Source organism: Actinokineospora auranticolor (assembly GCF_002934265.1).
GTDB lineage: Bacteria > Actinomycetota > Actinomycetes > Mycobacteriales > Pseudonocardiaceae > Actinokineospora > Actinokineospora auranticolor.
The window spans coordinates 57,672-173,014 of record NZ_PTIX01000011.1 but is presented as its reverse complement, the minus strand read 5'-3'; the positions used below and the strand labels follow the sequence as shown (position 1 = coordinate 173,014).

General features: G+C 73.7%; 87 protein-coding genes and 3 pseudogenes (1 of these 90 only partly in view). 38 read left to right on the top strand and 52 right to left on the bottom strand.

Annotation, left to right across the window (positions count from 1 at the left end):
* Positions 1-1,271, bottom strand: the 5' portion of a protein-coding gene (locus tag CLV40_RS20905; RefSeq protein ID WP_104480646.1) for a DHA2 family efflux MFS transporter permease subunit. It extends 178 nt beyond the left edge of the window; the window shows 1,271 of its 1,449 coding nt (coding positions 1-1,271); the start codon lies at positions 1,269-1,271; its stop codon lies off the left edge, out of view.
* Between the two features lie 161 nt (positions 1,272-1,432).
* On the opposite strand from CLV40_RS20905, the gene CLV40_RS20900 reads away from it, so the two are divergent.
* Positions 1,433-2,107 carry a TetR/AcrR family transcriptional regulator gene (locus CLV40_RS20900; RefSeq protein ID WP_104480645.1) on the top strand — a complete coding sequence of 225 codons (675 nt, stop codon included), beginning with the start codon at positions 1,433-1,435 and terminating at the stop codon, positions 2,105-2,107.
* Between the two features lie 12 nt (positions 2,108-2,119).
* Here CLV40_RS20900 and CLV40_RS20895 read toward each other — a convergent pair whose 3' ends face one another.
* The 16 genes and pseudogenes from CLV40_RS20895 to CLV40_RS20825 form a co-directional block, all read right to left on the bottom strand.
* Entirely contained in the window at positions 2,120-3,169 is a 1,050-nt protein-coding gene (locus CLV40_RS20895) for an LLM class flavin-dependent oxidoreductase (RefSeq protein ID WP_104480644.1), read from the bottom strand.
* A gap of 188 nt (positions 3,170-3,357) precedes the next feature.
* On the bottom strand, positions 3,358-4,548 hold the full coding sequence (locus CLV40_RS20890) for a metal-dependent hydrolase family protein (protein WP_146108141.1): 1,191 nt from the start codon (positions 4,546-4,548) through the stop codon (positions 3,358-3,360).
* A 26-nt stretch (positions 4,549-4,574) separates the two neighbouring features.
* Positions 4,575-6,008: an MFS transporter gene (locus tag CLV40_RS20885; RefSeq protein WP_181043630.1), complete on the bottom strand. Its 1,434-nt coding sequence runs from the start codon at positions 6,006-6,008 to the stop codon at positions 4,575-4,577.
* The gene (locus CLV40_RS38155) at positions 6,005-6,322 is read right to left on the bottom strand and encodes a hypothetical protein (protein ID WP_181043629.1); all 318 of its coding nucleotides are present in this window, start codon (positions 6,320-6,322) and stop codon (positions 6,005-6,007) included. The genes CLV40_RS20885 and CLV40_RS38155 overlap by 4 nt, the downstream gene beginning before the upstream one ends.
* Positions 6,323-6,325: 3 nt before the next feature.
* Positions 6,326-7,366 (bottom strand): LLM class flavin-dependent oxidoreductase, encoded by a 1,041-nt coding sequence (locus tag CLV40_RS20880; protein WP_104480641.1) that lies wholly within the window; start codon positions 7,364-7,366, stop codon positions 6,326-6,328.
* Between the two features lie 39 nt (positions 7,367-7,405).
* A pseudogene (locus CLV40_RS20875) lies at positions 7,406-10,396 on the bottom strand (type I polyketide synthase); the annotation flags it as partial.
* A gap of 120 nt (positions 10,397-10,516) precedes the next feature.
* Positions 10,517-20,623 (bottom strand): type I polyketide synthase, encoded by a 10,107-nt coding sequence (locus tag CLV40_RS20870; protein ID WP_104480639.1) that lies wholly within the window; start codon positions 20,621-20,623, stop codon positions 10,517-10,519.
* 41 nt (positions 20,624-20,664) lie between these two features.
* Positions 20,665-38,775, bottom strand: a complete 18,111-nt coding sequence (locus tag CLV40_RS20865) for a type I polyketide synthase (protein WP_104480638.1) — start codon at positions 38,773-38,775, stop codon at positions 20,665-20,667.
* Positions 38,776-38,844: 69 nt separating this feature from the next.
* The gene (locus CLV40_RS20860) at positions 38,845-39,918 is read right to left on the bottom strand and encodes an alpha/beta hydrolase (protein ID WP_104480637.1); all 1,074 of its coding nucleotides are present in this window, start codon (positions 39,916-39,918) and stop codon (positions 38,845-38,847) included.
* On the bottom strand, positions 39,915-40,700 hold the full coding sequence (locus tag CLV40_RS20855; protein WP_219824051.1) for a 2-oxo acid dehydrogenase subunit E2: 786 nt from the start codon (positions 40,698-40,700) through the stop codon (positions 39,915-39,917). Before CLV40_RS20855 ends, CLV40_RS20860 begins: the two co-directional genes overlap by 4 nt.
* Positions 40,697-40,951, bottom strand: a complete 255-nt coding sequence (locus CLV40_RS20850; protein WP_219824050.1) for an acyl carrier protein — start codon at positions 40,949-40,951, stop codon at positions 40,697-40,699. The genes CLV40_RS20855 and CLV40_RS20850 overlap by 4 nt, the downstream gene beginning before the upstream one ends.
* Positions 40,948-42,840, bottom strand: a complete 1,893-nt coding sequence (locus CLV40_RS20845; protein WP_104480636.1) for an HAD-IIIC family phosphatase — start codon at positions 42,838-42,840, stop codon at positions 40,948-40,950. The genes CLV40_RS20850 and CLV40_RS20845 overlap by 4 nt, the downstream gene beginning before the upstream one ends.
* On the bottom strand, positions 42,841-43,869 hold the full coding sequence (locus tag CLV40_RS20840) for a 3-oxoacyl-ACP synthase III family protein (protein ID WP_104480635.1): 1,029 nt from the start codon (positions 43,867-43,869) through the stop codon (positions 42,841-42,843).
* A gap of 26 nt (positions 43,870-43,895) precedes the next feature.
* A complete protein-coding gene (locus tag CLV40_RS20835) occupies positions 43,896-44,396 on the bottom strand; it encodes an allene oxide cyclase barrel-like domain-containing protein (RefSeq protein ID WP_146108140.1) in 501 nt (166 codons plus the stop codon).
* Positions 44,397-44,442: 46 nt separating this feature from the next.
* On the bottom strand, positions 44,443-44,955 hold the full coding sequence (locus CLV40_RS20830) for an allene oxide cyclase barrel-like domain-containing protein (protein ID WP_104480633.1): 513 nt from the start codon (positions 44,953-44,955) through the stop codon (positions 44,443-44,445).
* Between the two features lie 17 nt (positions 44,956-44,972).
* The gene (locus CLV40_RS20825; RefSeq protein WP_104480632.1) at positions 44,973-46,178 is read right to left on the bottom strand and encodes a cytochrome P450; all 1,206 of its coding nucleotides are present in this window, start codon (positions 46,176-46,178) and stop codon (positions 44,973-44,975) included.
* 448 nt (positions 46,179-46,626) lie between these two features.
* On the opposite strand from CLV40_RS20825, the gene CLV40_RS40365 reads away from it, so the two are divergent.
* The 3 genes from CLV40_RS40365 to CLV40_RS20815 all read left to right on the top strand — a co-directional run bounded on the left by CLV40_RS40365 (position 46,627) and on the right by CLV40_RS20815 (position 48,255).
* Entirely contained in the window at positions 46,627-46,866 is a 240-nt protein-coding gene (locus CLV40_RS40365) for a transposase (protein WP_281261678.1), read from the top strand.
* A gap of 153 nt (positions 46,867-47,019) precedes the next feature.
* Entirely contained in the window at positions 47,020-47,721 is a 702-nt protein-coding gene (locus CLV40_RS40360) for an IS3 family transposase (protein WP_281261677.1), read from the top strand.
* A gap of 231 nt (positions 47,722-47,952) precedes the next feature.
* Positions 47,953-48,255, top strand: a complete 303-nt coding sequence (locus tag CLV40_RS20815; protein WP_104480631.1) for a hypothetical protein — start codon at positions 47,953-47,955, stop codon at positions 48,253-48,255.
* Between the two features lie 269 nt (positions 48,256-48,524).
* Here the strand turns inward: CLV40_RS20815 and CLV40_RS20810 are convergent, their stop codons facing one another.
* The 6 genes from CLV40_RS20810 to CLV40_RS20795 all read right to left on the bottom strand — a co-directional run bounded on the left by CLV40_RS20810 (position 48,525) and on the right by CLV40_RS20795 (position 53,622).
* Positions 48,525-50,120, bottom strand: a complete 1,596-nt coding sequence (locus CLV40_RS20810) for an amidase family protein (RefSeq protein ID WP_104480630.1) — start codon at positions 50,118-50,120, stop codon at positions 48,525-48,527.
* A 10-nt stretch (positions 50,121-50,130) separates the two neighbouring features.
* Positions 50,131-50,739, bottom strand: coding sequence for a hypothetical protein (locus tag CLV40_RS20805; protein ID WP_104480629.1), 609 nt, complete (start codon positions 50,737-50,739; stop codon positions 50,131-50,133).
* A gap of 163 nt (positions 50,740-50,902) precedes the next feature.
* A complete protein-coding gene (locus tag CLV40_RS38990) occupies positions 50,903-51,046 on the bottom strand; it encodes a hypothetical protein (RefSeq protein ID WP_219824049.1) in 144 nt (47 codons plus the stop codon).
* Positions 51,043-51,345 (bottom strand): hypothetical protein, encoded by a 303-nt coding sequence (locus CLV40_RS38985; RefSeq protein ID WP_342752293.1) that lies wholly within the window; start codon positions 51,343-51,345, stop codon positions 51,043-51,045. The genes CLV40_RS38990 and CLV40_RS38985 overlap by 4 nt, the downstream gene beginning before the upstream one ends.
* A 46-nt stretch (positions 51,346-51,391) precedes the next feature.
* Positions 51,392-51,925 (bottom strand): hypothetical protein, encoded by a 534-nt coding sequence (locus CLV40_RS38980; protein ID WP_219824047.1) that lies wholly within the window; start codon positions 51,923-51,925, stop codon positions 51,392-51,394.
* Between the two features lie 125 nt (positions 51,926-52,050).
* Positions 52,051-53,622, bottom strand: coding sequence for an FAD-dependent oxidoreductase (locus CLV40_RS20795; RefSeq protein WP_104480628.1), 1,572 nt, complete (start codon positions 53,620-53,622; stop codon positions 52,051-52,053).
* A 65-nt stretch (positions 53,623-53,687) separates the two neighbouring features.
* Here CLV40_RS20795 and CLV40_RS20790 point away from each other — a divergent pair, with 65 nt between their 5' ends.
* From CLV40_RS20790 to CLV40_RS20780, 3 genes are read left to right on the top strand one after another with little or no spacing between them, the layout of a single operon-like run.
* Positions 53,688-54,500: a carotenoid biosynthesis protein gene (locus CLV40_RS20790; RefSeq protein WP_104480627.1), complete on the top strand. Its 813-nt coding sequence runs from the start codon at positions 53,688-53,690 to the stop codon at positions 54,498-54,500.
* Positions 54,501-54,520: 20 nt separating this feature from the next.
* Positions 54,521-55,615, top strand: coding sequence for a glycosyltransferase family 2 protein (locus tag CLV40_RS20785; protein WP_245931429.1), 1,095 nt, complete (start codon positions 54,521-54,523; stop codon positions 55,613-55,615).
* Between the two features lies 1 nt (position 55,616).
* Positions 55,617-57,077 (top strand): phytoene desaturase family protein, encoded by a 1,461-nt coding sequence (locus CLV40_RS20780; protein WP_104480626.1) that lies wholly within the window; start codon positions 55,617-55,619, stop codon positions 57,075-57,077.
* Here CLV40_RS20780 and CLV40_RS20775 read toward each other — a convergent pair.
* Complete coding sequence (locus CLV40_RS20775) at positions 57,021-57,770, bottom strand: CDP-alcohol phosphatidyltransferase family protein (protein WP_245931428.1); 750 nt, start codon at positions 57,768-57,770, stop codon at positions 57,021-57,023. The genes CLV40_RS20780 and CLV40_RS20775 overlap by 57 nt on opposite strands.
* Positions 57,771-58,301: 531 nt before the next feature.
* Here CLV40_RS20775 and CLV40_RS20770 point away from each other — a divergent pair.
* On the top strand, positions 58,302-58,745 hold the full coding sequence (locus CLV40_RS20770) for a hypothetical protein (RefSeq protein WP_146108138.1): 444 nt from the start codon (positions 58,302-58,304) through the stop codon (positions 58,743-58,745).
* A 1,149-nt stretch (positions 58,746-59,894) separates the two neighbouring features.
* Here CLV40_RS20770 and CLV40_RS40355 read toward each other — a convergent pair.
* Positions 59,895-60,020 carry a hypothetical protein gene (locus CLV40_RS40355; protein ID WP_281261676.1) on the bottom strand — a complete coding sequence of 42 codons (126 nt, stop codon included), beginning with the start codon at positions 60,018-60,020 and terminating at the stop codon, positions 59,895-59,897.
* Positions 60,021-60,236: 216 nt separating this feature from the next.
* Between CLV40_RS40355 and CLV40_RS39715 the strand changes: the two are divergent.
* Positions 60,237-60,338, top strand: a pseudogene (locus CLV40_RS39715) (FtsK/SpoIIIE domain-containing protein); the annotation flags it as partial.
* A 504-nt stretch (positions 60,339-60,842) separates the two neighbouring features.
* Here CLV40_RS39715 and CLV40_RS39710 read toward each other — a convergent pair.
* The 3 genes from CLV40_RS39710 to CLV40_RS39705 all read right to left on the bottom strand — a co-directional run bounded on the left by CLV40_RS39710 (position 60,843) and on the right by CLV40_RS39705 (position 63,163).
* Positions 60,843-61,052, bottom strand: coding sequence for a hypothetical protein (locus CLV40_RS39710; RefSeq protein WP_245931439.1), 210 nt, complete (start codon positions 61,050-61,052; stop codon positions 60,843-60,845).
* 711 nt (positions 61,053-61,763) lie between these two features.
* Positions 61,764-62,270 carry an RICIN domain-containing protein gene (locus CLV40_RS20760; RefSeq protein WP_104480623.1) on the bottom strand — a complete coding sequence of 169 codons (507 nt, stop codon included), beginning with the start codon at positions 62,268-62,270 and terminating at the stop codon, positions 61,764-61,766.
* Between the two features lie 164 nt (positions 62,271-62,434).
* A complete protein-coding gene (locus CLV40_RS39705; protein WP_374066513.1) occupies positions 62,435-63,163 on the bottom strand; it encodes a MarR family transcriptional regulator in 729 nt (242 codons plus the stop codon).
* Between the two features lie 258 nt (positions 63,164-63,421).
* Between CLV40_RS39705 and CLV40_RS20745 the strand changes: the two genes are divergently transcribed.
* Together CLV40_RS20745 and CLV40_RS20740 are read left to right on the top strand one after the other, a co-directional pair.
* The gene (locus CLV40_RS20745) at positions 63,422-63,706 is read left to right on the top strand and encodes a hypothetical protein (RefSeq protein ID WP_146108137.1); all 285 of its coding nucleotides are present in this window, start codon (positions 63,422-63,424) and stop codon (positions 63,704-63,706) included.
* Positions 63,707-63,884: 178 nt separating this feature from the next.
* The gene (locus CLV40_RS20740) at positions 63,885-66,683 is read left to right on the top strand and encodes a response regulator (RefSeq protein ID WP_104480621.1); all 2,799 of its coding nucleotides are present in this window, start codon (positions 63,885-63,887) and stop codon (positions 66,681-66,683) included.
* Between the two features lie 124 nt (positions 66,684-66,807).
* Here CLV40_RS20740 and CLV40_RS20735 read toward each other — a convergent pair whose 3' ends face one another.
* Entirely contained in the window at positions 66,808-67,563 is a 756-nt protein-coding gene (locus CLV40_RS20735) for a class I SAM-dependent methyltransferase (protein ID WP_104480620.1), read from the bottom strand.
* Between the two features lie 250 nt (positions 67,564-67,813).
* Between CLV40_RS20735 and CLV40_RS20730 the strand changes: the two genes are divergently transcribed.
* On the top strand, positions 67,814-68,881 hold the full coding sequence (locus tag CLV40_RS20730) for an NAD-dependent epimerase/dehydratase family protein (RefSeq protein WP_104480619.1): 1,068 nt from the start codon (positions 67,814-67,816) through the stop codon (positions 68,879-68,881).
* Here CLV40_RS20730 and CLV40_RS20725 read toward each other — a convergent pair.
* Genes CLV40_RS20725 through CLV40_RS20715 form a run of 3 tightly spaced genes read right to left on the bottom strand, consistent with a single transcriptional unit; the run spans position 68,871 to position 71,959 of the window.
* On the bottom strand, positions 68,871-69,917 hold the full coding sequence (locus tag CLV40_RS20725) for a sensor histidine kinase (RefSeq protein WP_104480618.1): 1,047 nt from the start codon (positions 69,915-69,917) through the stop codon (positions 68,871-68,873). The genes CLV40_RS20730 and CLV40_RS20725 overlap by 11 nt on opposite strands.
* Positions 69,914-70,615, bottom strand: a complete 702-nt coding sequence (locus CLV40_RS20720) for a response regulator transcription factor (protein ID WP_104480617.1) — start codon at positions 70,613-70,615, stop codon at positions 69,914-69,916. The genes CLV40_RS20725 and CLV40_RS20720 overlap by 4 nt, the downstream gene beginning before the upstream one ends.
* Positions 70,616-70,627: 12 nt before the next feature.
* Positions 70,628-71,959 (bottom strand): hypothetical protein, encoded by a 1,332-nt coding sequence (locus CLV40_RS20715; protein WP_374065046.1) that lies wholly within the window; start codon positions 71,957-71,959, stop codon positions 70,628-70,630.
* Between the two features lie 143 nt (positions 71,960-72,102).
* On the opposite strand from CLV40_RS20715, the gene CLV40_RS20710 reads away from it, so the two are divergent.
* The 6 genes from CLV40_RS20710 (at position 72,103) to CLV40_RS20685 (ending at position 76,447) form a co-directional block, all read left to right on the top strand.
* Positions 72,103-72,774: a glycosyltransferase family 2 protein gene (locus CLV40_RS20710; RefSeq protein ID WP_245931427.1), complete on the top strand. Its 672-nt coding sequence runs from the start codon at positions 72,103-72,105 to the stop codon at positions 72,772-72,774.
* Positions 72,771-73,442: a TIGR04282 family arsenosugar biosynthesis glycosyltransferase gene (locus CLV40_RS20705; protein WP_104480616.1), complete on the top strand. Its 672-nt coding sequence runs from the start codon at positions 72,771-72,773 to the stop codon at positions 73,440-73,442. Before CLV40_RS20710 ends, CLV40_RS20705 begins: the two co-directional genes overlap by 4 nt.
* Positions 73,439-74,071: a methyltransferase domain-containing protein gene (locus CLV40_RS20700; RefSeq protein WP_104480615.1), complete on the top strand. Its 633-nt coding sequence runs from the start codon at positions 73,439-73,441 to the stop codon at positions 74,069-74,071. The genes CLV40_RS20705 and CLV40_RS20700 overlap by 4 nt, the downstream gene beginning before the upstream one ends.
* The gene (locus CLV40_RS20695) at positions 74,068-75,192 is read left to right on the top strand and encodes a molybdopterin-dependent oxidoreductase (RefSeq protein WP_104480614.1); all 1,125 of its coding nucleotides are present in this window, start codon (positions 74,068-74,070) and stop codon (positions 75,190-75,192) included. Before CLV40_RS20700 ends, CLV40_RS20695 begins: the two co-directional genes overlap by 4 nt.
* Positions 75,189-75,629 carry a hypothetical protein gene (locus CLV40_RS20690; RefSeq protein WP_104480613.1) on the top strand — a complete coding sequence of 147 codons (441 nt, stop codon included), beginning with the start codon at positions 75,189-75,191 and terminating at the stop codon, positions 75,627-75,629. The genes CLV40_RS20695 and CLV40_RS20690 overlap by 4 nt, the downstream gene beginning before the upstream one ends.
* A 326-nt stretch (positions 75,630-75,955) precedes the next feature.
* Positions 75,956-76,447 (top strand): DUF1360 domain-containing protein, encoded by a 492-nt coding sequence (locus tag CLV40_RS20685; protein ID WP_104480612.1) that lies wholly within the window; start codon positions 75,956-75,958, stop codon positions 76,445-76,447.
* Between the two features lie 134 nt (positions 76,448-76,581).
* On the opposite strand, the gene CLV40_RS38150 is transcribed toward CLV40_RS20685, so the two are convergent.
* Positions 76,582-76,794, bottom strand: a complete 213-nt coding sequence (locus tag CLV40_RS38150) for a hypothetical protein (protein ID WP_181043628.1) — start codon at positions 76,792-76,794, stop codon at positions 76,582-76,584.
* A gap of 335 nt (positions 76,795-77,129) precedes the next feature.
* Between CLV40_RS38150 and CLV40_RS37335 the strand changes: the two genes are divergently transcribed.
* Together CLV40_RS37335 and CLV40_RS20670 are read left to right on the top strand one after the other, a co-directional pair.
* A complete protein-coding gene (locus tag CLV40_RS37335) occupies positions 77,130-77,666 on the top strand; it encodes a phage holin family protein (RefSeq protein ID WP_146108136.1) in 537 nt (178 codons plus the stop codon).
* Between the two features lie 17 nt (positions 77,667-77,683).
* Positions 77,684-78,193 carry a DUF3618 domain-containing protein gene (locus tag CLV40_RS20670; RefSeq protein WP_245931426.1) on the top strand — a complete coding sequence of 170 codons (510 nt, stop codon included), beginning with the start codon at positions 77,684-77,686 and terminating at the stop codon, positions 78,191-78,193.
* 280 nt (positions 78,194-78,473) lie between these two features.
* On the opposite strand, the gene ligD is transcribed toward CLV40_RS20670, so the two are convergent.
* On the bottom strand, positions 78,474-80,474 hold the full coding sequence (gene ligD / locus CLV40_RS20665) for a DNA ligase D (RefSeq protein ID WP_374065045.1): 2,001 nt from the start codon (positions 80,472-80,474) through the stop codon (positions 78,474-78,476).
* 448 nt (positions 80,475-80,922) lie between these two features.
* On the opposite strand from ligD, the gene CLV40_RS20660 reads away from it, so the two are divergent.
* A complete protein-coding gene (locus CLV40_RS20660) occupies positions 80,923-81,309 on the top strand; it encodes a VOC family protein (protein WP_104480610.1) in 387 nt (128 codons plus the stop codon).
* Between the two features lie 905 nt (positions 81,310-82,214).
* Here the strand turns inward: CLV40_RS20660 and CLV40_RS38145 are convergent.
* Entirely contained in the window at positions 82,215-82,376 is a 162-nt protein-coding gene (locus CLV40_RS38145) for a hypothetical protein (protein WP_181043627.1), read from the bottom strand.
* 970 nt (positions 82,377-83,346) lie between these two features.
* Between CLV40_RS38145 and CLV40_RS39700 the strand changes: the two genes are divergently transcribed.
* Together CLV40_RS39700 and CLV40_RS20650 are read left to right on the top strand one after the other, a co-directional pair.
* Positions 83,347-84,339, top strand: a complete 993-nt coding sequence (locus tag CLV40_RS39700; RefSeq protein WP_245931425.1) for a YhjD/YihY/BrkB family envelope integrity protein — start codon at positions 83,347-83,349, stop codon at positions 84,337-84,339.
* Complete coding sequence (locus CLV40_RS20650) at positions 84,254-85,168, top strand: Rieske (2Fe-2S) protein (protein ID WP_245931424.1); 915 nt, start codon at positions 84,254-84,256, stop codon at positions 85,166-85,168. The genes CLV40_RS39700 and CLV40_RS20650 overlap by 86 nt, the downstream gene beginning before the upstream one ends.
* Here the strand turns inward: CLV40_RS20650 and CLV40_RS20645 are convergent.
* Genes CLV40_RS20645 through CLV40_RS20635 form a run of 3 tightly spaced genes read right to left on the bottom strand, consistent with a single transcriptional unit; the run spans position 85,165 to position 88,738 of the window.
* Positions 85,165-86,121 (bottom strand): phytoene/squalene synthase family protein, encoded by a 957-nt coding sequence (locus CLV40_RS20645; RefSeq protein ID WP_104480607.1) that lies wholly within the window; start codon positions 86,119-86,121, stop codon positions 85,165-85,167. The genes CLV40_RS20650 and CLV40_RS20645 overlap by 4 nt on opposite strands.
* Positions 86,118-87,638 (bottom strand): phytoene desaturase family protein, encoded by a 1,521-nt coding sequence (gene crtI / locus CLV40_RS20640; RefSeq protein WP_104480606.1) that lies wholly within the window; start codon positions 87,636-87,638, stop codon positions 86,118-86,120. Before crtI ends, CLV40_RS20645 begins: the two co-directional genes overlap by 4 nt.
* Positions 87,639-87,649: 11 nt before the next feature.
* Positions 87,650-88,738 carry a polyprenyl synthetase family protein gene (locus CLV40_RS20635; protein WP_245931423.1) on the bottom strand — a complete coding sequence of 363 codons (1,089 nt, stop codon included), beginning with the start codon at positions 88,736-88,738 and terminating at the stop codon, positions 87,650-87,652.
* 192 nt (positions 88,739-88,930) lie between these two features.
* On the opposite strand from CLV40_RS20635, the gene CLV40_RS20630 reads away from it, so the two are divergent.
* Complete coding sequence (locus tag CLV40_RS20630; protein WP_181043626.1) at positions 88,931-89,743, top strand: MerR family transcriptional regulator; 813 nt, start codon at positions 88,931-88,933, stop codon at positions 89,741-89,743.
* 155 nt (positions 89,744-89,898) lie between these two features.
* Here CLV40_RS20630 and CLV40_RS20625 read toward each other — a convergent pair whose 3' ends face one another.
* The 3 genes from CLV40_RS20625 to CLV40_RS20615 are packed head-to-tail and all read right to left on the bottom strand — an operon-like array spanning position 89,899 to position 92,998.
* Entirely contained in the window at positions 89,899-91,164 is a 1,266-nt protein-coding gene (locus CLV40_RS20625) for a glycosyltransferase family 2 protein (RefSeq protein WP_181043625.1), read from the bottom strand.
* Positions 91,161-92,120 carry a glycosyltransferase family protein gene (locus CLV40_RS20620; RefSeq protein WP_146108134.1) on the bottom strand — a complete coding sequence of 320 codons (960 nt, stop codon included), beginning with the start codon at positions 92,118-92,120 and terminating at the stop codon, positions 91,161-91,163. The genes CLV40_RS20625 and CLV40_RS20620 overlap by 4 nt, the downstream gene beginning before the upstream one ends.
* Positions 92,117-92,998 carry a glycosyltransferase family protein gene (locus CLV40_RS20615; protein WP_245931422.1) on the bottom strand — a complete coding sequence of 294 codons (882 nt, stop codon included), beginning with the start codon at positions 92,996-92,998 and terminating at the stop codon, positions 92,117-92,119. Before CLV40_RS20615 ends, CLV40_RS20620 begins: the two co-directional genes overlap by 4 nt.
* A gap of 338 nt (positions 92,999-93,336) precedes the next feature.
* On the opposite strand from CLV40_RS20615, the gene CLV40_RS20610 reads away from it, so the two are divergent.
* The 4 genes from CLV40_RS20610 to CLV40_RS20595 are packed head-to-tail and all read left to right on the top strand — an operon-like array spanning position 93,337 to position 97,525.
* A complete protein-coding gene (locus CLV40_RS20610; protein ID WP_104480602.1) occupies positions 93,337-94,428 on the top strand; it encodes a glycosyltransferase in 1,092 nt (363 codons plus the stop codon).
* On the top strand, positions 94,425-95,426 hold the full coding sequence (locus tag CLV40_RS20605) for a glycosyltransferase (RefSeq protein WP_104480601.1): 1,002 nt from the start codon (positions 94,425-94,427) through the stop codon (positions 95,424-95,426). Before CLV40_RS20610 ends, CLV40_RS20605 begins: the two co-directional genes overlap by 4 nt.
* Entirely contained in the window at positions 95,423-96,256 is an 834-nt protein-coding gene (locus tag CLV40_RS20600) for a glycosyltransferase family 2 protein (RefSeq protein WP_104480600.1), read from the top strand. The genes CLV40_RS20605 and CLV40_RS20600 overlap by 4 nt, the downstream gene beginning before the upstream one ends.
* 9 nt (positions 96,257-96,265) lie before the next feature.
* Positions 96,266-97,525, top strand: a complete 1,260-nt coding sequence (locus tag CLV40_RS20595) for a PP2C family protein-serine/threonine phosphatase (protein WP_104480599.1) — start codon at positions 96,266-96,268, stop codon at positions 97,523-97,525.
* 339 nt (positions 97,526-97,864) lie between these two features.
* On the opposite strand, the gene CLV40_RS20590 is transcribed toward CLV40_RS20595, so the two are convergent.
* Entirely contained in the window at positions 97,865-98,164 is a 300-nt protein-coding gene (locus CLV40_RS20590; protein WP_104480598.1) for a hypothetical protein, read from the bottom strand.
* A gap of 597 nt (positions 98,165-98,761) precedes the next feature.
* On the opposite strand from CLV40_RS20590, the gene CLV40_RS20585 reads away from it, so the two are divergent.
* Positions 98,762-98,983: a hypothetical protein gene (locus CLV40_RS20585; protein WP_104480597.1), complete on the top strand. Its 222-nt coding sequence runs from the start codon at positions 98,762-98,764 to the stop codon at positions 98,981-98,983.
* A gap of 14 nt (positions 98,984-98,997) precedes the next feature.
* On the opposite strand, the gene CLV40_RS20580 is transcribed toward CLV40_RS20585, so the two are convergent.
* Complete coding sequence (locus CLV40_RS20580) at positions 98,998-99,429, bottom strand: hypothetical protein (protein WP_104480596.1); 432 nt, start codon at positions 99,427-99,429, stop codon at positions 98,998-99,000.
* A gap of 138 nt (positions 99,430-99,567) precedes the next feature.
* Entirely contained in the window at positions 99,568-99,963 is a 396-nt protein-coding gene (locus CLV40_RS38140; protein WP_181043624.1) for an NHL repeat-containing protein, read from the bottom strand.
* Positions 99,964-100,279: 316 nt separating this feature from the next.
* Between CLV40_RS38140 and CLV40_RS20570 the strand changes: the two genes are divergently transcribed.
* Positions 100,280-100,855, top strand: coding sequence for a hypothetical protein (locus CLV40_RS20570; RefSeq protein WP_146108133.1), 576 nt, complete (start codon positions 100,280-100,282; stop codon positions 100,853-100,855).
* 342 nt (positions 100,856-101,197) lie between these two features.
* On the opposite strand, the gene CLV40_RS20565 is transcribed toward CLV40_RS20570, so the two are convergent.
* On the bottom strand, positions 101,198-102,151 hold the full coding sequence (locus CLV40_RS20565; protein WP_104480594.1) for a sensor histidine kinase: 954 nt from the start codon (positions 102,149-102,151) through the stop codon (positions 101,198-101,200).
* Positions 102,148-102,987, bottom strand: coding sequence for an MEDS domain-containing protein (locus CLV40_RS20560; protein ID WP_104480593.1), 840 nt, complete (start codon positions 102,985-102,987; stop codon positions 102,148-102,150). The genes CLV40_RS20565 and CLV40_RS20560 overlap by 4 nt, the downstream gene beginning before the upstream one ends.
* 123 nt (positions 102,988-103,110) lie before the next feature.
* Here CLV40_RS20560 and CLV40_RS20555 point away from each other — a divergent pair.
* The 5 genes and pseudogenes from CLV40_RS20555 to CLV40_RS40585 form a co-directional block, all read left to right on the top strand.
* Positions 103,111-103,686, top strand: a pseudogene (locus CLV40_RS20555) (SDR family oxidoreductase); the annotation flags it as partial.
* A 58-nt stretch (positions 103,687-103,744) separates the two neighbouring features.
* Positions 103,745-104,092, top strand: coding sequence for a hypothetical protein (locus tag CLV40_RS38975; RefSeq protein WP_219824046.1), 348 nt, complete (start codon positions 103,745-103,747; stop codon positions 104,090-104,092).
* A 203-nt stretch (positions 104,093-104,295) separates the two neighbouring features.
* A complete protein-coding gene (locus tag CLV40_RS20545) occupies positions 104,296-105,624 on the top strand; it encodes a PP2C family protein-serine/threonine phosphatase (protein WP_181043623.1) in 1,329 nt (442 codons plus the stop codon).
* Positions 105,625-105,682: 58 nt separating this feature from the next.
* Positions 105,683-105,901, top strand: coding sequence for a response regulator (locus CLV40_RS40590; RefSeq protein ID WP_342752289.1), 219 nt, complete (start codon positions 105,683-105,685; stop codon positions 105,899-105,901).
* Between the two features lie 26 nt (positions 105,902-105,927).
* Positions 105,928-106,149 carry a response regulator gene (locus tag CLV40_RS40585; RefSeq protein ID WP_342752288.1) on the top strand — a complete coding sequence of 74 codons (222 nt, stop codon included), beginning with the start codon at positions 105,928-105,930 and terminating at the stop codon, positions 106,147-106,149.
* A 359-nt stretch (positions 106,150-106,508) separates the two neighbouring features.
* On the opposite strand, the gene CLV40_RS20535 is transcribed toward CLV40_RS40585, so the two are convergent.
* Together CLV40_RS20535 and CLV40_RS20530 are read right to left on the bottom strand one after the other, a co-directional pair.
* Positions 106,509-107,534, bottom strand: a complete 1,026-nt coding sequence (locus tag CLV40_RS20535) for an FUSC family protein (RefSeq protein ID WP_181043622.1) — start codon at positions 107,532-107,534, stop codon at positions 106,509-106,511.
* Positions 107,535-108,127: 593 nt separating this feature from the next.
* Positions 108,128-109,330 carry an FAD-dependent monooxygenase gene (locus CLV40_RS20530; protein ID WP_181043621.1) on the bottom strand — a complete coding sequence of 401 codons (1,203 nt, stop codon included), beginning with the start codon at positions 109,328-109,330 and terminating at the stop codon, positions 108,128-108,130.
* A gap of 141 nt (positions 109,331-109,471) precedes the next feature.
* Here CLV40_RS20530 and CLV40_RS20525 point away from each other — a divergent pair, with 141 nt between their 5' ends.
* Positions 109,472-110,203, top strand: coding sequence for a hypothetical protein (locus CLV40_RS20525; protein WP_146108132.1), 732 nt, complete (start codon positions 109,472-109,474; stop codon positions 110,201-110,203).
* 28 nt (positions 110,204-110,231) lie between these two features.
* On the opposite strand, the gene CLV40_RS20520 is transcribed toward CLV40_RS20525, so the two are convergent.
* From CLV40_RS20520 to CLV40_RS40830, 3 genes are all read right to left on the bottom strand, one after another.
* Positions 110,232-110,744 (bottom strand): hypothetical protein, encoded by a 513-nt coding sequence (locus tag CLV40_RS20520; RefSeq protein ID WP_104480588.1) that lies wholly within the window; start codon positions 110,742-110,744, stop codon positions 110,232-110,234.
* Between the two features lie 123 nt (positions 110,745-110,867).
* A complete protein-coding gene (locus CLV40_RS39695; RefSeq protein WP_374065044.1) occupies positions 110,868-111,095 on the bottom strand; it encodes a hypothetical protein in 228 nt (75 codons plus the stop codon).
* Positions 110,998-111,216 (bottom strand): hypothetical protein, encoded by a 219-nt coding sequence (locus CLV40_RS40830; protein WP_374066511.1) that lies wholly within the window; start codon positions 111,214-111,216, stop codon positions 110,998-111,000. Before CLV40_RS40830 ends, CLV40_RS39695 begins: the two co-directional genes overlap by 98 nt.
* 627 nt (positions 111,217-111,843) lie before the next feature.
* Here CLV40_RS40830 and CLV40_RS39690 point away from each other — a divergent pair.
* Both CLV40_RS39690 and CLV40_RS20510 read left to right on the top strand, forming a co-directional pair.
* Positions 111,844-112,035 (top strand): hypothetical protein, encoded by a 192-nt coding sequence (locus tag CLV40_RS39690; RefSeq protein WP_245931421.1) that lies wholly within the window; start codon positions 111,844-111,846, stop codon positions 112,033-112,035.
* Between the two features lie 18 nt (positions 112,036-112,053).
* Positions 112,054-112,836: an NAD(P)-binding domain-containing protein gene (locus CLV40_RS20510; RefSeq protein WP_342752292.1), complete on the top strand. Its 783-nt coding sequence runs from the start codon at positions 112,054-112,056 to the stop codon at positions 112,834-112,836.
* A 90-nt stretch (positions 112,837-112,926) separates the two neighbouring features.
* On the opposite strand, the gene CLV40_RS20505 is transcribed toward CLV40_RS20510, so the two are convergent.
* Positions 112,927-114,444: a carboxypeptidase regulatory-like domain-containing protein gene (locus CLV40_RS20505; protein ID WP_181043620.1), complete on the bottom strand. Its 1,518-nt coding sequence runs from the start codon at positions 114,442-114,444 to the stop codon at positions 112,927-112,929.
* Positions 114,445-115,343: the final 899 nt, after the last annotated feature.

Here is a 115,343-nt window from a genome sequence, read left to right as displayed (position 1 = left end):
CCGCCCTGCAGGAGCATGGCCGACACCGCGATGCCCGCCGACGCCCCGAGTTGGTTGACGATGTAGAGCGCGGACGTGCCCTGCGAGATCGACTCCGCGGGCAGGGTCCGGTAGAGCGAGCCCATCGTCGGCGCGCCGACGAAGCCGAGGCCGAGCCCGGTCAGCAGGGCGCACGCGGCCAGCAGCACCAGGCTGCTTCCCGCGTCCACCTGCGTGAGGACCAGCGTCGACACGGCGATCACCGCGGCCCCGGCAGGCACCAGGGCGCGGGTACCGACCTTGTCGCTGAGCCTGCCCGCGATGGGCATCCCCACGAACGACCCCACGCCCAGCGGCGCCAGCAGCAGGCCCGCCCGCAGCACGTCGAAGTCGCGCGCCAGTTGGTAGTACAGCGGCACCAGGAACAAACTGGAGAACAGCATCACCCCGGTCAGCCCCATCACGGTCACCGCCGCGGCGAACGACCTGGAGCGGAACAGCGCGAGGTCGATCAGCGCGTCGCGCCCCGCGCGCAGCGCGTGCGCGCCGTAACCGAGCAGCAGCAACACGCCCAGGGCGAGCGCGACGACGACCGGCGTGGAGCCGATCCCGGTGCCCTCGCTCGCCCGGGAGAGGGCGAAGACCAGCGCGCCGAAGCCCGGTGTGAGCAGCGCGAGGCCGAGGATGTCCAGGCGCGCCCCGCCGCGTTCCACCGGATCGGTGGGCACGACCGGCAGCGACAGCAGGAACGCCAGCACCCCGATCGGCACGTTGATCAGGAACATCCAGCGCCAGTCGAGGCCGTCGATGATCAGTCCACCGAGGATCGGCCCGAGCACCGGACCGAGCGGGATGACGATGCCCATCAGGCCCATCACCCGCCCGACGCGCGCCTGGCCGGCGGCGCGGGCGAGCAGCGTGAGCATGATCGGGTCGAGCATGCCGCCCCCGAAGCCCTGCAGCACCCGGAAGGTGATCAGGCTCGGCACGTCCCAGGCCAGGCCGGAGGCCAGCGAGAACCCGGTGAACACCGCCAGCCCGACCAACCACATCCGGCGCGCGCCGAACCGGTCGACGGCCCACGCGGTCAGCGGGATGGCGGCGGTGACGGCCAGCAGGTAGCCGGTCGCCACCCAGCCGACCGTGGCCAACGAGGAGTCGAAACGGCCGGCGAGCGTGTCCATGCCGACGTTGACGATGGTGCTGTCCACCAGACCCATCAGTCCGCCGAGCAACACCACCCCGAGCAGTTTGCGCAGGCCCGGATCCAGCCGGTCCTCCTGGGTCGACATCGGGAGACTCCCAATACGTGCGATGGGTGATGGACGGTTCAGGACGACGGCCTGAACGACTTGGTTCAAATTAGCTGCCTGGACGGTTGCGGCGCAACCCAGGTGTCAGTTGTTTTGAACCGAGTGGTTCATCTTGGCGATCTCATCGGTAAGCTGGCGTCATGACCACCGCGAACCCGCCCACCCGACGACCGCGTGGCCGCATCGACAAGCGTCGTGATCTCATCGCCGCGGCTTTCCGGGTCTTCGCCGCGCACGGCTACATGGGTTCGTGCGTGGAGCAGATCGCGGCCGAGGCGGGTACGGCGAAGCCGACCCTGTACGCGCACTTCGGCGACAAGGAGACGCTGTTCCGCGAGGCCGTCGCCGAGGTCGCGCGGGCGGCCATGGACAAGAGCCTGGCCGTGGTCGGCGACCTGGACCCCGGGGTGGCGGACCTCGCCGCCGCGCTCACCGACATCGGGGTCGACCTGCTCGACTGCTACCGCGCCGAGGATTCCTGGGCGCTGCGCAGGCTGGTCAACGCCGAACTGGTGCGTTTCCCCGACCTGGTGCGCACCGTGCTCGGTGGTGGTGCGGAGGTCAACCGGGTCACCGGCGCGCTCGCCGACCGGTTCTCCCGGCTGGTGCTCGCGGGCAGGCTCGCCCGGTGCGAACCCGACGAGGCCGCCGAGCAGTTCGTCGCGCTGCTCACCGGCCCGATGGAGGCCCGCTCGGCACTGGGCACGCGACCGGTGCCCGACGCGGAGGTCCGGCGGGTGGCCGCCTCGGCGGTGCGCACCTTCCTGCTTGCCTACGGTGCCGAGGCTGCCGGTCCTCGCGTCGCCACGCGGTGATCGGTGGTGGCGCTACCGGTGCGCCGCCGCCCTCGTCGGGCGCACCGCCCGGGCCAACCGCGCGTAGGACGCGACCCGTTCGGTGTGCTCGGGCACCAGGGTGATACCCATCAGCTCCGCCGCGCCGGTGCGCGCCAGCAGGTCCGATACCAGCGCGGCCACCCGCTGCGGGCCGCCGAACAGCTGCCGCTCGTAGTGCTCCTCCGCCCAGGCGCGCTCGGTGCCGTCGAACCGGTGCGCCGCCGCCTCGGCGCGCGACGGGTACAGCCCGTAGAAGTCCCCCGCCTGGATGCGGAGCTTGCGCACGAGGTACGGCTGCGCGATCTCGCGCGCGTGCTCGTCGGTCTCCCCGACGATGACCATCGCGGAGAGGATGGCGTACGGCTCGCGCTGTCGCGGCGACGGGCGGAACCGCTCGTGGTAGGTCGCCAGCGCGGCCTCGGCCAGGTGCGGTGCCAACTGGTGGGCGAAGGCGTAGGGCAGGCCCAGTTCGGCGGCGGCCGCCGCGCTGGTGGTGCTGGCCCCCAGCAGGCACAGCCACGGCACCCCCGGCGGGGACGGCAGCGCGGCGATGGTCCGCGGCGACGCGTCCCGCGCCGGGGTGTCCAGGTAGGTCCGCAGGTCGGCGAGCCGGTCCGGGAAGGTTTCCGGACCGTGCAGCAGCAGGCCGCCCAGTGCCCGGGCCGTGTTGGCGTCGCTGCCCGCGGCGCGCCCGATGCCCAGGTCGACCCGGCCGGGGTGCAGCGCCTCCAGGGTGGCGAACTGCTCGGCGACGGCCAGCGGCGAGTGGTGCGGCAGCAACACGCCGCCGGAGCCGACGCGCAGGTCCGTGGTCGCCGCCGCGAGCCTGCCCGCGAGCACGGCGGGCGCGGACGTCGCCAGGCTCGGGGTGTTGTGGTGCTCGGCGGCCCAGTAGCGCCGGTAGCCCAACCGCTCCACCTCCTCCGCCAGCGCCACCGCGTTCCGCAGCGAGGTGACCGCGTCGCTGTCGGACCACACCGGAACGACGTCGAGCACGGACAGGTGCGGGGAAACGGGCGCGACCGCGCCGGTTCCGGCCATGTGGGGACTCCTCGTCGTTCGGTTGGTTGTTCGCTCGGTCGCGTTCCCGTGGTGGCGCCGGGCTGGGGCGAACCGGTGTGCGTTCGGCAGGTCGACCGTTCTCGATCTCCACCATATCCGCTTCGGATCGTTGTCCGACAAGGGGATCCGGTGCTCTCGGGCAATTGTCCACACCGGATGTCCCCGGTTCACGCTTGCCCGGTGACCACCCTGCCGCGGCTGAGGACCAGGATCGGTTCATCCAATGTGGACAAATTTGCGCGCGGGTCGTCGGCGACGACGACGATGTCCGCGTCGAGTCCGACGGCCAAGGCGCCGGTGCGGTCGCCGACCCCGACCGCGGCCGCGGTGTCCGATGTGGCCAACCGCAGGACTTCCGGGGCGGTCAGCCCGGCCTCGGTGAACCAGCGCAGCGACCCGGCGAACCGGTCGAACGCCGCGCCGGGTACGCCCGCGTCGGTGCCCGCCAGCAGCGGTACGCCCCACCGCCGCATCCGGCCGATCCGCGCGACCAGGGCGTGGAACCCCGGCGCGGCGAGCAGTTCCGGCAGGTCCGCCAGCCCGCCGTGCAGGGTCGGGCACACGCCGATCCCGGCCTTCGCCGCCGCGCGCAGCACCGCGTCGGCCCGCGCGGGCGACGCGTCGGTGTCCGGCCCGGCGGGCAGGGTGCAGTGCTCGATCGTGTCGACCCCCGCGGCGATCGCGTCGGCCACGCCCGCCAAGCCGTGCGCGTGCGCGGCGACCGGTAACCCGTGCGCGTGCGCGACGTCGACGGCGGCGCGCAGTTCGGCCACGCCGTACTGGGAGGCCCAGTTCGGTGGGCCACCCGGGGTCAGCGTGCCGCCCGTGGCCATCACCTTGACCAGGTCCGCGCCCTCGGCCACCCGGGCCAGGACTGCGGCGCGCACCTGCTCGACGCCGTCGGCGACACCACCGAGGAACCAGCAGTGCCCACCGGTGGGGGTGATCGGGCTGCCCGCCGTGAGCAGTCGTGGCCCGAGCAGGCGCCCCGCGTTGATCCCGTCGCGCACCCCGCGCACGATCCCGTCCCGGTCGCCCAGGTCGCGGGCGGTGGTCACCCCGTGGCGCACCAGGGTCTCCGCGCGCGCGGCCGAGGCCGCGGCCAGGGCGCGCGGATCGGCCGCCCGCACCGCCCCGACCGGGTCCGGGCCCCCGTCGAACACCAGGTGCACGTGCGCGTCGACGAACCCGGGCAGCGCGGTGTGGCCGCGGTGGTCGAGGACCGTGCCGCCCCGGTGGTCGGCCAGCACGTCCCGAGCGCCGCCGATCGCGGTGATCACCCCGCCGCGCACCGCGATCGCGGCCCCCACCACCTCCGGCCCGTCGCCGCGCACCAGGGCGCGGTCGACCAGCAGCACCACTTCGTCCGTCCGCCGTCGCGGGCTCACGCGGGTGGCAGCGGGCGCACGACGAACACCGCGATCAGCAGCGCGAGCGCGGTGAACACCAAGCCCGCGGTGAACGCCGCCGAGTAGCCGCGGGCCAGCGCCGCTGCCCGGTCCGCGCCCTCGGCGCCCGCCGCCCGCACCGCGGTGCCGAAGACCGTCACCAGCAGCGCCAACCCGACCCCGCCACCGAGGCGCTGCGACACGTGCACCAGGCTCGACGCCGTACCGGAGTGCTCGGGCGCCACACCGGACACCCCCGCTGCGGTGGCGGCGACCAGCAACACGCCCAGCCCCACGCCGAACAGCACCAGCGGGCCGAGGAGGCCGGTGAGGTAGCCGGTGCCGGTGTCCACCCCGGTCAGCCAGAGCATGGCGGCGGCGGTGGCGCCCGCGCCGGTGATCATCAGGTGGCGCAGGTCCCACCGGCGGGCCAGTGCCCCGGCGGCCCGGGCGCACAAGAACGTCGACAGCGACATCGGTAGGAACGCCGCGCCGGTCGCCAGCGGCGAGAGCCCCCGCAGGTCCCGCAGGAACTGGACCAGGAAGAAGAACTGGCTCAACACCGTCGCGGCGAGCAGCAGCAGCACCGCGTAGGCCCCCGCGCGGGTGCGGTCGGCCAGCAGGCGCGGCGGCAGCAGCGGGTCCGCGGCGCGGGCCTGCGCGAACGGGAACACCGCCAGCAGCGCCACGGCCGCGGCGAACGCCATCACGGTCTGGGCATCGCCCCAGCCCGCCGCCGCGGCCCGGATCAACCCGTAGGTCAACGCCACCATGCCCAGCGACGACAGCAGCGCACCGGTGAGGTCGAGCCGGACCCGGCGCTTGGCGGGCGCGGGCAGGAACCGGGGCGCGAGGACCACCACCGCCAGCCCGATGGGCACCGTGAGCAGCAGCGTCCACCGCCAAGCCCCGATCGTGGTGAGCAGCCCGCCCGCGATCAGGCCCACGGCGCCGCCGATCCCCGACACGGATGCGTAGACGCCCAACGCCCGCGGCCTGGCCCGGCCGGGGAACGCGGTGACCAGCAGCGCCAGGCCGCTGGGTGTGGCCAGGGCGGCGCCGACCCCCTGCACCGCCCTGGCGGCGACCAACCACCACGCGGTCGGGGCCAAGCCACCCAGCAGCGCGCCGAGCGCGAACAGCCCCGCACCCGCGCGGAACACCGCGCGCCGCCCGAACAGGTCGCCCGCGCGGCCCCCGACGAGCATCAGCCCACCCAGCCCGATCAGCTCGGCGTTGATCACCCAGGCCGCGGTGGTCGTGGTGAAGCCGAGCGCGTCGCGGATGGTCGGCAGCGCGACGTTGACCGCCCCGGTGTCGAGCACCACCGACAACTGGCAGGCCACGATCAGCAGCAGGGCCACCGACCCGCCGCGCTCGGCGGACCGGTCCGGGGTGCCCGCAGCGGTGCCCGTGCGTTCGACGGTCACCGCGCGCCTCCCGGTATCCTGTGGACGTGGCCCGCGATGTCGCCGCTGCCGCGGTCCACCCACCCGCGCTTGGTCGCCGCGGCGACCATCGCGGTGAACCCGCCCGCCCGCTCGGCGGTGTCGAAGCCGCCCGTCGCGCGCAGCCACGCCTGGTCGACCCAGGCCAGCTCGGCTGAGTCGAACCGCACCCGACCGGCCAGCGCCGCACCGACCACACCCAGGTCGAGGCCCTCCGGGACCTCGACCGCGAAGCGCCCCAGGTCGTCGGGGTCGAGCACGCTGGCCGTCCCGTCACCGTCGACGCGCACCCGCACGGCTCAGCCCGCCACGGTCTGCGGCGACAGCCGGTCGACGTGCGGCAGCACCTCGCTCGCGAAGGTCTCCATCGAGCGCAGCGCGACCTCCTTCGGCAGGTAGCCGAAGTTGAAGCCCGCGATGACGTAGGTGATGCCCGCGTCCACCAGCTCCCGGAACCTGGCCACCACTTCGTCGGACGAGCCGCTGACCAACAGCCCGCGGGCCTTCTCCAGGTACGCCGGGTCGAGTTCGTCCGGGGTCACCGCGGTCCCGCGCACCGGGTGGACACCCCGGGTCAGGCCCGCCGAGGTCATCAGCTGCCGGGCGATCTCGCGGACCACCAACTCGCGGCTCTCCGCGTCCTCACCGCAGTAGACGAACCGGTTCACCTGGAACTCCACCCGGTCCAGGTCGCCGCCCTCCTCGAGGATCCACCGCCTGCGCTCGTGGATCTCCGGCAGCGTGGTCACCGCGGGCAGCATCGGGTTGAACCCGCGGCGCACCGCGGTGCGCAGCGACTCGCGGCTGGTGGCCGCCATCCACACCGGCGGGTGGGGGGTCTGCGTCGGCCGCGGCAGCACGGTCATCGGCGCGTCCACGCGGAAGTGCTCGCCCTCGAAGGTGAAGTCCTCGGTGGTGAACACCCGCATGATCACCTCCAGGGCCTCCTCGAACAGGGCGCGGTTCTGCGTGACCTGCTTGCCGAAAGCGAGGAACTCATGTGGCTGGTACCCGCGCCCGATCCCGAGGTCGAACCGCCCCCCGGTCAGCGCGTCGAGGGTGAGCGCGTCGGTGGCCAGGCGCACCGGGTCCCAGAACGGCAGCACGACGATCGACGTGCCCAGCCGCAGTCCCGGCGCGATCGCGGACGCCTTGGCCAGCAGCAGCAGCGGTGCCGAGGTCAGGCTGTAGGTGGAGAAGTGGTGCTCGGTGATCCAGATGCCCGCGAAGCCCTTGTCCTGGGCCCAGCGCACGTCGTGGAACAGGTCGGCGTGCGACGCGGCGGTGGTGGCGGCATCGCCCGCGGGTGCCATGTTCAGGTAGCCGAGTCCGACTCGCAAGGTGGTCCTCCGTGAGGGTGGTGGGGGTGGTGCCGGGGCTCAGCCCGCGGCGGCCAGCTCGCCGTCGAGGAACTCGGCGAGCAGGCGGGGTGTGGGGTGGTCGAAGATGACCGTGGGCGGCAGCAGCAGCCCGGTGGCGTCGCAGAGCCGGTTGCGCACTTCCAGTGCGGTCAGCGAGGACAGCCCGGCCTCGAGCAGGCTGTCCCGCGGATCGATGGCCTCGGGGGTGTCGTGGCCGAGCACGTCCGCGCTCTCCGCCCGGACCAGATCGAGCAGGATCGCGACCCGTTCCGTGCCCGCCGCCGCGGACAACCGCGGCTCCCGCTCCGGGTGGCGCCGCTCCTGCGCCGCGCCGCTCGCGGCGACGGGGGACCCGTCACGGTCGGTGGGGCGGGCACGGCGGTGCAGCCAGTGCCGGGTGCGCTGGAACGGGTAGGTCGGCAGGGGTGGCACCGGGGCGGCCGGATACACCCCGGGTGGGTCCAGGCGCCACGACCAGTCGACGGGCACGCCCGCGGTCGCCAGCCGGGCGAGCGCGGTGGTCAACGCCGTGTCGTCGGCTTGTCCCCGGTGCAGGGCGCAGGCCACGGCCGCGTCCCGGGGCAGGGTGTTGACCAGGTGCGGTGACAGCGCCGGGTGCGGGCCGACCTCCAGCCAGGCGGTCACGCCGAGCGCGTCGCGTGCGTGCGCGACGCCCTGGTGGAACCGGACGGTGTCGCGGATGTGCGCGACCCAGTGGTCGGCGCCGAGGTCGTCCAAGACGGCCCCCGTGCGGTTGGAGACGATCGGCAGGCGGGGGCGGTGGTAGGTCAGGCGGTCGGCGAACGCGCGGAACGGTGCCAGGGCCGCGTCCATGTGGTGGGAGTGGAAGGCGTGGCTGGTCACCAGTTCCGCGGTGCGCACCCGCCGGTCGGCGAAGTGCGCGCGCACCTCGGCTACTGCGGCCCGGTCGCCGCTGACGACGGTGCCGCGCTCGTTGTTGACCGCGGCGACCGCCACCCCGGCGGGCAGCACCGCCCGCACCTCGTCCTCGGCGGCGTCGACCGCCACCATCGACCCGCCGCGGGTCGCGGCGGCCATGTACCGGGCCCGGGCCGAGATCAGCGCGGCGGTGTCCGCGAGGTCCAGCACGCCTGCCGCGTGTGCGGCCGTGAGCTCACCGACGGAGTGTCCCAAGAGGACGTCCGGGGTGACGCCGCGCTCGCGCAGCAGCGCGGTGAGCGCAGTTTGCACGGCGAACAGGGCGGGCTGGGTGTAGGTGGTTCGGTCGAGCGGTCCACCCCGCGGCGCGTCCGGTTCGCCGAGGATCAGCGGCAGCAGCGGGCGGTCCAGGTGGCGGTCGAGTTCGGCGCACACGCGGTCCAGCTCGTCGCGGTACGCCGGTTCGGCGGCGTAGAGTCCCCGCCCCATCCCCGGGTGCTGGCTGCCCTGTCCGGAGTAGACGAAGGCGAGTCCGCCCGGGTCGGCCGCGCCCGCGACCACCCGGCGCGAGCGCCGCCCGTGCGCCACCGCGTCGAGCCCGGCCCGCAGTTCCTGCGTCGAGGTGCCGAGGACGACCGCGCGCCGCGCGAACCCGGTCCGCGCGGCCAGCGCCCGCCCGACCGCGACCGGGTCCGCGCCCGGCTCCCGGTCCAGGTAGGCCAGCAGCCGCTCGGCCTGCTCGCGCACCGCGTCCGGCGTGCGCGCGGACAACACCCAGGGCACCACCCCGGCGGGTTCCGGCGCGGGGCCCACCTCGGGTGCGGCAGGCGGCTCCTCCAGCACGACGTGCGCGTTGGTACCGCTGATGCCGAAGGCGGAGACCGCCGCGCGGCGCGGCCGGTCGCCGCGCGGCCACGGCCGGGCCCGGGTGAGCAGCCGCACCCGACCGGTCGACCAGTCGGCGTGCGGGGTGGGCTCGTCGGCGTGCAGGGTGGCGGGCATCGTGTCGTTGGCGAAGGCCAGCAGCGCCTTCAGCAGCCCGGCGCCTCCGGCGGCGGCCTGGGTGTGGCCGAGGTTGGACTTGATCGAGCCCAGCCAGAGCGGCCGGTCGTCCGGTCGGTCGCTGCCGTAGGCCTCGTGCACCGCCCGCGCCTCGATCGGGTCGCCGAGCACCGTGCCGGTGCCGTGCGCCTCCAGCAGGTCGACGTCGGCGGCGGTGAGCCCGGCCTCGGCCAGTGCCTGGGCGATCACCCGGCGCTGGGCGGGGCCGCTCGGTGCGGTGAGGCCGTTGGAGGCGCCGTCGGAGTTGACCGCGCTGCCGCGCAGCACGCCGAGTACCGGGTGCCCCCGTTGCCTCGCTCGCGCCAACGTCTCCACCGCGACCACCACGACGCCCTCCGCCCAGCCAGTCCCGTCGGCCCGCGCGGAGAACGCCTTGCAGCGCCCGTCCGGCGCCAGGCCGCGCTGGCGGGAGAACCACACGAACAGCTCGGGGGAGGTCAGCACGGTGGCGCCGCCCGCCAGCGCCAGATCGCACTCGCCCGCCCGGATCGACTGGGCCGCCAGGTGCAGCGCGACCAGCGCCGAGGAGCAGGCCGTGTCCAGCGTCAGCGACGGGCCTTCGAGGCCCAGCAGGTAGGACAACCGGCCGGAGGCGATGCTCGCGGCGTTGCCGGTCATCACGTGGTCGTCGAGTTCCGGCGGGATCTCGGCCCGGTCGGGGGCGTAGCGCGGGGCGGACATGCCGATGAACACGCCGGTCCGGCTGCCGCGCAGCGACCAGGGGTCGATCCCCGCGCGTTCCAGCGCCTCCCATGAGGTCTCCAGCAGCAGCCGCTGCTGCGGGTCCATCGCCGCCGCCTCGTGCGGACCGACCCCGAAGAACGCCGGGTCGAACCCGGCCGCGTCGGCCAGGAACCCGCCCTCCCGGACGTAGCTGCGGTCCGGCAGCCCCGGCTCCGGGTCGTAGAGTCCGTCGACGTCCCACCCGCGGTCGGTGGGGAAGGGGCCGACGACGTCCCGCCCGGCGGCGAGCACGTCCCACAGCGCCTCGGGGTCGGCGATCCCGGCGGGCAACCGGCACCCGGCGGACACCACGGCGATGGGCTCGCGCCCCCGGCCGCGCTCCTCGGCGAGCTTGCGGTTGGCCGCCCGCAGGTCGGCGGTGGCGCGCCGGAGGTACGCCCGCAGCTTGTCCTGCGTGGCCGGGGAATCCGGGGTGACCATCGTTCAGCGCTCCCTGATCAGCGGGTCGGTGTCCGCGCGGGTGATCTCCTCGTCGAGCGCGGCGAAGAGTTCGTCGTCGGTGGCGGTGAGCAGTTCGGTGTCGAGGTCGGCGCGGCCCACGTCGGCGAGCCGCTCGGCCAGGGCCACCAAGCGGGCGCCCACCTCGGTGCCCGCCAGCTCGGCGGCCCGCGCGGTGGCCGAGCCCAGCCACGCCAGCACCGCCTCGGGGGCGAGGCCGTCGGTGGTCGCGTCCGGCACGCCGCCCAGCACGTCGACCAGGTGCGTGGCCAGCGCGCGTGGCGTGGGGTACTCGAACACCAGGGTCGTCGGCAGGTCCAAGCCGGTGTCGTTCCCGAGCCGGTTGCGCAGTTCGACCGCGGTCAGCGAGTCGAAACCCAGGTCGGTGAAGGCGGCGTCGGGGTCGACCTGGTCGGCGCCGTCGCGTCCCAGCACGCCGCCGACCCGCGCCAGCAGCGCGTCGAGCAGCGCGTTCGCCCGCCGTTGCGGCGGCAGCCCGCGCAGCCGCGCGGACAGCTCGGCCTCGGGCGGGCGCGCGGCTCGTCCGGGTGTGGTCGGGACCAGCCCGCGCAGCGCCGAGGGAAGCTCGCCCGCCGACGCCGCGCTACGCAGCGCCGCGAGGTCGAACGCGGCGGTGGCGACCACGGCAGGCCCCGCCGCCGCGGCCGCGTCGAACAGCGCCATGCCGGTGGCGGTGTCCAGCGGGACGAGCCCGCCGCGGGCCAAGCGGGCACGGTCCACCGCGCCCAGGTCCCCGGCCATGCCGCCGTTCGCCCAGGGTCCCCAGGTGGTCGCGGTGGCGGGCAGGCCGAGCGCGGCCCGGTGACCGGCGAGCGCGTCGAGGAAGGTGTTGGCCGCGGCGTAGTTCGCCTGCCCCGCGCCGCCCAGCGTCCCCGCCAGCGAGGAGAACAGCACGAATTCGGTCAGGTCGACCCCTCGGGTCAGTTCGTGCAGGTGCCACGCGGCGTCCACCTTGGGGCGCAGCACCGCCGCGAGCCGCGCGGGCGTCAACGACGACACCAGCCCGTCGTCGAGCACGCCCGCCAGGTGCACCACGGCGGTCAGGTCGTCGATCTCGCTCAGCAGCGTGGCCAGCGCGTCCCGGTCGGCCGCGTCACAGGCCACGAGCCGCACATCCGCGCCCAGTTCGGTCAGGTCGGCCACCAGGTCGGCCGCCCCCGGCGCGGCGGCCCCGCGCCTGCTCGCCAGCACCAGCCTCCGCGCGCCGCGCACGGTCACCAGGTGCCGGGCGAGGTCGGCGCCGACTCCACCGGTCCCGCCGGTGAGCAGGATCGTCCCGGACAGCGGTGCCGGTTCGCCGCCGCCTGCGGGCACGGGGCGCAGGCGCGGCACGTGCGCGGCACCCGAGCGCAGCGCGACCTCCGATTCGCCCGTGGCCACCGCCGCGGCCACCAGGGCGGTGTCGGCGCCGTCGGTATCGACCAAGACGAACCGGCCCGGGTGTTCGGCCTGAGCCGAGCGCACCAGGCCCCAGACCGGGGCCAGGCCCACGTCCCGCACCGGGTCGTGGTCCCCGGTACCGACCGCGCCCCTGGTCACCAGGACCAGCGGCACGCCGTGGTGCCAGCCGCGCACCAGCGCCAAGGCGCGCGCGGCGGCCGCGTGCGCCCCCGCCACCGGGTCCGCGGTCGACTCGAACTCGACGACGGCCGCCGCGGTCCCCGCCGGTGGCGGGACGGCCGGGTCGTGGTCCGGGCGCAGGCGCGCTACCGGTCCCGCGACGGGGCCCAGCGGGATCCGCTCCCACAGCACGGTGTGCAGCGGCGGGCCGCCGAGCGCGGTGGGGGGTGTGCCGAGGCGCACCCGCGCTGCGGTGAGCACGGGATCGCCCGCCGGGTCGTGCAGCCGCAAGCCGATCAGGTGCGCGCCGTCTCCCGCCGCCGCGACCTCGTCGCCGCCGGTCGTCACGGTCACCGCGCCCGCGCCCGCGGTGTGCGCGTGGACCCCGTGCCAGGCCAGCGGTGCCACTGCGGGGCCCGTCACCGCCCGCACCGCTTCCGCCAGCAGCACCGGGTGCACGGCGTGGGCCGCGGCGTCCACCCCGGGCCCGGTGACCTCCACCCGTGCCGCCGCCGCGCCGGGGACCCCGCCGCCGTCCGTTATATCCACAGTGGACAAAGTGCCGGTTGCCCACACCTCCCACGGCCCCGCCGCCCGCGCCGTGTCGATCTGGACGGGGCGGCCGCCGTCCGGGCCGTCCGGGCCGCCCGGGTCGACCCGGACCCGGACCCGGACCCGGCCCCCACTCGCTGCGGGCGGTGGGCCGACCAACTCCAAGGAGTCCAGTGCCGGGGCGCCGACCCGGGCCCCCGCGACGAGGGCGAGGTCGACCGGCAGCGCCGCCAGGGCGGACGCGTCCGCCGCCCACGGTTGTCGGTGCGCGCTGAGCGAGCCGGTCATGACCACACCGCCGGGCAGGTCGACCGCAGCGGCGAGGACGGGGTGCGCGACCGGGTCCAGACCGACCGCGGCCACGTCGCCCGCGGGGCGCGCGGGCGACAGCCACAGCCGGGTGCGCTCGAACGGGTAGGTCGGCAGCGCGGCGCGGGCGGAGTCGGCCGGGTAGTGCGCCGACCAGTCCACCGGGACGCCCGCGACGTCCAGGCGGGCCAGCGCATCGGCCAGCGCTTCGGCGTCGGGCCGGTCGCGGTGCAGGGTGTGCGCCACCGCGGCGCCCGCCGGGAGGTGCGCGGTCAGCGACGGGTGCGGGGTGACCTCGACGAACACCTCGGCGCCCAGGTCGACCGCGTGCCGCACGCCGTCCTGGAAGCGGACCGTGCCGCGCAGGTGCTCGGTCCAGTGGTCGGCGTCGAAGCGGCGCACCGGCGCGCCGGTGCGGTTGCCGATCACCGGGATGGTGGGCTCCCGCCAGGGCACCCGCTCGGCCACCGCGCGGAACGGGGCCAGTGCGGGCTCCATGTGGTGGGAGTGGAAGGCGTGGCTGGTGCGCAACTCGGTGGTCCGGGTCCCCCGCTCCCGGAAGACCGCGACGACCTCCAGCACGGCACCGCGATCCCCGCTGATCACCGTGCTCGCGGCGTTGTTCACCGCGGCGATCCCCACTCCGTCGACCAGGTGGGCCCGCACCTCGTCGGCGGTGGCGCCGATGGCGGCCATCGCCCCGCCCGGGGTGGCGGCCTGCATGCAGCGGGCGCGCGCGGCCACGAGGGTGGCCGCGTCGGGCAGCGTCAGTGCCCCGGCCACGTGCGCGGCGGTGATCTCGCCCAGCGAGTGCCCGAGCAGCACGTCCGGTCGCACGCCCCGGGCCCGCAGTGCCTCGGTCAGCGCGACCTGCACGGCGAACAGGGCGGGCTGGGTGTACTCGGTGCGGTCGAGCACCGCACCCGACTCGGCGTGGACGACCTCGGCCAGCGGTCGGTCCAGGTGCGGGTCGATGGCCGCGCACACCGCGTCGAAAGCGGCGGCGAACACCGGGTCGGCCGCGCGCAGGCCGCGCGCCATGCCCGCGTACTGGCTGCCCTGCCCGGAGTACGCGAACGCGATCCGCCCGGACCTCGGTCGGCCGAAGTGCACACCCGGGTGCTCGGTGTCCGCCGCCAGCGCGGCCAGGGCCGCGGCGTCGGCGACCGCCACCCGGTGGGTGAACCGGGTCCGGCGGTTCAGCTCGCGCCCGACAGCAGTGGCCGGCAGGTCCGCGACCACCGGCAGCAACCGCGCGGCCTGGGCGCGCAGCGCGGCCGGGGAGCGCGCGGAGAGCACCCACGGCGCCGCGGGCCCGCCGGTGTCGGCGGGCGCGGCCGGGGCGTCGCCCTCTTCGAGCACGACGTGCGCGTTGGTGCCGCTGATGCCGAAGGCCGACACCGCCGCGCGCCGCGGCCGGTCACCGCGGGGCCACGGTCGCGCCTCGGTGAGCAGCCGCACCCCGTCGTCCGACCAGTCGACGTGCGGCGTCGGGGTCTCGGCGTGCAGCGTCCGCGGCAGCGTCTCGTGGCGCAGCGCGAGCACGGCCTTCAGCACGCCCGCGATGCCCGCCGCCGCGTTGGTGTGCCCGATGTTGGACTTCAACGACCCCAACCACAGCGGGCCGGACCGGTCGCGCCCGTAGACGGCGGCGATGGCCCGCCCCTCGATCGGGTCGCCGAGCGCCGTCCCGGTGCCGTGCGCCTCCACCAGGTCCACGTCCGAGGGGGTCAGCCCGGCGTCGGCGAGGGCGGCGCGGATGACCCGCTGCTGGGCGGGGCCGTTGGGGGCCGTGAGGCCGTTGGAGGCCCCGTCGGAGTTCACCGCGCTGCCGCGCAGCACCGCCAGCACCGGGTGCCCCAGTTCCCGCGCCCGGGAGAGCCGCTCGACCGCGACCAGGCCGACACCCTCGGCGAAGCCGGTGCCGTCCGCGCCGTCGGCGAACGCCCGGCACCGCCCGTCCGCCGACAGCCCGCGCTGGCGGGAGAACCACACGAACAGGTCCGGTCCGGCCAGCACCGTGGCCCCGCCCGCCAGGGCCAGGTCGCACTCACCCGCTCGCACCGCCCGCGCCGCCAGGTGCAGCGCGACCAGCGACGAGGAGCACGCCGTCGCCACGCTGACCGCGGGACCCTCGAACCCGAAGAAGTAGTTGATCCGGCCGGAGGCGACGCTGTCGGCGCCTCCGGTGCCGACGTAGCCCTCCAGGTCGGGGGGTACCTCGTGCAACCGCGACCCGTAGTCGCTGCCGACCATGCCCAGGTAGACCCCGGTGCGGCTGCCGCGCAGTGCCGTCGGGTCGCCGACCAGCCGCTCCAGTGCCTCCCACGCGGTCTCCAGCAGCAACCGCTGCTGCGGGTCCATGGCCGTGGCCTCGCGCTGGTTGATGCCGAAGAAACCCGGGTCGAACCCGGCGGCCTCGTGCAGGAACCCGCCCGACCGCGCATAGCTGGTCCCCGGGTGGTCGGGGTCCGGGTGGTACAGCGCGTCGAGGTCCCATCCCCGGTCGGTGGGGAACCCGCCGATGGCGTCTCGGCCTTCGGCGATCAGGTCCCACAGCTTCTCCGGCGTGTCCGCGCCACCGGGGAACCGGCACGCCAGGGACACCAGGGCGATCGGGTCGTCCGCAGACCCGTCCACCGGCGTGGCGGTTCGGTGCTCGTGGTCGGCGACCGCCCCGGACAACTCGCGGTCCAGGTGGGCGGCCAGCGCGCGGGTGTTCGGGTAGTCGAACGCCAGGGTCGTCGGCAGTGCCAGGCCGGTGGCCGCGGCCAGTTGGTTGCGCAGTTCGACCGCGGTGAGCGAGTCGAAGCCCAAGTCCTTGAACGCCTTGTCCGGCCGCACTCGCGCCGCGGTGGCGTGCCCGAGTACCGCCGCGACCCGTCCGCGCACCGCCGCCAAGAGCAACTCGACCCGTTCGGCCGGGGGGCGCCCGCGCAACGCCGCGCGCAGCGATCCGCCGGGCCGGGACCCGCCGCCCGTGGATCCGGCCAGCTCCGCCAGCACGCGGGGCAGGGCACCCGCCCTGGCCAGCGCCCGCAGGGCGCCGATGGCCACGGGGGCGGGCGCGACGGTCACCGCGGCCACGGCCCCGGCCGCGGTGAACAGCTCGGCGGTCCGCTCGGCCGACAACGGTGACCACCCCGCCGCCCTGGCCCGACCCTGGTCGACGCCGGGTTGGTCGGCACGCGGACCCCACGCCAGCGACCGCGCGGGCAGTCCGAGGCGGCGGCGGTGCTCGGCCACCGCGTCCAACGCGCTCGCCGCGGCGGCGTGCGCGCCCCGGCCCGCACCGCCGGTGGTCCCCGCGACCGAGGAGCACAGCACGAACTCCGCCAGGTCGTGCGCGAGCGACGCCTCGTGCAGCGCCCACGCGGTGCGTACCTGCGCGTCCAGCACGGCGGCGATCCGCTCGTCGTCGAGGGTCGCGACCGGGCTGTCGGTACCCGAGGCCGGGACGTGCACGACCGCGGTGACGCCGAGGTCGAGGACGCCCGCCAGGGCGACCGGGTCGGTCGGGTCGACGTCGACGGCCTCGACCACGGTGCCCTCGGGCAGGTCCGCGGCGGCCACCGGACCCGCGTCACCCACGACGAGGAGGGCGCGCACACCGTGCTCGACGGCAAGGACCGTCGCGATGAGCGCCGCCAGGTCAGGCTGTCCGGCGGTGATCAGGACCGGCCCCGGGCCGGTCGCCCAGCCCCTACCCGGTTCGGGTGCCACGGGCCGCAGCCGGGCCGCGAACACCGCCGAGCCGCGCACGGCGAGCTGCGGCTCGTCGCCGCCGGGGACCGCGGTCGCAGCGCCCGGCGGCAGGTCCACCAGGCGGATACGCCCCGGCTCCTCCGCCTGGGCGCTGCGGACCAGGCCCCAGACCGCGGCCGACGGCGGGTGGACCCGGTCGTCCGCCGTCGCCGCGACCGCGCCCCGGGTGAGCACGACGAGTTCCCGGTCGACCGGACCGGCCAGGAACTCGCGCAGCGCGCCCGCCGCGCGCAGGACCGCGGCCCGCTCGGTGTCCTCGGCGATCTCGACGACGACCGGTTCGCGGTCGTCCGCGGGTGCGGTGACCTCGTGCCACCGCAGGACGTGCAGGCCCGCACCGGCGGCGGGCGCGGTCGGGGGCACCTCGACCTCGCCCAACTCGACCGCGGCCACGGCGAGCACGACCGCGCCGTCGTCTGCGAAGGCGGTCACGGCGCCGCCGTCGAGCAGTACCCGCCACCGGTTGCCCGTACCCGCGCCCAACCGGGCGCCGCGCCAGGCCACCGGCCCGCGGCCGGGCGTGCGCAGCGGGTGCAGGGCGGCATCGAGGAGCACCGGGTCGGTGACATAGCCGTCCGCGCCGTCGCCCGCGACCTCGACCCACGTCCGGTCACCCGCGACCCACACGCCGCGCAGCGCGGCGGCGACCTCGGCGCCCAGCTCCAGACCGGTCCGCTCGACCACGTCCGTGACCGGCACGGCGCGCGCCCCCTCCGGTGGCCACCGCGCGGGTGCTACCGCGTCGAGCGAGTCGGCCGCGGTGGACAGCGCGCCGTCGGCGACCGCGGTCCACGCCGAGGCGCCCTCCAGGCGCGCGTGGACGGTGATGTGCCTGCGCCCCTCGGCCTCGGCGAGGACTGTTACGCGTACCTGAACGGCCGCCGTCCCGGGGAGCGCCACCTGCGCGCGCTGCGTGAGGTCGGCGACGCCCGCGCAGCCGGTGTACTCGGCGGCGGCCACGGCCAGCTCCAGCAGCGCGGCGGCGGGGAGCAGCGCGGTGCCGTCCAGCGTCGTCGCGGCCAGCGCGGGGTGGCTGGCGGCCGAGATCCGGCCCGTGAACGCGACCCGTTCGGCGTCGACGTCGGTCAGCGCCGCGGCCAAGACCGCGTGCCCGGTCCCGGTCAGCCCCGCCGCGGCCAGGTCGCCTGCCTCTGGGGCGGCCTCGAGCCAGTAGCGGGAGCGCTGGAAGGCATAGGTGGGCAGGTCGGTGACCGGACCCGGACCGAACAACCCGGCCAGGTCCACGCGCACGCCCCGGGCGTGCGCCCCCACCAGCGAGGTGAGGAACCGGGCGCGGCCGCCGTCACCGCGGCGCAGCGTGCCGGTGACCGCGACGTCCACGCCCGCCTGGTCGGCGACCTCCTGGACGCTGTAGGTCAGCACCGGGTGCGGGCTGACCTCGACGAAGGTGCGGTGACCCGAGTCGATCAGGCCGCGCAGGCCGCGCTCGAACAGCACCGGCTCGCGCAGGTTGGTGAACCAGTACCCGGCGTCGAGGCCGGAGGTGTCCACCGGCTCGCCGGTCACCGTGGACTGGAATCGCACGGTGGAATCGACCGGGACGATGCCCGCCAAACCGTCGACGACCGCCGCGCGCACCGGCTCCACGTGCGGGGAGTGCGAGGCGTAGTCCACCGGCACCACGCGGGCGCGCACCCCCTCCGCGTCCAACTCGGCCACCAGCTCGCGCAGCGCGTCGGCGTCACCGGAGAGCACCACCGACGCCGGGCCGTTGACCGCCGCGACGCTCACCCGGCCACCGCGGCCCACCAGCCGCTCGGTGGCGGCCTCCGCCGACAGCGATACCGCGGCCATCCCGCCGCCCCGGGGCAACCCGACCAGCGCCTTGGCCCGCAGGGCCACCACCTTCGCCGCGTCCGCCAGCGTCAGCGCGCCCGCCACGCACGCCGCGGCGATCTCGCCCTGAGAGTGCCCGATGACCGCGGCGGGCTCGACGCCGTGGTGGCGCCACAGCGCGCTCAGCGACACCATGACCGCGAACAGGGCGGGCTGGATCACCTCGACCCGGTCGGGTTCCGCGCCGGAGCGCAGTTCCGCCAGCAGCGACCACCCGGTGTGCGGGCGCAGCGCGGCGTCGCAGGCGGCCATCGACTCGGCGAACACCGGGTGGTCGAGCAGCTCCACCGCCATGCCCGCCCACTGCGCGCCCTGCCCGGGGAAGACGAACACCGGTTTGCCCGGGTCCACGGCCGCAGCCAGCGCACCGCGCTCGGGCAGCCCACCGGCCGCCAGTTCGGCCAGGCCCGAGCGCAGCTCGGCCAAGTCGGTGCCCACGACGCCCGCCCGGTACTCCAGCGGCGACCGGGTGGTGGCCAGCGACCTGCCGACCACCGCCGGGTCCGGTGCCGGATCGCCGTCGAGGTGGGCCAGCAGCAGGCGCGCCTGGTCGGCCAGCGCCCGTGGCTCGCGGGCGCCGAGCACCCACGCCACCGCGGTTCCCGGCTCGGGTCCGGTGCCCGGCTCGGGGGCGTCGGCGACCGGCTCGACCGATTCGACGATCACGTGCGCGTTGGTGCCGCTGATGCCGAACGAGGACACCCCGGCCCGCATCGGCCCGCCGTCGGTGCGCCACGGGCGGGATTCGGTCAGCGGCGACACCGCCCCCGCCGACCAGTCGACCAGGGAGGTCGGCCGGTCGGCGTGCAGGGTGCGGGGCAGGGTCGTGTGCCGCATGGCCATCAAGACCTTGATCACGCCGCCGACACCCGCCGCGGCCTGGGCGTGCCCGATGTTGGACTTCAGCGAGCCCAGCCACAGCGGGTGCCCGTCCTGGCGGTCGCGGCCGTAGGTCCTCAGCAGCGCCCGCGCCTCGATCGGGTCGCCGAGCCGGGTGCCCGTGCCGTGCGCCTCCACCAGGTCCACGGCGGCGGGCGCGAGCCCGGCGTCGGCCAGCGCGGCGCGGATGACCCGTTCCTGGGACGGGCCGTTGGGCGCGGAGAGCCGCCCGCTGGCCCCGTCCTGGTTCACCGCCGACCCGCGCAGCACGCCCAGCACCCGGTGCCCGTGGCGACGGGCGTCGGAGAGCCGTTCCAGCACCACGAGCCCGACACCCTCGCCCCAACCGGTGCCGTCCGCGCCATCGCCGAAGGCCTTGCACCGCCCGTCCGGGGCCAAGCCGCGCTGGCGGGAGAACTCGACGAACAGCGTTGGCGTCGCCAGGACGGTCACCCCGCCCGCCAGCGCCAGCGAGCACTCACCCGCCCGCAGCGCCCGCCCCGCCAAGTGCATGGCCACCAGCGACGACGAGCAGGCGGTGTCTACGGTGACCGCGGGACCCTCCAGCCCCAGGGTGAAGGCGACCCGACCGGAAGCCACGCTGCCCGCGCTCCCGGTGCCGATGAACCCCTCGAACCCGCGGGGGATCCGTCGCAGCCGTGAGCCGTAGTCGTCGTACATCACCCCCGCGAACACCCCGGTGTCGCTGCCGCGCAGCGCGAGCGGGTCGAGGCCGGCGCGTTCGACGGCCTCCCAGGCGACCTCCAGCAGCAGCCGCTGCTGCGGATCGATGGTCAGCGCCTCGCGGGGGGAGATGCCGAAGAACTCCGCGTCGAACCGGTCGGCACCGCGCAGGAACCCGCCGTCGCGGGCGTACGAGGTGCCGGGGTGGTCCGGGTCCGGGTGGTAGAGGGCGCCCAGGTCCCAGCCCCGGTCGTCGGGGAACGGACCGATGGCGTCGACACCGTCGGCCACCACCCGCCACAGGTCCTCCGGCGACGCGATGCCACCGGGGTAGCGGCAGGCCATGCCGACTACCGCAATCGGTTCGCGGGCGGCCTGCTCGACCTCGTCCAGCTGCTGCTTGGTGCGCATCAGGTCGTGGGTGACCCGCTTCAGGTAGTCGCGGAGCTTCGCCTCGCTGGACATGCGGACCTTCCTGGTCTCGACGGGGTGGGGGCTCGGTGTACTCAGTCGGTGCCCAGCTCGCTGTCGATCAGCTGGAACAGCTCGTCGTCGGTCTCGGCGAGAGCGGGTGCCTGTTCGACCGCGGTCAGGCGGCGTAGCGCGGACCGCAGCCGAGCGGTGATCTCGGCTACCTGCGCCGATCCCGGTTCGACGACGGTGAGCACCGTCTCCAGCCGCGACAGCTCGACGAGCGGGTCGACCGCGGTCGACGCGGGCGCGCACTCGGCCACCAAGTGCTGGGCCAGCGCGCCGGGTGTGGGGTGGTCGAACACGAGCGTGGTCGCCAGCCGCAGGCCGGTGGCCGCACCCAACCGGTTGCGCAGTTCGAGCGCGGTCAGCGAATCGAACCCGTGGTCCAGCAGCCCCTTGTCCGGGCCGATCGCCACCCGGCCTGGTTCGTGCCCGAGCACCTGCGCGATGCACGAGTCGACCAGTTCCCGCGCCACCCGCTCGGCCTCCGGGCCGGACAGCCCGGCCACCCTGGAGCCCAGGTCCGCGGCGGGCGCGGCCGCGGTGGCCGGGGCCTGCCGGACCAGCCCGCGCAACACCACCGGCACCGCGGTGCCCGGTCGCCGCAGCGCCGACAGGTCGAGCCGGGCGGGGACCGCGTGCGGTCGGGGGTCGCCCAGCGCGGCGTCGAACAGCGCGAGGCCGTCCGGTACGGACAGCGGGGCCATCCCGCCGCGCCGGAGCCGGGCCAGGTCGGCCGCGCTGAGGTCCGCGCCCATGCCGTCCGCCCAGAGGCCCCAGGCCAGCGATGTCGACGGCAGTCCGCGCGCGGCCCGGTGCGCGGCGACGGCGTCCAGCGCGGCGTTGGCCGCGGCGTAGTTCGCCTGTCCCGCGTTGCCGACCACCCCCGCGATCGAGGAGAACAGCACGAACGCGGCGAGATCGAGGTCTGCGGTCGCCTCGTGCAGGTGCCACGCGGCGTCCACCTTGGGGGCCAGCACCCGCCGCAGATCGGGTTCCCGCTGGGCGTGCAGCGGCGCGTCGGCCACGACACCGGCCGCGTGCACCACCGCCCGCAGCGGTTTGTCCTCCGGTACGGCGTCGACCAGCGCGCGCACCGCGTCGCGGTCGGCCACGTCACAGGTGACCACGCGGGCGGTGGCGCCCGCCGCCGCCAGCTCGGCGACCAGTTCGGCCACTCCGGCCGCCCGGGGTCCGCGACGGCCCGCCAGCAGCAGGTCGCGGACCCCGTGCCGGGCGACCAGGTGCCGGGCCAGCGGCGCGGCGAGCCCTCCGGTGCCGCCGGTGATCAGCACTGTCCCGCCCGAGAGGTCGGCGGTCGCGGTCGCGTCGTCCGACCGGGCGAGCCGTGGGACCCGCGGGCTGCCGCCGCGCAGCGCCAGCTGGTCCTCGCCCGCGGCGAGCAGCGCCGCGATCCCGGGCCGGTCCGCGTCGGTCAGTTCGGTGCCCGGCTCTATGTCGAGCAGGGCGAAGCGCCCAGGGTGCTCGGTCTGGGCCGTGCGCACCATGCCCCACAGCGCCGCGCCCGCGATGTCCGGATCCTCGGTGTCGACGGCGCCCCCGGTGATGACGAGCAGGGTGTCGGTCGAGTCGCTCGCCGCGTGCGCCCGCAGTTCGGGCAGCAACCACTCGGTCACCCGTCGGACCCGCTCGGGCACGTCGCCCACCGCGGGCGGCGCGTGCAGTGACCGCGCGGTCGTGGCCTCGACCGCTGCCGGGGGGACGTCGACGGGGACCCAGTCCAGGCGTAGCCGGGGCGGGGTGCGACCGGCTGTCGGGTCGGCTGCGCGGAGGGCAACCGAGTCGACCTCCACCAGCACGGCCCCGGCCTCGTCGACCGCGGTCAGCCGCAGCGCGTCACCGCCGAGGTCCACCAGCGACACCCGCAGCCGCCGGGCGGTGCCCGAGATCCGGGCGCCGGACCAGGAGAAGGGCAGTCGCGTCCGGGACGCCCGGGCACCGAGCAGCGCGGGCACGTGCAGCGCCGCGTCCAGCACCGCGGGGTGCGGCCCGGCCCACCCCCGGGACTCGGTGGCGGTGGCGGGGAGTTCCACCTCCGCGAACAGGTCGCCGTCGCGCTCCCACGCCGCGGTCAGACCGCGGAAGGCGGGGCCGTAGCCGAGGCCCGCGTCGGCGAGCAGGTCATAGGCGCCGGTGAGGTCGATCGGCCGTGCGGCCGACGGCGGCCACACCGGGGCCGGGTGCGCCGTCGTGGCGCGGGCGGTGAGCGTGCCGGTCGCGCACCGGCTCCACGGCTCGGTCTCGTCGGCCTCGGCGCGGGCGTGCACCGCGAACGCCCGGTCGCCGAGCGCGTCCGGTTCCTCGACGACCACCCGCAGCCGCGTCGCGCCCACCACGGCCAGCGGCAGCGGCAGCGCCAAGTCCTCGACGCGCCCGATCCCCAACCGCCTGCCGACCCAGGCGGCGAGGTCCAGCAGCGCGGTCGCGGGTAGCACCGGGGTGTCGCCGAGGCGGTGGTCGCCCAGCCACGCGGGGGAGTCCGGTGTCACCCGGCCGCTGAACACCGCTCGCCCGTCCGGGAGGTCCACGACGCTGTCCAGCAGCGGGTGCGCGGCCCGGCCGAGCCCGGTGGACGAGCGGTTGGCCTCGGCAGGCCGGTCCAGCCAGAAACGCGTGGACTGGAAGGCGTAGGTGGGCAGGTCGCGCTCCAGCGGACCATCGGTCGGAGCCCACCGCACCGCGGCGCCCCGGGTGTAGGCGGTGCCCAGCGCCTCGGCCACGGTCTCCTGCTCCGGCCGGTCGGCGCGCAGCAGCGGCACCACTAGCGGCTCCGGACCGAGGGTTTCCCGGGTGGGCGCGGTGAGCGTGCCCGCGGGCCCGACTTCCAGGAACGTCGTGGCGCCCCGCTCGGCCAGCGCGCGCAGCCCGTCTGCGAAGCGGACGGCCGCCCGCGCGTGCCGCACCCAGTACTCCGGGTCGGTCAACTCGGCCTCGGTGGCGAGCGCGCCGGTCACCTCCGAGACCACCGGCAGCGACGGCGCCGCGAACGACAACCCGGCCAGCACCTCGCGGAACGGTCCGAGCATCGGTTCGACCATGGGGGAGTGGAACGCGTGGCTCACCGCCAGCCGCTTGGTCCGCCCGCCGCGTTCGGCGACCGCGGCGGCCACCGCGGTGACCGCGGCCTCGGTCCCGGACAGCACGCATGAGCCGGGGGCGTTGACCGCCGCCACGGACACCTCGTCCGCCCGGTCGCCGATCAGCTCGACCAGGTCCGCCTCGCTCGCGCGCACCGCGACCATCGCCCCGCCCGGCGGGAGCGCCTGCATGAGCGCGCCGCGGGCGGCGACCAGCGTCGCCGCGTCGGCGAGGTCGAACACGCCCGCGGCGTGCGCGGCGGCGATGCCGCCGATCGAGTGGCCCAGCACCACGTCCGGTACGAGGCCGCGGGCGGTGATCAGTCGCAGCAAGGCGGTCTCCACCGCGAACAGCGCGGGCTGGGCGTTCTCGGTGCGGTCGAGCGCGGCTTGGTCCGCACCGGTCAGCAACAGGTCGCGCAGCGAGCGGTCCAGGTGCGGGTCGAACGCCGCGCACACCTCGTCCAGGGCGGCGGCGAACACCGGGTCGCCCGCGTGCAGTTCGCGCGCCATCCCGACCCGCTGCCCGCCCTGGCCGCCGAACAGCAGCGCCAGGCGGCCGGGGGAGACCTCGCCGACGGCGGTGCCGGGTGCGGGGGTGCCCGCCGCGAGCGCGGCGAGCCGGGGGAGCGCGTCGTCGAGGGCGCGGACCGGCAGCACGGCCCGGTGCGCCAGCGCCGAGCGGGCCGCGAGGGCGCGCGCCACATCGGCCGGTCGGACGCCCGGCCGGTCGAGCAGGTGGGCCCGCAGCCGGGCGGCCTGGGCGCGCAGGGCGGCGGGGGAGTGTGCCGACAGCGGCCACGCGACCGCGGTGTCGGCTCCGCCGTCGTCCGCCCCGGTCCTTTCCGGCTCCGCCTGTTCGAGGATGACGTGCGCGTTGGTGCCGCTGATCCCGAACGAGGACACCGCCGCCCGTCGCGGCCCGGCCGCCGTCCACGGCCGCGCTCGGGACAGCAGCGCCACCGAACCCGAGGACCAGTCGACCTCGGGTGTCGGGTCGTCGGCGTGCAACGTCCTGGGCAGCACGCCGTGCCGCATGGCCTGCACGAGCTTGATCACGCCGCCGACCCCGGCGGCGGCCTGGGTGTGCCCGATGTTGGACTTGAGCGAGCCCAGCCACACCGGCCGGTCCCGGTCCTGCCCGTAGGTCTCCAGCAGTGCCCTGGCCTCGATGGGGTCGCCCAGTGCGGTGCCCGTGCCGTGCGCCTCCACGACGTCCACATCGGACGGTCGGAGCCCGGCGTCGGCGAGCGCGGCGCGGATCGCCCGCCGTTGCGCGGGCCCGTGCGGGGCGGTGAGCCCGTTGGACGCGCCGTCCGAGGTGATCGCCGAGCCGCGCACCACGGCCAGCACGCGGTGGCCGTCGCGGCGGGCGGCGGAGAGCCGCTGCAACACGACCAGTCCGGCGCCCTCGCCCCAGCCGGTGCCGTCGGCGCCCGCGCCGAAGGCCTTGCAGCGGCCGTCGCGGGCCAGCCCGCGCTGGCGGGAGAACTCGACGAAGGTGGCCGGGGTCGCCATCACCGTGACTCCGCCCGCCAGCGCCAGGTCGCACTCTCCGCGGCGGAGCGCGTTCGCCGCCAGGTGGAGGGCGACCAGTGACGACGAACACGCGGTGTCCACGGTCATCGCCGGGCCTTCGAGTCCGAACGTGTAGGCGACCCGACCCGACAGCACGCTGCCCGCGCTGCCGGTGACGAGGTAGCCCTCATAGCCCTCCGGCGCGGTCGGGGCCTGGTGCAAGCGGGCGCCGTAGTCGTCGTACATGGACCCGGCGAACACCCCGGTCGCGCTGCCGCGCAGCGTTCCCGGGTCGATGCCCGCGTGTTCGAAGGCTTCCCAGGCGGTTTCCAGCAGCAGTCGCTGCTGGGGGTCGGTCGCCATCGCCTCGCGCGGGCTCATCCGGAAGAACTCGGCGTCGAACAGGTCGGCGTCGTGCAGGAATCCGCCCCGGGTCACGTAGACGGTGCCGGGGTGGTCCGGGTCCGGGTGGTAGAGGGCGTCGAGGTCCCAGCCCCGGTTGGTGGGGAAGTCGGTGATGGCGTCGGTTTCGTTGGCGACGAGTTGCCAGAGGTCTTCCGGTGAGCGGACTCCGCCGGGGTAGCGGCAGGCCATGCCGACGATGACCACAGGGTCGTCCTCGGTCTCGCTCGGCAGGCGCACCGGGACGCTCCGGTCCGGCGCGCTCGCGCCCACCAGCCGGTCGACCAGCGCGCCTGCCAACGCCTTCGGCGTGGGGTGGTCGAACACCGCGGTGGTCGCGATGGGCAAACCGGTCGCCGCCCGCAGCCGGTTGCGCAGCTCAACTGCGGTGAGCGAGTCGAAGCCCAGCTCGTTGAACGGCCGATCACCCGCCACGTCGCCGTCGTGGCCCAGCACGGCGGCCACCGCGTCACCGACCAGCGCGGTCACCGCGCGCTCCAGCTCCGCGCCGGACAACTCGGCCAAGGCGGGCGGGGTGGGCGCCGGGATTGAGGTCGCGCGCCCCCCGGGGCGCTCGCGGAGCAGTTCGCGCAGCACCGGCGGCGCGGTCTCCCGGTCCACCTCGGCGAGCGCCAGCCGCGCGGGGATGACCACCGCTTCGGTGCCCGCCAGCGCGGCGTCGAACAGCGCGAGCCCGTCCGCAGGGGGCAGCGGGGCCACACCGAGCCGGGCCAGCCGGGCGCGGTCGGCGTCGGCGAGCGCGCCTGCCATACCCGGCCCCGCCCACAGCCCCCAGGCCAGCGAGGTGGTGCGCGGTCCCGCCTGGCCGCCGTGCTGGGCCAGGGCATCGAGGAAGGCGTTGGCCGCCGCGTAGTTGCCCTGGCCAGGTGTGCCGAGCACACCGGTCACCGAGGAGAACAGCACCAGCCGCGTCGCCGGCGTCAGCAAATCGCGCAGGACCAGTGCGGCGTCGACCTTGGGGCGCAGGACGGCGTCGAGCCGGTCCGGGGTGAGCCCCGTGATGGTGGCGTCGTCGAGCACGCCTGCCGCGTGGACCACCAGTGCCGGGGCGCGGCCCAACCCGGCGAGCAGCGCGGCCACGGCGTCACGGTCCGCGGTGTCGCACGCGGCGACGGTGACCTCCGCGCCCGCCCGCGCCAGGTCCGCGGCCAGTTCCACCGCGCCGGGAGCCGCTCGGCCGCGCCTGCTGACCAGCACCACCCGACGCGCGCCGTGCGCACCGACCAGATGGCGGGCGATCAGCGCGCCCAGCGCGCCGGTCGCGCCGGTCACCAGTACCGGGTCATCCGCGCCGAGCGTGCTGGCACCGGCTCCCGTGACCGGGAGCGGCCCACCGGGTTGCGCGGTGGTGCGCGCGCGGACCAGCCGTGGGACGAATACCCGGCCGTCGCGGATCGCGGCCTGGGGCTCGCCCACCGCCAGGGCGGGCGCCGGGTCGTCCGCGCCGCCGGGCAGGTCGACCAGGGTGATCCGGCCGGGCGCCTCCTGCTGGGCGGTGCGCAGCAGACCCCACGCAGCGGCGGCCGCCGGGTCCCGGACCGGGGTGGTGCCCGCGGCGACCGCGCCGGAAGTCACCACCACCACGTGGGTGTCCTCTTCGGCGAGGACGCGCTGGGCGACGGCGAGCGCTTGGTGTGCCGCCTCGCGCGCCGACCCGGGCGTCAGGCGCACGACCTCGACCGGCGTCGGCGCCGCGGTACCCGGCGCGTCGACGGGCACCCAGTCCAGCCGGTACACCGGAACCGGGGCGGCCGCGGCCGGTCGCAGCGCCACCTCGCGCGCGGTGAACACCGGGGTGCCCGCGCCGTCCGTCACGGTGATCGAGGAGATATCGGGTCCGGTCCGGGACAGGTGGACCCGCAGCGCGTCCGCCCCGCTCCGGTGCAGGCGGACCCCGCTCCAGGCGAAGGGCACCAGCGGGTCGTTCCCCGGATCACTCGCCACGACCAACGGGTGCAGTGCGGCGTCGAGCAGCGCCGGGTGGATCGCGAAACCGTTCGGGGCGACCGGACCGACCTCGGCGAACAGTTCGTCACCGCGCCGCCACATGGCGGAGAGCCCGCGCAGCGCCGGACCATAGCCGTGGCCGCGGTCGGCCAACGCCTCGTAGGCCCCGGCCAGGTCGACCGGTTCGGCACCGGGCGGCGGCCACACCGGCAGCCGCTCGCCCGCGCCGTCGCCCGCGACGAGCGATCCGGTCGCGTGCCGCGTCCACCCGCCTTCGGCACCCGCCGCGTGTACCTCGAACTCCCGTGCGCCCGTTCCCGGGCGCACCCCTACCTGCAACCGGACCGCGCCGACGAGTTCGAGCGGGGACTCCAGCACCAACTCGTCGATCTGGTCCAAGCCGACCACCGCCCCCGCCCGCAGCACCGCCTCCACGAGCGCGGTGCCGGGGAGCAGGGTGCGCCCCCCGATGACGTGGTCCGCGACCCAGGCGTGCTCCGTCCCGCCGATCCGGCCGGTCAGCACGAGCGCGCCGTCCGGGCGCTCGACGACCGCGCCCAGCAGCGGGTGGCCGGTACCGGTCAGACCGAGCCCCGCGGCGTCGTGGGCGCCCGGGTCGGCCCGCAGCCAGTGGCGCTCGGACCGGAACGGGTAGGTGGGCAGCGGCCGCAGGCGCGCCCCGGCGTGCGCGCCGGACCAGTCCGGCGCCGCGCCGTGCAGGTGCAGCCGGGTCAGCGCGGTGACCACGGACAGCGGTTCCGGGCGCGACCGGTGCAGCAGCGGCACGGCCAGACCGGCCGCTCCCGCGGCGATGCCGTGCTCCTCGGCGAGCGCGGCCAGCGTCCCGCCGGGACCCGCCTCGACGTAGCGGGTGACGCCCAGCTCGGCCAGGGTGCGCAGGCCGTCGTGGAAGCGCACGGTCGAGCGCACGTGCCGGGCCCAGTAACCCGGCGAGCGCAGGTCGGCCGCGGTGGCCAGGCCGCCCGTCACGTTGGACACGACCGGGGTGGTCGGCGCGTGCGCCGTCAGCCCGGCCACGACCGACTCGAACTCCGCCAGCACCGGCCGCATGTGGGCGGAGTGGAACGCGTGGCTGACCCGCAGCCGGGTCGTCCGCCTGCCGAGGCCCGCCCAGTGCGCGGCGACGGCCGCCACCGCGTCCGCGTCGCCGGAGACGACCGTGGCGCGTGGCCCGTTGACCGCGGCGATGTCGACCGCGTCACCGTGGGGCAGCGCCGCGAGCACCTCGTCCTCCGCGGCCTCCACCGCCACCATCGCGCCGTCGTCGCGGGCCGACTGCATCAACCGGCCCCTGGCCGCGACCAGCGCGCAGGCGTCGGCCAGGTCGAACACCCCGGCCGCGTGCGCGGCGGTGACCTCGCCGATCGAGTGCCCGAGCAGGTAGTCCGGCCGCACCCCGCGTTCCGCCAGCACCCGGTGCAGCGCGGTCTCCACGGCGAACAGCGCGACCTGGGCGAACGCGGTCTGGTCGAGCAGGGCGGCGTCCGCGGAGTCGGGCTCGGCGAACAGCACCGCGGTCAGCGGGCGCTCGAGCAGGCCGTCGACGTGTGCACCGATCTCGTCCACTGCGGACCGGAAGACCTCGTCGGTGGCGTGCAGCTCGCGGCCCATGCCCAGTCGCTGGCCGCCCTGGCCGGTGAACAGCAGGGCCAGCTTGCCCGGCTCGCCGACGCCGCGCAGCACCGCGGGGTCCTGGCCTCCGGCGCCGAGCGCGTCCAGGCCCGCCAGCAGCCGTTCGGTCGTCGTGCCGACGACCGCGCCGCGGGTCGGCAGCAGTGCCCGACCCGCCACCAGCGAGTGGGCGACGTCCACCGGGTCGAGCGGGTGCGCGGTGAGGTGCTCGCGCAGCCGGGTCGCCCTGGCGCGCAGCGCCGTCTCGTCGCGGGCGGAGAGCACCCAACTCAGCGCGGCGGGTGGTGGGGTGGGGTCCGGCGAGGGCTCCGGTTCCGGCGCCTCCTCGATGATCACGTGCGCGTTGGTGCCGCTGATGCCGAAGGAGGAGACCCCGGCCCGGCGCGCGCGCTCGCCCGCGGGCCACGGGTGCGCCTCGGTCAGCAGCGACACCGCGCCCGCGGTCCACTCCACGTGCCGCGACGGCTGGTCGACGTGCAGGGTGCGCGGCAGTTCGCCGTGCCGCATGGCCTGCACCACCTTGATGATCCCGCCGACCCCGGCGGCGGCTTGGGCGTGCCCGATGTTGGACTTGAGCGAGCCCAGCCACAGCGGCCGCTCCCGATCGCGGCCGTAGGTCCCCAGCAGCGCCCGCGCCTCGATCGGGTCGCCGAGCCGGGTGCCCGTGCCGTGCGCCTCCACCGCATCCACATCGGACGGTTCTAGGTTCGCGTCGGCCAGCGCACCGAGGATCACCCGTTCCTGGGCGGGTCCGCTGGGCGCGGTGAGCCCGTTGGACGCGCCGTCGGAGTTGACCGCCGAGCCCCGCACGACGGCGAACACCTGGTGCCCCAGGCGCCGGGCGTCGGAGAGCCGTTCCAGCAGCAGTAGTCCGACACCCTCGCTCCACCCCGTGCCGTCGGCGGCGTCGGCGAAGGACTTGCACCGCCCGTCCGCCGACAGCCCGCGCTGGCGGGAGAACTCGATGAACGTCGACGGGCCCGCCATGACCGTCGCACCCCCGACGAGCACCAGGTCAGATTCGCCGGAACGCAGCGCCCGCGCGCCGAGGTGCAGCGCCACCAATGACGACGAGCAGGCGGTGTCCACGGTGACCGCGGGACCCTCGAAGCCGTAGTTGTAGGCGATCCGCCCGGAGATGACGCTGGAGGTGTTGCCCGCCAACAGGAAACCCTCGTAGTCGCGCGGCGCCTTCGGCAGCCGGGAGGCGTAATCGTCGTACATCGCGCCGACGAACACGCCCGTGTTGCCGCCGCGCAGCGTTCCCGGGTCGATGCCCGCGTGTTCGAAGGCTTCCCAGGCGGTTTCCAGCAGCAGTCGCTGCTGGGGGTCGGTCGCGGTCGCTTCGCGCGGCGACATCTCGAAGAAGCTCGCGTCGAACAGGTCCGCGTCGTGCAGGAACCCGCCGGAACGGGTGTAGGAGGTGCCCATGTGCTCGGCATCCGGGTGGTAGAGGGCGTCGAGGTCCCAGCCCCGGTTGCCGGGGAAGTCGGTGATGGCGTCGGTGCCGTTGGCCACGAGTTGCCAGAGGTCTTCCGGTGAGCGGACTCCGCCGGGGTAGCGGCAGGCCATGCCGACGATGACGACCGGGTCGTCCTCAACCCGTGCGACCCGCGCGACCCGGGGGCGCACCTGCTCGCCGAGCCCCGCGAGCAGGTGCGCGGCGACCGCGGCGGGGGTCGGGTGGTCGAACACCAGGGTGGGCGCGGGCGCCGTGCCGGTGGCCGCCGCCAGCCGGTTGCGCAGCTCCAACCCCGCCAGCGAGTCGAAGCCGAGCGCCTTGAACGCGCGACTCGGGTCGACGGCCGCGCTCGTGTCGTGGCCCAACACCTCGGCGGTCAGCCCGACGACGAGGTCCAGCGCGACGCCGAGCCGCTCGTCCGGTGGCAGCGCGGCCAGTCCGCCGACCCAGTCGACCGGGCCGCGGACCGCGGCCGCGCGCCGGGTCGGCCGCACCAACCCCCGCCACAGCGCGGGTGGGTCGGCGGCGTCGACGCGGGCCGGGACCAACTCGGCGGGCACCACCAGAGCGCGGTCGGCGACCAGTGCCCGGTCGAATAGGTCGAGGCCTTGTCCCGGGCTCAGCGGCGGCACACCCGCGCGGGTCCACCGGGCGAGGTCGGCGGCGCCTAGTCCCGCGCCCATCCCACCTGCCGAGCCGTCCCACAGGCCCCAGGCCAACGAGGTCGCGGGCAGGCCCGCCGCGCGGCGGTGCGCGGCGAGCGCGTCGAGGTAGGTGTTGGCGGCGGCGTAGGCGGCTTGCCCCGCGGTGCCCAGCAGTCCCGAGATCGAGGAGAACAGGACGAACGCGTCCAGCTCATCGGTCAGCTCGTGCAGCACCCGCGCCGCGTCCACCTTGGGCCGAGCGGCGGCGGCCAGCTGCTCGTCGGTGAGCGCGTCGACGGTGGCGTCGGCCAGCACCCCCGCCGTGTGCACGACGGCGGTTACCGGGTGCTCGGCCAGCAGCGCGGCCATCGCCGCGCGGTCGGCGGCGTCCACCGCCCGCACGACGACGTGGGCACCGAGCGCCTCGAGGTCGGCGACGAGCGCGTCCACGCCGGGGGTGCCGGGGCCCCGGCGGCTGGTCAGCAGCAGCCGCCGCACACCGTGCGCGCTCGCCAGGTGCCGGGCCAGCAGCCCACCCAGACCCGCGGTCCCGCCGGTCACCAACACCGTGCCCTCCGGCCGGAACACCTGGCGCGCGGTCGGCTCCGGCAGCCGGGCGAACCGCGGCGCGCGCACCGTGCCCTCCCGCACGGCGACCTGGGGTTCGCCGGTGGCCAGCACCGCGGCGAGCACGTCGTCGGTGAGTTCGTCATCGGTGTCGACCAGCACCACCCGCCCCGGGTACTCGGACTGGACCACGCGCAGCAGGCCCCAGGCGGGCGCGTGGTCGAGGTCGGGTACGTCCTCGTCCGGGAGCACCGCCACCGCGCCCCGGGTCGCGCAGACGATCGTCGCCTGGCCCGCGAGTTCCGCGCGGACAGCGGCGAGCAGCGCGGTGGTCGCGTTGTGCGCGTCGCCCGGCTGGGCGGGCAGGACAACGACGTCCTGGTCCGGGGTGGTGGCCTCCGGGGTTGGCAGCGGCACCCAGTCGACGCCGTGCGGACCGCCGGTCGCGGCCGAGCGCGGCAGGGCGGCGCGATCCACCGGGCGCAGCGCCAGTTCGGCCGTGCCCACGGGTGCTCCCGCCCCGTCGGCCAGTGCCAGCCGCCAGCGGTCGTCCCCCAGCGGCGTGATCAGCGCGCGCAGCCGCGTGGCCCGCGTTGCCCACAGCGCGGCCCGTGCCCAACCGAACGGCAGTCGGATGCGCTCGGCGTCGACCGGGCTGGCGACCACGGGGTGCAGTACGGCGTCGAGCAGCGCGGGGTGCAGTTCGAACCCGTCAGCCGTGGTCCCGTCGGGCAGAGCGACCTCCACGGCAAAGCCGTCGCCGACCCGCCACGCGCGTTCGGCGGCGCGGAACACCGGGCCGTACTCGTAACCGGAGTCGGCCAGCGCGGCGTAGTCGACCGCCACCTCCCGCGCGCCGCGCGGCGGCCACAGCGGCAGACCGGGGCCCGGTGCGGGCTCGGCGGTCAGCGAACCGGACGCGTGCCTGGTCCAGCCCGACCCGCTGTCGGCGTGCACGGTGAAGGGGCGCGCACCGGAGGCGTCCGGTCCGGCCACCACGACCTGCACCCGGGTGTCCGCCTCGATCAACACCAGGGGTGCCTCCAGCACCGCCTCGGCCACCGCGGGGGTCCCGCACCGCCTGCCCGCGGCCAACGCCAGGTCCAGCACGGCGGTCGCGGGCAGCAGGACACCGCCCGCGATGCGGTGGTCGGCCAGCCACGGCTGCGCGCGGGTCGACAGCGTGCCGCTGTACACCGCCTCGTCCCGCCCCGCCACGTCCGTGCCGCTGGTCAGCAGCGGGTGCGCGGTGTCCGAAGCGGGACCGGTGGCGCGCGCGGGCGCGAGCCAGAAGCGCGGTCCGCGGAAAGCGCGGGCGGGCAGGCCGGCGGCGTCGGCGTTGCCGGTGAAGGAGGGGACGGCCAGCGGGGCACCTGCGGCGTGTGCGGCGGCCAGACCCGAGACGAAGGTCGCCACCTCGTCGCGCCCGGCCCGAGACAGGGCAACCGCGGTCACCCGGGGGTCGAGCACCCGGCCCGCCATCGGCGTGAGCGCGGCGTCCGGCCCGACCTCCGCGACCACGCCGACGCCGTGCTCGGCCAGCGCGGCCACCGCGTCGGCGAACCGCACCGTCGCGCGCACCTGTCCAACCCAGTACTCGGGTGTGTCGACGGGCGCGTCCAGGCCACCGGTCACGGTGGACACCAGCGGGATCGTCGGCGCCGCGAAGGACACCTCGGCGGCGACGGCGCCGAACTCGGCCAGCACCGGGTCCATGTGGGGGGAGTGGAAGGCGTGGCTGACGCGCAACCGGGTGGTCCGGTGGCCGTCGGCGCGGAACCGCTCGGCGATCGCCAGTACCGCCGCTTCGGTCCCGGAGACGACGACCGCGGCCGGTCCGTTCACCGCGGCGATGTCGACCTCGCCCGGGTAGCCCGCCAGTGCCGCGCGCACCGGTTCCTCCGGCGCCCCGATGGCCACCATCGCCCCGCCCGCCCGCGCGGCGCCCATCGCCCGACCCCGGGCCACCACCAGGCGGGCCGCGTCCGGCAGCGACAGCACCCCGGCGGCGTGCGCCGCGGCCAGTTCGCCGACGGAGTGCCCGATCACCACGTCCGGTCGGGTGCCGTGGTGCGCCAGCAGCCGGAACAGGGCGACCTCGAAGGCGAACAGCGCGGGCTGGGTGTACTCGGTGCGGTCCAGGGCCGCCCCGTCGTCGAGCACGCCGCGCAGCGGCTGCGGCAGGTGCGCGTCGAGCGCGGCGGCGACCTCTGCGAACACCTCGGCGAACACCGGGAACCGGGCGGCGAGCGCGGCGCCCATACCGGGCCGTTGCGCGCCTTGGCCGGTGAACAGGAACGCGGTCACCGCCCGTTCCGGTCCCGTCGCGGTCGCCCCACCCGCGGGCGGTTCGCCCGCGGCCACCGCGGTGAGTCCGGCGACCAGCGCCTCCGACGTGTCCGCCAGCAGCACCGCGCGGTGCTCGAACCGGGTCCGCGCGCCCAGGGCGGCGGCGACCCGGGCGGGAGTGGGGGCGTCGGGACCGGACACGGCGGGCAGCAGGTGCGCGGCTTGGGCGCGCAGGTCCTCGGCATCGCGGCCGGACACCACCCACGGCAGCAGGTCCACCGGGCCGGGCTCGGTCCGCTCGGGCTCGGGCGCGTGCTCGAGCACCACGTGCGCGTTGGTGCCGCTGATGCCGAACGAGGACACCGCGGCCCGGCGCGGCGCGCCGGTCACCGGCCACGGCTGCGGAGCGGTGGCGAGTTCCAGGGCGCCTGCCGACCAGTCCACGTGCGGGGTGGGCTCGTCGGCGTGCAGGGTGCGCGGCACCAGCCCGTGGCGCATTGCCTCCACCAGTTTGATCACCCCGGCCACGCCCGCGGCGGCCTGCGTGTGGCCGATGTTGGACTTCACCGAGCCCAGCAGGGCCGGACGCGCGCGCTCGCTGCCGTAGGTGGCCAGCAGCGCCTCGGCCTCGATGGGGTCGCCGAGCGCGGTGCCGGTGCCGTGCGCCTCCAGAACGTCCACATCGGACGGTGCCAGGCCCGCGTCGGCCAGCGCGGCGCGGATCACCCGCTGCTGGGCGGGTCCGCTGGGCGCGGTGAGCCCGTTGGACGCGCCGTCGGAGTTGACCGCCGAACCGCGCACCACGGCGAGCACGCGGTGGCCAAGGCGGCGCGCGTCGGACAGGCGTTCGAGCACGAGCACGCCGACGCCCTCGGCCCACCCCGTGCCGTCGGCGTCGGCGGAGAACGCCTTGCACCGGCCGTCGGCGGACAGCGCGCGTTGGCGGGCGAACTCCAGGAACATGCCGGGGGTGGCCAGTACCGCGACGCCGCCCGCCAGCGCCAGCCCGGTCTCGCCCTGGCGCAGCGAGCGCGCCGCCAGGTGCACGGCCACCAGCGACGACGAGCAGGCGGTGTCGACGGTGACCGCGGGGCCGGACAGGCCGAGGTGGTAGGCGACCCGTCCGGAGAGCACGCTGGCGGCGCCACCGGTGAGCAGGTGCCCGGCGACGTCCTCGTTGCCCTCGTGCATCCTTGGCCCGTAGTCGCTCGCCGACGCGCCGATGAACACACCGGTGTCGGTGCCGCGCAGCGCGGCCGGGTCGAGTCCGGCCCGCTCCAGGCTCTGCCACGCGGTTTCGAGGACCAAGCGCTGCTGCGGGTCCATGGCCAACGCCTCGCGCGGTGAGATGCCGAAGAATCCGGCGTCGAACCGGTCGACGCCGTCGAGGAACCCGCCAACCCGGGCGTGGTCGGGGCCGAGCGGGGTGTCCGCGGGCCAGCCCCGGTCCTCGGGGAATGGCCCGATGGCGTCCGCGCCGGCGGCGACCAACCGCCACAGGTCCGCGCTGGACCGGACGCCACCGGGGTAGTGGCAGGCCATGCCGACGATGGCGATGGGCTCGTCGGTCGTGGCGGCGGTGCGCGCCGGGGCTGCCCGCGCGTGGCCGTCGAGCAGGTCACGCACGTGCGCGGCGACCGCGGCCGGGGTCGGGTGGTCGAACAGCAGACCCGCGGCCAACCGGACGCCTGCCGCCTCCGCGATGCGGTCGCGCAGCTCGACCGAGGCCATCGAGTCGAACCCGAGGTCGCGGAAGGTGGCGTCCCGGTCGACCTCGCCGGGGTCGCCGAGACCGGCGACCGCCGCGGTCTGGGCCAGCACCAGGTCGAGCGCGCTCCGCAGCGCGTTGGCCGGGGCGGAGCCCAGCACGGGCGCGGCGGTCCCTTCGGTCGGGGCTTCGGGGCGCGCCTCGGCTGCGCTGTCCGTCCCGGGCCCGGTGTCGGTGGTCCGCGGCGACGGAGTGGCACCGACCCAGTGGCGCCGTCGTTGGAAGGCGTACGTGGGCAGACTCACCGGTCGGCCAGGGGTGATCGCGGACCAGTCGAGTTCGACGCCACGGGTGAAGGCGGTCGCCAGGGCGCTGAGCAGCGCGTCGGGCTCAGGGCGATCCGCGCGGAGGGTGGCCAGGAACGCCGCGTCGGGGGCGGAGTCCCGGGCGAGCGGCGTGAGCACCGCGCTCGGCCCCAGTTCCACCCCCACGGTCCCCGGGCCGCACGCCGCGGCGACGGCGTCGGCGAAGCGCACGGGCGCGGTGATGTGCCGGACCCAGTAGTCGGGCGAGTCCAGCCCGCCCTCGGCGCCGGTCACCGTGGATACCACGGTCAGCCGGGGCGGGCGGAAGGTCAGGCCGTCGAGCACCCGGCGGAACCCGGCCAGCGCGGGAGCCATGAGCCGCGAGTGGAACGCGTGGCTGGTGGCCAGCCGCTTGACCCGCAGCCGCGCCGCGCGGGCCCGGTCCGCCAGCCGCTCGATCCCCTCCTCGGCGCCCGCCACGACGACGGCCGCGGGCCCGTTCACCGCCGCGATGTCCAGCTCCGACCCGTCGAGCAGGGCGCGCACGCGGTCCTCCCCCGCGCCGACGGCGAGCATCGCCCCACCCGGGGGCAACGCGCCCAGCGCCCGGCCGCGCGCGATCACCAGATCGGCCGCGTCGGCCAGGTCCAGCACCCCCGCCACGTGCGCGGCAGCGATCTCGCCGATGGAGTGGCCCACCAGCCGGGCGGGCCGAAGGCCGAGGGCGGCCACCAGCCGGAACAGGGCGACCTCCACCGCGAAGAGCGCGGGCTGGGTGTGCTCGGTGCGGTCGAGCGCGCCGTCCCCGGCGGCGAGCAGGTCCCGCAGCGGCCGGTCCAGCCGGGGATCGAGGTGGCGGGCGACCTCGTCCAGCGCGGCGGCGAACACGGGGGAGGCGGAGGCCAGCGCCAAGCCCATCCCCGGCCGCTGCGCCCCCTGCCCGGGGAAGAGCGCGACCACGTCGGTCGGGTGGGTGGACGCCCGCCCGCGCACCAGGTTCGACGAGGGTCCGTCCCCGGCCAGCGCCGCGAGCCCGGCGCGCGCCTGGGCGAGGTCGTCGGCGAGCACCGCCGCCCGGTGGGGGAAGGCGGTACGGCGGGTGGCCAGGGTGTGCGCGGCGTCGCCCAGGTCGACGGTGTCCAGCGCGCCCGCCAGGCGACCGGCCTGGGCGCGCAGCGCCGCCGCGTCCCGGCCGGACACCAGCAGCGGCACCGGACCGGCGACCGCCGGTCCGCCCACCCCGGTGGGCGCGGTGGGGGTGGGTGCTGGCGCGTCGCCCAGGACGAGGTGGCAGTTCGTGCCGCCCATGCCGAACGAGCTGACCCCGGCGAGCCGGGGCCCCGGCCACGGTCCCGGCTCGGTGACCACCCGCAGGTTGAGCCGGTCGAGTGGGATGTCCGGGTGGGGTGCGCGGAAGTTCAGGCTCGCCGGGAGCCACCCGTGGTGCAGGGCCAGCGCGGTCTTGATCAGCCCGACGACCCCGGCGGCGCCCTCGAGGTGGCCCACGTTGGTCTTGGCCGAGCCCACGGCCAGCGGCGCACGGCGCGCACCCGAGAACGCCGCGCCCAGCGCCGCCGCTTCGATCGGGTCACCCACCCTGGTCCCGGTGCCGTGCAGCTCCACATAGGACACTTCGGTCGGGCTGACACCCGCAGCGGCGTGCGCGGCCCGGATGACCCGCTCCTGCGCGTGCGCGTCCGGCACCGTCAGCCCGTCCGTGGCGCCGTCGTTGTTGACCGCGCCACCGCGGATCACGCAGTAGACCCGGTCGCCGTCGGCCAGCGCCGCCGCCAACGGCTTGAGCACGACCAGACCGCCGCCCTCGCCGCGCGCGTAGCCGTTGGCCCGTTCGTCGAAGGTGTGGCTCCGGCCGTCCGGGGAGAGCCCGCCGAACCGGGCCAGCGCCGCTGCGGTGCCCTCGCCCAGGGTGAGGTTCACCCCGCCCGCGATGGCCAGCCGCGCCTCGCCGCGGGCCAGCGCGGTGGCCGCCAGGTGCACGGCCACCAGCGCGGAGGACTGCGCGCTATCCACGGTCATGCTCGCGCCGCGCAGGCCGAGGAAGTGCGACAGCCGGTTGGCGATCATGCCCCGGCTGAGCCCCGCGGTGGTGTCCGGACCGGCGTCGGTGGCCTGGGACAGCTCCGCGTAGTCCGAGCCGATCACCCCGAGGTAGACGGCAGTGTCGGTGCCGCGCAGCGCGGGGGCGGGCAGCGCCGCGTCCTCGACGGCCTCCCACCCCAGTTCGAGCGCCAAGCGCTGCTGCGGGTCCATCGCCGCAGCCGCGCGCGGGGTGACCTGGAAGAACCCGGCGTCGAAGCGGTCCACCTGGTCGAGGAACCCACCCCGCTCCGGCCGGGGGCGCGCCGCGGCCCATCGCCCCGGCGGTGTTTCGCGCAGCGCTTCGGCACTGCGGCGCAGCAGGTCCCAGAACCGCTCGGGGTCCGCCGCCCCCGGCAGCCTGCAAGCCAGACCGATCACGGCGATCGGCGCGGTGGGGGAACCGGTTGCGGTGTCGCGGGCGTGCGCCATCTGCGCCAGAGCTCCTTGTCGTGGCGGGTGTCTACCCGGAGGGGTCGTGGGGGAGTGGTCGCCGCGGGGCTAGCCCCGCCGCGCGCGGTTGCCGAGCCTGCGCAGCGCCAGGCGCGCCGCCAGGGCGACGCGCTCGCGGCCCCAGGTGCCGCGCGACCGCATCAGGGACAGCAGGATCCACAGCCGGGTCTCGGCGAAGTGGTTCGGCGAGCCGTGCACGTCGTCGTGCGTGGTGACCCGGACCCGGCGGGCGTGGGCGCGCAAGTGGCGTACCTCGCCGCGCGGGATGATCTCGTCGCGGGCGCTGGCCACGTAGCCGATCCCGGCGTCGACGGCCGCCAACTCCCCCGGGAGCAGCGCCCAGTCCGACAGGTGGTCGAACACGGTGTCCGGTGTGGTGCCGGTCAAGTGCGCGAGGGTGTCCACGGTGACCTTCGGGACCTGCCGCTGCCAGGTGCGGTCGGTGAAGAAGTCGCGCACCGGGGCGCCCGCGGTGAGCACCGTGCGGATTCTCGGGTCCCGCGCGGCGGCGCGCAGCGCGGCGTGCCCGCTGAAGCTCAGCGCGAGCAGGTGCGCGTCGTCGGTGTCGGCGCGGTCGCGGACCGCGTCCAGCAGCGCCGGGTACAGCGTCCAGGCCTCCCGGTCGTACCGCAGGGTGTTCTCACCGACCCCTGGCAGCTCGGTGACCAGACCCGCCATGCCGTGCGCCGCCAGTTCCAGCAGCACGGGGGCCCACTGCTCCTTCACGCTGACGATGCCGCCGGTCACCACCAGCAGCGGCTTGCGCGCGTCCCGGTCGAGACCGGTCGTCCACGCCCGCACCCGGCCGCCCGGCAGCCGCAGCTCCAACGGTTCGATCCCGGGCACCCGCGCGCGCCAGCGGTCGAACGCGGCCACGCACCGGCGCAGCGCTTCCCGCCGCGATTCGCCGTCCACGAAGGGGAACCTGCCCAGGTTGTAGTGCCCGCAGGCGGCGAGCAGATCACCCGCGGCCTCCAGCCGCTCGCCCGCCGCCACCCACGCCCCGGCCCAGGACGGCTCCCGCTCGATCCCACCGAGCAGCCGCGCCAGGTGCGCGGGCGGCAGGTTCTGGGCGCGGCCGTGCGCCACGACGTACCGCTTGAGTTCGGCCAGGTCGTTCACGGCGCGTCCACCTCGGTGGGCCCCGCCGCGCCGACCGGGAACGACTCCAGCGCGGCGCGGATCTCGGTCAGTACGTCGGCGGCTTCCGCGCCGTCGATCACCCGGTGATCGAACGCCAGGCTCAGCCGCGCCACCGGGGCGATGCCCACCGCGCCGCCGCGCACGACGGGCCGGTCGAGCACCCGCCCGACCCCCAGGGTGATCGTGGTGCCGCCGACGGAGTGGAACCCGTCGACCGGCCGGTGCCCCAACGAGGTCACCGCGAACGTGCCGGTGAGCGCGGGCCGCAGCGCCAGCGACCGCGCCGCCCGGCGGAACCGGCGCAGCGCCACCGGGAACCGGGCCGCGTGCAGGCCGCGCACCGCGGCGAACTCCGGCATGGTGTCCGCGTCACCGGTGCGGAAGCGGTCGATCCACGCCTGCACCTGGTCGAGGTCGAGCCGGTCGGCCTCGCGCACCACCGCGGCCAGCACGACCCGTTCACCACCAATCCGCTTGTCCAGGGCGACCTTGGCGTGCGCGGAGTCGAACTCGGCCACCCGGGGCCGCAACCGCCCCCGCACGGCGGCGTTGGCCCGGCGGTGGCGCACCAGCACCCGCGCCGCCGCGTGCACCACGTGCGCGACCACCGAGTACCGCCCGCCGCGCGCGACGGCCGCCTCCCGGTTGGCCGCGACGGCGCTCATGTCCACTTCGGTGTCGAGGAAGACCGGGGCGAACTCGCGCACCTGGTCCAGGAAAAACAGGGTGTGCCTGCGCTGCGCGGGCAACCGGGCGGTCACGCCGCCGCCAGCGCGTACACCTGCGCCAGGGTGCGCGCCTCCAGCACGTCGGCCAGCGACAGTGCCCGGCCGGTGCGCTGCTCCAGGATCGAGCACAGCGACAGCAGGTGCAGCGAGTCCCAGCCGGTGACCTCGTCGAAGTCCACCGAGGCGGACTCCTCGGTCACCGGCAGGCCCAGTTCGGTGCGGACGATCCCGACCAGGTCGGCGACCGAGTCCAGGCTTCCCGGGCGGTGTGCTCGCGGGGTCATCGCAGCTCCTCGAGGTCGGTCCGCAGTCGCACGTGACCGGGAACCCCGGGCAGGTCGACGAGGTCGTGGTGGAACAGTTCGGTGTCACCGTCGCGCCCCGCCAGGGCGAAGCCGTGGCGGGTGTAGAAGTCGCGCACCTTGCCGTTCTTGGATGTGGGCCGGTATGCACCGCGCACACCGCGCACACCGCTGTCGGCGGCGTGGCGCAGCAGGGCGGCGAGCCCGGCGGTCTCCACGCCCCGCCCGAAGACCCGGCAGCTGAGCAGGAAGTTGTCCAGGTGCAGGGCATCGCGGTCGCGGTGCGCGAGCAGGGCGCCGACCAGGCCGTTGTCGCCGAAGCGGTCCGCGCTGTGCAGCGCGAGCACCAGTCCGTCCGGGTCCTGGGCGAGCGCCCGCACCTCGGCGGACGAGAGACGCGCTGCGGTCATGGTGAACTGGTTGGTGCGCTGGGTCAGCTGCGCCACCCGGTCCCACTCGGTTTCGCCCGCCCGGCCCAGCCGCACCCGCACCCCGAGTTCGCCGAGGTAGTCCGCGACGGACTCGAAGGTGTCGAGGAAGTCCTTGCGCGCCAGGTCGTCGCGGTACCTAGTGGCCCGCACACCGTCCTCCGCGGTCAGTTCGAGCGCGGCGAACCAGTTGTCCCGCAGCAGCTTGCGGCCGTGCGTGGCGGGCTCGCTGTCGAGCCGCACCACGGCCACCCCCGGCAGCCGCGAGCGGACCAGGCCGCACTCGAAGGGGTTGTCGTCGGTGAACACCACGCTGTCGACCCCGAGGTTGAGGTCGGCGGCCAACTCGCGGATGTTGTCGTGCTTGGGGTTCCAGTTCGCCACCACCCGCACGAAGTCGACCTCGCGCAGCGTCATTCCCGGGTGTTCGCGCAGCACCTCGGCCACCGGCTCACGGTCGTTCTTGCTCACTGCGGCGAGCAGCACGCCCTGAGACCCGATCTGCTTGACCAGCCGCTGGTAGCGGGCGAACGCCGCGCCCCGACCGGTTCCGGACGGTTCGATGCCCTCGGCGCCGTCGTCGCCGAGGATCCCACCCCACAGGGTCTCGTCCAGGTCCACCGCCAGCACCTTCTTGGCGCGTCCGGTCACCGCGCGGGCGACGTGCCCCACTTCACGGGCGTACGCGGTCAACAACTCGACGGAGAGGTGCGCCCCGGCGTAGACGTCCAGCCGCGGGTCGACGGCGGGCACGCCGTCGGCGAGCACCGGGTCGAGGTCGAGCACGACCACGCCCGGGTGCTCGGCGGCCAAGCCGAGCAGGTAGGCGTCGTGTTCGCGCCACAACGCCCCGACGCGGGCCCGGGACCGGTAGTCCACCAACTGGCCCACCAGGTCCGCGGGCAGGGGGACGGTGTTGAGCACCAGCGTGCCCGCGCCACCCGCGACGTGCTCGCGCACCAGCCCGGTGATCAGCGCCTGCTTGGCTGCCAGCACCCGCTCCAGGTCGTCCGGCGTCCACGGCAGCGGTAGCTCGTCGGCCGCGATCGCCGGGTCCAGCACGCACAGCAGCAGGTCCGGGCCGAACACGCGCAGCTCGCTGGCCGGGTCGCCCAGGTCGAACACCCAGCCGTCGAAGTCGCCGAGCCGGTGTTCCAGCAGCACGCCGTGCCGGGCCAGTTCGACGGTCAGCGCGGGAACCAGCGGCCCCAGCGTGCCGTGTCCGGTGATCGCCACCCGGACGACCGCGGTGTCCGGGTGCGCGGCCAGGACCTCGGCCACGGGCACCCGCGACAGCAGCGCGCCCGCGCGGCGCAGGTCGTCCCCGGACAGCTCAGCCAGCAGCCCGCGCACCCGGGGGTAGGAACCCGCCACCGCACCGGAGGCGTGCAGCTCCCACAGTTCCGCCGCGGCGACCTCCGCCGCGGTCGTGGCCGTCGTCATCTAGACCCCCTCCAGCGCGAATCCAGACTTGATCCACTTCGATGACTCGATCGACACGCCGATGGCCCGCTCGCCCGGCCGCAGCTCGCCCAGCAACCGCTCCAGCTGGAAGAAGACGATTCCGTTGCCGATGTTGCCGGTCTCCCGCACGCAGGTGACCCGGCGCCCGCCGACACCGAGCCGGTCGGCGATCAGCTCGGTCATCCGACCGGACAACTGTGGCGGCAGCAGGTGCTCGACGTCGTCGCCGGTCCAGCCCGCGTCGTCGAGCAGTTCCTTGACCACCTCCGCGGCCATGTCCGGCACGTGCCGCTCGATGGCCTTGTAGTCCTCCGACGCCCCGGTGCCGCGCACCGCCCGCTCGTGCGGCCCGTACCAGTCGAGGGTGGCGCCGGGTTCCCGGTTCGCCCCGACCAGGCGGGTGAACACCGAGCGGAGCGCGGCGGCTCCCGGGGCCGGGTCGGTGCTGAGCACCGCGGCGCCCGCGCCGTCGCCGAAGAGCACGAACCCGACCAGCTCGGTGGGCGGGACGCGGCGCAGGTCCGCGGTGAGGTCGAAGAACCGGGCGACGACGTCGCCGCCGAGCACCAGGGCGTTGCGGTAGCGGCCGTCGAGCAGGAACCGCCGGGCGACCTCGAGCGCCTGCACCGCGCCGGAACAGCCGGACTGCAACTGGAACGCGGGCACGCCGTCGATGCCGAGCCGGTCGGCCACCACGCTCGCCGTCGTGGGCATCAGCCGGTCCGGGGTGGCGGTGGCGAGCACGACCAGGTCGATGTCGGACGGGGACAGCGCGGCGTCGGCGATGGCCCGCTCGGCGGCCGCGGTCGCCAAGTCGGCCAGTCCACCCACCCGCTCACCCGTGTCCAGGTCCAGCGCCAGGTGCCTGCTGCGGGTGCCGATGAAGGTGTCGATCCACTGCTCCCACAGCGCGTCCATGCCGAACCGGGCGGCCAGCGCGGCGTTGGTGACCGGTGCCCCGGGCAGGGCGGTCCCGGCCGAGAGCAGGTGCACGTCGGGGAACTCCATCCTTGTCCTCCTCGTTCCGGCCGCGTTCAGCCGCACACGGTGATCCGAGCGTCCACCGGCTCGTCCGGCACGATCACCCGCCACTCGCGGCGCCCGGAAAGTCCTTTGTAGACACCGTCGACACCGATCGCGCGGTAGCTGATCCACCGACCCGCGAGCACGTCGCGGAAGTCGGCCACGCCCTCGGCGTGGACGATGCCGTCGGTGAGGAAGATGTCCTCGGTGTAGTGGGTCAGCACGGCGCCGCGCGGGGTCTTGGCCTTGACCTCGTAGCGGCCCATGATCGTGCCCCGGTAGGCGCCACGGTCGTCGACCAGTTCGTCGTGGTAGATCCCCAGCTGACCCACCTTGGGGTCGGCCAGGTCGACGTTCTGCAGGTTCTTCAACTGGGGTTCGGTGTATTCCCGCGACAGGCAGCGCGCGCCGCGCGCGGGTTCCGGGCTCGCCGCCGCGGCGGGGCCGGTGAGCCCGGTGACCACGAGCGCGGTCACCGCGACCAGGGCGGAACGGGATCGGCTGGGGGACATGGTCGGCCTTTCGACGGGGTGGGGACGCGGTCGTGGTGCCATCGGGTCAGGGGCACAGGGAGAGCACGACACGGGAGACCATCGGTGTCGGCGTCATCAGGATGCGGCGCACCGCGGACACACCGAGGTAGCGGCCGGTGACCCCGACGCCGGGCGTGGACACCCAGCCGCCCGCGAACTCCGCGGTGATGTCGTTGACACCGGAGAAGACGAACAGTTCGCCGTACAGCCGCACGTGTTCGGTGCGCACGGCGAACGCGTGGCCGTCCGCGGCGCGCTCGGCGACGATCTCCAGCCTGCCCTCGGTGCGGCCGACCAGCGCGCCGTCGACGGTGTGGATCTCGTCGTGGTAGCGGCGCACCTGCCCCACGCGCGGTACGGGGGTGATCTCGCCCTCGCCGCCGAGGACCCGTTCGGTCAGTTCGGGCAGCGTCAGCCAGCCGGTGGCCGGGTCGACGTCGACGGCGGGGGCATCCGGTGTCGGCGTCGACCCGTGGCCGAGGGCGGACTTGAGGGCTTCGGCCAGGGTGGTCAGGTCGGTGGACAGCACGTCGGTCACAGCGGGGCCTCCGGGGCTCACCAGGTCACGGGCAGTGCCGCCAGGCCGTGCAGCCCAGCGGGGTGCTTGAGCCGCAGCTCGTCCTCGGCCACGGCGAGCCGCAGGTCGGGGATGCGCGCGAAGAGCCTGCCCAGGGAGATCTCCAGCTCGGTCCGCGCCAGGTGCTGCCCGAGGCACTGGTGGATGCCGAACCCGAAGGCGAGGTGCCGTCGCGAGGCGCGGGCCGGATCGATCGACCCCGGGTCGGGGAACACCGACGCATCCCGGTTCATCGCGGCCAGCCCGAGCACGACCCCGTCGCCCTCGGCGATCGGCACACCCGCGAGTTCGGTGTCGCGGGTGGCGAACCGACCCGGCCCGTCGGCGATTGACAGCACCCGGAGCAACTCCTCGATGAGGTCCGCGGGTGGTGCCGCGCGCAGCTCCGGCCGCGCGATCAGGGTCAGCACACCGAGCGTGATGGCGTTGGCGGTCGTCTCGTGCCCGGCGACCAACAGCAACAAAGCGATCTCAGCCAGCTCGTCGACCGGCAGCGCACCCTCGTCGAGGTAGTCCGCGATCAGCGCGTCCAGCAGCGTGTCCAGCGGCTGGCGCCTGCGCAGCCGGATCAGGTCTTCGAGGTACTCCCGGATGGCACGGAAAGCCGCTCCGCTCTGCTCGAGTGTGGAGTCGCCGTCCACGATCAGCCGGGACTGGCGCTCGAAGTGGTCGTGGTCGGCGTAGGGCACCCCGAGCAGCAGACAGATCACCCGTGACGGCACCGGCAGTGCGTACCGGGGCAGCAGGTCGGCCACCGGTCCGTCGGCCAGCAACCGATCAACCAGGTCGTCGACGATCGAGACGATCTCCGGCCGCAGATCCGAGACCCGCCGATGGGTGAACCGAGCGATCACCATCCGGCGCTGCCGGGTGTGTTCCGGCGGGTCCAGCCCCAAAAAATTCTTGATCTTGCGAGCCGACTCGAACCTCGGTGCGGTAGCCGGAAACCGCGGATCAGCGCGCTTGGAGGAGAAAACCTGGTGGTCGCCGAGCACCGCCCGCCCCTCGTCGTACCCGGTAACGACCCACACCACGCGCCCGTCGTAGAGCCGCGCCCGAGTGAGCGGCCCCTCCCGCCGCAACTCGGCGTACCCACCAGGCTCGGAGAACGGACACGCTCGAGCGGTAGGGAACTCCGGCAGCCCAGCCACCACTCCCGCGGTGTCGGCTCGATCGGCGCTCATCAGCGGCTCCCTACCTCGTCGCGCAGCCCCTCCGGGAAGACCCCCTGAGCCTTGACGCCGGTGCTGAGCAACCACTAGGCAAGCCCTGTCCGCGATCTAAAGGATCGCTGACAGAACCCCGAACACCCCAGGTCACCAATGATCCACAAGAGACCAAAACCCGCCGCCCAAACGCCTTCCCAGGCCCGACGACCAACCGCGAATCCCGACCACGAATGATCTCTTCCGCCCTTGCCGCACAGGGTGACGCACCTGCATCCAGCTATCCGGCAGACAACCCGCACGGTTGGCGACGAGCCGTTCCAGCAGGAAGGGTCTGCTGCACCGACAGGTGACATCCGAGTCGGCTTGCCGTGATGGTGAGCTGGGAGGATGTCGCTGTGCCCAAGCCCTACCCCAGGAGTTCCGCGACGATGTCGTGCGGGTCGCTGGTGACCGTGAGCCCGGTGTGACCGTTGAGCAGATCGCGAAGGACTTCGGAGTCCACCCGATGACCCTGTTCAAGTGGCTGCGCCAGGCCGACGCCGACGAGGGCGTGAAGCCGGGTGAGAGCAGGAGTGACTTGGCGGAGCTGCGTGAGGCCCGCAAGCGGATCAAGTTGCTGGAGCAGGAAAACGAGGTCCTGCGCCGCGCGACGGCATACCTGTCCCAGGCGCATCTGCCGGGAAAAGGCTCTACCCGCTCGTGAACGAGCTGGCCGCAGACGGGATCCCCGTCGCGGTGACGTGCCGGGTCTTGAACATCGCTCGACAGCCGTACTACCGGTGGCGTGCCCGGCCGGTCACCGAGACAGAACTCAAACAGGCGTATCGGGCGAACGCGTTGTTCGACGCTCACCGCGATGATCCGGAGTTCGGCTACCGGTTCCTGGCCGACGAAGTCCGTGACGCCGGCTGGTCGATGGCGGATCGGACCGCGTGGCGGATCTGCTCGTCGATGGGCTGGTGGAGCGCGTTCGGCACGAAACGCGGCCGCACGGGCAAGAAGCGGTCCGCCGGTGCACGACGACCTGGTCCGGCGCGACTTCACCGCCACAGCGCCGAACCGGCTGTGGCTGGACGATATCACCGAACACCGCACCACAGAGGGAAAGCTGTATCTGTGCGCGGTCAAGGACGTCTGCTCCAACCGGATCGTCGGCTACTCCATCGACACCCGGATGAGAGCCCGCCTCGCCGTCACAGCGCTCTCCAACGCCCTCGCCCGCCGCGACGACGTTGTCGGCTGCGTGGTGCACACAGACCGCGGCTCGCAATTTCGATCAAGGAAATTTGTCCGTGCACTCGCGCGCCACGGCCTGACCGGCTCGATGGGCCGCGTCGGCGCCGCGGGCGACAACGCCGCCATGGAGAGCTTCTTCGCGTTGCTGCAGAACAACGTTCTCAACCGGCGCACCTGGTCCACCCGTGACGAACTGCGGACCGCGATCGTGACCTGGATCGAACGCACCTACCACCGCCGTAGACGCCAGGCCGCTCTCGGCCGGTTGACCCCCATCGAATACGAAGCAATCATGACCACGTCAGCCAACCGAGCTGCGTGACTACAACTGTCACCTACTCGTGCAGCGGACCCCATCGGCCTGGTGACCTGCTTGGTACGATCGAAAAGTGACCACGTCGGATAGCCAAAACCTGGTCCTTACGCCCGAGAGGGGCAGTACCACATCCACGGTCAAGCGGGCGGGGGCGAGTCCTGGCCCGGCACCGAAGACGGCTTGTTCGTCGGAGACGACCGGTGGGTGGCTGTCCTGTGTGGTACCGACTGGGGACCGGTGTCCCTCCGGTTCCGCAGGCACGACGAAGCACCGCCATTGACCGCCTCGGACTGGGACATGATCGGCGAGCGGACCATCGAGTGCCCACACGGCCTTCTCGTCATCCAGGCCTTGTACAGCACCGAACAAGTAGTCGATCTGCCCGTTCCGGCTGGCTTGATTCGACTCCGTGTTTCCGTGCGAGGCCGACTTTCCGCCGAGGAGCATCTGATCGAGTACTGGTCCGTCGGCGATGAAGCACCTTCGCAAACACTCGTGGGTCCGGACGAGTTCGGCATCCGATATCTCAGCACCCAATAGTCGCCACTATGCGTCGTCGAAAGTGTCATTAATCGCAGGGCGAGACGTGTGCGGCGGTTCGGGGCATCTACCCGATGCCCCGAACCGCGTCGCGATCAGCACGGCCAGGTACGTCCTCGTGACTGGCTGTGCCACCCACATCACCGTGGACCTGAGGATGTCGAGAGTTCCCCCCCACTCAACTCCTCGGCGCCGTGGTGCGGATTCGCCCAACTCCGCCGACGCGGTGGTGATCTCCCGGCAGGCCGCCTTCGGGGGCTGGCATCTGGTCAGCGTGTTGTCGGCAGGTAGTGCGGGGTTCGTCGGGCGTGGGTGGCCTGTTCGTAGGCGTAGGCGAATCCGATCAGGCGGGCGTCGGTGAAGCGGGTGCCGAGGAAGGACAAGCCCAAGGGCAGCCCGTTGGCGGAATAGCCCGCGGGGACGGTGACGTGGGGATAGCCCGCCGCCGCGGAGTGGGTGGTGGTCTTGGCGAAGGGGGCGCTGTCGCGTTCGCGGCCGATGACCGGGGCGGGCAGTGAGGTCGGGGTGACGATCGCGTCGAGGCGGTATCGGGCCAGCACGTCGTCGATCGCCCGTCGGGCCGCGCTGGTGGTCGCCTCGCGGTGGGCCCGGTAGGCGGGAGCGGTGAGGTCGCCGTCGGTCTTGTCGGCCATGTCGAAGAGCACGTGGTCGAACCCGTCGGGGTTGCGGTCGTAGTAGTCGATCAGCTCGCGAAGGTTCTTCGGGTGTGTGCCCGGCGTGGCCGCGAGGTAGGCGTTGAGGTCGTGCTTGAACTCGGTCAGCACCGCGGGCAGCATGTGCTCGTTCGCCACGTCCTGGATGTCGGGTACGTCCGCGCCCTCCACCACCGTGGCGCCCAGGTCGCGCAGTTGCCGAACGGCCGCGTCGAAGACGCGGTCCACATCGGCGTCGACCCCGGCGTGCCCCTCCCGCCACAGGCCGATGCGCTTGCCGCGCAACGCGTCCCGGTTCAGGACCGTGCGGGGGTCGCCGGGCAGTGTGCCCGCCGCGGTCGCGGTGTCCGGGTCGGCGGGGTCGACGCCTTGGAGCGCCCACAGCGTCAACGCCGCGTCGGTGACGGTGCGCGCGATCGGCCCCGGCGTGTCGTGGCGCCCGGTGATCGGGACGACCCCGCCGCGGCTCACCAGCCCCAGGGTGGGCCTGATCCCCACCGTCGAGGTGACGGCCGCCGGGTACACGACCGACCCGTCGGTGTCCGTGCCGATCGCGACCGCGGCCAGCCCCGCCGCCGCGGACACCGCCGAACCGCTCGACGAGCCTGCCGGGCTGCGGTCCAGGACGTACGGGTTGTGCGTCTGGCCGCCGACCGCGCTCCAGCCGTCCGGCAGGTCGGAGCCGCGGAAGTTCGACCACTCGGACTGGTTGGCCTTGCCCAGGATCACCGCGCCCGCGGCCCGCAGCCGCGCCACCAGGAAGGCGTCGGCGGCGGGCTTGGCGTCGAGCAGCGCCTTGGCGCCCGCGGTGGTCCCCTGGCGGTCCGCGGTGTTCATGTTCTCCTTGAGCAGCACCGGGATCCCCTCGAGTGGACCTCGGGCCCCGTGCGCGCGCCGCTGGGCGTCGCTGCGGCGAGCCATGGCGACCGCGTCCGGGTTGACCCGCACCACCGCGTTCAGGCGGGGGTTGAGCCGCTCGATCCGCAGCAGGTAGCCGCGCGTCACCTGCTCGGAGCTGAGTCGACGCGTGTGCATGGCCGCCTGCAGGTCGACGACCGTGGCGCGCTCGAGCAACCCGTCCAGGGCCGCGTCACACCCCGCCGTGGCTGCGGCGGGGGACAATGAGGTCACCGCGACCACTGCGGCGAGCCCGGCCGCCGCGAGGCCTGTCCTCCGGTTGAACGTGCCCATCGAATTCTCCCTACCCCGTGTCCACATGAGGCGCCACGCGGTTGCGCGGACTCGGGGAGAACGCTAGAGACGCGCCGCGGGCGTGACGATCCCGCTGGGACCCGGACCGGTGGTAGCGCTGGCACCACCCCGTCATCGCCTGCAGGCCGTCATCCGCGTCGGGGGCGAGTTCGCGGTCGCCTTCGACCTGTCCGGCGTCGAGCGCAACGTGCTCACCACCAAAGCCGAGCGCGGACCCGCCGTGCCCACCGAGTCGGAGTTCAGGTACGGGATCGGCACCGCGTCGCCACGCCGAGGCCCCCACGACCCGGCGCAGTCCGGTGGCCCTGGCCGGGCTCGCCGCGAGCAGGATCGACCCGAAAGCGGTCACCACCACCAGCACCAAGACCGGCAGCGCCTCGAAACCGATGCTGTCCACCATGCTCCACAGCGTGAAACGCACGTCGCGGGAGTTCTCCCGCCAGGACCCGCAGGTGAGCGCCAGGAGTACGCCGGACAGGGCGGTGACCAGCAGCGTGCCGCGAAGGCGCCGGGCGGTCTTGGCCTGCTCGGCGTCCATGCGCGCGACCCCGTCCTGCAGCGAGCGCAGCCTCGCCTCGACGAGGTCGCGATCGGTCACCGGAACCCCCTCCACCCGGGACCGCGGACGAAGATCACCATACGGGTGCGGCGAGCCGGTTGAGCACCGTTTGGGAGCACCGGCTGGACCGCGTTTTCCCGGCCGGTCACGTCCGGTTCTCCGTTTCTCTCGGGAGGGCGGAAGGGCCGGTGCTGTCCCGTGTTCAGGCCGGGCGGCGGTTGAGGTAGGCGGCTAGGCCGCCGAGTTCCTCGCTGGCGATGGAGGCCGACCGCACGGTAACGATGGCTTCCTCGGCGTGGATGTGGCAGCCCCACACCGCGTCGCCACAGGAGTCGGCGACCTTCAACCCGGTCGGGGCGGCGCCGGCCCCGCCGAGTCCGCAGTGTTCGGGATGCGGCACGACGGCCTGCGCGGCCGCGGCGGCGCGCCGCTGCGGAGTTCCGGTTCGGCGCGCACCGCCTGGGCCAGCTCGTCGCGGGCCGCTTTCGCCTCGGCCTCGGCGTCCCGACGGGCCCGTTCGTTGTGGTGGCGTTCGATGGCCAGTGCCGCGGTGTGGGCGAAGATCCGGGCGAGGGCGAGGTCGGTGCCCTGCGGCACGCGGTGGTACATGCCGAAGGTGCCCAGCAGGCTCCCGTCGAGGGCCAGGATCGGCGTGGACCAGCAGGCGGCCAGATCGGCCCGCTCGGCCAGGTCAGTCGTCCCAGAACGGGTCGGTGGCGATGTCGGTGACGATGACCGGAGCCCGCCGGTGGGCCGCGGTGCCGCAGGAGCCGACGCCCTCGCCGGTGGCGATGCCGTCGATGGCCCGGTTGTAGAAGTCGGGCAGGCTCGGCGCGGCCCCGTGGTTGAGGTGCGCGCCGTCGGGGTCGGCGAGCAGGACGGAGACGAGAACCTCCTGCGGCGCGAGGCCCTCGATGCAGCGGGCCATCCCGTCGAGCACGTCGGCCAAGGGTGCTTGCCGGGCGATCTGCTCGAGCAGCGCGCGCTGCTCGGCCATCAGCTGCTGGGCGTGTCTGACCCGGGTGATCTCGACGCCCACCACCCGGACCCCCACGACGGCGCCACCGTCGTCGCGGCGCGGTTCGCAGGTGAGGTCGAAGAACGCCTCCCGCGACCGCGGACCGGTGTCGAGCACGACCCGAACGTCGCGGTCGCCGTTCCACCACGTGCGTCGGCCCAACAGCGAGGCGAACAGGGCAACGGACTCGCCGAACAGGGCCCGCACGTCCCCTGGGCCGTGGTGGACGCGGGGTGCGGACCTGTGCCGTTGCCATGGTGTGGTCCATTCTTCGTCTTCGGGTGCCACCGCAGTACCAGGTGCAGGTGCACTGCGGACCGACGCGGCTGCGGTCAAGAAACCCGGTTCCCGCGTCGCGCCGCCCTGGACAGCAGCGGGGACCGACCCTGGTTGGCCACCGACCACAGGTCGTGACCGCGCAGGCCCCAGCGCCGCAGGAGGGTGTTCGCCGCCGCGAAGCCGGTGGTGGCGGCGCGTTCCATGAGAGCGACCGGCAGGTCGATGCGGGCCAGGTCGCCCGCGAGCACGACATCGGGGTCGGGCGTGGTGACCGCGGGCCGCCCCGCGAAGCCGCCGGGGGCGAAGAGGGGGCAGTCGGCGGCGAGGACGTGCTCCTCGTGGCGCACGCGGGCGGCGGCGAGTTCGGGGTAGACGGTTCTGAGCTGGGCGGTGAGCTCGGCCACGACGCGGTCTTGGTCGAGGTCCTCGGGCAGCGCGTACGCGTGCAGCTCGACCACCGAGCCGCCGGTGCGGGCGCGCCAGGACTTGGCCCCGTCCTCGAACCGGTCGAGCACACTGACGTTGTCCAACAGGGGAAAGCCGCTGGTGCCCAGGAACGGCGCCCGGTCGGGGCGGGCGGGCAGGTCGAGCCAGAGCCTGCTGACCAGGAACGGGGGCGCCGCGCGCAACGCCCCGATCCGCGACCGCCAGCCCGCGTCGCCGAGGGCGGGCGACGCGGCCACCAGCTGCCGCAGGGCGCCGGTCTCCGCCGCCAGGACCACCGCGTCGACGTCGACGCGGCCGTGTTCGCCGGTGTGCACGGCCAACCCGCCGGGGCGCCGCTCGATCCGGGACACCGGCGCGCCGAGGTGGACCCGGGCGCCGAGACCCTCCAGGTAGGCGCGCAGCGGACGCCACAGGGTGATCGGGAACGCGTCGCGCGGGACGTCGAAGAGCAGGCCCTCGTTGGAGCCGAGGAAGTAGATGTGGAACATGGTCACCAGCTCCGCCGCGGACAGTTCGGCCGGGTCGGCGAAGAAGCTGCGGGAGAACACCTCGAACGCCAGGTGCCGCGCCGCCGGGGGGAAGCCGATGTCGCGCAGGAACGCCGCCGCATCGATCGAGTCGAGTTCGTCGTAGGTGCGGGGGACCGACACGTCGAACAGCCGGGACGCGGCGGCGGGGTTCATCCGGCGCAGGTCACCGAACGTGAAGGTCTTGCTGCGCAGCACGAACCCGGCGACGTTCCACGGCGGCGTGCGCGGGATGCCCGCGAAGCTCTCCGCGGTGCCGCTGGCGTGCAGCAGCGGGTAGTCCGGTACCGGCCGCAGGAAGCCCAGCGCGGGGTCGACGCGGCGCAGCAGCGCCCTCAGGTTGTAGTACTGGCGGAAGAACGCGTGGAAGCCGCGGGTCATGGTGCCCCCGGCGGGTCCGTCGCCGGTCGGCCACCCGCGCAGCCGTCCACCGAGGTCGAGCTCGCGCTCGAACAGGCGGACCGAGACGCCGCGTTCCGCGAGCGCGACCGCGGCCGCCACCCCGGCGATGCCGCCGCCGACGACCGCGGCGCTCGGCCGGGTACCCGCCTCGGCGGTGGTGCGGCCCGGGTGCGCCGGCAGGACTTGGGCGCTGCGGTCGCGGCCTGGGCGCAGCGGTGTCGCCGGGGACGGCTCGCGGGTGTGCGGCATGGCACGATGCTGTCAGGCGCTCCGGTGGCCTGCCGGACGAGCGGTGCGCCGCTAGGGTTGCGACCATGTCCTCCACGCCCGCCGTCGTGCTCGGTCGTGCGCGGGTCGTGGCGGTCACCGCGTGGGTCTGCGGCGCGGTCCTGGTGCTGGCGCAGATCTCCTACTCGATGACCGACCCGGGTGCGCGGTTCGGTACCACGGTCGCCTCGGTGGTGGCGTTCGCGCTGGCGTCGCTGTGCGACGCGGCGGCCCGGTCGGGGCCGCGCGCCGCGCTGCGGCTGGCACTGGTGGCCGGGGGAGGGGGCCTGCTGGCCGAGGCGGTCGGTGTGCACACGGGATTCCCCTTCGGCGAGTACCGCTACACCGGGACGCTGGGGCCGCAGCTGCTCGGGGTGCCCGTCCTCGTGCCGCTCGCGTGGATCATGATGTGCTGGCCCGCGCTGCTGGTCGGTCGCGCGCTGGCCGCGGGGCGGGCGCGGTGGGCCGTCGTCGTGGTCGGCGCGTGGGCGCTGGCCTCCTGGGACGTGTTCCTCGACCCGCAGATGGTCGACGCGGGCCACTGGGTCTGGACGCGGCCGGAGCCCGTGCTGCCGGGTGTCGTCGGGGTCCCGCTGACCAACTACGCGGGCTGGTTCGCCGTGGCACTGGTCATGGTCGGTCTGCTGCACCGGTGGACACCGCCGGATTCGTCCCCGCTCGACTTTTGCGCGGGGCCCGCCCCGGCGCTGTACCTGTGGACCTACGGGTCGTCGGTGTGGGCGCACGCGGCTTTCTTCGGGCGGCCGTCGGTCTCGTTGGTGGCGGGCGTGTTGATGGGATTGGTCGCCGTGCCGTTCGCCGTGGTGCTGCTGCGCGTGCTCGTGCGGGGGCGGCGGTGAGTCGGTGGTGGACTGTCGCGGTGCGCACCGCCGCCGGGGCCTCGGTGCTGGCCGCGGTGCACGCGCTCATCAACGCGCGGCTCATGCGCGTGCCCCCTGACGACCCCCCGGTGTGCCGGGAGCCGGTGTCGTTGTTGTTGCCGGTGCGCGACGAGGCCCACCGCGTGGGACCGGCGGTGCGGTCGGTGCTGGCCCAGCGGGGCGTACCGGACCTGGAGATCATCGTGCTCGACGACGGTTCCACCGACGGCACCGCCGAGGTGGTCCGGGACCTGGCCCGGGGAGACCGGCGGCTGCGTGTGGTCACCGGTGCTCCGCCGCCGCCTGGGCTGCCCGGCAAGCCGCACGCGTGCGCCCAGCTGGTCGAGCGGTCCCGGGGCAGGGTGCTGGTGATGGTCGACGCCGACGTGGTCTTGGCGCCGCACGCGGTGGCCTCGGCGGTCGCGCTGCTGCGCGCGCACGGTTTGGACGCCGTGTCGCCGTTCCCCAGCCAGCTCGCCGACGACGTCGCCACCCGGCTCGTGCAGCCGCTGCTGCAGTGGTCGTGGCTGGTGTTCCTGCCGCTGCGGCTCGCGGAGCGCTCACCCCGGCCGTCCCTGACGGCGGCCAACGGTCAGTTCCTCGTGCTCGACGCCGCGGCGCTGGACCGGGCGGGTGGCTACCGGGCCGTGGCGGGCGCGGTGCTCGACGACATCGCCGTGGTGCGCGCGATCAAGCGCGCGGGTGGGCGCGGTGCGGTGGTGGACGGGAGCGCGCTGGCGGTCTGCCGCATGTACACCGGGTGGGACGAGGTGCGGCAGGGGTACGAGAAGTCCCTGTGGTCAGCGACCGGGTCACTGCCCGCGGCCGCCGCGCTGGCGGCGGGCCTGGCGTGGTTGTTCGTGCTGCCACCCCTGGCCGCGCTGACGGGCTCGGGCGCGGGCGCACTGGGGTACTTCGCGGGCGTCGCGGGTCGGGTCGTGAGCGCCCGCGCCACCGGCGGGCGCGCGTGGCCGGATTCGCTGGCCCACCCCGTCTCGGTCGGGGCGCTGCTGGTGCTGGTGGCGCGGTCTTGGCGCGCACGCCGCGCGGGCGCGCTCACGTGGAAGGGCCGCGACCTGGCGGGGGGCACCTGAGGTGGCGCGGGTCGTTGTGGTGGGCGCGGGCATGGGCGGCCTGGCCGCGGCGGCGCGGCTGGGCGCGGCCGGGCACGACGTGACCGTGGTCGAGCAGGCCGGTACGCACGGCGGCAAGCTCGGCACCCTGAGCCGGGACGGCTACACCTTCGACACCGGTCCGTCGCTGCTGACGCTGCCGGAGGTGTACCGGGACCTGTTCGCCGCGACGGGCGCGCCGCTGGACGAGGTGGTCGAGGTCGTCCCGGTCGACCCGACCTGCCACTACCGGTTCCCCGACGGCGTCGAACTGGACCTGCCGCACGTGGAGGCCGAGGTCGGACCCGCGTTGGCAACCGCGTTCGGACCCACCGCCGCCGAGCAGTGGGGCTCGGTCATGGCCGACGCCGCGCGGCTGTGGGACCTGGTCGGTGAGCCCGTGCTCCAGCGCCCGCTGCGCGGGGTTCTCGACCTGGTGCGCCGGTCGGCGAACGTGCGCGACCTCGCCGCGATCGCGCCGTGGCGCACCCTGCGCTCACTGGGGCGGCGGCTCCCGGACCCGCGGTTGCGGATGCTGCTGGACCGCTACGCCACCTACACCGGATCGGATCCCCGCCGCGTGCCCGCGCTGATGAGCGTGGTGCCCTTCGTCGAGCAGCGGTTCGGCGGGTGGTACGTGCGCGGTGGGCTGCGGCGACTGGCCGACGCGCTGGCGGACCGCTGCCTCGAAGTGGGCGCGCGCCTGCGCTACGACGCCCCGGTGTGCCGGGTGGAGGTCGACGCCCGCGGTGTCACCGGCGTGCGCCTGCGGGACGGGGAGGTGCTCGGCGCGGACGTGGTCGTGTCCGATGTGGACGCCCGATCGCTCTACCGGGACCTGCTGCCCGACCGCCGCGCCCAGCGGTCGCTGGACCGCGTGGACCCGTCGCTGTCCGGGTTCGTGCTCCTGCTCGCGCTGCGCGGCCGGACGCCGAACCCCCGGCACCACCGCGTCCTGTTCCCCCAGGACTACGACGCCGAGTTCGACGCGGTCTTCGGCCGCTCGCCGCGCCCGGTCGAGGACCCCACCGTCTACGTCTGCTCCCCGGCCGACCCGGCTGTCGCCCCGGCGGGCGACGAGGCGTGGTTCGTCCTGGTCAACGCGCCCCGCCACGGACCGGTGGACTGGACCGCGCCCGGACTCGCCGACCGCTACGGCGACCACGTCCTCGACGTGCTGACCCGGCGCGGCCTCGACGTGCGCGACCGGGTCCGGTGGCGCGAGGTGCGCACCCCGGCCGACTGGGAGCGCGACACCGGCTCGGTCGGCGGCGCGATCTACGGCTCGTCCTCCAACGGTCCGCGCGCCGCGCTGCTGCGCCCCGCCAACCGTGCCCGGGTGCGCGGGCTGTTCCTCGTCGGCGGCTCGGCGCACCCCGGTGGCGGGCTACCCCTGGTCGCCATGTCCGCGGCCATCGTCGCCCGCCTGATCGGCCCGGCCTGACGCGTCCGGGTCCACCCACGGCCGCCCGGTCAGCGCGCGGTGGACGCCGACCGCGAGCTGACCCCAGCCCACGACCGCGCAGACCGCCCAGACCAGTGCCGACACCGACGCCCAGTCCCAACCGGTGCCGGGTGTTCCCCCGGGAGCGAGCGCGGTGCCCGCGCACGCCACAGCGACGACCACCACCCTCGTCGGTCGTTCCGCCACCGTCACCGCGCCCGCGCCCGCCATGCCCACCGCCTGCGCCCGCGCCCGGGCGTACTCGTGCACCAGCAGGGCGGCGCCCAGCGCCGAGCACCACCACCCCGGCGCCCCCAGGACCCACAGCACCAGCACCAGACACAGGTCGGACAGCCGATCCGCGACGGCGTCGACCACCGCCCCCAACGGCCTAGCCCGCCCCGTCCGCAGGGCGACGGCCCCGTCGAGCCCGTCGAACACGCCGGAGGCCACCACGAGCACCAGCGCCACCAACGGCCACACCCCACCCGCGGCGGCGACCCCGACCGCGCCCGCGGCAGCCGCGACCGCGACCCCCGAGAGCACGTCCGGGTGGACGCGCTCGACCGGACGGGCGAGCAGGTGCACCACCCGCAGCCACCCCACCACCAAGCGGTTGCCGGAGACGTCCTCGCCGTGCAGCCGCGACCACCCGGCCACCGGGTCCACCCGCTCCTGCTCACCGCTGCCCACGCGCGACACGCTAGGGCCAGGGCAGCGGTAGCGCTTGAAATGGTCAGACCAGACCCGATGCGCAGATCGACGTCAGGTGCGATGCCTCACTACCGTCCGCAGGCACGCCCGCCTCCCACGACTCGCACCACGAGCGAGTAGCGCGGCGACCACGGTCGCCTGCGACCCGGCCTGCCCCATCCGCCGCGGGGTGATCATCACCGCTGGGGCGGAACCGGCCAGCCGCACTCGGGCTGCGGTCTGCCTCCGTTTTCGCGCAGGTCTCGCGTAGTTGGTGGCACAGGTGGTCTCCGCCCCCGCGATCGGGTGGCGTTCAACGGCGACGGTGTCAGAGGGGTTGCGCCCGACGACCTCGAGAGCGCAGCGTCGCTCGGTGGTCCGACCACGTCCGAGGACAGGAGCGAGCATGATCGACAGCGCGCGATCGCGGTGGCCAGGCACGGGAAGGCCCCTGGTCGCGGTCGTCGCGATCCTCCTGGGGCTGGTGTTCCCGTCGCGTCCACCGCTCCCGCCCAGGCCGCGGTGATCGAGTTGACCTGCAATGTCAACGTCCACCTCAGCTTCAGCCCGGCGTTGACCGCCACGCGCACCACCGCGGACGTGGTGGCCGTCGCGACCGTCGTCAACTGCCCGTCGCCCAGCGGGAACCGCAACGACCGCCAAGCGGGATCGGTCAGCGACGCCACCGGCACCATCACCAGCCTGGGCGGTGTTCCTTGCAACCTCCTGGCCACCATCACCGGCAGCGGCACCGTCGACTGGTCGCCCGATGGCGGGCGCACCACGTTCGACTTCACCGTCAACACCAACCCCCTCAACGGTCTGATCGCACTGCGGACCGCGCAGACCAGCGGCCCGCTGGCAGGCACCACCTCCCTCACCGTCGCCGCGGCCAACCCCAACCTCGGCTGCGCCCTCGGCGGCCTGTCCAGCCTCACCGTCCCGATCGGACAGATCAGGTTCGTGGGAACCTGATCTGCCGCCGCTCGACGGTGCCGGGGTCGCGGCAGGGCGAACACACCGAGGATGACCACGACCAAGCCCGACCTGCCCAGGGCCAGAGCGATGGGCAGGGCAGCGCCGTGTGACCGATTCCACGGTCTCGAACCGCATCCGCGACAGCACGACCCGGATCACGAACGCGATCGGCACCCGCAGCGGGTGGTGCACGCTGGTGGCCGGCTCGATCGGCAACGCCACACCACCGATCTCCGCCGCGAGGGTCAGCAGCGTGACCAGGTACGAGCCCGCCAGGTTCGCCTGCGCAACCCGGGGGCCGAGGCGTTCGCGCACGAGGTCGAACACCGGTCGACCTCGCGCTGCGCCAGCGCATCGTCTAGGAAGGACATTTGGTCGGGGGTTTACCCTGAGGTGCTCGCCCTACCCGGATTCGCGCCCCCGAAACGCCGAGAGCACCCTTATGCGCTGTTGCCTTCTCGCCGGGTTGGCTGTTGTCGTGACCGTGACGCTGGGTACGAACGACGACCTCAAACCGAACGTCACGGGTATGTCGGATCACCCGAGCGGACCCGTTTGCCAGCGTCGAGGAACACCGGCGCTTTATGGGCAATGCTATCAATTGCACATATCCGGTGTTACCAGATGTTCGTCGCGCGGCAGCCCTGGCGCATCGTGTTGCATAGAGACAGCGGGAGTTCCCGGGACCGCAACCGAAACAACCCCCACCACATTGAGGGGACAACGTGAAGAAGTTCGCGACCGCGTTCGGCGTGGCCACCGCCCCTGCTGTGGGCCAACGGCGTCGGCCCGGTCATCGCCTGAGAGGCCCGGACCGCATGGGACAAGGCCGCGTCCGGCGAGACCGTGAAGTCGCACCGGTCTCGCCGGACGCGGTCACCGCAGCCCGACGACGCGACTCCCTGCCGCGTCACCTACCGACCGGCTTCGATCCTGAAGCCATCGACGACGAGTGCGACCGGGTCGTCCGCGGCGACGCTGGGATCGAACCAGTGACCCTTCGGTTCGAACTATCTACGGCGTATCGTGGCGATTTGCCGGAACGCTATTTCGGCAGATCAACGCGAGCATGTTCAGTGTGTCGAGTGCATTCCAAGGTTGTGTGCCGTGCATTTCTGCTTTCCGTTGATCGTCATGTCGCGGCGGTCAGCGTCCGGGTGCGGCGGGTGGTTTCGGCGCGGATCTGGCGCGGCGTTCGTGGAGCAGGAGGTCGTTGGCGGGTTGGGTGCGCATGAGGGCTTCCGGTGGCAGCGCGTCGGCCAGGTCGAACATCGCGCGAACGTCGTCGATTTCGGTCCGGCACGGCGGCGTCGGTGGTCGTCGGAGAGCTGCCCCGCCTGCTCGGCGTCGCCGACCTCGACTCGTCCACACGGAAGTCGTAGTGGCGGAACGGGAGGGGGCTGAACGGTTCCCCATCCCGCTGGGCATCGCCGAGGACGGGTCCTGGGTGGAATTGACATCGAGGAGTCCACGCAGGGCGGCAAGGACGTGCACAGCCTGCTGATCGGTGCGACCGGCTCGGGCAAGTCGGAGCCGCTGCGCACCCTGGTGCTGGGGCTGGCCATGACGCGCAGCTCGGAGCTGCTCAACTTCGTCCTGGTCGACTTCAAGGGCGGCGCCACCTTTCTCGGTCTCGACCGCCTCCCGCTGGCCCTCCGCGGCCATCACCAACCTCCCCGATGGGGTACCCCTGGTCACCCCCGTGCAGGACTCCCTGCACGGCGAGATGGCGCGTCTTCAGGATTTGTTGCGTGCGCCGGGAAACTATTCGTCTCTTGTGGACTAGGAGCGCGCCCGTCAGGGGGTGCCGCGCTCAACCCGCCGCCGACCCCGTTCCTCATCGTCGACGAGTCCAGCGAGCTGCTGGCCGCCAACCCCGACTTCGCCGAGCTGTTCGTCATGATCGGCCGCCTTGGCCGGGCGCCGGGTGCTGCTCGACCGCTCCCGCGTGGCCGAGCAGGCACCCACGACGAACTCATGGCTCTCGGCGGCACTTGCGCGCAGCTACAGGAGACCCGGGCCGCCGCCTACCGCCGGGCGCGGCCGCGGCGCCCGCCGGTCGGCCCTCGACGGGCAGAGCCGAGTGCACGACGGTCACCGCAGTGCCGGGGAGGTCTTCGATGGCCGTCGCCGGCTCCAGCACGGGCTGCCGGTGTTGACCGAACCGAGCAGGCCGGGCCGCTCGGCCAGGGCCAAGAGGCTGCGGACGGTGTCGCTGACGTAGCAGAACTCCGGGACCAGCGGCGGTGGGGGAGCGGCGGGCGCGGGCCGGGGTTCGACCGCGGCGGAGGCGGGGTGCGGCACGATCCGTCCCGGACCTGAGCGCCTCCCGGGAACGACCTGCGTCCCCGCTGTGAGACCGGTCCACCCCGGTCGGCGGAATCACCTGGCCCTTCCAGCCCGATCCCGCTCATCGAACCGGATGGTGGATGACAAGCCCGGTATCGAGCGGCGACCTCCGGCTACCGGACTGCGCCGGGCTTGCCGTCCTCGCCCCAACGTCAGTGGCTCCGGGTGGTGATCACGGTCAGTCACCGTCACGCCTCGGCCGCGCGGGCCTGGGCCTGGTCATGCTCGTCGCTCCAACCCCGGCCTGGCCGCCGTCCTGGGCGGTCTCAGGCGGCCCCCGGTCACCGGCGCGCCCCTTGCTCGGGCGGCTCGGCCCGGTGGGTCACCCCGCGCCTGGCGGTGGTGCCCGCGGGCGCGGTGGGTGCTGGGACGCGCCACGGCGGTTGCCGCGTGCCCGTCGGCTGATCGGCCAATCACTTGCGCCAGGGCAAAGAGAGCCATCAATTCCCAGTTTTCTTTTTCTTGTCACACATCTTTGACCGGAGACAAGACCCCCGAACGGGGGTCATCGCCGAACCATGACCTCCGAACGGGGGTCATCGGAATTGTGACCCCCGTTCGGAGGTCATCAGAAATACGAAGACCCCCGAACGGGGGTCAAGGTCGCGGGGGAATCGGCGAATGGGCGCGCGGGCCCGCCGTCGACACGGCGGGCCCGCGACCGGATCAGACGTTGAGCTGCCACCGCTGGGAGTAGGCGATGCCGCAGCTGTACTGGAAGGTCTTGCTCTTGTAGGCGTAGCTGCTGATGGTCAGGCACTTGCCGCTGTGCAGGGCGCGCAGCTGGCCGGAGGCGGGGTCGAAGCTCCACATCTGGTTGGCCGAGGACGCCCCGCACACGTACTGCTCGACCGGGGCCAGGTCGGCGAGGTCGTTGCGCGGCACGTCCGCGCAGCTGCCGCTCGCCACGTTGACCAGCTGGCCGTAGCCGGGGACGGAGGTCGGGCGGTAGATCCACTGCTGGTTGGTGCCGCCGTTGCAGTAGTAGATCTGGACCGGGGCGTGGTTGTCGGTGGTCCCCCGGGGGATATCGAGGCACATGGCGCCCGCAGGGGTGCTGATCGAGCGGTACGGCGTGTCGGCCGAGGCGGTGGACGCCGAGACGACCATCGCCGCGGGGATCACCGCGGCCGCGGCGGCGGTGGCGAACAGCCTTTTGACGAGCGAGCGCATGGAGCTCCTTAGTGGGCTTCATCGGGTACCCGACAAGGAATATCAGGCCCCTCGGAAAAATCGGTAGGATGATCCCGGAAGGTCACTCGAATTTCGTAATGGGAGGGCCGGGGTAGGGTAATCGGGTGCCAACAGTCAAGTGACCGGGAGATGATAGGGGTTATTCACCCGAAACCGGCGCGCAACGGGCGAGAGAGCGCTGATTTTCGGCGTCGGGTGCGGCAGATGGGGGAGCACGCGCCAAGATGGCCACCGATCGGGCTCGTGTGGTGTTCCCCGGGGGTTCGTCGACACCCTCGGGGAGGACAAGCCGAACGGCGCACACCACGGCGATCCTCACCGCCGTCCTGACCTTGGTCGGCACCAGCCAGGCGGGGGCGACGAGGCCGTCGCAGGTCGCCGTCACGCCCGACCCGGTCGCCACGCGCGCGGCGTCGACGGTGGACATCCGTGGCTTGCGCCCCGCAGGGGCGCGTCCGCTCGCGCCCACTGCCACCTCGCCCGGCTTCGCCCAACCGATCACGCTGCGTGGGGCAGGCGCCGGTGGCGCCGGCCGAGCCCTCCGCGACACCGGCACCGACACCTGTCCCGGCACCGCGACGCCGGACCGCCACGCGGTGACCTACGACTGCTGGGGCTGGGTCGTCCGCGCGGAGTGCGTCGTCTCCTGGCGGAGCAGGGCGACCGGTGGGCCACGGCCGGGTCCTCGGCGGCCTGGTCCAGTGCGGTGGTGAGCACCCGCGCTCCCGCCAGTGCTCGGTGATCATCGGGTGGATGCCGCGCCGATCGTCGGCGCACAGCACGCGGTCGGTCAACCCGGCCTGTTCCAGCCGGGTGACCAGCCTGCTCACGGAGCTCTGGTTGAGCCCGATGGCCTCGGCGAGGTCCTGCACGCGCAGCCGGAATGGAGGCGCGAAGGTCGAGGTTGTGGCGGTGGTCTGCGCGGCGGCTGGAGTGGCGGCGGTGTTGCCGCAGGTGGTAAACCGCGTCCCGGTGCCGGTGCCGGTGGTGTTCCTGGGGTTGGGGGGCGGCGGTGTTCGCCTTCCCTTCACCCGCGCCGCCGTCGCCGTCAGCGTGGTCGGCGTCCTGCCCTCGGCCAGGCCGGGCACCGGATCGCGGTCGATGTCCTGTGGCGCCTGGCAGCCGATGTGGTGCTGGGTCTGGCCACCGGGTGGCTGTTGCGCACGCTGTTGTCCGCCTTCCACTCACCGAGGCTGCGCCTGGCCGAACAGGCCGAGGGATTCGTGGCCTTGGCGGCGACCTCCCTCACCTACGGCGTCCCAGAGCCGGTGAGTGGCTACGGTTTCGTGGCTGTCTTCGTCTGCGCGTGCACGATCCGGTCCGCGGAGCGGTCGCACGGCTACCACCGCGTCCTGCACCAGGGTGTCCGCTCGATACCGGTGGCGGCAGGCGCGGACGTTCTTCTTCTGCGGTGACCGTGGCGTGCCCCCTGCGAGGCGAGCCCAGGACCCACCCGAATCGAACTCCACTTTGGACGCTGTCGTCCGATCCCGCACGCTGCTCGGGGCGGCAGGCCAACCACAGGGCGATGGAGGGCACCAATACCCCGATACGGTGATGGCGCGCCAGTGGAATGAGGTCCAGAATCGACGTATGGAGTCCGGTCGTAGCTCGGCGCACGGCCACCAGGCGCGGGTAGTCACCTTCGCGACGGCCTCCCTCACCGCGGTCGGGGTCGCCGCGCTGGTGGGGTACGCGGTGGACTCCAGAGTTCTCGCCTCGCTGGTTCCCGGCGGAGCCACCGTGGACCTGATGACCGCGATCTGCTTGGTCCTCCTGGCGATCGCCCTGCGCCTGGTGGTGCCCACCGGTGGTTCTCCGGCCCGGCGGTGGGCGGGGCAGGCGATCGCGGCGGCGGTGGCCGTCACGGGCATCGTGGCCTTCATGACGACCGTCGGCGATCACCCCTCCCCTGCCGACGCCGTACCGTTCGACGAACAGATCCGGGCGTGGGCGGTGGGCACGGGTACCCCCACCGCGGTGGCGGCCGCGGCGGTCGCGCTGGCCGCCTGCGGGGTGATCGCCTTGGATGTCGACACCGTGCTCTCGACCGCCGCCGCGGTGGTGGCGGTGGTGGCGGTGGTCGCCGGTGGCCACGGCCCGGGGAACAGCCGTGCGATGGCGCTCCCGGCGGGTGTGGGGGTCGTCGCGGTCTGGGTGGCCGTCCTGGCGGCTCGATCCGACCGGCCGTCGGTCCGCAACCTCGCGGGTCCGAACGGGACGGCGGCGGGCAGGTTGGCCTCGGCGGTGGCCGCGGTGGTGCTCCTGGCGGGGCCGCCGCTGGCCGCGGTGGGCGTGGTCGACGCCGCGATCTCCGCCGCCGCGCTGCTGGTGGTCGTGCTGGCGGCGGTGCTCGCCCTCGCGAACGAGAGGGCGCGGCCCAGCGCCGAGTCGATCGCCTTGGAGGGCGAGCAGCGGTTCCACCGCTTGGTGCTGGGTGCGCCGGACGCGATGGTCATCGTCGACGAGCGGGGTCTCATCACGCTGGTCAACCAGCAGACCGAACGGCTGTTCCGCTACCGCGCGGACGAGCTGGTCGGCAAGCCCGTCGAGGTGCTGATCCCGGAGCAGTTCCGCCGGGACCACGTGCGCAACCGGCACGAGTACCTCACCTCGCCCTCGCACCGGGGGATGGGCGTCGGTCTGGAACTGGTCGGCCAGCGCCGTGACGGCAGCCAGTTCCCGGTCGAGATCAGCCTGGCCCCGCTGGAGACGGACCAGGGGGTGCTGGTCTCGGCGGCCATCCGCGACACCAGCGAGCGCCGGGAGGCCGAGCAGGCACTGGCCGCCGCCCGGGACGAAGCGCTGGCGGCGGTGCGGGTGAAGTCGCAGTTCGTCGCGATGGTCAGCCACGAGATCCGCACCCCGATGAACGGCGTCATCGGGCTGACGGAGCTGCTGCTGGACACCCCGCTGGACGCCTCGCAGCAGCGCTACGCCCAGTCGATCCGAGCCTCGGGCCGGGCACTGCTGACGATCATCAACGACATCCTGGACTTCTCCAAGGTGGAGGCGGGCAAGGTCGAGCTGGTGGAGACCGAGTTCGCCATGGACCAGGTGCTCGGCGAGGTCGTGCACGCCGCGGTGGAGGCCGCGCGCGACAAGGACATCGAGGTCGTCGGCCACTACCCCCCTGAACTGCCCATCGGGCTGCGCGGCGACGCGGGGAGGTTGCGGCAGGTGCTGCTCAACCTGCTGGGCAACGCGGTCAAGTTCACCGAACGCGGATCGGTGGTGCTGCGCGCGGAACCCCAGGGGGTCACCGAGGACGGCGGCGTCCGGATCTGCTTCGCCGTCGAGGACACCGGGATCGGCATCGCCGCGGCGGACCTGCCGTCGCTGTACGAGCCGTTCTCCCAGGTGGAAGCCGCCGCGAACCGCCGCTACGGCGGGACGGGACTCGGCTTGGCCATCACCCGGCAGCTCGTCGGGCTGATGGGCGGCGAACTGGAGGTGACCACCGAACCGGGTCGTGGCAGCCGGTTCAGCTTCGCGCTGCCGTTCGGCCGCGCGCCCGAGGCGGACGCGCCCGCGTCCCGGCACCTGTCGGGTCGCCGGTTGCTCCTGCTCGACGACAACCCCACGACCCGTGACCTGATCACCCGGCACAGCCGGGCCTGGGGCATGGTCGCGACCTCGGACGCGGACCTGACCACCACGCTCGACCGGCTCCGCACCGCCGAGGCGCAGGAGCCCTTCGACCTGGTCGTGATCAACCAGCACGTGGCCGACCGCGGCGGGCTCGACCTGGTCTCCGCGATCGCCGCCGACGCGGACCTGGCGCACATCGACACCGTGCTGCTGACCTCCGGGTCCTACCAGGACGACCAGCGGGCCATCGCAGCGGGCGCCAGCGCGGTGCTGCCCAAACCGATCAACCCCGCCCAGCTCCACACCTGCCTGGTCGGGTTGCTCGCCCCCGCTGAGGGGCCTGCCACCGGCAGCACGCCCCTGCCCGTCCAGCGCGGCCGCGCCGAGGGCGGCGGGGAGACGATCCTGCTCGCCGAGGACAACGAGATCAACCAGATGGTCGCGGTCGGCATCCTGACCAGGTTCGGCTACCAGGTCGACGTCGCGGACAACGGACTCGAAGTGCTCCGCATGGTCGGGACCAAGCCCTACGCGGCGATCCTGATGGACTGCCAGATGCCGGAGATGGACGGCCTCACTGCCACCGTCGAACTGCGCAGCCGCGGCGGGGCGGGTGAGATCCCCCCGATCATCGCCATGACAGCGGGCGCGTTGGCCGAGGACAGGCAAGCCTGCCTCGACGCGGGCATGGACGACTACGTGACCAAACCCGTGGACCCGGTCGTCCTGCGCAACACCCTGGAGAAGTGGATACAGCGCAGTCGCAACCCCGTGGGCGGACGGGGGATCGGCAAGCCCTAGCGGTGCGGAACGCATGCTCAACACCAGCGCGGCCGTCGAGGTGTCCACAGCGAACTGGAGGTGAGCACAGTCGTCGGGAGCGTCCAAGCCCGGCGGATGGTGGACCTGACCGAACCCGCGGCGTTCAGCCCGGCTTGCGCGCCTCGATGAGGAAGCGGTGGGCGAGGGTGTGGAAGGCGCCCTCGGCGCGGATGTGCTTGTCGAGCAGGATGAGCCGGTCGCGGTATGGGGCGACGGCGAAGTCGGGGACGAACCAGACGATTTTCCGCAAGAGGTAGACCACGGCCCCGATGTCGTCGAATGTGACCGGTAATCCTGCTTTGCGCAGGTCGAGCACTTCGAGCCCGGCGCTCTCGGCGGCCTCGGCTTCCCGTTCGGCGAAGTCCCCGCGCGCCCGCTGGGGGCCGAGGATCGCCTCGACCAGTTCCCGGCCGGATCCGGAGCCCACGTGTTGGGCGAGGTAGGTGCCCCCGGGGCGCAGTACCCGGCGGATCTGCGACCAGTCGGTGGAGCCGATGCGCGGGTGCCTGCTGACCACCAGGTCGAAGGTGTCGTCGCGGAACGGCAGGGTGCCGTCCTCGGCCGCGACGACCGCACCGTCGAACTTCGCGAGGTCGCGCTGGGCGCGGAGGAGCAGCTCCGGTCGGCTCTCGGTCGCGGCCAGCAGCCGTGGTGAGCGGGCTAGCGCGCCCGCGAGGACCGCCCCGTCCCCGGTCTGCGCGTCGAGCACGCGGTCGGACTCCCCGATCCGGCTCGCCAGGATCCGGGTGTACGCCCAGGGTGCCCGCTGCTCGTGGGCCCGCCCGTCCAGCCAGGAGTAGTCCGAACCCGAGGTGTCGGCCGCGGTCGCCTCGGCAACAAGGTCATCGAACAGGCGCACGCGACCAGTTTCGCAGAACGCTGTACGGCTCGCCGCCCGACGCTGCCGCACCACACCCCGCCACGGTGGTTCGCGGGCCCGGCTGGTGGCGGCGCGCGCCGTGCACGCGACCGCCGGTCGTGAACAGGCGTGGGCAGTTCCCGACCCCCGGGCCCGCGCACGGGCCGCTGGTGGTGGTCCGATCTGACGATTCCATGACGGCACGCACCACACCCCGCCACGGCATGCCCAGGCGTCCTAGTTTCGCGGTGTGCGTGTACTCGTGACCGGCGGGGCCGGCTTCATCGGATCCCACATCGCCGACCAACTGGCGCGATCGGGCGACGAACCCGTCATCCTGGACTGCCTGCTGCCGACCGCGCACGGGCGCGGCGGCCCACCGGCCTACGTGGAGGACTACGAGACCGTCATCGGCGATGTGGCGGACGGGTCGCTGCTCGACCGGGTGTTGCCCGGGGTGGACGCGGTGTGCCACCAGGCGGCGGTGGTGGGCCACGGCATCGATCCTGGCGACGCGCCGTCGTACGCGTTGCACAACGGCTACGGCACGGCGGTGGTGTTGGCCGCCATGCACCGCTCGCGCGTGTCCACTTTGGTCATGGCGTCGTCGATGGTGGTCTACGGCGAGGGCCGGTACGCCTGCGGCGTGCACGGTGTGGTGCCGCCCGCGCCGCGCGCCGCCGCCGACGTGGCCGCGGGCCGGTACGAACCCACGTGTCCGTTGTGCGGTGCGGCCCTGGAGTGGCGGTTGGTGCCGGAGGACGCTCCACTGCGCCCGGTGAGCACGTACGCGGCGACGAAGCTGGCCCAAGAGCACCTGGCGGTGGCGTGGGCGCGGCAGACGGGCGGGTCGGTGTGGGCGATGCGCTACCACAACGTCTACGGCTCCAGGATGCCCAGGGACACCCCGTACGCCGGTGTGGCGTCGCTGTTCCGCTCCGCCCTGGAGCGGGGTGAGGCACCGACGGTCCTGGAGGACGGACGGCAGCGACGGGACTTCGTGCACGTGCGCGACGTCGCCCGTGCCAACGTCCTGGCGCTGCGCGAGGGCGGGCGGGCGGGAACGCTGACACCGTTGAACATCTGCTCGGGAGAGCCGCACACGGTCGGTGAGCTGGCCGAGGAGTTGTCGCGCGCGCTGGGCGGCCCGCCGCCGCGGGTGGTCGGTGGGGCGAGAGCCGCGGACGTGCGGCACGTGGTGGCCGACCCGGCGAACGCGCGGCGGTTGATCGGCTACACCGCGCGCACCGGGTTCGCCGAGGGCGTGGCCGAGTTCGCCACGGCCGAGTTGCGGGCGCCTGCGGTCGTCAGCGGGTGAGCAGCGGCAGCCGGACCTCGAACCGGCAGCCAGGCCCGTGGTTGCGCACCCCGATGCGCCCGTGGTGCGCCTCGACCAGCCCCTTGGCGATGGCCAGGCCGAGCCCGGCGCCGGTGGTGCCGGTGTGGTCCGGGGTGCGGGCGGTGCTGCCGCGGTAGGCGACGTCGAAGACGCGGTCGATCTCGTCGTCGGGGATGCCGCCGCAGCCGTCGGCGACGGTGAGCAGCGCGTGGTCGCCGTCGAGGCCGAGCACGACGGCGACCGTGCCCTCCGGTGGGGTGTGCCGGATGGCGTTGGCCACCAGGTTGCGCACGACGCGGGCCAGCTCGGGGTCGCTGCCGGAGACGACGGGGTCGGCCTCGGCGCGGGCGAGCAGCCGGACGCGGTGGCGTTCGGCCACGGGGGAGTGGGCGGCGACGGCGTCGCCGACGACCTCGGGCAGCAGCACGGCGGTCATGGTCAGGCGCAGTGCGCCGGAGGCGATGCGGGACAGTTCGAACAGGTCGTCGACCATGCCGGAGAGCCGGTGGGTCTCGGTGCCGATGCGGGTGGCGTAGTCGGTGACCTCGGCCCGGTCGGCCACCACGCCGTCGGCCACCGCCTCGGCCATGGCCGCGATCGCCGTGAGCGGGCTGCGCAGGTCGTGGCTGATGAAGGCGACCAGGTCGCGGCGGGCGGTCTCGGCGGCGCGCTCGCGGTCGCGGGCCATCCGCTCGGCCAGGCCGCGGCGGGCGAAGCCGCGGCCGAGGACGAGGGCACCGGGCACGGTGACCAGGGCGACGAGCAGGCACACCAGCAGGGTGGTGGTCAGGGTCGGGGTGAACATGAACCCGCTGATCCCCAGCACCCCGGCCAGGGTGGCCAGCACCGGGGCCAGGGCCAGCACGGTCATGACCGCCGCCAGGGAGCCGTGGCGCAGCAGGTACAGCGCCAGGGCACCGGCGAGCGCCACGGGCAGGGCGAACAGCAGCGCCAGGGGCAGCACGTGCCAGGCGTGGCCCAGGATGGCGGCCAGGGTCTCGTCGGACTCGATCACGGCGCGCGCCGGTCGTAGCGGTAGCCGTGGCCCCACACCGTCGCCACGCGGGCGGGCCGGGACGGGTCGGACCCCAGCTTCTCCCGCAGCCTGCGCACGTGGACGGTCACGGTGCCCTGGTCGCCGAAGTCCCAGCCCCACACCTCGGCGAGCAGCTCCGCCCGGGTGAACGCCGTCCCCGGGTGGGCCATCAGGAAGGCGAGCAGGTCGAACTCGCGGGTCGTGAGCGCTAGCTCGACACCGCCCAGCAGGGCGCGGCGGGCGGTCGGGCGCAGCAGGAGGTCGTCGTCGACCAGGTCGGGTACCGGTGTCGCGACCGGGGGCGTGCGCATCCGCCGCAGCACCGAGCCGACGCGCAGCACGAGTTCGCGCGGGCTGAACGGCTTGGTGACGTAGTCGTCCGCGCCGACCTCCAAGCCCGCCACCCGGTCTTCCTCCTCGCCCAGCGCGGTCAGCAGCACGACTGCCGGGCCGTCCGCCGCGCGCAGCCTGCGACACACCTCCACCCCGTCCGGACCGGGCATCATCACGTCCAGCACCACGAGGTCCGGCCGGGCGGCGGCGCACCGGCGCAACGCCTCCGTCCCGTCCCCGGCGACCGTGACCGCGTAGCCCGCGTTCTCCAGGTAGCGGCGCACGACGTCGCGCACCGTCTCGTCATCGTCGACGACCAGCACCGAGCCCGTCTCGCGTGGCACGTGGCGCCCTCCCTACCAGTTCGTCATCAGCAGGTGGTTCACCACGAGTGCGGTGGCCGCCTGCGCGGCCAGCCAACCCCGCTGCTTGCCGGGCAACAGCGACACCGCAGGCCACAGCCACACCACGAAAGGCAACCAGATGCGCTCGACTTCGGCCTTGGACAACCCGGACAGGTCTGCCACGAGCACCGCCGCCGCGGCGGCGGCGACCAACACCAGGACCGGATCGCACCGGGATCGTACGCCGCGGCGCAGCCCGGGCAGGGCGGCGACCACGGCGGGCCCCGCGCACACGCAAGTGGCCGCCAGGTTCGCCCACGCCCAGTACCAGTAGGGCCGTTCGGTGGCGATGCCCTGGTAGTAGCGGACGGTCACCAGGTGGTAGCCGTCCCACCACGAGAACCCGGCCACCGCGAACACCACCACCACGAGCACCGCTCCGAGGACGGCCCACGGGGCTACCGACCACCGACGACCGCACACCACGGCGGCGAGTGCCACCAATCCGATGAGGACCAGCCCGTAGGACAGGAAGGCCCCAGCCCCGAGCACCACCCCCGCGGCGACCGCGACCGCCGCCGAGGCGCGCCGGGCGGCCAGGGCCAGCAGGGCCACGCCGCACGCGGTCACACCCGCGAACACCCCGTCGGCGCTCGCGCCCACCCACACCGCGCCTGGCGCCAGCACCGCGAAGGGCACCACCGCCCGCGCCGCGTCGGCGCGGCCGAGCAGCACCAGCGCCACCGGGACCGCGACCGCCGCCAGGCAGCCCACGACCACGCACAGCACGGCCGCCCACGCGCCCCCGCCCAGACCGATCCGGTCCAGCCAGACGAACACCAGCGTCGCCAGGGGCGGGTGGCCGGACACGTGCGTGGTCCACGAACCCGGCTGGAAGTCCAGGATCCGGTCGGTGAAACCGCGCAGCGCGGCGCGGACGTCGGTGATCCCGGGGACCTCGTGGAGGTATTCGTCCCGAGTGGTCAACCGGTCGGCCACCCCGCGGTCCCAGCCGTCGACCAGGGCCAGGGCGAAGGTCCACGCGACCGCGGCCACATAGGCCGCGGGAAGCAGAACGCGCCACCTCGCCCGCCCGGCCAACGCGGGGCCCCAGGCCACCACGACGACGGCCACGACCACCGCCGCGGGCGTTCCCGGTCCGATGTGCGGGAGCCACCAGGCGAACAGCGGAGCGGCGGGCGCGTGGATGGACACCCCCGACCCGGGGCGGTTGAGGTACGCGCCGGTCCCGACGGCCGCCACCACCAGCACCGCCGCGGCCGCCACAGCGGCGCGGCATCCCTTCGCGGTGATCCTCTCCGGATTCGGCGGGCGCGTTCGCACCGGGGCACGATAGCCGCGCGGTGAGCGCGGCGAACACCTCCCGGACCACACCGTCACCGGTCGGTAAGAACTCGGCTGCTGTCAGCATTTCGTAAGCACCGCAAGGGTTCCCGACCTTCCGGGATGGCCATAGCGTCGACCGCGTGAGTGATGATCCGATCCCGGGGCACGTCGATGTCGTCCTGCCCTGTCTGAACGAGGCGGCGGCCCTGCCCGGCGTGCTGGCCGCCCTGCCGCCCGGGTACCGGGCCATCGTGGTCGACAACGGGTCGACCGACGGGTCCGCCGAGGTCGCGGCGGCGCACGGCGCCGCCGTGGTCACCGAGCCCCGCACCGGTTACGGCGCCGCGGTGCACACCGGGCTGGAGCACGCCACCGCGGCCGTCGTGTGCTTCGCCGACGCGGACGGCTCCCTGGACCTCGGCCAGTTGCCGACCCTCGTGGCCGCCGTCCACGGCGGCGCGGACCTCGCGGTCGGGCGCCGGGTCCCCGAACGAGCGGATGTGTGGCCCTGGCACGCCAGGGCGGGCAACCGGCTGCTGGCCGCCCTGCTGCGCCGCCGGGGCTTGGCCGTGCGCGACATCGCCCCGCTGCGCGCCTGCCCGCGCGAGGCCCTGCTCGCGCTCGGCGTCACCGACCGCGCCTTCGGCTACCCGCTGGAACTGCTCATCCGGGCACAGCGGGCCGGGTGGCGGGTGGACGAGTTCGACGTGGTCTACCGAGCGCGGGCCGCGGGCACCCGGTCGAAGGTGTCCGGCTCGCTGCGCGGCACCCTGCGCGCGGTGCGCGACGTGGGGCGGGTGGCGCTGCGATGAGCGAACCGGAGTTCGTCCTACTGGTCGTGGCCAAAGCCCCGGTGCCCGGGTTGGCCAAGACCCGGTTGTGCCCGCCCGCCACCCCCGACCAGGCGGCGGCGATCGCCGCCGCCGCGCTGCTGGACACCCTCGACGCCGCCGCCGCGACCCCCGGGGCGATCCCGCTGGTGGCCCTCACCGGATCGGTCCCCGCCGGGGTCCGCGCCCACGAGGTCCGGTCCGCGCTCGAACCCCTCACGGTGCACCCGCAGCGGGGCGACGGCCTGGCCGAGCGACTGGTCAACGCCCACCAGGACGCCGCCGACCGCTTCCCCGGACTGCCCGTGCTCCAGATCGGCATGGACACCCCCCAGGTGACCCCCGCCCTGCTCGCGGCGACGGCCCGGCCGGTCCTCACCGGCGCGGCGCCTGCGGTGCTCGGCCCCGCCGCCGACGGCGGCTGGTGGGCGCTGGCCCTGCGCGACCCGCGACAGGCCAGGGCCTTGGCGGACGTGCCGATGTCGCGCGCGGACACCGCCGCTCGCACCCGCCTCGCCCTGGGCGAACCGATGGGCACCGCGGCGGTCCTGGTCGACGTCGACACCATGCCCGACGCCCTCGCCGTCGCGGCGGACTGCCCGGACACCCGCTTCGCCGAGGCGGTCCGCGCCGTGGTGGTGCCCACGTGACCGCGCCCGTGGGAACCGAGTTCGACCCCGGCCTGCTGGGCACCCGCTGCTGGCTCGAACGCCCCGGCGGCGACCGCGTCGAACTCCCGGTGCACCGCTGGCGCGGAGCGGTCTCGCCGGGCGACGAGCTGCTGCTCGACACCTGCGCCGGACCCACCGTCGACATCGGCTGCGGGCCGGGCAGGCTCACCACCGCCCTGACCAGCCGGGGGATCCCCGCGCTCGGCATCGACACCTCGCCCGTCGCGGTCCGCCTCACCCGCGCCCGCGGCGGCGCCGCGCTGCGCCGCGACGTCTTCGACCGGCTGCCCGGCGAAGGGCGCTGGTCGCACGCCCTGCTGGCCGACGGCAACATCGGCATCGGCGGCGACCCGGTCACCCTGCTCCGCCGCGTAACCAGCCTGCTCGCCCCCGGTGGAACGGTCGTGGCCGACATCGACCCGCCCGGCACCGGCCTGCGCCGCGACCGGGTCCGCCTGCGGCCCGCCTCCGGGGCCGCGGCCCGGTGGTTCCCCTGGGCCTGGCTCGGCGCGGACGCCGTCGCCGAGGTCGCGACCCGGGCGGGTCTGCGGCTGAGCAGGCTCGACCACGACCACCACCGCTGGGTGGTCGCACTGGCGCGCCGGTGAAGCCGCGCCTTCCCCGCGAGTCGGACTTCCGCGGTGCCGCGCACTCGCCGCGAGTCGCCACCCGGGTGGGACTGGCCCTCGCGGTCACCTTCGGCCTCTGCTTCCTCACCGGACTGCTCAGCCACCTCATCCAGCACCCGCCGCACTGGTTCACCTGGCCCAGCCGCCCGGTCTCGCTCTACCGCCTCACCCAGGGAACCCACGTGATCAGCGGCATCGCGAGCATCCCGCTGCTGGCCGCCAAACTCTGGAGCGTCTACCCCGAGCTGTTCACCCGCCCCGCGCTGCGGTCCGCGACCCACGCGCTGGAACGCCTGTCGGTCCTCGCACTGGTTGGCAGTGCCCTGTTCGAGCTCGTGACGGGACTGCTCAACGTCACCCAGAACTACCCGTGGCCGTTCTTCTTCCCCCCGGTGCACTACGCCGTGGGGTGGATCGCCGTCGGGTCGATCATCCTCCATGTCGGACTGAAACTCCCGGTCGCGCGCGCCGCCCTGGCTCCGGAGCACCCCGTCGCGCCCGTGGGCACCACCGTGTCCCGACGCGCCTTCCTGCGTACCACGGCCACGTCGACCGGCGTAGCCGTGCTGGCCACCGCGGGAGCCACCATTCCCGCCCTGCGGCACGTCTCCCCGCTGAAGTGGCGATCCGACCAAGGCAGCCGGGGCCTGCCCGTCAACCGAACCGCCACGGCCGCCGGGGTGGTCGCAGCGGCCACCGACCCGGACTGGCGACTGGAAATCTCGACTCCCGCGGGCACCACATCGCTGTCTCGCGCCGGACTCGCCGCCCTCCCGCAGACCACAGTGGACCTCCCCATCGCGTGCGTGGAGGGGTGGAGCCGCACCGCAACGTGGACCGGTGTCGCGTTCACCGACCTGCTCCACGCCATCGGCGCCCGCCCGGGAAGCGAGGTCCGGGTCTCCTCCCTGGAGACCACCGGCATCTACTCGACCAGCGTCCTACCCGGCACGCACACCGCCGACCCGCTGACCGTGCTCGCCCTGGACCTCAACGGCGCCCCGCTCGACCTGGACCACGGCTATCCCTGCCGGGTGATCGCCCCCAACCGGCCCGGCGTCCTGCAGACCAAGTGGGTCTCCCGCCTGGAGACGGCATGACCGCGATCCGCGCCCTGCTCGTGATCAGCGGTCTCGCCACCCTGGGATGGGGCGTCACGCTGTTCGCCGACTGGGCGCTGCCGCTGTCCTGGACCTCCGTCTCGGCGGTCCTCTGGCTGATCGCCTGCCCGCTCGTCCACGACGCGCTCATCGCCCCCGCCATCGGACTCACCGCACGTGCCCTCGACTTCCTACCCGCCCCCGTAGCCCTCCCCGCCAAGCGCGGTCTCGCCGCCACCGCGGTACTCGCGGTCATCGCGTTCCCCCTGGTGTGGCGGCCGTTCGCGGCGCCCGCCCCACCCGGCGCGCACGACGAACCGCTCGCCGGACTGCTCGTCTCAACCGCGGTCGTGTGGATCGCGGTCGCGTGGCGCGCGAGGACGGGGCACAGCAACGTCCCCGAACAGAACACCGACCCCGGCACGGCGGGCGGGTAGTGGTGGTCGGACACGTCACGTCCCCGCGGGACGATCCGCGACCCGTGGCCGTCCGAACCGTCGGGTTTGTCGCTGTCCAGTGGCTCGGTCCCTCGACCGGCCGCTGCACCTGGGGCCGCTCACCGAGGCAGGTCCCGGGCTGCTACCGGCACCGACAGCGTCCTGCCTGCCACTGACATGCTCGGTGCGACCGTCAAGCCCCACTCGATCTACCTGCTCCGCGCTGACCAGCAGGCGCCGCGCTTCGGCCGGTCCGCTTGGTCAGGAGGCCGACGACCGGGCGCAGGTGTGACAGCAGCACAGCGTCCAAGGCGGGCAGGTCGCTGATGTCAACCGGCCGGTCTTTCAACGGCTCGGACAAACCACTGGCCGGTTACGTGCGCGCACTCGCCACCTACGCGGCAGCGGTCGCCGGAGCGGTCGGGGTCGGTCGGCTCCGCGGCGCGCGGTTGCCTGACCGATTCACCCTCGCCGAGACTGTGCTGCTCGTCGTGGCCACCCACCGGGGCAGCAGGATGTTGACCAAGGACGCGGTTCTCAGCCCGCTGCGCGCGCCCTTCACCCGCCACGAGGGACCGGCTGGCGCGGGTGAGGTGAACGAGGTCGTCGCACCCACTGCGAGCGCCCACGTCCACGCTGTGGGTGAACTGCTCACCTGCCCGTTCTGCGCCGCCGTGTGGACGGCGACCGCACTGCTGGCCTGCCACGTCGTCGCGCCCCGCCCCGCCCGGCTCGTTACCACCGGCCTCACCGTCGTCGCGGGGGCGGACGCACTGCACCTGCTCTACGACGCACTCAAGGAACACGTCGAAAGCTGACCCGCGACAGCGGGCGAGGAACACCACCGTTGCACAACGCACGAACGGGGGGATTCTTCCAACGCGAGCCGTTTTTGTGCATGAGTTCGGCCCGGACGGGTGAAGGCACCAAGACCAACGTTCGGCACGCAGTCCTACCGGAGGACGATATGGCCACCGGTGAAATCGGTTTCGATGACGTGACCTTCGACTTGGTCTCGGTGCAGTACCACTCCCTCAAAGCCGGGCACGATTACGGCCAGTATGTGCGTGATGCGCGGAATGCGGGCCGGGACGACATCGCGGACTTTCTTCAGCGACGTGATGAACCAGGACTCCGATCGGGCGCGCAAGTGCCACCAGTTCATCAAGGAGTTGTCCGGGAGTGGTGAATCCGGCCCGGCTGTCGACTGAGGCGACACGTGACGACCGAGGGTCCGGCGCCTGGTGTGCCGGGCCCTTGTCATGCAGTGCCGCCAAACGAAGTCGCTGTCCCGCAAACGAACCCTGTCGACTTCGGGTCAGCGGGATCAGGCTGTGCGGTGACGTCCTCTTCGGACGTCGTGCGTCCGGGAACCGAATGATTCTTTTTGCTGACAAGGCGTTTGGACGAGACTGCGGAACAGCATGCCGTCCAGGCGTTTTCCCGGCGGTGCTACGGGTAGCTCTTCTGCATACACCGTCCCCGTCCCCAGGAGGACGGGTGACACAGCAGTCCGGCCGCTATGCGCCGCCCCACCCCGGAAGCGGCGGTCCCGCCGATCCAGGTATCCGGGAAGTCATCGTCTCCGGCGGCTCACGAACTGGCGACACCGCCGCGGACGGGCTGAAGGAAGTGACCGGGCAGGCGCGTGCCCAGGTGAGTGACCTACTCGACCATGGGTTAGCCCGATTGAACGAACAGGCACGCGGAACGCAGCGCAAAGTGGCCCGCGGTCTGCACACCACCGCCGGGCACCTCGAAGACATGTCGGAGAACTCCCAGAAGTCCGGTGTCGCGGACGATGTCGTCCGGGAGATCGCGCACCGGGCGCGCAAGGTGGCGTCGTGGTTGGAAGACCGCGAGCCCGGCGACCTGGTCGAGGAGGTGCGGGAGTTCGCCAGGCGCAAGCCCGGTGCCTTCCTCGCGGGTGCCGCCCTGTATGTGAGCGGCCGTAGTGCGCTCCGCACGGTGGACCCGGTGCCCGAACGCACCGTGGACACCCTCAAGCAGGTCCCCGACGCCCTCAAGCCCCAGTAGTAGAGGAAACCACGACCGTGAGCAGAGATCCAGTTCAGCTGCGCAACGAGATCGAGGGCACGCAGCGCGCCCTCGGCGCTGATGTCGACGCTCTGGCGGAGAAGGTCACCCCGAGCCGGGTGGTGCACCGGCGGGTCAACCGCTTCCGGCGAGCGATCTCCAGCGCCAGGGACTCCGTGATGGGCACCCCGTCACCGCGTCGGAACGTGACGCAGCACGAGCCGTCGACGCTGCACCAGGTCGCCGACACGGTGACCACGGGTGCGTCCAACGCGACCCAGGCGGTGCAGGACGCTCCCGCGGCGATCCGCCGCGGCACCACCGGCAACCCGTTGGCCGCGGGCCTGATCGCGTTCGGTGCGGGGTGGCTGGTCGCCTCGCTCGCCCCGGCGAGCGAACCCGAGCAGAAGGCGGCCGAGAAGGTCAAGGACCAGGTCGCGGGCCCCCTCGGCGAGCACCTGAGCCAGGTGGCTCAGCAGACGGGGGAGGCTCTTCGCGAACCGCTCAGGAGGCTGTGGCATCGGTGAAGTCCGCCGCGACCGATGCGGCCCAGAACGTCTCGGACGAAGCCAAAGCAGCATCGAAGGAAGTCCGCAGCGCGACGTAGGGCCGCCTGGCAGAGCGTCAACTGCCCGCCCATCCTCGTGTTCGAGGATGGGCGGGCAGTAGGTTTCTGCTCATGGTCCACCTGTGTCGCCATACGTCCTCGTTCAGCGGAGGAGGACTGCGAGATCATCGCGGCGGGTGATCGTCCACGGTGGACTCGGTCGGTGCGGGCGTGCACTGCGGATCTCGCGGCCTGCCACGTCAGCGGGCTCGCAGCGCGGCCCCATGCGCGAGGCGGGCGAGGAGGTCGCCGTGGTGCTCGACGCGGTCGAGGACGTCCTCGGGGGCGAAGACCAGTTGGTCGGCATGGCGGCAGGCCCTGACCTCGTCCCAGGTGAGTGGGGTGGCCACGGTCGGCTGCTCGCGTCCGCGCAGGGAGTAGGGGGTGATCGTGGTCTTGGCGGGGTTGTTCTGGCTCCAGTCGATGAGCACCTTGCCCGTCCGCAGGGCCTTGGTCATCTTCGCGGTCACCGCGTCCGGGGACTCGGCGGCGAACCGCTCGGCCACGGTCTTGGCGTAGGCGGCGGCCGTGGCGGGATCATCGGCGTGCAGCGCGGCGTAGATCTGCATCCCCTTGCCACCGGAGGTGCACGCGACCGGGCCCAGGCCGTCAGCGGTGAGGACGTCGTGGAGGTGTTCGGCGACGCGGGCGCACTCCACGATCGTCGTGCCGGGTCCGGGGTCGAGATCGAACACGACCCGGTCCGGCGCCAGTCGTCGGTCTCCGCCGCCGACTGCCCACTGTGGTACGTGCAGCTCCAGCGCGGCCAGGTTGGCCACCCACACCAACCCGGGCAGGTCATCGAGCAGCAGGTACTCGATGACGCCCGGCCCCCGGCCGCTGCGGGAGCCGGTGCTCGGCAGGTGCGCGGTGCGCAGCCAGTCGGGTTTGCCGTTGGGCGCGTTCTTCTCGTAGAACTGCTCGCCGCCCACGCCGTCGGGGTAGCGGATGAGCGTGACGGGCCGGTTCTCCAGGTGCGGCAGCAGGATGGGCGCGATGCGGCTGTAGTAGTGGATGACCTCGCCCTTGGTGAACCCACACGGGTACAGCGGCTTGTCCAGGTTGGAGATCGTCAACCGACGCGATTCGACCTGCACGGTGACCCGGGCCGCCGTCCCCACCGGGGGCTCGTCCCGTTCGACCCGTGCCTGCGCGGAGCGCGCCGCGGTGCTGGGCGCGGCGACTTCGGCGGGGTCGAGGTCGTCGCGCAGGCCGCGCCAAGCGGTGTGGCGCAGCCGCCCCGCACCGCGGGTGAACTGCCGGTACACCACCTCACCCACCAACTCCGGCTCCACCCAGGACACGCCACGCACGTCCTCGCGCGGCGGGGCGACCGCGAACGGGTGCGTGGCCCGCTGCTGCAGCCGCGCAGGCAGCTCGCGGCGCTCGCGTTCGCTGAACCCGGTTCCCACATCACCCAGGTAGACCAGGTCACCGGTGGTGGGGTCGTGGGCGCCGAGCAGTAGTCCGCCGAGGGAGCCGGTGAGCCGGTTGCGGCCGGGCCGCCATCCACACAGGATTACGTCCTGGGTCCGCACGAGGGGGTGCTTGAGCCAGGCGCCCGGGCGCTTGCCGGGGGAGTACGACGCGTCCCGCAGCTTGGCCACCAGACCCTCCGCGCCATCGGCGGCGGCCGTGGCGAGCAGGTCTTGCGGGGTCCGCCGGTCGGCGGCCAGTTCGTCGAACCCAACCGCCCGCAGCACCGCCACCCGGTAGGGGTCGGGCATCGGGATCTCGGCCAGCCGCTCTCGACGTTCGACGAGGGGCCGGTGCAACAGGGGCGTGTCGCCCTCGCGCAGGAGGTCGAAAGCCAGGAACCGCACCGCGACGTCGTCGAACCGGGTTTCGCGCTTCGGTGCGGCGGCGTGGGCGCGGTAGCGGCCACGCCGCTCCTGCAGCAGTGCGAACTCGACCCGGCCGTGCTCGTCGTAGGTGACGATTTCCCCGTCCAACACCACCGCCCCGACCCCGGTGCCGCCCTCGTACACCTCGGCCAGCTCGGGGAACTCGTCGGTGAAGTCGATGCCGTTGCGGCTCGTCAACACCGTCGTTCCGTCGGCGGCGATCCGCAGGCAGCAGCGGTAGCCGTCGAGCTTGTACTCGTAGACCCACTCCGGGCCCGACCGCAACCTGCCCGCGTCCGATTTGGCCAGCATCGGCTCCACCCAGCCGGGCACCCGACCGGAGGCCTTTCGCACCACTGCGATCACCTCCCGGTAGCCTGCACTCCGCCAGGCGACCGTAACCCGAACGGCCTAGTCTCGCCGCCGGATCTTCCCCGTGGCAGGGTGGCCGCTGCGGCCTTGCCACTGCACCGAACCCGCAGCGACCGACCATCCGGTCTCGATCGCACCGCGTCGAGACGAGCAGGCGAGGGTGAGTGCGCCGCGGTCGACGGTGATCTCCCCCGATGATTGGGTGGCGGAAGGTCTTCGTGAGCACCGGACGGACCGGACGGGTATGGACCGCAGACGACCTGGCGAACGAGTTGTCACTTGCGTACCTCCGCCGCCCGCGACACAGTCCCCGTGGTGGAGCGCTCGGGGGTCGAGCACCCGGGCCGGATGTCGATCCCGGCCGGTCCGCTTCGACCTCTGGGGTGGAGGTGCCCGCACCGGGCACCCGACGACGCGACGAGAGGACGTGGGCATGGGTCTGCCCGTAGTGCACTTCGAGGTGATCGGGACCGCGCCGGACGCGCTGCGCGACTACTACGCGGGGCTGTTCGACTGGCGGTTCAGCACCGGTGACGCCACCACCGAGAAGGTCTCGCAGCCGGGGAAGTACCACTTCGTGGACGGCGGCGCGACCGGTGACGGCAATGGCATCAACGGCGGGATCGGCGGCGGCGACGGCTTCGAGCGCCGCGTGCTGTTCTACGTCGGCGTGCCCGACGTGGAGGCCGCGCTGAGCAAGGCCGAGAGCCTGGGCGGCAAGCGGCTGCTGGGACCGGAGCCCAGCTCCGGCGACTTCACCGTCGGGCGATTCGCCGACCCCGAGGGCAACGTCATCGGGGTCGCGGGACCGTCGGCGTAACCGCGACCCGCGCCCAGCCAGGTGCGGGAGGGACGCGGCGAGGACCTGCTGCTGATCCGCAGCGACCCCGAGGACAGGAACCCCGCTGCACCTGCGCGCGCCGCGGCTCCCGGCTGCCCGCGCGCCCGCACCGGGATTTCGCGGCGGACGAGGACGCTGTGCGGGAGGCGTTGCTCGCCGCCGCGACCGGTGGCCCGATAGCGGGATCCCGCGCAGCCAGGGGGTTGGTGAACCGGGTCGGCTCCCGCAGGCCGGCCGACCAGTCGCGCGGCGAGCAGCGCTACGTCAGCGTCGGACCCGGGTGGGGAGGGAGACCAGTGCGCCGGTCAGCCCAACGGCGTCACGCCGCTACCGCCACGGGTTCCGGTGTCCGCGCCGCGGTAAACGAATGCCCGACCAGGAGGACACCCAGCAGGGACAGGGCCGCGCACAGCCACACGGTGGGGCGGAGGCCGAGGGTGTCGCCGAGCAGGCCCGCGGCGAGGGCTCCAAGGCCTGCGCGGCTGTGGTGACCGTGCGGAGGGTGGCCATCACACGGCCGAGGATGTCCTCGGGAACAAGGTCGGTCATCGCGCCGGTCAGCCCACACTCGCGATGGCGCCGAAAGCGGCGGTCATGGCCAACCCCAGCACGGCCAGGCCGGGCGCCACGGGCAGCGGACTGCGGGCGAGCGGCAGAACGAACGCCGCCCCCCACAGCGCCGATGCTGCCCAGGACCGCCGTCCACCGCAGACCCCGTCGCCGGACCATGCGCCCGGACAGGAGAGAACCCAGGAGACCGACCAGCCCGCTGACGGCGAACAGCACGCCGTAGAGCCACAGCGGCACGGCCAGATTCGGTCAGCGGACACCGCCGCGCCCCGGTCGGTGGCACGGATGCGGGCGAGCAGCACGAGGTGCACCACTCAGGTGAGCGCGTCGAGCACCAGCGCGACAGCCGCGGCGATCACCACACCCGCCCGCGCCTTGTACGACGGCTGGGTAGAAGCAGCTGACTGACTACCCTCGGCCGCCACCTCCAGCGCTACTGCCCCTGCGTCGAGCGCCAGGGCACCAGCCAACCCCAAGCCACACCGTGGAACCACGCGCACCCGGCGACGACCCGAACCGGCTGCCGAATCCCGGCTCACAGCCGATGACAGCTTTTTCGACCCGGGCAGGCATCCGCCGCCACGACCAAACTCGGGCACGATGACCGTCGACCACCACGTCCGACACCCGGAGGGTTCCGATGACACCACTGGAGGACTTCGACAACCGAGTCGCCTCGGCAGCCTCGGACGGGACGCCTGTGGGGTACTTGTGGGTGCGCGTCCACCGGGTCGGGGATGACCACGCGGTCAACCTCACTTTCGCCCATCGCGACGACGACAGCGAATGGGAGCACCTGGAAGCGGAGGATCCGGAGGGTACCGACGCATATCCGGCCCTCCGGTCCCATCAGGTCGACTGGTTCGGCCCGGTGCTGGACCTGACCTGGCTCGACGACGCCGCAGCCGAGACGGTGCGATCCGAGCAACGGCTCAGCGAGCCCTGGGCCGCCCGTCCACCCTGGTCTCCGAGGTCAACTCCGCTCTCTCCCGACGCACGAGGCGCAGGACACCCACACGATGACCGCCTGCTGAGCCAGCGGCCGGGGATGCCGCGCCGTACCGATCACCACCGTCGCCCCTGTCGACCCGAAGGGTCTACCGACTTGGGAGTGTGTGCCGCACATGCGCGATCGTTGGGAGTGGGCTGGTGAACTCCTTGAGGCCTGCGTCGTCGTCGTTCGTCTACAAGCCCGTCTGCGCGCCTGTCACCGGGCGGAGGTGGTCGAGTGGGCGTTGGGTCGTCGAGAGTCCTGGATGTACCCGTATCCCGAAGGTGGCGTGCCTGGCGCCCCGGAAGGCTGGATGGGGCAGAGCGGGCGCGAACCCAGTCGAGTCGCCGCCGGTCACGCGCGTCACGGAAGGGGTGGGGGCGCGGTCGAGCGGGTACCCCGGGTCCGTGTCCCGCCCCACCCCGCTCGCGCTCGTCCGCGCCACCGCCGTCGACGTGCGCGGGGCTCTGCGGGGCCGCGACCTCGTGCTGTGGGCTGCTGGGCTGACCTTCTTCGGCGTCCTCGCCGTCGTCCCGCTGCTGATGTCGGCCCTCTGGGGAGCCGCCGCCGCGTTCGGTCCCGCGCTGGTGGTCGACGGAGCGCGGCTGCTGGGGGAGTCGCTGCCCGCGGCGCACGACGCCCGTCCGGCGCTGACGGCGCTCGCCGACGTGGCGGTGCGTGCCTCCTGGCCGGTGTTGGTGGCGGCTGTGCTGCCCGCCAGCCTCTACGGGGAGGGGCTGCGGCGCGGGCTCATCGCCGTCACGGGCGGTCCGGTCAGCGGGTCGACGGGGTGGGTGGGCAGGCTGCGGTTCCTGCCGGTGCTCCTCGCCGCGCCGGTGCTGGTGGCGCTCCCGCTGGTGTTCGCGCCCGTCGTCGCGCCCCTGTACGCCGCGGGTGGCTGGTCGACGGTGCTCGGAGTGGTGCTGTCGTTCCACCTGGACCTGGTGCCGGTGTGCGCGGTGGTGGGTCTGGTGCTCGCGGGTATCGGGCCCACGGCGCTGTCCGTTCGTGCGGTCGCCGTCACCGCGTTCTGGCTCGGTGCGGTGCTCACCGGGTTCCTGCACGGCTACGTGCTGTTCCTGGCGATCCCCGTGGACTGGTCGCTGCCCTTCGGCGGTCTGCCGGTCGTCGGCGCCGTGGTCGCGTCGGCGCTGTGGCTGTTCCTGTTGCACCTCGTGCTGCTGTTCGGGTATCGGGTCGCCCTGAGCGCGCGCTCCGCCTCGGTCCATGTGAGAAGGGGAACCCCCGATGACGCTGTTCGACCGGATCCGCGACCGTTGGCCCGCGGGGATTCCGGTGCGGCCGCTGGCCGAGCAGAGGTGGCGGGAGCAGACCCCGACCTACGCGCAGGCGAGCCCGGCGGTGATCGGGGCGGCGGCGAAGCGGGCGGCGACCCGCCCGTCGGGCAACTGGTTCGTCCTGGCCGCGAGCGCCGACATCCGCGCTGACCGTCCTTTCGGGACCTCGGTCGGACGCCACGAGCTGGTCGCCTGGCGCGCGGCGGACGGCGCGCTGGTGGTCGGTTCCGGGGTGTGCCCGCACCTGGGGGCCCCGCTCGCCGCGGGGCGGGTCGACTGCGGCGTGCTGCGCTGCCGCTGGCACGGACTGGCGCTCGACGCGAGCGGCGGCCCCGGTTGGCGGCCGCTGCCCGCCCACGACGACGGTGTGCTCGCCTGGGCGCGTCTCGACGACGTCGGCGGCGAGGCGCCGACTCCCGCGCCGGTACTGCCCCACCGCCCGGATCCGCACGCGTCGATCGCCGCCGTGGCGACGCTGACCGGGGTGTGCGAGCCGGAGGACGTCGTCGCCAACCGCCTGGATCCCTGGCACGGTGCCTGGTTCCACCCGTACTCGTTCACCCGGCTCACCGTGGAATCCGCCCCGGACGCGACCATGGACCTGCCCGCGGTGCAGGACCGCTTCGTGGTCGCGGTGACGTTCCGGGTCGCGCCGCGCCTCGGGGTGCCGGTGCGGGCGGAGTTCTCCTGCCCGGGGCCCCGCACGGTCGTCATGCGCATCACCGAGGGGGAGGGGGCGGGCAGCGTGGTGGAGACCCACGCCACGCCGCTGTCCCCGGGCGCGGACGGTCGGGCGCGGACCGCGGTGGTGGAGGCCACCATCGCCACCTCCGACCGGGCGGGTTTCGCCGCGGCGCGCCGGTTCGCGCCGGTGCTGCGGCCGCTCATGCGGCGAACAGCCGCCAGGCTGTGGCGCGACGACCTCGCCTACGCCGAGCGGTGCTACGCCCTGCGCGTCCCGATGACCCGCAACAGCTAGCGGGCCCGCGCGGCGGCGGCCTCGGCGCGCCACCGCGCCCACCAGGCCCGGGTCAACGCCGGTGCGGCGACGAGTGCCTTCCTGGCGCGCCCCACGGCGGCCCGGCCCGCGAACACGTCGTGGTCCATCGCCTCGATTCGGTCCAGGATCCCGGAGTAGAGGGTCAAAGCGGTGGCGATGCACGGCCGGGATCCCGGGTGCAGCATGGCGACGCCGGGCGCGGCGAAGCGGTAGATGGTGCGGGTGCGTGCGACCTGCTCGGCGACCGCGCGGCGCACCGGCGGGTCCGCCGCGCCGCGCTGCCTGCACCAGGCGAGGCGTTCCCGGTCCACACCCGCCGCCGCCAGTTCGTCGGCGGGCAGGTACACCCGGTCGCGGTCGAGGTCTTCGGCCACGTCGCGCAGGAAGTTGGTCAGTTGGAACGCCTCGCCCAGCGCCGCGGCGCGCGGCGCGGCCTCGGCGGGGTCGGCGGTAGTGCCCAGCACCGGCAGCATCTGCAGGCCGATCACACTGGCCGAACCGTGGGTGTAACGGCGCAGGTCCGCCCGGGTGGGGTAGTCCCGCACGCGCAGGTCCATCCGCATGGAGTCGAGGAAGGCGGTGAACAGCGCCGGGTCGATCCCGTGGCGCTGCGCCGTGTGCGCGAGGGCGACCACGACCGGCTCGTCGCCGAGCCCGGTCGCGAGCCCGAACGACAACTCCCGTTCGGCGCGGTCGATGGCCGCGCCCACGGTGTCCGGGGTCGCGCCTTCGGCGGGTACGTCGACGAGGTCGTCGACCCAGCGGGCGAACCCGTACAGCGCGTGCACCGCGGGCCGCTGCCGGGCAGCGAGCAGGCGGGTGGCGAGGAAGTACGTGCGGCCGTGTGCGGCGTTGAGCGCGCGGCACCGGGTGTAGGCGGTCCGCAGCGCCGGATCGGTGATCCCGGCGGCGTCCAGTTCCCGGGCACTCACCGCGGCCCCCGCCCCACCGCGGTGGTGCGTGATCGCGTTGTCGCGGGCTCACCGGTGATCCGGTCGGCCGCAAGCCGACCGGAGATCAGCGCCGTGGGTACCCCGACCCCCGGAACCGTGCCGGAGCCCGCGAGCACCGCGTTGGCGGTGGCCCGGGGGAAGTTGCCCGGGCGGAACGGCCCGGTCTGGGCCATTGTGTGCGCGTAGCTGAACGGCGTGCCCGCCACGAGGCCACCACGCGCCCAGTCGGCGGGCGTGGTGGTGTGCAGGACTTCCGCCTCGCCGGTCAGGCCCGGTAGCAGGCGGTGTTCGACCACCTCCAGCACCCGCGCGGCGTAGGACTCGCCGTGCCGGTCCCAGTCCAGGCGGCCGCGGTCGAGGTTGGGCACGGGCGCCAGCACCGACAGCAGGTCGTGGCCCGGCGGGGCGAGGTCGGGATCAGTGGCCGTCGGCCGGGTTATCAGCAGCGACGGGTCGGTCATCGTCCGCCCTTGGTCGATGAGTTCGCGGAAGGTCTCCCGCCAGGCCGCGCCGAAGCTGATCACGTGGTGGCCGGTGTCCCACCGGCGCGGTACCCCGAGGTGCACGACCAGGGCCGAGGGCGCGGGCCGCAGCCGCACCGGCCGCCTCGGCGCGCCGCCGAGGAGCCGGTAGGCGACGTGCGGCTCGGTGGTCAGCACCACCGCGTCGCACGGCACCCGGGACCCCCGGCTCGTGCGCACGGCGGTCACCCGATCGCCCCGCCGCTCCAGCGCGGTGACCGGCGCGCCGTACTCGAACCGCACCCCCGCCGCCGCGGCGGCGGAGGCGAGCGCGTCCGGCAGGGCGCGAACACCGCCCCGCGGGAAGAACACACCGGCCACGGTGTCCATGTAGGCGATCACGCCGTACACCGCGAGGGCGCGCCGCGGCGGGACGCCCGCGTACAGCGACTGGAAGCTGAACACGCGGCGGAGCCGGTCGTCGCCGATGAACCGCCCGACCTGCCGCTCCAGGCTGCCGAACCCGCCCATGGCGACCAAGCGCGCCAGCGCGGGGGACAGCAGCGACAGCGGCGAGTCGGTGTTGGCCGCGATGAACCGGTCGTACTCGACGCGGTAGAGCCGGGTGAGCCAGTCGCGCAGGCGCAGGTAGCCGCGCGCCTCGGCCGGGCCCGCGAACGCCCGCACCTCCTCGGCCATCGCCTCGGCGTCGCTGCGCACCGCCAGCCCGCTCCCGTCGGCGAACCGGGCGTCGTACACCGGGGAGAGCGGGATCAACGACAGGTGATCCTCGAGCGCCGCGCCCACCGCGCCCAGCGCGTCCGCCACGAGGTCCGGCATCGTCAGCACAGTCGGGCCGGTGTCGAGCCGGTAGCCGTCCACGTCGACCCGGCCCGCGCGCCCACCGGGCACGTCCTCGCGCTCGAGCACCACCACCTCGCGGCCCCGACCGGCGAGGTGCAGCGCGGCGGCGAGCCCGGAGAGACCCGCTCCCACGACCACCACGCGATCCGTCCGCCCGCTCACAGTCCGCACGTCGACGCTCCCTAGTGGCTTCGGCTGCCGCACGAGTGCGCCAGGTGGAGGAGACGATCGCGCGCCGGGTCGGGCAGAGGCACCCGCGAGAGGGCGGCGATCCCCTCGGCCAGCCGCTGCCCGATCAGGCGCTCCGCCCATTCGCGCGCGCCGGTGGCCGCCAGCACCCGCAGGTAGCGCTCGACGTCGTCGTCGGTGAGCCGGTCGAGGCCGTCGAGCCGCGCGAGTTCGCGACGGGCAGCGGGATCGGCCCGTTCCCTGGCCAGCACCACGACCGCGGTGGCCTTGCGCGCCCGCAGGTCCTCGCCCACCGGTTTGCCGGTCACCTCCGTCGAGCCGAACAGGCCGAGCAGGTCGTCGCGCAGTTGGAACGCCTCACCCACGACGCGTCCGTAGCGCCCGAGGGCGTCGAGCTGGCCTTCCGCAGCCCCCGCCAGCTCCGCGCCGAGTTCGAGTGGGCCGCGCACGGTGTAGTCACCGGACTTGGCCCGTGCGACGTCGCGCACGTCGTCGAGGGCGGGCAGGCGACGGGAGTCGTTCACCAGGTCGCGGAACTGGCCCACCGCCAAATCGCTGCGCATCCGGTCGTAGCGGCGCATAGCCCTCCCGAGCGCGGCACCGTCGACGCCGCTCTCCCGCAGCATCTGCTCCGACCACACCAGGCACAGGTCCCCGGCCAGCACGGCCGCCGACTCGCCGAACCTGTCCGCGCACCCGGACAGACCCTCCCGGCGGTGCCACTCGGCGAACACCACGTGCGCCGCGGGCCGCCCGCGGCGCAGCGCGGAACCGTCCATCACGTCGTCCTGCAACAGGGCGAAGCAGTGCAGCAGCTCCAGGCTGCCCGCCGCGCGCACCGCGGCCGGAGTGGGTTCGGCGACGCACGACCACCCCGCCAGGAAGAACGCGGACCTGACGTACTTGCCGCCCGCGGCGAAGCCGGTCAGCACGGCGGCCAGTTCCCCGGCGTCCGGCACCGCCACGTGTTCGGCGCACCGAGCGGCCACGAAGCCACCCACCTCGCGCATCACCTCGACGCGCACTCGGGCCTGCCAGCGGGCTGCCTCCGAGGGGACCTCGGCGCGGATCGCGGTGCTCACGGACCTTGGCGCTCCTGGTTCTCGAGTCTGCGCGGCGTGATCGAACGGGACCATCGTGCCACCGTTCGGGTGATCCTGCATCGGGTGTGCATCGGTTCTCCAACGGCTTACCCATCCAGCGCCGTCCCACTCGCGGTGGACCGCGGTGGTGCGAGGATGTTCCGCGTGACCGATAGGGCGGCGGTAGAGCAGGTGACTCGCACAGCCGGGCAGGTCGCCCGGCTGCTCGGCGTCGCCGAGTCGACATTGCGCGCCTGGCACCGCCGCTACGGCTTGGGACCCGCGCCCGCCCGCCCCGGCGGGTACCGGCGCTACGCCGACCACGACCTCGCCCGCCTGCAACGCATGCGCGACCTGGTCCGCGGCGGTGTCCTGCCCTCGGACGCCGCGCGCGTGGTGGTTGGGGAACCGGACCACCTCGATCCGAGCCAATCACTGCCCGCCCTGCTGGCGGCCGTCAGGGACCTCGACGGCGGGCGTTGCCTTGCGCTGCTGGAGCGCGTGCTGGCGGGCAGTGGCGTGGTCGCGGCATGGGAGCGGCTGTGCCGACCGGCGTTCGCCGCCGTCGAGGCCGACCAGAGCGCGGACGCGGCGCGGGGCGCGGCGGGCGGGTGCGTCGCGGGCGAGCACGTGCTGTCCTGGGCCACCTCCACCGCCCTGCGGCGCCGAACGGCCGAGGGCAGCGCCCATCGCGGCCCCGCCGTGCTGCTCGCCTGCACCGACGGCGAGCAGCACACCCTGCCCGTGGAGGCGCTGGGCGCCGCACTGGTCGAACGCGGCGTCCCGGTCCGCCTGCTCGGCCCGGCGGTCCCCGCCGAGAGCCTGGCACGCGCCATCGACACGACCCGTCCCGAGGCCGTCGTGCTCTGGTCCCAGCGTCGGGAGTCGGCGCGGACCGGCCCACCCCACCACCCCGCACTCCTCCTCGCCGGCCCGGGATGGACCACCGCGGACGGTGCCGCGCCGCTGTCCTCGCTCACCCACGCGCTCGAACGGCTCACCTGACCGGCCGCGTCCCCGCGCTGCGGCACCGCCGACACCGCCCCGCGCGCCTGATCGGTCCAAGCCGCGCCCGAGCACTCCACAGAACCCCGCCCGCGCCATCCCGGTCGTGGATCCCGTGCGATTGAGCCGGGTGCCGGTGTCGATGTCGATCGCGGTCAACCGCGCGCGAAGAACCCGTCGAGGGTGTCGCACCGGTCAGGGCTGCCGCCCACCTCGACGGTTCTCGTGCCGAAACTCGATACGACCTCGTCGAACCCGAGGAGACCGGACCACCGCCGCGCCCGCCCGAGTGCGCGGGTGCTGCGCAACACCGCGGCGGGTTGCCCGTCGCTGGTGATGAGGACCTGGCCCAGGTCGTCCTCGACCAGTGCCGTCATCGCCGCGGTGACCGCGGTCGGCGGCAGCGGCCGGTCGACCACGAGGTGCGCCCGGGCCCGGTGCCGCTGATCCGACGACCAGGCGCGGGTGTCGGCGATGCCCGCGTAGAGCCCGCCGACCCGCGACCGCGCCGGGAGTCGGACCCGGAGGTCGCGGAAGTCCTGGCGCAGCAACGAATGCGTGACGCGGACGACATCCGCCCCGGGCGCCGGGTCGACCAGCACGTCGGGGACGGCCGCGGGCAGGGGCGCGCCCCTGGTCGCGGGTTCGGGGATCAACGCGGCCAGGCGCGCGGTCTGGGCGTCCAGGTCGCAGGTGCCCGTGCGCCCCTCCCAGGGCGGCCCGTCGTGCCAGGCGACGGCGTCGGACTCGTGCACGAGCACGGCGCCGTTGTTCCAGGCGCGGTAGCCCAGGTCCCAGTCCTCCCCGCCGTAGCCGGTGAAGCGCTCGTCGAACCCGCCGAGGTCGGCGAACAGGCTCGCGCGACACGCCAGCACCGCGCTGATGACGTAGCGGAAGCTGCGGCCGTCGGCGCGCAGCAGGTCCGCCGTGGCGCGGTAACCCGCACGCAACCAGTCGGGTGCGGGCAGCGCCGGGGCCGTCGCGGGGTCGTCCCCGGGACGCAGTGCGCTCAGGTCGGCGTGCGCGCGCCGACCCACGGCCAGCACATCGCGGCAGCGCGTCACCCGTCGGGTGAGCGCGGCGAGGAAACCGGGTCCGGGGACGGTGTCGGCGTCGAGGAACACCAGGACCTCCCCCCGCGCGGCCCGGGCGCCCATGTTCCGCGCCGCCGCTGCGCGGAAGCCGAGGTCGGGTTGCGTGAGGACGGTCGCGTCGGGACACACCGGGGCGTGGGCCGAGCCGTCGTCGGCCACGACGACCTCCAGCGCAGGCGTGGTCTGGGTCCGCAGCGCGGCCAGGACGAGTGCGAGCTGGGCGTGCTGCTCGTAGTGCGTGACCACCACGCTGACCGCGGGCGCGGGCACCGGGTCGGTGCCGAGCAGGTCCCAGCGGTTGTGCGGGACGTACGCGTCGGTGCTCACGCGGCGACCCCGCAGAGTGCGTGGTAGAGCCGCACGTGCGCCGCGCCGACATCGGGCCACGGCGGCGTGCTCGACAACCACGTGGACCCGACCGAGTCGAGCGCCGCGGCCACCGCCCGGTCCAGCGCGGAATCATCGGCGCACAGGGCCAGGGAGCCGGGGTGGCGCCGGTGCAGTTCCACGGCGTAGTCGCCCGGTGCCGCGAGCGGGCGGCGGCGCGAACCCCACCAGGTGAGCAGCGTTCCGCTGGCGCTGGCCCGGTCGTGGAGCACCAGCGGCACGGTGATCGCCGCGGCGGCGGCGGCCATGTCCGCGTCCGACAGCGTCCCGGTGACCACCAGGTCCACCCCGAGGTCTGCCGCCCGCTTGGCCAGCGACCGCTCCAGGTCGGCGTGCCCGGGGCTGGTGCTGCCCGCGGCGACGACGCGGGGGTGCAGCGGGCTGCGCGCGGCGGCGTCGATGGCGCGGGCGTGGCCTTTGCCGGGGTAGAGGAAACCCAGCACGCCCAGCACCGGCTGGTCGGCCCACCACGGCCGGGGCCCGGGCGCGGGCAGCGACGGCAGCGGCAGGTCGATGACGTGAACCTGCCGGTCGGTGAAGGCACGTGCCTTCACCGCTTCGTGTCGGGAGGAGACCAGGATCGCGTCGCACACGCCCGCCACCTCGCGGTACCCCGAGATCCGTTCCCGGTCGCGGCGCGCGTCCGGGTCACCGCCGGGAACGTCGTGCAGGGTCACGACCAGCGGCCGTGGCGCCGTGGCGGCCCAGTCGAGGAAAGACCGCGTCGCCTGCGCGATGCCGGCCCCATAAAGGGAATCGGAGAATTGTGCGTGGGTGAGGTCGGCGTCCGAGTGGGTGGGGTGGAAACCGTGCTCGCGCACCGCGTCCGCCACCAGGGCGGCGTGCCGGACCACGCCGTGGCCGCTGGGGCCCGGCGCGTACGCGCGCACCCTCACCGCGTGCTCGCCAAGGCCGCGGCGTAGACGTGCGCGTGGATGTCGGCGATCGCGCGACGTTGCGCGGCCCGGTGTTCGGGGCGGGCGTGCCACGACGGCCGGTCGCGGTGGGCGGCGCGCACCGCCGCGGCGAGCGAGTCGCGGTCCAACCCGGACTCGTCGTGGCCGTAGACGAGGCAGGGCGCCTGCTCGGCGTAGTAGCCGCAGTTCGGCACCAGCACCGCCGTGCCCAGGTCGTGGCAGGCCTCCAACCAACCCGAGTGGGTGCCGAACCGGTACGGCAACACCGACAGGTCCAGCCCCGCCAGGTAGTCCCACAACTCGTCGTCGGAGAACGGTCGGTGGACGCGCACACCCAGGTCCGCGAGCCGGGCCGCCACCGCGCGGCCGCCCCCGTCGTCGTGCGCATCGATCAGCAGCCGCGCCCCCGGCAGTTCCGCGACGACCGCGGCCAGCGCGCGGGCGACGGGGACCGGGTCGCTGTTGGCGCGCTTGCTCTTGACGTGCAGGCCGACGGCGAAACCCGCGCGCGGGGGTCGCGGCAGGGCGGCGCGGGCGGCTCCGACCACGTGCGGGTGCGGCACGACCACCGCCGTGCGCCCCCAACGGCGCGCGATCTCCGCCGCCGCGCCGCCGGTCAGGGTGATCACCCGGGTGGCGGCGGGTACCAGCACGTCCAGCGCCGCGGCGTGCCTGCCCGGGTCGTCGTGGTGCGGGTTGCGCAGGTCGTGGACGGTGAGCACCAGGGGGTGCCGCGTCGCGGCCAAGGCGGCGACCAGGTCCCGCAGTTGCGCAAGCGAGCGGTCGTCGAAGCCGAAGTGCACGTGGAAGACGTCGAACTCCGCGGCGTGGCCGAGCACCCAGGCGGGGTCCAGCATGGGCGGTGGCCACCACCTCCCGGCCGGGGCGCCGGGTACCTCCACGTCGGCGAGCCGGACCACCCGTGCGTCGCCGCTCGGCGCCGACAGGTGCCGGACGTACACGTGCTGTTCGGGAACGGACGCGACGCGCAGTGGACAAGCTAGGGGCACGGGCGCGGATGCCCGGCCGACCCCGCCCGCAAACCCCGGTGCCCCGCGGACCGTTGCGCCGCAACGATCTTCGGAGTTGACAGCACCCGACTCACGGGTTGAACCGCCGCGCGGTGGGTATCCGCCCCTCGCCGAACGCGGCAGCGCCGAACCGCAGGCACGCCGCCCCGACTCCGGGAGACCCCTTGGCCAGATCGCCGGGCACGCCCCCGCGCCCGGACCGCGCGCGGTCGCTGCGGATCGTGCTCATCGCCTCGGCCAGGTACCCCATCCGGCAACCCTTCCCCGGCGGGCTGGAGGCGCACACCTGGCAGCTCGCGAGCCACCTGCGCGCCCGCGGGCACGCGGTCGAGGTGTTCGGCGGTCCCGGCTCGGACCCCGCGCTGCGGGTCCGGGTCCTCGACACCCGTCCCGCCCTGTCCGAGCACGCGCGCGCCGACACCAGCATGCCCGCGGGCCACTTCATGGCCGAACACCACGCCTACCTCGGGGTGATGCTGGAGCTGGCCCGCGACGGCGGCTACGACGTCGTCCACAACAACTCGCTGCACTACCTGCCCGTCGCCATGGCCGCGAACCTGCTCGCGCCGGTGCTGACCACGCTGCACACCCCGCCGACCCCCTGGCTGGAGTCGGCCATCGCGCTGGGCCCCGCCGGGCACTTCGCCGCGGTCAGCGCGCACACCGCCGACCAGTGGCGGGCGGGCGTCCCCGCGGCCACTGTGATCCACAATGGTGTCGACCTGGACATGTGGACTCCCGGGCCGGGCGGGGGAGTACCGGTGTGGTCGGGCAGGCTGGTGCCGGAGAAAGGTCCGGAGGACGCGATCCACGCGGCCCGCCGGGCGGGCCGCGGGTTGCGCCTGGCCGGTCCGATCCCGGACACCCGCTACTACCGCGAGCGGGTGCGGCCCCTGCTCGGCGACGGCGTCGAGTACGTCGGCCACCTCGCCCACCGGGACCTGGCCGCACTCGTCGGGTCCGCGGCGGTCGCGGTGGTCTCCCCCTGCTGGGACGAACCCTACGGCCTGGTCGTCGCCGAGGCGCTGGCCTGCGGGACCCCGGTCGCGGGCTACGCCCGCGGTGCGCTCCCGGAACTGCTCGACGACCACACCGGCGTGCTCGTCGACCCCGGCGACGTCGACGGCCTCGCCGCCGCCATCACCCGAGCGGCCGCGCTGGACCGCGAACGCGTGCGGGCGCACGCCGAACGCACGTGCTCGCTGGACGCGATGGTCGACGGCTACGAACGCCTCTACCGGGAACTGGCACCGTGATCGCCTACTACATCCACCACCACGGCTCCGGGCACCTGCACCGCGCCCGCGCCATCGCCGCGCGGTCGCGCACACCGGTGATCGGCCTGTCGAGCGCGCAGCGCCCGGCGGACTGGCCGGGCCGCTGGATCCGGCTCGCCGACGACGCGGGCGCCGATCCCGCGACCGACGACGTCACCGCCAACGGCACGCTGCACTGGGCGCCCCGCCACCACGGTGGGCTCCGGGAACGCATGAGCGCGGTGAGCCAGGTCCTCGCCGACGGCGCGCGGGTGCTCGTCAGCGACGTCTCCGTCGAGGTCGCCCTGCTCGCCCGGCTGCACGGCGTGCCCGTGGTGATCATGGCCCAACCGGGCTCGCGCACCGATCGACCGCACCGGCTCGCCTACGACCTGGCCGCCCGGCTGCTCGCCCCGTGGCCGCGGCGCCCGCAACCGGACTGGCCGACGCGCTGGCTGGCCAAGACCGTCCACCTGGGCGGGTTGTCCCGCTTCGACGGGAGACGACCCGAACCCGCCCGCGCCACCGGCCGGGTGCTGGCGATGTGGGGCTCCGGCGGGCTCGACGTCACCCCGGTCCACCTGCGCGCCGCCGCGGCGGCCACCCCCGACTGGGCGTGGACCGTGCTCGGACCCGAGCCGGTCGACGCCGCGGCGAACCTGCGCTGGGCGGGCTGGGTCGCCGACCCGTGGGACGCGCTGGCCGCCGCCGAGGTCGTCGTCACCCACGGCGGCCAGAACGCCGTGGCCGAGGTCGCGGCCGCGCGCCGGGCCGCCGTGGTCATCCCCCAGGACCGGCCCTTCGCTGAACAGCGGGCCACCGCCGCCGCGCTGCTGCGCGACCGCCTGGCGCTCGTCGCGCCGCGCTGGCCCATCCCCGACCGCTGGCCCGACCTGCTGCGCCGGGCACGGGAGCGCGGGGGTGCGCGCTGGGCGCACTGGTCACCCGGCAACGGCGCCGCGCGGGCCGCGGCCGAACTCGACGCGCTGGCCACATGAGCGCGCCCCGCACCGCGGTGGTCACCATCACCCACCGCCGCGACGACCACCTCCACCGGCAACGCGTCGGCCTCGCCGCCGAGCCACCGGACCTGCACGTGATCGTCGGCATGGACGACACTCCGCGGGTGCGGCCGATCCCCGGCGCCGCCCCGGTGACCCCCCTCGCGGTGTCGAGCCGGGGGAGCGGGCTGCCGCTGGCCCGCGCCCGCAACCGCGGCGCCGCCGCGGCGATCGCGGCGGGCGCGGACGTGCTGGTCTTCCTGGACGTCGACTGCGTCCCCGGTCGCCACCTGGTCTCCCGCTACACCGCGGCCGCCGGGCGGATCCCGTCACCCGCGCTGCTCTGCGGTCCGGTCGCCTACCTCCCGCCCCCACCCGCCGACGGCTACCCGATCAGCGGATTCGACGCCCCCATGCACCCGGCACGACCCGTCCCGGCACCCGGTGACATCGTCGCCGACGACCGGTTCGACCTGTTCTGGTCGCTGTCTTTCGCCACCACCGCGTCGACGTGGGCGACCCTGGGCGGGTTCTGCGAGGACTATTCCGGCTACGGCGCGGAGGACACCGACTTCGCCCTGACGAGCAGAGTCGCCGGGGCCACGCTGCACTGGGTCGGCGGCGCCGAGGCCTACCACCAGTACCACCCGCCGAGTCGCCACGAGCCCGCCCGCGCCCCCGAGATCGTCCGCAACGCCAACACCTTCCACCGCAGGCACGGCCACTGGCCCATGCGCGACTGGCTCGAAGACCTCGCGGTGGCCGGTGTGGTGGAGTTCGACCCCGCCCACGACCTGCTCCGGTCCGCCGGTCCCGGGGACGTCTAGGCTGCCTGCGTGGACCTGCGGACAAGCTCGTGGCACGAGCTGCTGAGCCGCGTCATCGACGCCGCGCACCGGGCCACCGCGTCGGACTTGGTCGACGTGGTGGTCTCGGCGTGCGCTCGGGTCGATGTCGGGGCGTGGCTGTACGTGGTCGACATGGCCCAGCGGCGGCTGCACCCGCTGCCCGCCCGGAGCGAACCGGCCGGGCGAGCACTCGGTGTGGACGACACGACAGGGGGACGGGCGTTCCGGACCGCCGAGATGGCGGTGACCGGGGTCGCGGGGGAGCGGCCGGTGCTGTGGGTCCCGATCGTCAACGGGACGGAACGGCTGGGCGTGCTCGCGTTGTCGCTGCCGCTGGACACGGACCCCGAAGACGTCGTGGTGCGGGAGCGGTGCTGGACGTTGGCGGGCCTGGTCGGACACCTCGTGATGTCCAAGCGGGCTTACAGCGACCTGCTGCACACCGTCCGCCGACCGCAGCCGTTGTCGGTGGCCAGCGAGCTGCTGTGGCAGCTGCTCCCGCCGCAGACCTTCGCCAGCGGCGACCTGGTGGTGTCCGCGACGATGGAGCCCTTCGACCGGGTCGGCGGGGACGGCTACGACTACGCCGTCGACGACACCCGCGCCTACTTCGCCGTCTTCGACGCCACCGGCCACGACCTGGCCGCCGGGCTGATCACCACGATGGTGCTGGCGGCCACCCGCAACGCCCGCAGGCAGGGCGGCGACCTGACGGCCATGGCCGCGGCGGCCGACGAGGTCCTCGACAGCCACCCCACCGATGGCGTGTGCACGGCGGTCCTCGCCGACTTGGACCTCACCACCGGCGAACTCCGCTACCTGCTGGCGGGCCACCCACCCCCCATCCTCCTCCGCGGCGGGCGCGTCGTGAGATCGCTGGACACCCGACCGCGGGTTCCGCTGGGAATGCGGCCCCGCCAGGACTCGACCGAGGTGTCGGGGGTGGGTGTCGAGCACCTGTGCCCGAGCGACCGCTTACTCCTTTACACCGACGGGGTCACCGAAGCCCGCGCCCCCGACGGCACCTTCTTCGGCGTCGACCGATTGGTCACACTCACCGAGCAGCACGAGGCCGCGGGTCTGCCCGCACCCGAAACCCTCCGACGCGTCACCCGAGCGGTGCTCGACCACCAGAACCGCGTCCTCCAGGACGACGCCACGTTGGTACTCGTCGAGTGGTCGCCGCGTGCCGCGGAGAACCTGCTACCGGGGTCGCCGCACGCAGGCGACGGGTGGCCCACCCGTTAGCAACTCCCGACGGCAAGCCGCCCGGCAGCCGGCTTGCCCACCCGCGGGACAGCGCGCCACCGTCGACACCAGGGTCACCTCAACCGCCTGCCGAGCACAGTGTCCCGTCCGGACGCACCGAGAACGCGCTGCGCCGCTGTGCGAGGCGGCGACCCCCTCGGTGCGGCGGCGTTCTCCGCTCGGTCGGCGGATACCCGGTCCGGCCTGACTCGATCTTCACGGCCCAGGCCGCGAGCCGAGAACCGCGCGGTGCCACCGTTTCCCCGGAGGGGCGGACCGGTGCCCCCGCGCACCGGGTCCGGGCAACCGGCGCCCGGATGCTGCCGGTGGCGGTCGGCGTCAGCTCAGTGCGGCCAGTCCGCGTTGCCAGCGGTTTCGGCGCTGGTCGGGGGTTTGCTCCCACCACGGTGTCCCGCGTTCGCCCAGTGCCACCTTGGCGTCCCGCACCCGCGCCCGGGCTTCCCGTTCCGCTTCGGCGTCCTGCTCGCGCAGAGCGACCCCGACATCGCGGCGGGCCCGCATCAGCAGCTTGCGCAGCTCGGCCGCGGGTTCGGCCGGGATCGCGGGATCGGTTGCCCGCCAACGCCTGCCGTTGACCACCACGTAGCGCCCGTCGGGTGTGCGCTCCGGTTCTGCCATACCACCAGAATCGCACTTGTCGACTGGTGCGGCCTGATGCGACTCCGGCAGGGTACGAGGGGGAGTACGGGTCGCTGTGGTCCAGGCAGTGATGCCGTTGTTCGAGTTGTCGAGCGGGCTCGAACGTTTCGAGACCCTGCTTCGCCAGGCTCCGTGAGTCCGGTACCGAATTGGTCGAGTTCCCGGCGCTTTTCTCGGCGGGTATCCCAAGGGCGCGTCCTCCGCGGTGCGACCGTCGCTGGAAAGGCGCGCACTGTTCAAGCGGTACCGCCGGTCGGCCTTCCAAGCCCCCGGTGAGCCGTTCGACCGGGCGCGCTGCGGTGGCCGGGGCCGGGCGCCTGGTCGTGATAGGCGTAGTGGAACGGTACGTACACACCGTCTATTGCTCGTCGCTGCTGTTCGACCCGGCGGGCACCCTCATCGGCCACCACCACAGGCTCATGCCCACCGGCGTCGAACGCCTGATCTGAGGCTAGGTCGACGGCTCCGACATCGCCGTCGGGGCCGCTGCTCCGTGCTCGCCGCCAACCGGTTCGCCACCCGCCGCGACTACCCCGCCGACTACCGCTCGGCGAACCGGTCGAGCCCGGGCACACCATGATCAACGGCTGCAACCGCGCCGTCGACCCGTTCGGGTGGCTGCCGGCCGGTCCCGTGTTCGGCCGGACGGACCTGCTGGTCGCCGACGTGGATCCCGATCTGCTCGCTGGTGCCTACCTCGACCTGGACGTGTCCGGCCACTACTCCCGCTCGGACCTCTCGCGCCTGGACCACTCCCCGCGCCCGGCCCGGATGGCCGCGCCACCGGTCGCCCGGTGAGTCGCCGGTGCGATCTACGCCTCTGACTGCCCGCGGCGTTGCGTCGACGACGCGGGGGTGGCGGGTCGGGAGGATCGGACCGTCGCCAACCACAGAGCCAACGCGACGAGGTCGACGACCAAGAGCGGCCAACGGACGCCGAGTGGTTCATCCTCACCGACCGGCGACAGCAGCGCGACCACGTCGAAGGCGGTCAAACCGAGGAAGGCCAGCGATCCGAGCTGGGCGAGCAGCCTGCGTAAACCCCGCCGGAGCAGCCCGGCCAGCGCGAGCACGGCGAACGCGAGGTGGATGGTGGCGGTCAGCGGATTGCCGAACAGGCCGACACCGCCGTCGTCGGTGGCACCGGGCATGATCGATCCGCCGGTGGTGAAAGTGACGACAGCGGTGGCCGAGAGCACCGCGGCCAGTGTGGCGCACAGGGCACCACCGAGCTTGTTCGACACCGGTGACCTCCTCGATGAACTGGTTGCGGTGCGGTTTCCCGGCCGGACCCCGACCAAACTCCCTGTCGGGTCGACGACTCGGAAATCCCGTGGGTCTCGCGCGTCCACGCGCGACCGACTCCGCACCCTCGTCCCCTATCAGCCGGTGAGCAGGCCGTTGACCCCAAGGAGGGGGTACTCGGTGATCCGGCCGGTGGCGGCATCGACGCGAGCGATCTTCATGCCGAGCGCTTCGGCGACCCGGATGGTGCCGTCGGCGGCGGTGCGGACGCCGACGGGGAACGACAGCGGCATGGGCGTGCTGTAGTTCGTGAACTGCCCGGTCGCCGGGTCGAACCGCGCCACTTGGCTGCTGAGGTACTGCTCGACCCGCAGCGCTCCGGTGTGGTCGAACTCGACCTCGCAGACCCCGCCCACCGGCAGCGACGAGGCCACCCTCCCGTACTCGGTGATCGACCCCACCACGCACGCCGGCGCGGGCGCCAACCCCGGCACCAAGACGAGCGCCGCGACTACCCGAACCCCTGCGCGCATCAACGCCTCCCAGGTCCGTCTACCAGCGACCCTGGGCGTCCCGGCTGCGTCCCGCGATCACCCGACTGGTGACGATCACCTTCGCCCTCGGCGCTTCGTCGCCCGTCAGAACGCACGGGACGGGTTCGACGGTCGCATCCGGGCGATGATTCGCGTCCGCTCGCGCTGGTGTGGCCCGGTTGGTGATCACGCGGGGTGGCTGTTGTCCTCGGATTCGGGTGGTGGTTCGCGGCAGCGGCGTTGGGGGGATTGTCATCTGCGCCCCGAGGGCGCAGCGTGGACGGACGGCTCGATCGCACCCGAGACAGGAGTGGTCATGATCGGCAGTGTGCGCAGGCTTCCGGTGGGCACGAGGTTGCGTGCGGTCCGAGCGACGGTCGTCGCGGTGGTACTCGTGCTGGTTGCCCCAGTCACGGTCGCCGCCCCCGCTCAAGCCGCGGTGATCGAGCTGACGTGCGACGTCAACGTCCATCTCAGCTTCAGTCCGGCGTTGACCGCCACGCAGACCACCGCGGACGTGGTCGCGGTCGCGACGGTCGTCAACTGCCTGTCGCCCAGCGGGAACCACAACGACCTCCAGGCGGGATCGGTCAGCGACGCCACCGGCACCATCACCAGCCTCGGCGGCGTCCCCTGCAACCTCCTCGCGACCATCACCGGCAGCGCCACCATCGACTGGTCACCCACGGGCGAGCACACCACGTTCGACTTCACCGTCAACACCAACCCCCTCAACGGCCTCATCGCCCTGCAGACCACCCAGACCAGCGGCCCGTTGAACGGCACCACCTCGCTCACCGTCGCCGCGGCCAACCCGAACCTCGGCTGCGCCCTCGGCGGCCTCTCCAGCCTCACCGTCCCGATCGGACAGACCACGTTCCTGGGAACCTGACCACCTCGACCGATGCGGACTGGGCGACCGCTCGTGGAGCGGATTCGGGTTGTCGGTCACTCCGACTTGTCCCGACTTCGGTGTGTGGTGTCGCCGATCCGGTCTGCCGGGTAGGTCAGTGTGGTGTCGAGGTCGAGTGTTCCCGGCCGGTCGAGGCACTGCTGGTAGAGATCGGCCACGGGTGCCGACAGCGCATCGGGGTGGGGTACTCGAGTACGTGGACGGGGTGGCCGTGCTCTGTGGCGTAGCGGTGGACGCCGTCGAGCAGAGCGTGGTCGAGTCCCCATTCGACCAGGTACGTCGCAGGACGCTGGTCCCGACCCGCGAAGGTCTCGTGATCGGTCAGGTGGCGGGCGCCGGGCTGCGGTCGGTGGTCGCCGCGGGTAGCGCCAGGAACGCGTACTGGGTGGTGCCACGGGGAGTGCGGTGGGTGTGGACCAGGTCGGCGAGTTGGTGCACCAGCAGCAGTCCGTGGCCGCCCAGGGAGCCCGGGGTGGCTGGTAGGTATCCGGCGAGGGGGTTCGCGAGGTGGCCCGCGTCGGCGACTTCGCACACAAGGTGCCCGTTGTGGTCGTGCAGCGCGAGCAGGCAGTCCCCGCCGCCGTGCAGCAGGCTGTTGGTGGTCAGTTCGGAGACGATCAGTTCCAGGTCGGCGACGCGCGCGGGACCCAGGCCGATCCGCTCGGCGTGGGTGGTCGCCCAGGTGCGGGCGGCGCGGATGCCCCCGGTGGAAGCGACCCGGAACCGCATCGCCGTGGCGTTGTCGAAGGTGAGTGCGCGGTTGTAGGCGTTGATGACCGCGTGGGGGTCGTAGTCGGGGCTGGCCAAGCGGTGGTGCCCGTCCCACAGTTGGGGGTGGGTGCGGCGCGCGTCGGCCACGACGAGCGGGTCGAGGCCCGCGCTGTCGTAGGGGCAGGCGATGGTGACGCGCCGCCCGGTGAAGACGAGGTTGATCAGCGCCTCGTGCTGGGCGCAGGCGGGGTACTCGGTGGGGGTGCGGCCCGCCCAGACGGGTCCGCCGATGATGCGGACGTGCCGGTCGGGGTGGGAGTCGGCGAAGCGGTGCAGCACGGTGGGGATGATGCGGCCGGGGTTGCGGCCCGCCCGGTACATGTCGATGAAGGTGACGCGATCGGCGTCGGCGCCGAGGGCGTCGCGCAGCAGCCGCAGCCGGGGTTCGGGGACCGCGACGGCGACGGGCTCGTCCGCGGCCAGCCCCTCAACGACGAATGGCACAAGGGCGCGCAGGTAGTCAGCGTCGGTGCGGTAGAACACGGCCGAGTGAGTGCTGGTCACGCGGCGGGCTCCACGCGGACGTGGTGCAGCTCCAAGGCCTGCCGCAACCGGGCTCGTCCTGCCCGGTTCCCGCGCAGGACGAGTTCGCTGTCGTGGCGGACGGCGTGCTCGGCCGGCCGCGGCAGATTGCGGTGGTCGATGAACTCCAGCGCGGTTGCGTCGATGACGATTTGTCCCGCCTCCAGGACGGGGTCGACGGTGCGCGGCGTCGCGCCGAACAGCTCGCCGTTGGCGAGGTCGAGTTCGCCGGAGAGCGCGGAGGCGGTGACCGGGTCGTCTGAGAAGCGGAAGCCGGTGGCGTCGGTGTTGTCGGCGGGGTGCACGGTGGCCAGGACGGCGGAGGCGTGTTCGCCGACGGAGTGGTGGTAGGCGCACATCGCGGTGAACGGGCGCAGCGCCATGTACCGGTCGACCTTGTGCTCGTAGCGGACGAACGCGGCCAACTGCTCCGGTGTCGCGACCAGGGCGGTGCGGTCCGCCGCGACCCGCAGACCCCGGTACCCGGCGGCGACCGCGGCCTCGGTGGCCTCCGCGCACACCCGCACCTGGGACTCGGGGTCGACCGCGGTCCCGGCGGGGTAGGCGCTGCCCAGCGACACCACCCGCGCACCGCCGTCGCGCGACGCGGCCTCCCGGCTGCTGAGCCCGGCGAGTTCGGCGGGCAGCGCGTTCGGGGCGCCGGGGCTGATGCACCAGACCTGCTGACCGGTGGTGATCCCCTCGGCCAGGGACTCCCGCGACCGGCGCGCGAACTCGGCCCGGTCGCGGTAGAGCCGGCACACGCGGTCGGCGAAGGCGCCGTGCCGCGCGTGGTCCACCACTCTCCGCAGTCGCATACCCGCCAGCGTAAGCCTGACGTGGCCCGGCGGCCGCACTGGGCGTCGAGCGCGATTGGACGCCTCGCCGGTGCCGTTCGACGGATGACGGTTGCGTAGCTGTGAGCGCGCCGCAGGGCCGAGGTCGTGGTCTGCGACCTGACCGTGGAAGCGGAGAACGCCCGGGTGGTCGAGCGCACGGTCGCCGCCTTCGGGCGCATCGACGTGCTGGTGTGCAACGCCGCGTACCAGATGTCGCAGGACGCCGGGCTGTCGGAGATCGACACCGCGCAGTTCGACCGCGTCATGAAGACCATCGTCTACGGCCTGTTCTGGCTGCGCAAGGCCGCGCTGCCCCACCTGCCGCCGGGGTCGGCGATCATCACCACGTCGTCCATCCAGGCGTTCCAGCCGTCACCGCACCTGCTCGACCACGCCGCCTCCAAGGGCGCGATCGTGAACTTCACCAAGGGCTTGGCGCTCAACCTCGTCGACCGCGGCATCCGGGTGAACTCCGTCGCCCCGGGTCCGGTGTGGACACCGCTCATCCCGGCCACCGTGCCCCCGGACAAGGTGGAGTCCTTCGGCGCCCAGGCGCCACTCGGCCGCCCCGCCCAACCCGCTGAACTCGCCCCCACCTACGTGTTCCTCGCCTCCCAGGAATCCAGCTACACCACCGGCGAGACCACCGCCGTGACCGGCGGATCACCGATCACCTGAGACGTGTTTGCCCGCGGGCGAGGGGGGTAGCCGATTGTGGATGTCCAGGGAGGCACTGATGCGCGATTCCCGAACCGTAGCGGCGATCGGACTGCTGGTGGTGGCCGTCGCGGCGGCATTGGTCGGTCTGCTGACCGATATCGGTTTCCTCATCGCCGCGGGGATCGCGGGCGGGATCGTGGTGCTCGTCGTCCTCGGGATGACCCGCTGGGGCGGCGGCAAGCCCGTGGGCGAACCGGGTGGCCCGGCCGAGCAGGACGTGGCATCCGACCCTGGCGTGGCGAGCACTCGCGAAACCGGCACCGACGGCCACGACTTCGTCGGCCGCGTCGAGGGGGAGGACGACAGCGCCGCCGAACGCACCGGAGCGGAGGTCCGAGCGCAGCGGCGCGGGACCCGGCGATGACCACGAGGCGCTCCGTTGCTCCGCGCCGGGCTCACCTGCGCGGAAGAGAAAGTCCACAGTGGAGTAAGATCTTGCGGCGCCTCCCCCGGTACGCTTCGACGGGAACGCGTTCGACCCGGCGCGGCGGCGTGCGGGTGGCGTCCCGGTGATCACGACGGCGTTGCGGGTGGTCGCGGCCCGTTCGCGCGACCGGGAGGATGGGCGTGCACAGCGACTCCGACGACGGCGAATTGTCGAGTCTGGTCGGCGACGCGGCCGTGGTGCGGCGGGTGTTCGACGAGATGGCGGTGATCGTGCTCGCGATAGCAGGCGGGGACCTGCGGATCTCGGTCGCCAACAGCGCGTTCCGGGCGCTGGTCGGCCGGTCGAGCCTGATCGGGTTGCCGTTGCGGGAGGCGTTCGCCGATCTCGCGGGTCAGCAGGTGGTGGAGATGCACGAGCGCGTCTACGCCACGGGGGAGCCGCTGAGCCAGCGGGGCTTCCGGGGCCAGCTGGAACCGGAGGGTGGCGAGCGCTTCGAGGTGTTCTTCGACTTCGACCTGATGCCCACCCGGGGCTCGGACGGCGCGGTGACCGGGATCATCGGCGTCGTCCGCGACGTCACCGCTGGGGCACGGGAAACCCGGGACGCGCAGCGCCGGGCGGCGCGGGCGGAGCAGCGCTACGCCGAGGCCCGGGACGTGATCACCACCCTGCAGGAGGAGCTGCTGCCCAGCGGCGTGCCGGTCCTGCCACGAGTCCGAATCGCGGCCAGCCACCTGCTGGCCGATGCCGACACCGCGGCGGGCGGGGACTGGTTCGACGCGGTGGCGCTCCCCGACGGGCGGGTCGGACTGGTCGTCGGCGACGTGGTCGGGCACGGCGTGTCCGCCTCGGCCGTGATGGGACAACTGCGGGTCCTGCTCCACGAACGCCTGGTCACCACCGGCGACATCACCACATCCCTACGAGCCCTGCACGCGGCGGCGACCCGCGTCCCGGGCGCCCACGCGGCGACCGTGTGCGTCGCCCTGCTGAACCCGACCACGGGTGTCGTGGAGTACTGCACCGCCGGGCGCCCGCCACCGTTGCTGCTGCCCGCCGGGGCCGAGGCCCGGTACCTGCCGCCCACCGGGGCGGCGCCGCTCGGCGTGGGCGAGGGCCGGTTCGGCACCGCGCGCGATCGACTCGACGACGCGGACATGCTGCTGCTCTACACCGACGGCATCCTGGAACGCCCCTGGCGGGACCTGGCCGGTGCCACGGTCGAGCTGGCCGCCGCCGCGACCGACATCGCCGCCGACCGCGCGTTGCGCGAGCCGTACTCCGTTCCGGTCGAGCGGGTCACCACGCAGGCCCTGGAGCTGCTGACCAGGGTGTCCGGCTACACCGACGACATCACCCTGAATCCCTCCTGTACTGCGCAAAGGGGCCATTCGTCCGGTCCGCTCCTGTTGTCCGGACGTCGGCCGCGCGGAGCCGCGCGACGGGTGGAGGGTTCGGGCGTGTCGGGTGCGCGGCCTGCCTCGGTGCGCCGGGTGATGTCGAGGTGACACGATCACCCGGTGACGTCCCCTCGGGCGTCGAGCGGCGGCGCTTGGAGGAGCACCCATGTCCGACCCGACGACCTCGCGCGGCCGAATGACCGAGACCGGCGCGGTGATCGACGTGCTGCTGGTCGAGGACGACGAAGGGGACGTGATCATGGTGCGCGAGGCGTTCGAGCAACGCCAGCCGGGCGCCCGCCTGCACGTGGTCAACGGCGGCATCGAGGCCGTGGCCTTCCTCAGACGCGCCGACGGCTACGCCGAGGCCCCAGACCGGACCTGATCCTGCTCGACCTCAACATGCCCCGCATGGACGGCCGCGAAGTCCTCGCCGAGGTCAAGAACGACCCGGCGTTCACGGCTATCCCGATCGTCGTGCTGACCACCTCCGCCGCCCAGGAGGACGTCCTGGCCAGCTACAACCTCTACGCCAACGCCTACGTCACCAAACCCACCGACCTCGACGAGTTCATGACCATCGTCGGCAAGATCGACGAGTTCTTCGGCACCACCGTCACCCTGCCCGACTGACGCGCTCGTTCACCGTTGTGGGTGGCCGTCAGGTGGGGGCCAGGCCGACCGCGGGCAGTGGCGAGCCCCCGAACCGGACACCGACGCCGTGCCGTTGCGAGGTCGAGGATTGAAGATCATCGATGCGGTGGCCGACGTCGTCCACGTCGACCGCGGCACGCCGGGCACCACGACGACCGTCGAGTTCGGCACTCGACCGACCCCACCATGACGGTCCGGCCTCTCGCCCGGGCGGTCGAAGGTCACCACCTGATCTGGGCGACGAGCAGGGCGATGTCGTCCCGGGCCGGGGTCGGCTCGATGAAGGCGTCAATGACCTGGGCGCACACCAGCCGGGCCGGGCAGGCGCAGCGGCGAACTCACCGCGTGGTCGGCGTCGGTCGGCGGGTGAGCGCGTCGAGCACCAGACGAGCCGGGAGCAGCATCGCGGCCAGCCCGCGGCTGGCGTCGGACTCCTCCACCGAGCCGGTGAGCCGGGAGTCGAGCGCGGCGATCCGCTCCCGGGCGCGGTCCACCGCGGCCACCAGGTCGTCCTCGGGGCCGTTGACGGTGTCGATCACGGCCGCCAGCTCGTCCAGCAGCGCGGCGTAGTCCGCACGCGAACGCGGCGACGGGTAACGGGTCACCGGCCCGTCATCCGCGCACGACTGCACGGCCTCCGCGATCTGCACCACCCGCGGCCACGCCTCCCGTAGGTTCACGGCACGACCACCCGCCCGACCGGGCCGCGTGCGCACGTTGAGCCGGATCGCCTCGGCGTTCCACCGCACAGCCTCCTCGGCGCGGCGCACCCACTCCTCGGACCCGCGCGTCCGCCGCACCCACCCCGACGGGTCACGCGGTCCACCTTCGGCGCGCAGCGCGTCCGCAAGCTCGACCAGCACCGCCCGCAGCTCCGCCCCCAGCTCGGCGGTGGTCCGCCGAGCCCAGCGGTCGTAGGTCGGCGGGAACACCAGACTGTTGACCAGCGTGCCGGTCACCGCACCCAACGCGGTCTCCAGCAACCGGTCGAGCAACATCACCTCCTGGCTGGCACCGGTCACCGTCAACACCAGCACGACGGTGACCCCGATCCACTTGCCGCTCTCGCCGAACACCGACCACCGACCCACCAACAACCCCACCGCCACCGCCACACCCAGCGCCACCGCGTGCTCCGGGATCAACCGCAGCACCAGGAACGCCACCAGCACCGCGGTGGACGCCGCGGCCAACTGCTGCGCCGACCCCCGGATCGACCGGTACACCGTCGACTCGATCATGAACACCGCCGCGTACGGCGCCAGGAACGGCTGCGGTAGATCCCACAACCCGTCGGCCAGCAGCCACGCCACCACCGCCGCGACCGCACCCTTGCCCGCCTGCAAGAAGGAATGTCCGCTCATCATTCCCTAACATGCCCACAAACTCGAAGGACTATCACGTACCTCCATGATCACCGAGACGGCCCCGACGGCCCTACATCGCAGGCGGCCATCGCCGGCGCTCGGCCCGTGCTGAAACCTGTGTCCCAGAGGACGATGCCCCCGGGCCGACTCCGTCGAGACCACGGGCGAACCCGACAGCCGCGGTCTGGCAGGCGAGTGCCACCACACCGGCGTCAACTCGCTCGAGTGGACAAGCGCGTTGGGATTTCCTCGGCCCACGGTTGATCTTGTGGCATGTCCGGTCTGGAGTCACCACTCATCGGGCGGCCGATCACGCTGGGAAGAAGGGTGACGGGTGAGCCTAGAGGCGTGAGATGACAGATAGTGAGAATTGTGTGACATAGAGCCACCGATTTGGTCCAGCGACTCAGCGAGCCCAGCCCACCAAGGAGTGGCGGGGCTCGCTTTCACGCAGCCCGGTGTGCGAGGTGGACGAAGTACCTGGACGCGCGTCTGCCTGTGGCGCTCGAAGCGGATCGCGACAGCACATCAGCGTGCCCGGCGTCCCTGCTGTTGTCTGCGGGGCAAGGCTTGGCAGAAGTCGGAATTCTCTACGATTTGCCCGACTCCGATGGCCCGGAGTCGGGCAAGTCGGCGTAGTCGGGCAGGTCGACGCCGTTGAGGGCGCGGTCGATCAGGGCCATGAGAGCCTCCATGTCGGGCTCCTCGGCGTCCGTCCCGGGGGAGGCCTGGCTGCTGGTGTGCAGCCTGCCGATCTCCTGGTTCGCGTCGACGAACGGGCGCATGTGGGCCTCGTAGGCGGCAAACCCGGCTTCGGGGTCCCACTTGGCGGCGGCCAGCTCCCCAGCGAGCAGGTAGGCGCCGACCAGGGCCAGCCCGGTGCCCGCCCCGGACATCGGGGACGGGCTGAACGCGGCGTCGCCGATCAACGCCACGCGGCCGTCGGACCAGCGGTCCATCTCCACCTGGGCGACCTGGTCGAGGTAGAAGTCCGGTGCGTCGTCCAAGTGCGCGAGGATGCGCGGGGTCAGCCAGCCCAGGCCGGACATCCGCTCGCGCAGCAGGTGTTTCTGTCCCTCGACGTCCCGGTGGTCGACCTCGAGGTCGGCCGCGGGAAAGGCGAACACCGCCATCGCCTGGGTCGCGTCCTTGATCGGCCGCAGCCCGGCGGACCGCGCGGACCCCGGGTCCCGGTACTCGATGAACCAGCGACCCAACCCGAACTCGTTCGGCACGCTGTAGAAGGCCAACACGAGCCCCAAGTGCCGGATGAACCCCTCACGCGGCCCGAACACCATCGCCCGCAACGACGAGTGCAGCCCGTCGGCGCCGATCACCAGGTCGAACCGCCGCCGGTCGCCACCGTCGAAGGTCACGTCGACCCCGTCCGCGTCCTGGGTGAGCCCGACAATCCGGTCACCGAAGACGTACTCCACGCCATCGCGGGTGTCGTCATACAGCACCCGCGACAAATCCCCGCGCAGGATCTCGATCTCCGCGATGGGCCCGTCCCCGCCGTCGTCCTCGGCGCGGTAGGTCTCCAGCACGTTCCCGTCGACGTCGACGGTGTGCGCACCCTCGGTGTCCGTACAGGCCGCCCGCACCGCAGCGTCCAACCCCATCCGCCGAATGACCTCCTTGGCCACCCCGCGCGCGTCCACCGCCTGCCCACCCGGCCGCAACCCGGGCGCCCGCTCCACCACGGTCACCTCGGCTCCCCGCCGCCGCAACCAATGCGCCAACGCGGGCCCCGCGATACTCGTCCCCGCCACCAACACCCTGCTACCACTCACCGCAGCCCCCGATTGCCCACCTGGATGACAACGCGGAGTGTAGGCGCCGGTCATCGCGGCCCAGCAGGACCTCGCTCCAACACGCGGGGCCAGATCCGTCGAACGCGCCGCAAGAGACCGTCAAGACTTAGCATGCCCGGCATGAGCTCACTGAAGACGCTCGTGGTCTCGGGCGCCTCTGTCGTGTCGGCCGTTGTCGGTATTTTGTCATTGACTCACAACATCTTCGGTGGAGCACGGTGGTTCGGGATCTCTGTCGGCGCGATGATGGTCATCGGGGGCGCCATCATGTCGTATTCTCAGGTAAAGAACTCGTCACCGTCGCTTGTATTCGCGGTTTCCAGCTCTGCCCTCGTCGTCATCGGGGCGGCTCTGGCCGCGACATTGATATTCCTTCCCGCGGGCACACCCGCGGTCAGGACCGTGTCGGCAGGTGAAGGGAGGTTGTCGATCCTCTTCCCCGGCGACGACGAGGTCGTCCAGGGACGGACGCGGATCTCGGGGAGGATCGAAGAAACGCTACCTCCCGGTGACTCGGTCTGGTTCTTCATCGGCAACGTGCCACCCTCCGGCGGGAACTCGAGCGTCTTCTACCTGCAGGACGGACCGTGTCCGGTGACGGACAACGGCCGAACCTGGTACTGCGACTGGGCTCCAGCCATGAACAATCCGCGGCAGGTGCGGATCTACGTCGTCCAGGCGCGCCGAACGGTTCCCCTCACCCTGGTCTCGAGCCTGATCCACGGCGCGATGCGTGACCAGATCAACAGTGGCGCGGACAACCCGGGCGAGGACCCCAGGAACTACCAGCGCATTCCGGAAGGGCCCGACTTGCAGGTCATGGACGAGGTGACCGTCGGAATCCGCCCCTAGCCGGTCGGAGCCGAAGGCCGCCCCGCCGTCACACCAGGAGTTCGATGACGATTCCGGAGACAAGGGCCAGTGCCAACCCGGCGGCCAACGTCACGCCGAAGAGGACGTGCGTCGGGAAGCCCGCGTCGAAGTGCACGCGGTGTCCGGCCGCGGTACGCGCGAGCATCACCCCGCACACGACCAGCGGTACCGCGACGGCGAACAGGAAGGCCGTGCTCGTCAGGCCGGTGACCATGTCCCCGGTGTCGCCGGAGCGGATTTGCGTTGGCAGCCGTGTCCCCTCCGGCAACGACTGGGGCAGCGAGTCCACCGTGTAGTAGCTGATGCGCCCCGTCTTCGAGGGGTCCGCCGGGACGACGGCGCCGTTGCACTGCCAGGATCCCATCACCTCGTCACAGCGGTCGACGATCAGGAACCCGTCGTGGGGAAGCCACTTGGGGTAGCCGAGCAGGTGGCCGACCCCGAACCACAACCCGACCAGCGGACCTACGACCAGGAGGGCGGCGGCGAGCCAGCGAGCGGCCGGAACGATCTTCCACATGTCTGGAGTATCCGACCTGCTCCCGGGCGACCGGACAGGGTTGATCAAGTCGTTGGCAGCGATCCGCGGCGCGGGCCGGTCGATCCCGGGTACGGGTTCCCCAGCTTGTGCGGGGGATGGCGGTCAGATGTCGCTGACACGGCATTCGGGCAGTCGGCCGCGGACGACCGAGTCGATCTCGGCGAGCAGCCTGGACCCGCTCGCGGCGTTGAGGAACGAGGCGGTCACCACGGTGCCCGCGAGCTGTGCCAGGTCAACCGCGCGCAGGTCCAGTGCGGTGGCCACCGCGAGGTACTCGCCCTCCAGGGTGGCGCCGAACATGGGCGGTTCGTCGGTGTTGAGGGTGACCACCAAGCCGTGGTCGAGTATGCGCCGGACCGGGGTGGGTGGCGATCGAGTCGACCTGCCGGGTCCGGACGTTGGAGGTCGGGCACACCTCCAGCGGGATCTGGTGTTCGGCGAGGTGCGCCATCAGAGCCGGGTCCGTGGCGCGGCTGGTGCCGTGGCCGATCCGCTCGGCGGCCGCGGCGGCACGGCCCTCGGCATGCCCGGTGAGCAGCTCGTCGCCGGGCACGCCATCGAGGAGGTGGTTGTAGGGCGTGACGGTGGCCTCGGCGTAGCGCGCACCCGGGTGCCGTGCGCGACGGCGAGAACGGTGCCCACCCCCTAACCCACCAGGTGGACGTGCAGCTCGACCTTGGGCGGGGCGTGGACGAAGGCACGCACGTGTACCGTCGAGTTGCGGCCGCTGACCGCGCTCAGACCATACCGTGACCGGGTCGGATTCCTGTGCGCAACGAGTTCTCCGGCCAAGCGGGCTCCCCAAGACCGTCAAAAGCTCGTGTTCTCCGGTGACGCGCGGGACACCGCCCTCACAGGCGACGAGTTCCGCGCCGTCGCCGGGCGGGAAGCGGGTCCGGGCAAGCGGGCCGTTCTGGACGAACTCGTCGCAGCCATCGCCGCACGGCGTGGACCAGCGTGCGGGGAGTGTGGTGGTGGCGAGCCTCCCGGATCTTCGGGGACCGCCACCTGGACAGCGGGTACGACGACTGGGTGGCGCGCCGGTGGTAGGCCGCGCTCCCGCGAGAGGTGGTCTGACATGTCCCGGACGTTCGACGTGGTGCCCGGCGCGGTGGTGCGGCGGATCCTGGACGCCGACCGCGCGGCCGTGCAGGGGGTCGTCGACGACGCCTACCGCGCGCGCCACAAAGGCGTGACGGTCAATCCGGACAGCTACTTCCTGCGCTTCCCGGACAAGCCGGACGCGCGGATCATCGCCCTGCCCGCCTAAGCGGGCGGCGACGTCGACCTGGCCGGTCTGAAGTGGATCGCCGGCTTCCCGGCCAACACCCGCGACGGCCTGCCACGCGCGTCCGCCGTGCTGGTGCTCAACGACTACGCCACCGGCTACCCGATCGCGTTGCTCGAAGCGGCCACCATCAGCTCGGCCCGCACCGCCGCCTCCGCCGCGCTGGCCGCCGCGGCACTGGGATCGGCGCCCGCGCCGGTGGTTGGCGTGGTGGGCGCCGGGGTGATCGCCCGCGCCATCCTCGACCACCTGGTCGCGGCCGGGGTGCGACCGTCCGCGGTCCGCGTGCACGACCTGGACGAGCGGTCCGGAACGGCCCTGGCCGAGCACGCCCGCTCGGTCGCCCCGGCGACGTTCCACGCCGATCCCACCCCGGTGCTGGCGGCCGACGTCGTGGTGTTCGCGACGACCGCGGCGGCGCCGCACGTGCGCGAGCCGTTCGCACCGGGGCAGCTCGTGCTCGACATCTCCCTGCGCGACCTGCCGCCGGAGGTACTCCTGGCCGCGCACAACGTCGTCGACGACGTGGAGCACTGCCTGACGGCGAACACGTCGCCGCACCTGACCGAACAACTGTTGGGCCACCGCGACTTCATCGCGGGCACGCTCGCACAGGTGCGCGCCGGGGAGTTGGAGCTGACGCCGGACCGCCCGGTGGTGTTCTCCCCGTTCGGCCTGGGAGTGCTCGACATCGCGGTCGGGGCGCACGTGCTCACCGTGGCCCGCGCCCGCGGCGAGGCGGTGGAGATCCCGGACTTCTTCGGCGAGCTGACCCGGTGGTGACCCGTTCGGTCGGCCCCGACGGTGTCGTCCGGATGGACCGACTGCGGTGCGTGTGGCCACCGCGACGGTGGCCACACGCACCCGGCGATATCAGCGCAGCGGGCGGCGGCTTCGGCGGATCAGGAAGGCGCCGAGCAGCACGGCCAGCAGACCGGACACGACCGACCACGCCGGGTCCACCCCGGTCTGGGCGAGATCACCCGGCCGGGTCACCGGCACCGGGTGCGCGACCTGCACGCCCCGCGGCGGCACCACGGGCGGCGCCGGGCGGGTCGGGGGCGGAGTCGGCTCTCGCTGCTCGGGGCCCGGCTCGACCCACACGCGGGTGAGGTCCGGCCCCGGTCGCAGCCGGAACGGGTAGGGCCGGTCGGTCCGCGTCGTCACGATCCGCCACGGGCCCGCCACGCCGATGCTGTAGGTCCCCTCTATCACCGGCGCGAACGCGAACTCCCCACGCTCGCCGCTCACGGTGCGGACCACCACACGACCCGTCGAGTCGGCGAGGTACACCGGAACGCCTGCCTGGCCGCGTGCGCGCGGGCCACCGCAGCGGGGGAAGATGACCGGGTAGCAGGACGTGTAGCCGTCGAGCACGACCACAAAGCCGGAGAGGGTGGCGTAGCCGGGCGCCACGCGCGTCACCGCCCGGGCGTCGACGACACCGGGGAAACCGGAAAAGAGGCCGAAATGGCACGAGACCACGTAGTTGGTTCCCGGCTCCGTGGACCGGTGAATCGTGGTTCGCGCGTGCACGACCGCCGTTGAGCGGGCGGCGATGCTCACTCCGGTGTAGGTCCCGAGTCCGCCGAGGTCGTCGCCCTCCGGTCCCCCGGACTCGCACCACGCGTGCAGGCCGGTGATCGGCGTCCCGCCGAGGTTGGTCAGCCGGATCGTCAGAGGGACGGTTTCCGCGGCGCGGTTGAGATTGTTGTCGAAGCGCATCGACGCGGTGAAGGCACCGGTGAGGTCGCGTACCCCGAACAGGTCCATGACGGTTTCCCGGTCCGCGGTGGTGTCGATGGAGTTCCTACGGAAGACCCAGCCATCGGATGCGGCCTCGACACCGATCTCGTACCTGCCCACCGGTAGGTCTTGAAAGGCGAAGTGCCCATCGGTATCGGTGCGCGTCCGATAGGTGCCCGCAGGGGTACCACCGGATACGGTCACCAGTGCATTCGCCAACTCCTCACCCGGTTGCCGCACGCTATCGGCATTGGCGTCGCCGTAGACGGTGCCGGTGTACGCGGAACGCTGCTGGGTGACCGTGGCGGTGGCACTCGCCGTGTTGTCCGACGGGTCGGCGTCGGGAGTGTCGGCGAGGACGGTGGCGGTGATGGTCAGCGGCCCCGCGCCTGCGAGCCGGGACAGGTCCATCGCAGCGGTCGCCTCGATGGACGCGTCGGGCTCGATCGTCCACGGGGACGGGAGGGGGTACCACGTGGGTGTCAGCGGGCCGGAGGTGGTGAGGGTGAGGTTGTGGGCAGGCGCGGTTCCGGTGTTGGTCACCGAAAGGCGCAACTGCGCGGTGTCGCGGATGTCGTAGGCGGGCTGGAGGAATTCGAGGGTGACCCGAAGATCCGATTTCTCTTCGGCGGAATCACCGCTCACCTTCGAGGGCGCCGGGACTGCGGTGGGCGGGGTTGTGATCGTTGGCGTTGTTGCGGTGGGTTCCGGCGCGTGGGTGGTGGGTGGTTGCGTTGTCGGGCTTGTCGGACCGGACGTGGTCGTGGGGACATCGGACGTTGTGGTTGTGGCTGTCGTGGATTGTTCGGTCGTCCCCTGATCCGCCCACGCAGTGGTGGCAACCGCCAGCAGAAGGGTTGCCACCAAGGGCAGACAGGCGATGGCGGCTGTTCGGGGTGGTTGTCTGTCGGTCATCCTCTTCCCCTCGATTCGTAGCCGTAGACCAATGTCCACAATGGTCAGTCGAGGCGGCACCAGGGCGGCGCGGGCGCGGTGCGGGGCCCTCTGATCACCGGGACCTTCACACCGGGCGACGTCCAAGCACGGCCGACGTTGCGCGAAGTCGAGTTTCATGACCGCATCGAGACATCGGTAGCGTCGGGCACAGGGAGTGGGGATTCCGGTCAACCGGATAGTCGGCAGCCGCGTGGGCTCCGGTCCGCGAGGACTTCGACGATGTTTCCGCCCTGACACACTCTTCCGTCGTACTGCCGCCAGAACATCGTGACCTATACCTCGCGTGGGCCGCGATCATCCCGGACTCGGCCGTGTGGGTGAGGCAGCGTCACTCACCGGGTCACGACGTACGGCCGGAGCGGTACCAGCGGGGTCGAGCCGCGCAGATCCTGGTCACAGGGGGCCTGACCCGCTCGTTCGGCGGTACAACACAGGACGAGGTAACAAATACGCCGCGGGCACATCCGCATCCGCCTGGGGCGTTGCCGAGGCGCTCGACGGTCTTGTTCTCCGGCGAGGACGACGGCCGGATCCACCGCTTGGATGTCGAGACGGGCGAACCGGTCGGTGAGCCGTTCAGTGACCAC

What these genes read in the sequence shown, in the direction of transcription:
- CLV40_RS20865 (WP_104480638.1), bottom strand. Translation starts at nt 38,775, where the DNA reads ATGGCGCACGCCCGCGACACCGCAACCGGTTCCCCCACCGCGCCGATC.
- CLV40_RS20690 (WP_104480613.1), top strand. Translation starts at nt 75,189, where the DNA reads ATGACCGCGATCCGCGCCCTGCTCGTGATCAGCGGTCTCGCCACCCTG.
- CLV40_RS40360 (WP_281261677.1), top strand. Translation starts at nt 47,020, where the DNA reads ATGATCCGGAGTTCGGCTACCGGTTCCTGGCCGACGAAGTCCGTGACG.
- CLV40_RS20525 (WP_146108132.1), top strand. Translation starts at nt 109,472, where the DNA reads ATGAGCTCACTGAAGACGCTCGTGGTCTCGGGCGCCTCTGTCGTGTCG.
- CLV40_RS38140 (WP_181043624.1), bottom strand. Translation starts at nt 99,963, where the DNA reads ATGCGCGCAGGGGTTCGGGTAGTCGCGGCGCTCGTCTTGGTGCCGGGG.
- CLV40_RS20760 (WP_104480623.1), bottom strand. Translation starts at nt 62,270, where the DNA reads ATGCGCTCGCTCGTCAAAAGGCTGTTCGCCACCGCCGCCGCGGCCGCG.
- CLV40_RS20845 (WP_104480636.1), bottom strand. Translation starts at nt 42,840, where the DNA reads ATGACGACGGCCACGACCGCGGCGGAGGTCGCCGCGGCGGAACTGTGG.
- CLV40_RS20810 (WP_104480630.1), bottom strand. Translation starts at nt 50,120, where the DNA reads ATGGGCACGTTCAACCGGAGGACAGGCCTCGCGGCGGCCGGGCTCGCC.
- CLV40_RS20740 (WP_104480621.1), top strand. Translation starts at nt 63,885, where the DNA reads ATGGAGTCCGGTCGTAGCTCGGCGCACGGCCACCAGGCGCGGGTAGTC.
- CLV40_RS38975 (WP_219824046.1), top strand. Translation starts at nt 103,745, where the DNA reads ATGCGCGATTCCCGAACCGTAGCGGCGATCGGACTGCTGGTGGTGGCC.
- CLV40_RS20850 (WP_219824050.1), bottom strand. Translation starts at nt 40,951, where the DNA reads ATGACCCCGCGAGCACACCGCCCGGGAAGCCTGGACTCGGTCGCCGAC.
- CLV40_RS40585 (WP_342752288.1), top strand. Translation starts at nt 105,928, where the DNA reads ATGGACGGCCGCGAAGTCCTCGCCGAGGTCAAGAACGACCCGGCGTTC.
- CLV40_RS20835 (WP_146108140.1), bottom strand. Translation starts at nt 44,396, where the DNA reads ATGTCCCCCAGCCGATCCCGTTCCGCCCTGGTCGCGGTGACCGCGCTC.
- CLV40_RS40590 (WP_342752289.1), top strand. Translation starts at nt 105,683, where the DNA reads ATGTCCGACCCGACGACCTCGCGCGGCCGAATGACCGAGACCGGCGCG.
- CLV40_RS40355 (WP_281261676.1), bottom strand. Translation starts at nt 60,020, where the DNA reads ATGTTCGACCTGGCCGACGCGCTGCCACCGGAAGCCCTCATGCGCACC.
- CLV40_RS39690 (WP_245931421.1), top strand. Translation starts at nt 111,844, where the DNA reads ATGTCCCGGACGTTCGACGTGGTGCCCGGCGCGGTGGTGCGGCGGATC.
- CLV40_RS20520 (WP_104480588.1), bottom strand. Translation starts at nt 110,744, where the DNA reads ATGTGGAAGATCGTTCCGGCCGCTCGCTGGCTCGCCGCCGCCCTCCTG.
- CLV40_RS20660 (WP_104480610.1), top strand. Translation starts at nt 80,923, where the DNA reads ATGGGTCTGCCCGTAGTGCACTTCGAGGTGATCGGGACCGCGCCGGAC.
- CLV40_RS20705 (WP_104480616.1), top strand. Translation starts at nt 72,771, where the DNA reads ATGAGCGAACCGGAGTTCGTCCTACTGGTCGTGGCCAAAGCCCCGGTG.
- CLV40_RS20535 (WP_181043622.1), bottom strand. Translation starts at nt 107,534, where the DNA reads ATGAGCGGACATTCCTTCTTGCAGGCGGGCAAGGGTGCGGTCGCGGCG.
- CLV40_RS20790 (WP_104480627.1), top strand. Translation starts at nt 53,688, where the DNA reads ATGTCCTCCACGCCCGCCGTCGTGCTCGGTCGTGCGCGGGTCGTGGCG.
- CLV40_RS40830 (WP_374066511.1), bottom strand. Translation starts at nt 111,216, where the DNA reads ATGGCGCACCTCGCCGAACACCAGATCCCGCTGGAGGTGTGCCCGACC.
- CLV40_RS20560 (WP_104480593.1), bottom strand. Translation starts at nt 102,987, where the DNA reads ATGCGACTGCGGAGAGTGGTGGACCACGCGCGGCACGGCGCCTTCGCC.
- CLV40_RS20600 (WP_104480600.1), top strand. Translation starts at nt 95,423, where the DNA reads ATGAGCGCGCCCCGCACCGCGGTGGTCACCATCACCCACCGCCGCGAC.
- CLV40_RS20590 (WP_104480598.1), bottom strand. Translation starts at nt 98,164, where the DNA reads ATGGCAGAACCGGAGCGCACACCCGACGGGCGCTACGTGGTGGTCAAC.
- CLV40_RS20795 (WP_104480628.1), bottom strand. Translation starts at nt 53,622, where the DNA reads ATGCCGCACACCCGCGAGCCGTCCCCGGCGACACCGCTGCGCCCAGGC.
- CLV40_RS20585 (WP_104480597.1), top strand. Translation starts at nt 98,762, where the DNA reads ATGATCAACGGCTGCAACCGCGCCGTCGACCCGTTCGGGTGGCTGCCG.
- CLV40_RS20900 (WP_104480645.1), top strand. Translation starts at nt 1,433, where the DNA reads ATGACCACCGCGAACCCGCCCACCCGACGACCGCGTGGCCGCATCGAC.
- CLV40_RS20870 (WP_104480639.1), bottom strand. Translation starts at nt 20,623, where the DNA reads ATGTCCAGCGAGGCGAAGCTCCGCGACTACCTGAAGCGGGTCACCCAC.
- CLV40_RS20895 (WP_104480644.1), bottom strand. Translation starts at nt 3,169, where the DNA reads ATGGCCGGAACCGGCGCGGTCGCGCCCGTTTCCCCGCACCTGTCCGTG.
- CLV40_RS20615 (WP_245931422.1), bottom strand. Translation starts at nt 92,998, where the DNA reads ATGCTGGACCCCGCCTGGGTGCTCGGCCACGCCGCGGAGTTCGACGTC.
- CLV40_RS38150 (WP_181043628.1), bottom strand. Translation starts at nt 76,794, where the DNA reads ATGAACTGGTGGCACTTGCGCGCCCGATCGGAGTCCTGGTTCATCACG.
- CLV40_RS20685 (WP_104480612.1), top strand. Translation starts at nt 75,956, where the DNA reads ATGTCAACCGGCCGGTCTTTCAACGGCTCGGACAAACCACTGGCCGGT.
- CLV40_RS20825 (WP_104480632.1), bottom strand. Translation starts at nt 46,178, where the DNA reads ATGAGCGCCGATCGAGCCGACACCGCGGGAGTGGTGGCTGGGCTGCCG.
- CLV40_RS20570 (WP_146108133.1), top strand. Translation starts at nt 100,280, where the DNA reads ATGATCGGCAGTGTGCGCAGGCTTCCGGTGGGCACGAGGTTGCGTGCG.
- CLV40_RS20840 (WP_104480635.1), bottom strand. Translation starts at nt 43,869, where the DNA reads ATGGAGTTCCCCGACGTGCACCTGCTCTCGGCCGGGACCGCCCTGCCC.